At 70.1% G+C, this 115,343-nt stretch carries 101 protein-coding genes, 1 tRNA gene, 2 pseudogenes and 1 riboswitch (1 of these 105 running past the window's edge); of the genes and pseudogenes, 69 read left to right on the forward strand and 35 right to left on the reverse strand.

Translation table 11 applies throughout. The features are described from left to right. Positions 1 to 334: PLP-dependent transferase (locus tag FHU35_RS26735; RefSeq protein ID WP_145744739.1), on the reverse strand; the 334-nt coding region annotated here is incomplete at its 3' end. A gap of 555 nt (positions 335 to 889) precedes the next feature. Here FHU35_RS26735 and FHU35_RS26740 point away from each other — a divergent pair. The 3 genes from FHU35_RS26740 (at position 890) to FHU35_RS26750 (ending at position 3,760) form a co-directional block, all read left to right on the forward strand. Then, complete coding sequence (locus tag FHU35_RS26740; RefSeq protein WP_246110600.1) at positions 890 to 1,465, forward strand: M23 family metallopeptidase; 576 nt, start codon at positions 890 to 892, stop codon at positions 1,463 to 1,465. A gap of 332 nt (positions 1,466 to 1,797) precedes the next feature. After that, positions 1,798 to 2,610, forward strand: a complete 813-nt coding sequence (locus tag FHU35_RS26745) for an SLATT domain-containing protein (RefSeq protein WP_145744743.1) — start codon at positions 1,798 to 1,800, stop codon at positions 2,608 to 2,610. Between the two features lie 166 nt (positions 2,611 to 2,776). Continuing rightward, positions 2,777 to 3,760 (forward strand): hypothetical protein, encoded by a 984-nt coding sequence (locus FHU35_RS26750; RefSeq protein ID WP_145744745.1) that lies wholly within the window; start codon positions 2,777 to 2,779, stop codon positions 3,758 to 3,760. 199 nt (positions 3,761 to 3,959) lie between these two features. Here FHU35_RS26750 and FHU35_RS30065 read toward each other — a convergent pair whose 3' ends face one another. Both FHU35_RS30065 and FHU35_RS30070 read right to left on the reverse strand, forming a co-directional pair. After that, complete coding sequence (locus FHU35_RS30065; protein ID WP_246110601.1) at positions 3,960 to 5,066, reverse strand: PEP-utilizing enzyme; 1,107 nt, start codon at positions 5,064 to 5,066, stop codon at positions 3,960 to 3,962. A gap of 41 nt (positions 5,067 to 5,107) precedes the next feature. Continuing rightward, the gene (locus FHU35_RS30070; protein WP_246110602.1) at positions 5,108 to 6,496 is read right to left on the reverse strand and encodes a PEP/pyruvate-binding domain-containing protein; all 1,389 of its coding nucleotides are present in this window, start codon (positions 6,494 to 6,496) and stop codon (positions 5,108 to 5,110) included. 155 nt (positions 6,497 to 6,651) lie between these two features. Here FHU35_RS30070 and FHU35_RS26760 point away from each other — a divergent pair, with 155 nt between their 5' ends. Further along, entirely contained in the window at positions 6,652 to 6,909 is a 258-nt protein-coding gene (locus tag FHU35_RS26760) for a hypothetical protein (RefSeq protein ID WP_145744747.1), read from the forward strand. A 138-nt stretch (positions 6,910 to 7,047) separates the two neighbouring features. Here FHU35_RS26760 and FHU35_RS26765 read toward each other — a convergent pair whose 3' ends face one another. After that, complete coding sequence (locus tag FHU35_RS26765) at positions 7,048 to 7,536, reverse strand: inorganic diphosphatase (RefSeq protein WP_145744750.1); 489 nt, start codon at positions 7,534 to 7,536, stop codon at positions 7,048 to 7,050. Positions 7,537 to 7,682: 146 nt separating this feature from the next. On the opposite strand from FHU35_RS26765, the gene dacB reads away from it, so the two are divergent. The 23 genes and pseudogenes from dacB (at position 7,683) to FHU35_RS26885 (ending at position 34,416) form a co-directional block, all read left to right on the forward strand. Next, positions 7,683 to 10,835: a D-alanyl-D-alanine carboxypeptidase/D-alanyl-D-alanine endopeptidase gene (gene dacB, locus FHU35_RS26770; RefSeq protein ID WP_145744752.1), complete on the forward strand. Its 3,153-nt coding sequence runs from the start codon at positions 7,683 to 7,685 to the stop codon at positions 10,833 to 10,835. Positions 10,836 to 10,959: 124 nt separating this feature from the next. Beyond that, positions 10,960 to 12,060, forward strand: a complete 1,101-nt coding sequence (locus FHU35_RS26775; RefSeq protein WP_145744754.1) for a zinc-dependent metalloprotease — start codon at positions 10,960 to 10,962, stop codon at positions 12,058 to 12,060. A gap of 46 nt (positions 12,061 to 12,106) precedes the next feature. Beyond that, entirely contained in the window at positions 12,107 to 13,093 is a 987-nt protein-coding gene (gene tilS, locus FHU35_RS26780; protein WP_145744756.1) for a tRNA lysidine(34) synthetase TilS, read from the forward strand. A 76-nt stretch (positions 13,094 to 13,169) separates the two neighbouring features. Then, positions 13,170 to 13,721, forward strand: coding sequence for a hypoxanthine phosphoribosyltransferase (hpt, locus tag FHU35_RS26785; protein WP_145744758.1), 552 nt, complete (start codon positions 13,170 to 13,172; stop codon positions 13,719 to 13,721). A 200-nt stretch (positions 13,722 to 13,921) separates the two neighbouring features. Then, positions 13,922 to 16,207, forward strand: a complete 2,286-nt coding sequence (ftsH, locus tag FHU35_RS26790; RefSeq protein WP_145744761.1) for an ATP-dependent zinc metalloprotease FtsH — start codon at positions 13,922 to 13,924, stop codon at positions 16,205 to 16,207. Between the two features lie 79 nt (positions 16,208 to 16,286). Further along, a pseudogene (locus FHU35_RS26795) lies at positions 16,287 to 16,559 on the forward strand (GTP cyclohydrolase I); the annotation flags it as partial. A 969-nt stretch (positions 16,560 to 17,528) separates the two neighbouring features. Further along, a pseudogene (folE, locus tag FHU35_RS26805) lies at positions 17,529 to 17,870 on the forward strand (GTP cyclohydrolase I); the annotation flags it as partial. Next, the gene (gene folP, locus FHU35_RS26810; protein ID WP_145744762.1) at positions 17,870 to 18,718 is read left to right on the forward strand and encodes a dihydropteroate synthase; all 849 of its coding nucleotides are present in this window, start codon (positions 17,870 to 17,872) and stop codon (positions 18,716 to 18,718) included. The pseudogene folE and the gene folP, both read left to right, overlap by 1 nt. Continuing rightward, positions 18,711 to 19,100, forward strand: coding sequence for a dihydroneopterin aldolase (gene folB / locus FHU35_RS26815; RefSeq protein ID WP_145744765.1), 390 nt, complete (start codon positions 18,711 to 18,713; stop codon positions 19,098 to 19,100). The genes folP and folB overlap by 8 nt, the downstream gene beginning before the upstream one ends. Further along, on the forward strand, positions 19,097 to 19,591 hold the full coding sequence (gene folK, locus FHU35_RS26820; RefSeq protein ID WP_145744767.1) for a 2-amino-4-hydroxy-6-hydroxymethyldihydropteridine diphosphokinase: 495 nt from the start codon (positions 19,097 to 19,099) through the stop codon (positions 19,589 to 19,591). Before folB ends, folK begins: the two co-directional genes overlap by 4 nt. Positions 19,592 to 19,681: 90 nt before the next feature. Continuing rightward, a complete protein-coding gene (locus FHU35_RS26825) occupies positions 19,682 to 20,143 on the forward strand; it encodes a DUF3180 domain-containing protein (protein ID WP_145745378.1) in 462 nt (153 codons plus the stop codon). 115 nt (positions 20,144 to 20,258) lie between these two features. Next, a complete protein-coding gene (locus tag FHU35_RS26830; protein ID WP_246110603.1) occupies positions 20,259 to 21,239 on the forward strand; it encodes a DUF6779 domain-containing protein in 981 nt (326 codons plus the stop codon). Between the two features lie 60 nt (positions 21,240 to 21,299). After that, positions 21,300 to 22,532 carry a PrsW family intramembrane metalloprotease gene (locus FHU35_RS26835; protein WP_246110604.1) on the forward strand — a complete coding sequence of 411 codons (1,233 nt, stop codon included), beginning with the start codon at positions 21,300 to 21,302 and terminating at the stop codon, positions 22,530 to 22,532. Between the two features lie 373 nt (positions 22,533 to 22,905). Beyond that, complete coding sequence (locus FHU35_RS26840; protein WP_145744771.1) at positions 22,906 to 23,799, forward strand: Rossmann-like and DUF2520 domain-containing protein; 894 nt, start codon at positions 22,906 to 22,908, stop codon at positions 23,797 to 23,799. Between the two features lie 35 nt (positions 23,800 to 23,834). Next, positions 23,835 to 24,707 carry a pantoate--beta-alanine ligase gene (gene panC, locus FHU35_RS26845; protein ID WP_145744773.1) on the forward strand — a complete coding sequence of 291 codons (873 nt, stop codon included), beginning with the start codon at positions 23,835 to 23,837 and terminating at the stop codon, positions 24,705 to 24,707. Between the two features lie 22 nt (positions 24,708 to 24,729). After that, on the forward strand, positions 24,730 to 25,194 hold the full coding sequence (gene panD, locus FHU35_RS26850) for an aspartate 1-decarboxylase (protein ID WP_145744775.1): 465 nt from the start codon (positions 24,730 to 24,732) through the stop codon (positions 25,192 to 25,194). Between the two features lie 18 nt (positions 25,195 to 25,212). After that, positions 25,213 to 26,010, forward strand: coding sequence for a type III pantothenate kinase (locus FHU35_RS26855; protein ID WP_145744777.1), 798 nt, complete (start codon positions 25,213 to 25,215; stop codon positions 26,008 to 26,010). 249 nt (positions 26,011 to 26,259) lie between these two features. Further along, the gene (gene lysS / locus FHU35_RS26860) at positions 26,260 to 27,714 is read left to right on the forward strand and encodes a lysine--tRNA ligase (RefSeq protein ID WP_186459658.1); all 1,455 of its coding nucleotides are present in this window, start codon (positions 26,260 to 26,262) and stop codon (positions 27,712 to 27,714) included. A gap of 229 nt (positions 27,715 to 27,943) precedes the next feature. Continuing rightward, positions 27,944 to 28,300: a histone-like nucleoid-structuring protein Lsr2 gene (locus FHU35_RS26865; protein WP_145744781.1), complete on the forward strand. Its 357-nt coding sequence runs from the start codon at positions 27,944 to 27,946 to the stop codon at positions 28,298 to 28,300. Positions 28,301 to 28,593: 293 nt separating this feature from the next. Then, positions 28,594 to 29,667, forward strand: coding sequence for a FecCD family ABC transporter permease (locus FHU35_RS26870; protein WP_145744782.1), 1,074 nt, complete (start codon positions 28,594 to 28,596; stop codon positions 29,665 to 29,667). Next, positions 29,664 to 30,758: a FecCD family ABC transporter permease gene (locus tag FHU35_RS26875; RefSeq protein ID WP_145744784.1), complete on the forward strand. Its 1,095-nt coding sequence runs from the start codon at positions 29,664 to 29,666 to the stop codon at positions 30,756 to 30,758. Before FHU35_RS26870 ends, FHU35_RS26875 begins: the two co-directional genes overlap by 4 nt. After that, entirely contained in the window at positions 30,755 to 31,618 is an 864-nt protein-coding gene (locus tag FHU35_RS26880) for an ABC transporter ATP-binding protein (protein ID WP_145744787.1), read from the forward strand. Before FHU35_RS26875 ends, FHU35_RS26880 begins: the two co-directional genes overlap by 4 nt. Before the next feature lie 248 nt (positions 31,619 to 31,866). Next, a complete protein-coding gene (locus tag FHU35_RS26885; RefSeq protein WP_145744790.1) occupies positions 31,867 to 34,416 on the forward strand; it encodes an ATP-dependent Clp protease ATP-binding subunit in 2,550 nt (849 codons plus the stop codon). Positions 34,417 to 34,579: 163 nt separating this feature from the next. Here FHU35_RS26885 and FHU35_RS26890 read toward each other — a convergent pair whose 3' ends face one another. Beyond that, positions 34,580 to 35,305, reverse strand: a complete 726-nt coding sequence (locus FHU35_RS26890; RefSeq protein WP_145744792.1) for a DedA family protein — start codon at positions 35,303 to 35,305, stop codon at positions 34,580 to 34,582. A gap of 207 nt (positions 35,306 to 35,512) precedes the next feature. Here FHU35_RS26890 and FHU35_RS26895 point away from each other — a divergent pair, with 207 nt between their 5' ends. After that, a complete protein-coding gene (locus FHU35_RS26895) occupies positions 35,513 to 36,517 on the forward strand; it encodes an endonuclease/exonuclease/phosphatase family protein (RefSeq protein ID WP_145744794.1) in 1,005 nt (334 codons plus the stop codon). 1 nt (position 36,518) lies between these two features. Here FHU35_RS26895 and FHU35_RS26900 read toward each other — a convergent pair whose 3' ends face one another. The 5 genes from FHU35_RS26900 to FHU35_RS26920 form a co-directional block, all read right to left on the reverse strand. Beyond that, the gene (locus FHU35_RS26900; protein ID WP_145744796.1) at positions 36,519 to 36,827 is read right to left on the reverse strand and encodes an antibiotic biosynthesis monooxygenase family protein; all 309 of its coding nucleotides are present in this window, start codon (positions 36,825 to 36,827) and stop codon (positions 36,519 to 36,521) included. A gap of 269 nt (positions 36,828 to 37,096) precedes the next feature. Continuing rightward, positions 37,097 to 39,037, reverse strand: a complete 1,941-nt coding sequence (locus tag FHU35_RS26905; RefSeq protein WP_145744799.1) for a YhgE/Pip family protein — start codon at positions 39,035 to 39,037, stop codon at positions 37,097 to 37,099. Then, on the reverse strand, positions 39,034 to 39,714 hold the full coding sequence (locus FHU35_RS26910) for an ATP-binding cassette domain-containing protein (protein ID WP_145744801.1): 681 nt from the start codon (positions 39,712 to 39,714) through the stop codon (positions 39,034 to 39,036). The genes FHU35_RS26905 and FHU35_RS26910 overlap by 4 nt, the downstream gene beginning before the upstream one ends. Positions 39,715 to 39,832: 118 nt before the next feature. Continuing rightward, positions 39,833 to 40,345: a 2'-5' RNA ligase family protein gene (locus FHU35_RS26915; RefSeq protein ID WP_145744803.1), complete on the reverse strand. Its 513-nt coding sequence runs from the start codon at positions 40,343 to 40,345 to the stop codon at positions 39,833 to 39,835. Then, a complete protein-coding gene (locus FHU35_RS26920) occupies positions 40,345 to 41,247 on the reverse strand; it encodes an HhH-GPD family protein (protein WP_145744805.1) in 903 nt (300 codons plus the stop codon). Before FHU35_RS26920 ends, FHU35_RS26915 begins: the two co-directional genes overlap by 1 nt. Before the next feature lie 137 nt (positions 41,248 to 41,384). On the opposite strand from FHU35_RS26920, the gene FHU35_RS26925 reads away from it, so the two are divergent. Then, positions 41,385 to 41,978: a hypothetical protein gene (locus FHU35_RS26925; RefSeq protein ID WP_145744808.1), complete on the forward strand. Its 594-nt coding sequence runs from the start codon at positions 41,385 to 41,387 to the stop codon at positions 41,976 to 41,978. 9 nt (positions 41,979 to 41,987) lie between these two features. Here the strand turns inward: FHU35_RS26925 and radA are convergent, their stop codons facing one another. Then, positions 41,988 to 43,376, reverse strand: coding sequence for a DNA repair protein RadA (radA, locus tag FHU35_RS26930; RefSeq protein WP_145744810.1), 1,389 nt, complete (start codon positions 43,374 to 43,376; stop codon positions 41,988 to 41,990). Between the two features lie 184 nt (positions 43,377 to 43,560). Further along, positions 43,561 to 44,139, reverse strand: coding sequence for a copper chaperone PCu(A)C domain-containing protein (locus FHU35_RS26935; protein ID WP_246110605.1), 579 nt, complete (start codon positions 44,137 to 44,139; stop codon positions 43,561 to 43,563). 299 nt (positions 44,140 to 44,438) lie between these two features. Between FHU35_RS26935 and FHU35_RS26940 the strand changes: the two genes are divergently transcribed. The 9 genes from FHU35_RS26940 to FHU35_RS26980 all read left to right on the forward strand — a co-directional run bounded on the left by FHU35_RS26940 (position 44,439) and on the right by FHU35_RS26980 (position 52,642). Beyond that, positions 44,439 to 44,927 (forward strand): CarD family transcriptional regulator, encoded by a 489-nt coding sequence (locus FHU35_RS26940; RefSeq protein WP_132623361.1) that lies wholly within the window; start codon positions 44,439 to 44,441, stop codon positions 44,925 to 44,927. 20 nt (positions 44,928 to 44,947) lie between these two features. Continuing rightward, positions 44,948 to 45,640, forward strand: coding sequence for a 2-C-methyl-D-erythritol 4-phosphate cytidylyltransferase (gene ispD, locus FHU35_RS26945; RefSeq protein WP_145744812.1), 693 nt, complete (start codon positions 44,948 to 44,950; stop codon positions 45,638 to 45,640). Then, positions 45,637 to 46,113 carry a 2-C-methyl-D-erythritol 2,4-cyclodiphosphate synthase gene (gene ispF / locus FHU35_RS26950; protein WP_186459639.1) on the forward strand — a complete coding sequence of 159 codons (477 nt, stop codon included), beginning with the start codon at positions 45,637 to 45,639 and terminating at the stop codon, positions 46,111 to 46,113. Before ispD ends, ispF begins: the two co-directional genes overlap by 4 nt. A 100-nt stretch (positions 46,114 to 46,213) precedes the next feature. Then, positions 46,214 to 46,450, forward strand: a complete 237-nt coding sequence (locus FHU35_RS26955) for a hypothetical protein (protein WP_145744814.1) — start codon at positions 46,214 to 46,216, stop codon at positions 46,448 to 46,450. A gap of 182 nt (positions 46,451 to 46,632) precedes the next feature. After that, a complete protein-coding gene (locus FHU35_RS26960) occupies positions 46,633 to 47,313 on the forward strand; it encodes an HAD family hydrolase (protein WP_145744816.1) in 681 nt (226 codons plus the stop codon). Between the two features lie 81 nt (positions 47,314 to 47,394). After that, entirely contained in the window at positions 47,395 to 48,783 is a 1,389-nt protein-coding gene (gene cysS / locus FHU35_RS26965) for a cysteine--tRNA ligase (RefSeq protein WP_145744818.1), read from the forward strand. Positions 48,784 to 48,786: 3 nt separating this feature from the next. Then, the gene (gene rlmB, locus FHU35_RS26970; RefSeq protein WP_145744820.1) at positions 48,787 to 49,743 is read left to right on the forward strand and encodes a 23S rRNA (guanosine(2251)-2'-O)-methyltransferase RlmB; all 957 of its coding nucleotides are present in this window, start codon (positions 48,787 to 48,789) and stop codon (positions 49,741 to 49,743) included. A 174-nt stretch (positions 49,744 to 49,917) separates the two neighbouring features. After that, the gene (locus tag FHU35_RS26975) at positions 49,918 to 51,354 is read left to right on the forward strand and encodes an MBOAT family O-acyltransferase (protein WP_145744822.1); all 1,437 of its coding nucleotides are present in this window, start codon (positions 49,918 to 49,920) and stop codon (positions 51,352 to 51,354) included. A gap of 16 nt (positions 51,355 to 51,370) precedes the next feature. Continuing rightward, the gene (locus FHU35_RS26980; protein WP_222429506.1) at positions 51,371 to 52,642 is read left to right on the forward strand and encodes an alginate O-acetyltransferase AlgX-related protein; all 1,272 of its coding nucleotides are present in this window, start codon (positions 51,371 to 51,373) and stop codon (positions 52,640 to 52,642) included. A 1,085-nt stretch (positions 52,643 to 53,727) separates the two neighbouring features. Here FHU35_RS26980 and thpD read toward each other — a convergent pair. From thpD to FHU35_RS27020, 8 genes are all read right to left on the reverse strand, one after another. Further along, positions 53,728 to 54,642 (reverse strand): ectoine hydroxylase, encoded by a 915-nt coding sequence (thpD, locus tag FHU35_RS26985; RefSeq protein WP_145744824.1) that lies wholly within the window; start codon positions 54,640 to 54,642, stop codon positions 53,728 to 53,730. 204 nt (positions 54,643 to 54,846) lie between these two features. After that, positions 54,847 to 55,248: an ectoine synthase gene (locus tag FHU35_RS26990; RefSeq protein WP_145744826.1), complete on the reverse strand. Its 402-nt coding sequence runs from the start codon at positions 55,246 to 55,248 to the stop codon at positions 54,847 to 54,849. Between the two features lie 146 nt (positions 55,249 to 55,394). Then, entirely contained in the window at positions 55,395 to 56,642 is a 1,248-nt protein-coding gene (ectB, locus tag FHU35_RS26995; protein WP_145744828.1) for a diaminobutyrate--2-oxoglutarate transaminase, read from the reverse strand. 71 nt (positions 56,643 to 56,713) lie between these two features. Next, complete coding sequence (gene ectA, locus FHU35_RS27000) at positions 56,714 to 57,193, reverse strand: diaminobutyrate acetyltransferase (RefSeq protein WP_145744830.1); 480 nt, start codon at positions 57,191 to 57,193, stop codon at positions 56,714 to 56,716. A 435-nt stretch (positions 57,194 to 57,628) separates the two neighbouring features. Next, entirely contained in the window at positions 57,629 to 58,363 is a 735-nt protein-coding gene (locus FHU35_RS27005; RefSeq protein ID WP_145744832.1) for a S1 family peptidase, read from the reverse strand. 218 nt (positions 58,364 to 58,581) lie between these two features. Then, positions 58,582 to 59,058: a DUF2127 domain-containing protein gene (locus FHU35_RS27010; RefSeq protein ID WP_145744835.1), complete on the reverse strand. Its 477-nt coding sequence runs from the start codon at positions 59,056 to 59,058 to the stop codon at positions 58,582 to 58,584. Between the two features lie 46 nt (positions 59,059 to 59,104). Beyond that, positions 59,105 to 59,560 (reverse strand): GNAT family N-acetyltransferase, encoded by a 456-nt coding sequence (locus FHU35_RS27015; RefSeq protein WP_145744837.1) that lies wholly within the window; start codon positions 59,558 to 59,560, stop codon positions 59,105 to 59,107. Between the two features lie 238 nt (positions 59,561 to 59,798). After that, positions 59,799 to 59,874: transfer RNA gene (locus FHU35_RS27020), tRNA-Thr, on the reverse strand. A 199-nt stretch (positions 59,875 to 60,073) separates the two neighbouring features. Here FHU35_RS27020 and FHU35_RS27025 point away from each other — a divergent pair. The 8 genes from FHU35_RS27025 (at position 60,074) to FHU35_RS27060 (ending at position 70,014) form a co-directional block, all read left to right on the forward strand. After that, a complete protein-coding gene (locus FHU35_RS27025; protein ID WP_145744839.1) occupies positions 60,074 to 61,522 on the forward strand; it encodes a threonine/serine exporter family protein in 1,449 nt (482 codons plus the stop codon). A gap of 153 nt (positions 61,523 to 61,675) precedes the next feature. Continuing rightward, positions 61,676 to 63,127 carry an alpha,alpha-trehalose-phosphate synthase (UDP-forming) gene (locus tag FHU35_RS27030; protein WP_145744841.1) on the forward strand — a complete coding sequence of 484 codons (1,452 nt, stop codon included), beginning with the start codon at positions 61,676 to 61,678 and terminating at the stop codon, positions 63,125 to 63,127. Positions 63,128 to 63,257: 130 nt separating this feature from the next. After that, a complete protein-coding gene (otsB, locus tag FHU35_RS27035) occupies positions 63,258 to 65,807 on the forward strand; it encodes a trehalose-phosphatase (protein WP_186459642.1) in 2,550 nt (849 codons plus the stop codon). Positions 65,808 to 65,929: 122 nt separating this feature from the next. Next, positions 65,930 to 66,562, forward strand: coding sequence for a DUF4178 domain-containing protein (locus FHU35_RS27040; RefSeq protein WP_246110606.1), 633 nt, complete (start codon positions 65,930 to 65,932; stop codon positions 66,560 to 66,562). Between the two features lie 4 nt (positions 66,563 to 66,566). Further along, positions 66,567 to 67,004: a DUF4247 domain-containing protein gene (locus tag FHU35_RS27045; protein WP_145744846.1), complete on the forward strand. Its 438-nt coding sequence runs from the start codon at positions 66,567 to 66,569 to the stop codon at positions 67,002 to 67,004. Continuing rightward, positions 67,001 to 67,975, forward strand: coding sequence for a hypothetical protein (locus FHU35_RS29480; RefSeq protein ID WP_186459643.1), 975 nt, complete (start codon positions 67,001 to 67,003; stop codon positions 67,973 to 67,975). The genes FHU35_RS27045 and FHU35_RS29480 overlap by 4 nt, the downstream gene beginning before the upstream one ends. A 30-nt stretch (positions 67,976 to 68,005) precedes the next feature. Beyond that, positions 68,006 to 68,431 carry a DUF350 domain-containing protein gene (locus FHU35_RS27055; protein WP_145744848.1) on the forward strand — a complete coding sequence of 142 codons (426 nt, stop codon included), beginning with the start codon at positions 68,006 to 68,008 and terminating at the stop codon, positions 68,429 to 68,431. Beyond that, entirely contained in the window at positions 68,428 to 70,014 is a 1,587-nt protein-coding gene (locus FHU35_RS27060) for a polyamine aminopropyltransferase (protein ID WP_145744850.1), read from the forward strand. The genes FHU35_RS27055 and FHU35_RS27060 overlap by 4 nt, the downstream gene beginning before the upstream one ends. A 75-nt stretch (positions 70,015 to 70,089) precedes the next feature. On the opposite strand, the gene FHU35_RS27065 is transcribed toward FHU35_RS27060, so the two are convergent. Further along, positions 70,090 to 71,190 carry a LacI family DNA-binding transcriptional regulator gene (locus FHU35_RS27065; RefSeq protein ID WP_145744853.1) on the reverse strand — a complete coding sequence of 367 codons (1,101 nt, stop codon included), beginning with the start codon at positions 71,188 to 71,190 and terminating at the stop codon, positions 70,090 to 70,092. A 187-nt stretch (positions 71,191 to 71,377) separates the two neighbouring features. On the opposite strand from FHU35_RS27065, the gene FHU35_RS27070 reads away from it, so the two are divergent. From FHU35_RS27070 to FHU35_RS27085, 4 genes are all read left to right on the forward strand, one after another. Then, on the forward strand, positions 71,378 to 72,472 hold the full coding sequence (locus FHU35_RS27070) for an ABC transporter ATP-binding protein (RefSeq protein WP_145744855.1): 1,095 nt from the start codon (positions 71,378 to 71,380) through the stop codon (positions 72,470 to 72,472). Positions 72,473 to 72,697: 225 nt separating this feature from the next. Continuing rightward, entirely contained in the window at positions 72,698 to 73,684 is a 987-nt protein-coding gene (locus tag FHU35_RS27075; RefSeq protein WP_145744857.1) for a metal ABC transporter solute-binding protein, Zn/Mn family, read from the forward strand. Next, positions 73,681 to 74,541: a metal ABC transporter ATP-binding protein gene (locus FHU35_RS27080; RefSeq protein WP_145744859.1), complete on the forward strand. Its 861-nt coding sequence runs from the start codon at positions 73,681 to 73,683 to the stop codon at positions 74,539 to 74,541. Before FHU35_RS27075 ends, FHU35_RS27080 begins: the two co-directional genes overlap by 4 nt. A gap of 17 nt (positions 74,542 to 74,558) precedes the next feature. Then, complete coding sequence (locus FHU35_RS27085) at positions 74,559 to 75,422, forward strand: metal ABC transporter permease (RefSeq protein ID WP_425474191.1); 864 nt, start codon at positions 74,559 to 74,561, stop codon at positions 75,420 to 75,422. 80 nt (positions 75,423 to 75,502) lie between these two features. On the opposite strand, the gene FHU35_RS27090 is transcribed toward FHU35_RS27085, so the two are convergent. Then, the gene (locus FHU35_RS27090; protein WP_145744865.1) at positions 75,503 to 76,537 is read right to left on the reverse strand and encodes an ADP-ribosylglycohydrolase family protein; all 1,035 of its coding nucleotides are present in this window, start codon (positions 76,535 to 76,537) and stop codon (positions 75,503 to 75,505) included. Between the two features lie 329 nt (positions 76,538 to 76,866). Between FHU35_RS27090 and FHU35_RS27095 the strand changes: the two genes are divergently transcribed. After that, positions 76,867 to 79,680, forward strand: coding sequence for an AfsR/SARP family transcriptional regulator (locus tag FHU35_RS27095; protein ID WP_145744867.1), 2,814 nt, complete (start codon positions 76,867 to 76,869; stop codon positions 79,678 to 79,680). Positions 79,681 to 80,144: 464 nt separating this feature from the next. Here the strand turns inward: FHU35_RS27095 and FHU35_RS27100 are convergent, their stop codons facing one another. After that, entirely contained in the window at positions 80,145 to 80,951 is an 807-nt protein-coding gene (locus FHU35_RS27100; protein WP_246110607.1) for an SGNH/GDSL hydrolase family protein, read from the reverse strand. A 612-nt stretch (positions 80,952 to 81,563) separates the two neighbouring features. Between FHU35_RS27100 and FHU35_RS30255 the strand changes: the two genes are divergently transcribed. The 4 genes from FHU35_RS30255 to dapA all read left to right on the forward strand — a co-directional run bounded on the left by FHU35_RS30255 (position 81,564) and on the right by dapA (position 85,484). Beyond that, positions 81,564 to 83,030 carry a hypothetical protein gene (locus tag FHU35_RS30255; protein WP_145744868.1) on the forward strand — a complete coding sequence of 489 codons (1,467 nt, stop codon included), beginning with the start codon at positions 81,564 to 81,566 and terminating at the stop codon, positions 83,028 to 83,030. A gap of 93 nt (positions 83,031 to 83,123) precedes the next feature. Continuing rightward, positions 83,124 to 83,849: an ESX secretion-associated protein EspG gene (locus FHU35_RS27110; protein WP_145744870.1), complete on the forward strand. Its 726-nt coding sequence runs from the start codon at positions 83,124 to 83,126 to the stop codon at positions 83,847 to 83,849. Between the two features lie 146 nt (positions 83,850 to 83,995). Next, entirely contained in the window at positions 83,996 to 84,610 is a 615-nt protein-coding gene (locus FHU35_RS27115) for a DUF3159 domain-containing protein (protein ID WP_145745393.1), read from the forward strand. 31 nt (positions 84,611 to 84,641) lie between these two features. After that, a complete protein-coding gene (gene dapA / locus FHU35_RS27120) occupies positions 84,642 to 85,484 on the forward strand; it encodes a 4-hydroxy-tetrahydrodipicolinate synthase (protein ID WP_145744872.1) in 843 nt (280 codons plus the stop codon). Positions 85,485 to 85,704: 220 nt separating this feature from the next. Here dapA and FHU35_RS27125 read toward each other — a convergent pair whose 3' ends face one another. Next, entirely contained in the window at positions 85,705 to 86,646 is a 942-nt protein-coding gene (locus FHU35_RS27125; RefSeq protein WP_145744874.1) for an N-acetylglucosamine kinase, read from the reverse strand. Positions 86,647 to 86,845: 199 nt separating this feature from the next. Here FHU35_RS27125 and FHU35_RS27130 point away from each other — a divergent pair, with 199 nt between their 5' ends. After that, the gene (locus tag FHU35_RS27130; protein ID WP_145744876.1) at positions 86,846 to 87,688 is read left to right on the forward strand and encodes an amidohydrolase family protein; all 843 of its coding nucleotides are present in this window, start codon (positions 86,846 to 86,848) and stop codon (positions 87,686 to 87,688) included. Positions 87,689 to 87,724: 36 nt separating this feature from the next. Here FHU35_RS27130 and FHU35_RS27135 read toward each other — a convergent pair whose 3' ends face one another. Then, entirely contained in the window at positions 87,725 to 88,765 is a 1,041-nt protein-coding gene (locus tag FHU35_RS27135) for an SIS domain-containing protein (RefSeq protein ID WP_145744878.1), read from the reverse strand. Between the two features lie 272 nt (positions 88,766 to 89,037). On the opposite strand from FHU35_RS27135, the gene FHU35_RS27140 reads away from it, so the two are divergent. The 3 genes from FHU35_RS27140 (at position 89,038) to FHU35_RS27150 (ending at position 92,056) form a co-directional block, all read left to right on the forward strand. Further along, positions 89,038 to 89,793 (forward strand): GntR family transcriptional regulator, encoded by a 756-nt coding sequence (locus tag FHU35_RS27140; RefSeq protein WP_145744880.1) that lies wholly within the window; start codon positions 89,038 to 89,040, stop codon positions 89,791 to 89,793. Between the two features lie 158 nt (positions 89,794 to 89,951). Next, positions 89,952 to 90,764: a superantigen-like protein SSL4 gene (locus FHU35_RS27145; protein WP_145744882.1), complete on the forward strand. Its 813-nt coding sequence runs from the start codon at positions 89,952 to 89,954 to the stop codon at positions 90,762 to 90,764. 167 nt (positions 90,765 to 90,931) lie between these two features. Beyond that, positions 90,932 to 92,056, forward strand: a complete 1,125-nt coding sequence (locus tag FHU35_RS27150) for a S1 family peptidase (protein ID WP_145744884.1) — start codon at positions 90,932 to 90,934, stop codon at positions 92,054 to 92,056. Between the two features lie 89 nt (positions 92,057 to 92,145). Here the strand turns inward: FHU35_RS27150 and thiE are convergent, their stop codons facing one another. After that, positions 92,146 to 92,817, reverse strand: coding sequence for a thiamine phosphate synthase (gene thiE / locus FHU35_RS27155; protein WP_145744886.1), 672 nt, complete (start codon positions 92,815 to 92,817; stop codon positions 92,146 to 92,148). A 134-nt stretch (positions 92,818 to 92,951) separates the two neighbouring features. After that, positions 92,952 to 93,059: riboswitch (TPP riboswitch) on the forward strand. Between thiE and thiO the strand changes: the two genes are divergently transcribed. The 3 genes from thiO (at position 93,051) to thiG (ending at position 95,133) form a co-directional block, all read left to right on the forward strand. Next, positions 93,051 to 94,169, forward strand: a complete 1,119-nt coding sequence (thiO, locus tag FHU35_RS27160) for a glycine oxidase ThiO (RefSeq protein ID WP_145744888.1) — start codon at positions 93,051 to 93,053, stop codon at positions 94,167 to 94,169. Its footprint overlaps the riboswitch before it by 9 nt. Further along, positions 94,166 to 94,366 (forward strand): sulfur carrier protein ThiS, encoded by a 201-nt coding sequence (gene thiS, locus FHU35_RS27165; RefSeq protein ID WP_145744891.1) that lies wholly within the window; start codon positions 94,166 to 94,168, stop codon positions 94,364 to 94,366. Before thiO ends, thiS begins: the two co-directional genes overlap by 4 nt. A gap of 2 nt (positions 94,367 to 94,368) precedes the next feature. Then, on the forward strand, positions 94,369 to 95,133 hold the full coding sequence (gene thiG / locus FHU35_RS27170) for a thiazole synthase (protein WP_145744893.1): 765 nt from the start codon (positions 94,369 to 94,371) through the stop codon (positions 95,131 to 95,133). Between the two features lie 111 nt (positions 95,134 to 95,244). Here the strand turns inward: thiG and FHU35_RS27175 are convergent, their stop codons facing one another. Together FHU35_RS27175 and thiD are read right to left on the reverse strand one after the other, a co-directional pair. Continuing rightward, positions 95,245 to 97,194 (reverse strand): FUSC family protein, encoded by a 1,950-nt coding sequence (locus FHU35_RS27175; RefSeq protein WP_186459644.1) that lies wholly within the window; start codon positions 97,192 to 97,194, stop codon positions 95,245 to 95,247. Between the two features lie 170 nt (positions 97,195 to 97,364). Then, a complete protein-coding gene (thiD, locus tag FHU35_RS27180) occupies positions 97,365 to 98,198 on the reverse strand; it encodes a bifunctional hydroxymethylpyrimidine kinase/phosphomethylpyrimidine kinase (RefSeq protein WP_145744897.1) in 834 nt (277 codons plus the stop codon). A 75-nt stretch (positions 98,199 to 98,273) separates the two neighbouring features. Between thiD and FHU35_RS27185 the strand changes: the two genes are divergently transcribed. Continuing rightward, a complete protein-coding gene (locus tag FHU35_RS27185) occupies positions 98,274 to 98,930 on the forward strand; it encodes a Uma2 family endonuclease (protein ID WP_246110609.1) in 657 nt (218 codons plus the stop codon). 42 nt (positions 98,931 to 98,972) lie between these two features. Here the strand turns inward: FHU35_RS27185 and thiC are convergent, their stop codons facing one another. Continuing rightward, positions 98,973 to 100,607: a phosphomethylpyrimidine synthase ThiC gene (gene thiC, locus FHU35_RS27190; protein ID WP_186459645.1), complete on the reverse strand. Its 1,635-nt coding sequence runs from the start codon at positions 100,605 to 100,607 to the stop codon at positions 98,973 to 98,975. A 185-nt stretch (positions 100,608 to 100,792) separates the two neighbouring features. Further along, the gene (locus FHU35_RS27195; protein ID WP_145744899.1) at positions 100,793 to 101,365 is read right to left on the reverse strand and encodes a peptide deformylase; all 573 of its coding nucleotides are present in this window, start codon (positions 101,363 to 101,365) and stop codon (positions 100,793 to 100,795) included. 291 nt (positions 101,366 to 101,656) lie between these two features. Between FHU35_RS27195 and FHU35_RS27200 the strand changes: the two genes are divergently transcribed. Both FHU35_RS27200 and FHU35_RS27205 read left to right on the forward strand, forming a co-directional pair. Next, a complete protein-coding gene (locus FHU35_RS27200; RefSeq protein WP_425474192.1) occupies positions 101,657 to 101,965 on the forward strand; it encodes a DUF3263 domain-containing protein in 309 nt (102 codons plus the stop codon). Beyond that, entirely contained in the window at positions 101,965 to 102,630 is a 666-nt protein-coding gene (locus tag FHU35_RS27205; protein WP_145744903.1) for a LytR C-terminal domain-containing protein, read from the forward strand. Before FHU35_RS27200 ends, FHU35_RS27205 begins: the two co-directional genes overlap by 1 nt. Before the next feature lie 196 nt (positions 102,631 to 102,826). Here the strand turns inward: FHU35_RS27205 and FHU35_RS27210 are convergent, their stop codons facing one another. From FHU35_RS27210 to moeA, 5 genes are all read right to left on the reverse strand, one after another. After that, positions 102,827 to 105,031 (reverse strand): AAA family ATPase, encoded by a 2,205-nt coding sequence (locus FHU35_RS27210; RefSeq protein WP_145744905.1) that lies wholly within the window; start codon positions 105,029 to 105,031, stop codon positions 102,827 to 102,829. A gap of 174 nt (positions 105,032 to 105,205) precedes the next feature. Further along, positions 105,206 to 106,138 carry a CDP-diacylglycerol--serine O-phosphatidyltransferase gene (gene pssA, locus FHU35_RS27215; protein WP_145744907.1) on the reverse strand — a complete coding sequence of 311 codons (933 nt, stop codon included), beginning with the start codon at positions 106,136 to 106,138 and terminating at the stop codon, positions 105,206 to 105,208. Next, complete coding sequence (locus tag FHU35_RS27220; RefSeq protein ID WP_145744910.1) at positions 106,135 to 106,848, reverse strand: phosphatidylserine decarboxylase; 714 nt, start codon at positions 106,846 to 106,848, stop codon at positions 106,135 to 106,137. Before FHU35_RS27220 ends, pssA begins: the two co-directional genes overlap by 4 nt. 700 nt (positions 106,849 to 107,548) lie before the next feature. Beyond that, a complete protein-coding gene (locus FHU35_RS27225) occupies positions 107,549 to 109,507 on the reverse strand; it encodes a M48 family metallopeptidase (RefSeq protein WP_145744912.1) in 1,959 nt (652 codons plus the stop codon). A gap of 99 nt (positions 109,508 to 109,606) precedes the next feature. Then, complete coding sequence (gene moeA / locus FHU35_RS27230; protein WP_222429516.1) at positions 109,607 to 110,842, reverse strand: molybdopterin molybdotransferase MoeA; 1,236 nt, start codon at positions 110,840 to 110,842, stop codon at positions 109,607 to 109,609. Between the two features lie 172 nt (positions 110,843 to 111,014). Here moeA and FHU35_RS27235 point away from each other — a divergent pair, with 172 nt between their 5' ends. The 4 genes from FHU35_RS27235 to groL form a co-directional block, all read left to right on the forward strand. Continuing rightward, a complete protein-coding gene (locus FHU35_RS27235; protein WP_145744916.1) occupies positions 111,015 to 111,698 on the forward strand; it encodes a TIGR00266 family protein in 684 nt (227 codons plus the stop codon). A gap of 362 nt (positions 111,699 to 112,060) precedes the next feature. Beyond that, entirely contained in the window at positions 112,061 to 112,264 is a 204-nt protein-coding gene (locus FHU35_RS27240; protein WP_132623257.1) for a cold-shock protein, read from the forward strand. Between the two features lie 125 nt (positions 112,265 to 112,389). Then, complete coding sequence (locus FHU35_RS27245) at positions 112,390 to 113,589, forward strand: serine/threonine protein kinase (protein ID WP_145744918.1); 1,200 nt, start codon at positions 112,390 to 112,392, stop codon at positions 113,587 to 113,589. A 231-nt stretch (positions 113,590 to 113,820) separates the two neighbouring features. Then, on the forward strand, positions 113,821 to 115,343 hold the 5' portion of the coding sequence (gene groL / locus FHU35_RS27250; RefSeq protein ID WP_145744920.1) for a chaperonin GroEL. Its footprint extends 112 nt past the window's final position; the window shows 1,523 of its 1,635 coding nt (coding positions 1-1,523); the start codon lies at positions 113,821 to 113,823; its stop codon lies beyond the right edge, outside the window.

Consider the following 115,343-nt stretch of genomic DNA (forward strand, 5'->3'; position numbering starts at 1 on the left):
GGGTGAGGAAGTCGTGCGTGCCGCCGTAGAGGCAGTCGCCGACCAGCAGGTGGTCGCCGCTGCGCAGCACGCTGTGCAGCGCCGTCGAGATCGCCGCCATCCCGGACGCGGTGGCCAGGCCCGCTTCGGCGCCTTCCAGCGAGGCGAGCTTGTCGTGCAGGTAGGACTGCGACGGGGTCGAGTTCAACCGCAGGTAGCGCAGGTCGTGGTAGTCCGTTCCGCTCGGCACCGAGTACACCGTGCCCTGGTAGATCGGGTACACCACCGAACCTTCGGGGCCCGGCCGACGCTCGCCGCCGTGCACGGCCCGGGTCTCGATGCGGTCCTCGTCCATGTCGCGTCCCTCCAGGTGCTCGCACTGCTCGTCGGCCCGAGCAGTGGTCGGGGTCGGTTCGCCGGTGCCGAGCCTGACACGTGGAACGGCGGCACCCGCGATCTGAATCGAAGCCGCGGAGCGTGCCGACGCGCCGGGGCGCCCTTCGGTTTTGACCTGTTCGGGTGACTCTCGGTTGGGTGGAAAGGCGTTCCGGGGTTCTTATCGGAAATTCCTTCACCACCATGCACCCTCCGTGTCCTCTCCCCGGACCGAGCGGGACCGCCTCCGAGGTGTTCACCGGGAATCGCGGAAGAAGGGAACTCTCGGTGCTCGGGTTGATTCTTGTGGTGGATTGCCGAGGCGGTCCACTCGTCGCCGTTGAACACAAGTCGGGACATCGTGATCGGTTATCCGGAAATGCACGGAACGACGGGCTCGGCTCCAATTCATTTCGGGCTGCCCCGACGCCGGATCGAATTCATCCGGCGTATGCCACCGGAATTCACCGAACCGAGAGGCGCAAGGCGCCGACGGTGCCAGGAGTGAAGCACAATGGCATTTCGAGAAAGACCCTTGGTACATGATGTTCTCGGCTTCCTGCTCACCGCCGGGATCTGCGCCGGCGGAATCACCGCTGCGACGGTCGCTGTGCAGGATGCCCACCCCGAGCGGAATATCCCGGCCACGCAGCAAGTCGCCCACGTCGCGGCCGTACCCCCGATCGAATCAGGACCACCAGCTCGCAGGCCCGCACCGTGGGTCGCCCCGACGCGCGGCGTGATCAGCAGCGGGTTCGCGATGCGGTGGGGCGAGATGCACAAGGGCGTCGACATCGCCAACGAGATCGGCACGCCGATCAGGGCGGCGTCGGAGGGCACGGTCATCGATTCCGGCCCGGCCAGCGGCTACGGGCTGTGGGTCCGAATCGCGCACGCCAACGACACGGTTTCCACCTACGGGCACATCGATTCGGCCCAGGTGGAGGTAGGCCGAAAGGTCCAACCCGGTGATCTGATCGCCACGATGGGCAATCGCGGTCAATCCACCGGTCCGCACCTGCACTTCCAGATCGAGATCGGAGGGCAGCCGGTCGACCCGGTCTCCTTCTACGGAGAGGCGCGGTTGCTGACCGATTGGCCCGCGGAATAGGAACCCGCGAAAACGGCGGAGTTCGCCCTGCTGGCGTAGCTCCAGCGCATCGGCGCGCCGCCGGAACCCGTTCGGCCCACCCGGTTGAACGGTGTTCCGGCGGCGCTGCCACAGTGTCGAGGCCCGGAACCCGCGTAGAACTCTCCGGCATCGCGCCACTCACTGTTATCACTGCCGGGTATTGCGAGGTTCGCGGCGTTCGAGTCCAGCGGTGATCACTCGGCGCAGTCGATAATGGACCTAAAGGACCAGTCGAGAGTCACCCTCCTGGCCGATTGTCGTGGAACTCCGGGAGCCACTTCGATCGCACTAACGCGCTGGAAGGACATGTGATGGAGCGAGTGGAAACGGCCGGGATCATCGGCGGTGGGGTGCTCGCCGAGGACCGCCAGCAGGGGGACTGGGAGCGTCGGATCGCCCAGCGCTCCGAGGAGCTCTACCGGGAGCGCATCGTGCAGCGGCTGCTGCTCGCGTGGGCCATCCCGGGAAACCTGCTGCTGGCGGCGGTGGGGTCCGCGCTGCTGGCGTTATCGGCCTCGGTGGTGCCCGCCGTGGTGACGTTCGTGATCGCCGCCGCGTCTGCGGGCGTGGCGGCGATGTACGTCTACCGGCAGCACTTTAAGGTTCGCGCGGTGGACACCGACCTGCGCGCGCTGGAAAGCGCGCACCGCGAAGTACTGCTGGACGAACTGGGGACCGGCGACCTGCTCGACGCGCACAAGCGCTACCGGGCGCAGTTGCCGGAGTTGATCGAGCGCTACCGCCACGAGGCGCGCAGCGACCGCTGGAAGGACAGCGCTCTGCAGGGCGTGGTCATCGGAGTCTCGATCGTCGCCGCGACGGCGACGGCGACGGCGGCCGCTGTTCCGGAGATCCGGTGGTTCGCCATCGGTTTGAGCCTGCTGGTCGCGGTGTCCGCCGCCTACGCCGGTTACACCAAGCACCGCGACCGGGCCGCGTCCTGGCAGGAGACCGCCGACGCGCTCGAGCGCGAGTACGAATCCGTGGAACTGCGAGTGGGCCGCTACCGCCGTTTCGGCTCGGAGCGCGAGGCGTACGCCGAATTCGCCGAAGCCGTCGAGGCTTTGCGCGCCGAACGGGCTCGCCGGTTGCCGTCGGCAGTCGGCGACGGGCTCAAGCAGTAATCAAGATCGGTGCGCCTTCCCTCGATGGTGAAGAACGGGTCGTGCTTGGCGATCACCGATTGTTGATATTTCCTACGTAAGTGATCGCTGAATAGTGGCAGGGCCTTCTTCCGTAATCTCCGCCGAGCGCACAGGACTCGGCTTGTGCGCAGAGAGGAGCATTGCGATGAAGCGCACCTTTACCGCGGCGGCCGCCGTGCTGGCCGGTGGCGCCGGTGCCGTTGGTTTCGCAGCCACGGCCACAGCTGCCGAAACCCCGCAGCTGCCGGCATCGCTGCCCACGGACAACGGCGTGGCCAACACCGCGTTCCACGCCGCCGGAACCCTCGCGTCGGCTCAGAAGACCGTCGGTGACGTGGTTCCGCTGGAAGAGCACCTCACGGGCCGCTCCGGCGACCCGGTCAGCCAGGTCGTCGGCGGCACCCCGGCCGCGGGCCTGGTCAAGCCCGTCGTCGACGCGGTGCAGGACGCCAGCACCGGTCACACCCACAACCTCGACCCGTCGTCCGCGCTCGACGAGGTGCCGATGCCGGTCGGTTCCACCCTTCCCGCGGGGAAGAGCGGCCTGCCCGGTCTCGATGCCCTCGGTCCGGTGACCGACGTCGCCGGTGGCCTGCCGCTGGCGGACTCGCTTCCGGTCGGCAAGAGCGGTCTGCCCGGTCTCGACGCTCTCGGTCCGGTGACCGACGTCGCCGGTGGCCTCCCGGTGGCGGACTCGCTTCCGGTCGGCAAGAGCGGTCTGCCCGGTCTCGACGCTCTCGGTCCGGTGACCGACGTCGCCGGCGGCCTGCCGCTGGCGAGCTCGCTGCCGGTCGGCAAGAGCGGTGCGACCGACGCACTGCCCACCACCCTCACCGGAACCCTGGACCAGGTCACCCAGACCGTCCCGCAGACCAAGCCCGGTCAGGCTCAGGCGCCCACCAACATCGTGGGCGACACCCTGGGCAACGCGCTCGAGAGCAACACCGAGCTCGGCGGCGCTCCGCTGCCCGCGGGCAAGAGCGGCGACCCGGTCAGCGGACTGGCTGGCGGCCTCCCCGTCGTCAGCGATGTCCAGGGCCTGACCGGCAAGGCCGGCTCCCCGCTGGACAAGGTCACCGACGTGGTCTCCCACGGCCCGCTCGGCTCGGCCACCCAGCTCGGCAACTGAATCTCCCCGTTCCTGCCCGCCCGTTGAGGTGCCGGCGAATCCCCTTCCCGCCGGCCGACACGGGTGAAAGGCCCCCGAACCAACGACGTTCACACCTCGCCCAGCCCCTCCCGGCGAGGACGTGACCCGAGGGCGGTGCGCGCTTCCCGGCGCGCACCGCCCTCGTGCGTGACGAGCGTGGTGCGGCGAACTTCCGCCCTCAGAACTCGACGGTGCCCGCGGAGCCGTGGACGGTGACCGTCTGACCGTCGACGATGCGCGTGGTGGCGTCGGGAACCCCCACCACCGCGGGGATTCCGTACTCGCGGGCGACGGTCGCGCCGTGCGAGTTGGGGCCGCCCATCTCCATGACCAGGCCGGAAGCGGTCAGGAACAACGGCGTCCACCCCGGGTCGGTGGAGGGCGCCACGAGGATGTCGCCGGGTTCGAGCCGCGCCTTCGCGGGATCCCGGACGACCCGCGCCACTCCGGTGACCGTGCCCGTCGAGGCGGACGTCCCGTGCAGCGCTCCGTCGCTCTTCTCCACCGTCAGCAGCGTTTCCGGTTCGGTCCCGTCGGAGAGCAGCAGCCTCGGCAGGTGCTTGCGGCGGAGCTCGCGCTCGTGCACCTCCCTGCGGTCGGCGATGAGACCGCGGTGGTCGGCACCCTCGATCAACTCCGAGAGCTCCTCGTAGTCGAGGAAGAACACGTCATCCGGGTTCGCAATCTGGCCAGTTCCCGCGAGTTCGGTTCCGATCGCACGAAGATGCCTGCGCGCAGCGGCGATTCCGAGCACCGCGCAGTACTTCGGCAGTTCGCGCATCCCGGCCAGCTGCCGGACCCGGTCGAGCAGGAACGCCGCGAACCTGGCGTGCAGCCGATTGGGCGACCGGGACACGATCTCGGTCGCCATCACCTGCGCCTCCTCGGCGCATTGCTGGAAGCGCCGCGCCGCGTCGTGCCCGGCTCCGCCGGTGCGCGCGTAGTTCTCCACCAGCGCCAGCACCTGGTGCGGATCCTCGGACCAGCGCGGAACGCCGACGTCGATCTCGCCCGCGGTCCGGTGCCCGTGCCGGGCCAGGAAGTCGTCGAGTCCGAAGAGGACGTCAGCGGGCAGGTTCCGGTCCAGGTAGCGGGTGGTGAGGTCGTCGACGTCGGGCCCGATGTGCTGCGCGATCGCCCACAGCTCCAGGTCCATCTCGGTGGTCACGTTGTGCGGGATCCCGGACAGGACCACGTGGATCTCGGCTTCGTCGGCCCTGGTCAGCCGTGGCAGCAGCCGCGACAGCAGCAGGATCGGCATCATCCGCGGAGCCACCCACGCCATGCACGAGGCGGTGGCCCGCTGCAGCGCGTGCCGCGCGGTGTTCAGCCGGTCCAGCGGGGTGGTCGGTTCGGGGCGGCGAGGTCGGCGCGCAGTGCGTCGACCCTGCGGAACGCCTCGTCGCGTGCGCGCGCGGGGGAGCGCAGGACCCCCGCCAGCAGCATCGGAATCCTGTTGCGCGCGAGGACTCTGGCGAGGGCGCGCGCCGTCCGCCACGGGACGCCCGGGTCCAGCGGCAGCCGGGGATCGTCCAGCAAGGACTCGTAGACGCGCCCGGTGCGGGCTTCGGCCGCGGCCAGCAGCCGGGGCAGCACGGCGCGGCCGATCCGGTTGCGGGTGGTGCCGGTGATGTCCAGGAAGAGCCACCCGTCGGCCGGGCGGAACAGCCCCGGCCGGACACCCGGCGCGGGCAGGCCGAGCCGGCGCAGCACACCGGTGGCCACCAGGCCGAGCGTCGCGATGCCCATCGGCGTCAGCGGGCGGTAGACGCCCTGCGCGACGTTGACCGACAGGTACGCCCGCAGGCCGTCCTCGGTTTCCTCCGGCAGCGGGAACAGGGTGGTGATCGGCCGCGATTGCGTCAGCCAGATGCCGTCCGCGCCGATCGCCCACTCCAGGTCCTGCGGCGAGCCGTAGTGCCGCGCCACCTCCCGCCCGAGCGCGGCGAGTTCGCGGGCCTGCTCGTCGCTGATCGACGCGGTCGCCGAGTCCTGGGCCACGGTCTCCACGCCGCCGCCGGTCACGGCGCGCACGCTGGTCGGTTTGTCGCCCAGGCGCCCGGTCACCCGTCCTGCCGCGGAGACCGCGAAGTGGTCCGGGGTGACGGCACCGGAGACGACCGACTCGCCGAGGCCGGTGTTGGCGTCGATGACGCACTCGTCGCGGTTCCCGGTGACCGGGTCCGCGGTGAACAGCACGCCCGCGGCGCTCGCGTCGACCATCCGCTGCACCACGACCGCGAGCCGGACCCCGGCGTGCTCGATGTCGTTGGCCTCGCGGTAGGAGACCGCGCGATCGGTCCACAGCGAAGCCCAGCAGCGGCGGACCGCGTCCAGCACCGCTTCGCCGCCGACGACGTTGAGGTAGGTGTCCTGCTGGCCGGCGAAGCTCGCGTGCGGCAGGTCCTCGGCCGTCGCGGAGGAGCGCACCGCGACGGGTCCCGGGCCGAGCTCGGCGCAGGCGTCGGTGATGGCGGCGGCCAGCTCCGCCGGGAGCGAGGTGGTGGAGATCCGCTCGCGGATGGCGCCGGCCGAACCGGGCAGTCCGTCGAGGAGATCGGCGACCTGGCAGACCCGCTCGTAGGCCTCGGTGGTGATCACGAAGCCCGGTGGCACCCGGAACCCGGCACCGATCAGTTCCCCGAGGTTGGCCGCCTTGCCGCCGACCGCCTCACCCGCTCCAGCACGAACCTCGTCCAGTCGCAGCACCTGCATGGCGACCACCCCCTCGTGCGCGTCGGCTCGACCATAACTCTGCGCGAGACGAGAAATCAACGTGCGTTGAATTTGGGGCCATCAGGGTGATCTCGCGCCGGAACGCCATCATGATCTCGCCGAGCGGGCATCCCCTTCGCGGAGAGAGGAGTGCGATGGGGTGGTTGATGCTGATCGCGGCGGGAGTCGTGGTCGTGGCGCTGGCGCGGTGGCTGCGGCGCTACGTGGTGCGCAGGCGTTCGGTGGCTCGGGCCAAGGCCGAGATGGACTGGTTCCACCCACCGGCGCGGCGGCGGCCGTACGTCCAGGGCTGTGGAAAACACGCATCGCCGGAACCCGTGGTCGTGCTGCGGCGGATCGACGGTTCTCCCCTCGAACGAGTGCCGCGACCTGCGATGACGCGACGCAGATGAGCGTTCTTCCACAGGTTGTCCCCAGTCATCCACAGGGGTGGGGATAGTTGTCCACAGGCTGTGGAAAGACCTCCGGGCACGAAAAGACCCTCCACGCGATCGGCGAGGAGGGTCTTCCGGTGTTGCCCGGGAACGAGGTCAGTGACCCGATTCCTTGGCGCGCTCGTACGACTTCTTGATCTCGGCCTCCGCCTCCGAACGGCCGACCCACGTGGCGCCCTCCACGCTCTTGCCCGGCTCCAGGTCCTTGTACACCTCGAAGAAGTGCTGGATCTCCAGCCTGTAGAACTCGGAGAGGTGGTGGATGTCCCGCAGGTGCTCCTGACGCGGGTCGTCCGAAGGAACGCAGATGACCTTGTCGTCGCCGCCCTTCTCGTCGCGCATGCGGAACATGCCGATGGCGCGCGACTTGATCAGGCAACCCGGGAAGGTCGGCTCCTGCACCAGGACCAGGGCGTCCAACGGGTCGCCGTCCTCACCCAGGGTGTTGTCGACGAACCCGTAGTCGGCCGGGTACTGCGTCGCGGTGAACAGCGTCCGGTCGAGCTTGATGCGCCCGGACTCGTGGTCCACCTCGTACTTGTTCCGGTTCCCCTTGGGGATCTCGATCGTGACGTCGAAGTCCACGCGGTTCCTCACTCGTCTTGCGTCGGATGCAGCCGCCCGCTCGCGCGCGCGACCACGTCTAGTGTGGACCACGCTCGGGGCCCAGGCCCCACCGCAGTGTGAGAGCTCGCAATCTGGCAATCTGACCTCCAGTCGAGGAGGAGCACGTGCCCGAACCCCAGAACACCCGGGGTGAGGTGTCCGAAACCGACGTCCGAGCGGGCTCGCCGGACCAGGATGACCGGCCGCGCACCGCTGCGCCGTCCCCGGATCGAGCTGCTGAGATGTCGGAGAACACCCCGCCCGAAAGCGACCCGGCGGAGCACCGAGTGAGCACCGGGAGCGGCGATGCCGCCGGAACCGACGAAGCGACCACGGACTCGGGCGAGACCGGTTCGAGCACGCCCGGTACTGGGACCAAGACCACATCGGCCGACGCGCCGACCGCCACCGTCCGCGTCGCGGGAAGCCTGTTCACCGACGGCTCCGAGGATGCTGACAGCACCGTGAGCCTCCGGAAGGCCGACGTCCAGAGCTCCGTCGCCGAGACGCAGAAGCTCGCCAAGCCCGCGGCCGATGAGCCGGCGCGGGACGACTCCGACGCGGACTCGGAACCCGCCGAAGACTCCCCGGAGGACTCCGGCGAGGAGACTGCCGCCGAGTCCGAGTCCGAGTCCGAGTCCGAGGACGCGGGGTCGGGGTCGGACGAGAACGTTGCGACGTCCGGGGACACCGAAGGCTCTGACCAGGAGTCGGACGACGCGGCGGGCACCTCCGGCGACGAGCCGGCCGAGGAGAGCGCGGCGGATGCCTCCGAGCAGGGGGCGCCCGACGCGGACCCGGCCGAATCCGGCGAGTCCCCCGATTCCGCGGACGCCGGTTCCGATGCCGACGAGTCGACTCCCGAGGATTCCGCGGCTGAGAGCGAGACCTCGGCGGAGGAAACCGGACCCGAGCCCGTCGAGGTCGCCGCCTCGACCGACCAGGACGAGTCCTCGACGGACGAGCAGCCCGCCGAGGCGGACACGTCCACGTCCGAGGCCGCTCCCACTGAGCCCGCTTCCACCGACGCCGCTTCCACCGAAGCCGATGAGTCCGACGCCGACGCCGACGCCGACGCCGACGCCGACGCCGCCGAAGCCGAAGCCGAAGCCGAAGCTGAAGCTGAAGCCGCCGACGTCGACGAGGACGCCGCCGCTGCGAGCGACGTCGTCGCGGACGAGACGAGCGCGCCGGAAGCCGAGTCGGGAACCGCGGAGACGCCGGACCCCGACACCGCGGAAGAGCCGGAGTGGCCCGCCGCTCAGGCCCCGGAGGCTCAGGCTCCGGAGACGGAGGCCGAGCCGGAGGAGCGCCCGGCCGAGCAGACGCAGATGATCGCTGCGGTTCCGGCCGAGGAACCGGTGGCGGAGCCGGAGGAACGTCCGGCCGAGCAGACGCAGATGATCGCCGCGATTCCGGCCGACGAGACCGCCGCCGAGCCCGACGAGCGCCCGGCCGAGCAGACGCAGCAGATCTCCCGCGGCGCGCTGGACGAGGCGCTGGACTCCGACGGCAAGCAGGAGCCGCCGGAGTCCGCGGCCGAGCAGACGAGCCGCATCGACCTCCGGGACCTGCGGACATCGGCCCCGCCGGAGTCGGCGGCCGAGCAGACGCAGTGGATCGACCAGGTCGATCTCAACGCTCCGCGCACGGCGTCCGCTGCCGACTTCGCGGGCCTCGGCGTCCCGCAGGCCGACCCGGCGAGCGGGCTCACGCCGCCCGCGCCGGGACCGCGACCCGCGCAGCCGCCCTCCGCGCAGCCGGCTTACGCGAGCCCGGAGGACTTCGCCGGGATCTCCACGCCGCAGGCGCCGTACCAGCCCGAGGACGCCACCGACCCGCACGCCTCGCGCGCGGTTCCGCAGCGCGTGCCGTCGCAGGCGCAGCCGACCGGGACGACGACGTCGCGCAGAGGGCGCGGTCCGCTGATCGGAGTCGCGATCGCACTGGTCGCGCTGCTGGGAGCCGGGGTCGCGTTCGGTCCCTCGCTGGTCGACGCGCTGAGCAAGACCCAGATCGCCGACCCGCCCGCGCCCGTTCGCCTCGACCCCGAGATCAAGCCGCTGCGCCAGAACGCTCCCGTTCCGGGGCGGTCCGGGATCAGCGCGGCGCTGGCGGGCCCCACGGCCGATCCGGCGCTGGGCACGTTCGGCGGCACCGTGATGGACGCCCGCAGCGGCGAGGTGCTGTGGCAGCGCAACCCGGGGCAGGCGCTGATGCCCGCCTCGACCGGGAAGCTGCTGGCGATGAGCGCGGCCATGCTCGCCCTCGACCACGACGCGCGGCTGACCACGAAGGTGGTGCGCGGCAGCCAGCCGGGCACGGTGGTGCTCGTTGGGGGCGGCGACCCGACGTTGTCCAAGCTGTCCGGCGGCCAGGAGTCGGTGTACCCGGGCGCGCCGAAGCTGGACGACCTGGTCGCGCAGGTCAAGGCCGCTTCCGGCGGGAACGTGAACACGGTGCTGGTCGACACCAGCCGCTACCGGGGACCGACCGCGGCGCCCGGCTGGCTGCCGGAGGACGTCGCCGGTGGGTACTACGCGCCGATGGAGCCGGTGATGCTCGACGGTGCCCGGGAGGACCCGGCCAAGGACTACACCCCGCGCTCCGCCACCCCCGCGCTGCAGGCCGGCCAGGAGCTGGCGAAGCGGCTGGGCGCGGCGACCGCGGCACCGGGCAGTGCCCCGGCCAACGCGCAGGTGCTCGGTCACGTGGCCTCAGCGCCGGTGAGCGAGCTGGTCGAGAACGTCCTGCAGCACTCCGACAACGTCCTCGCTGAGGCGCTGACCCGCGAGGTCGCCATCGCCACCGGCAAGGAACCGTCCTTCGCCGGCGGGGTGCAGGCCGTGCGAGAGGTGTTGCAGCGCAACGGGTTCGATCTCAACGGCACCACGATGGCCGACGGCAGCGGTCTGTCGCTGGACGACCGGATCACGCCGCAGCTGCTCGGTCAGCTCATGCACCGGGCGACCGCTTCCGCCGGTCCCGGCGGCGCGCTGCCCGAGAGCTCCGCGAAGCTGCGCGACCTGCTCCCGGGGATGCCCATCGCGGGCGGCAGCGGCAGCCTCGCCGACCGCTACCAGGGCAGTCCCGGCCAGGGCTGGGTCCGCGCCAAGACCGGCACCCTCGACGGGGCGAACAGCCTGGCCGGCAGCGTGGTCACCGAGGACGGGAGACTGCTGGTCTTCGCGATGATGTCCAACGGGACCAGTTCCGTGGTCGCCCGCCCGGCCCTGGACGAGATCGCGGACGCCCTGCGCGGCTGCGGCTGCCGCTGAAGCACCGGAGGAGCGCGCGACCTGCGCCGCTGAGCGAGCTTCCCCGGTGGAGAGATCCTTAACCCCTGGTCACGGCACGAAAGCCTGATACCTCTGGAGCGTCCCGGCGGGTACCGTCGGGGACGTGAACGCCCGACTCGCCACCCTGCCGTCCGCTGAGACGCCCAGGGCGCTGGACTGGAACGTCGCCGTGGGCACCGCCGTCCGGCTGATGAGGCCGGGACCGGAGGTTCCGAGGGCGGAAGCCGAGCGGGCCGTGCGCTCGCTGCGGCGGTTCAGCGTCGAAGCCGAGACCCACGTCCGCGAGCTGACCGGCCTGGGGCTGGACCTGCCGGTCGTGGAAGGCGACGTCGTGGACCGGCCGGACTGGGCGCGCGGTGCGGCCTTCGGCCTGGCCGAGCTGACCGGTGCCGCCCTGTCCACTGCGGATTCACTGCCCGCGCGCGGCGAGCTCATGGGCGAGATCAGCGCTCGCAGCGCGGGCATGCAGGCCGGGGTGGTGCTCGCGTACCTGGGCAGCAAGGTCCTGGGCCAGTTCGACCCCTACGGCGAGTCCGGCGTCGAGGGCCAGCGCGGGCGGTTGTTGCTGGTCGCGCCGAACATCGTGGCCGCGCAGCAGTCGCTGGGCGTGCCCTCCGACGACTTCCTCAAGTGGGTGTGCCTGCACGAGTCGACGCACCGGCTCCAGTTCAACGCGGTGCCGTGGCTGCGCGAGCACTTCGCCGCCGGTCTCGGCCAGCTGCTCTCCCAGATGGACGGCGGCAACGCCGAGCTGCTGAGCAGGCTGCCGAACGTGGTGCGCGAGGCGCGCTCGGGCAGCCGGGCGGATTCCAGCCCCGGGATCGTCGGCGTCCTGGAGCTCCTCCAGTCGCCGGAGCAGCGCGCCGCGCTGGACCGGATCATCGCGATCTCCACGCTGCTGGAAGGCCACGCCGACCACGTCATGGACGCCGTCGGGCCGCAGGTGGTGCCCAGCGTCGGCACCATCCGGCAGCGCTTCACCGACCGCCGCAACGGGGGCGGTCTGCTCGACCGGATCTTCCGGAGCCTGCTGGGCGTGGACGCCAAGATCCGCCAGTACGCGCAGGGCGCGGCCTTCACCGACCACGTCGTGGACCGGGTCGGCATGACGGGCTTCAACGCGGTCTGGGCGCAGCCCGACAACCTCCCCACGCGTTCCGAGATCACCGAACCGGAGGCCTGGATCCGCCGGGTTCACGGCTGACCTCTCCCACCCGCGCGGGTCCGCACCTGGCGGGGAGAATCGGGGGATGCCGCCTGAGCCTGTAGTGAGTGAGACGCGGACCGCTGTGCGGCGGCTGCTGGATTCCGCTGAGGCCGCGCCGTTCAAGGGCGCTCCGCTGGTGGTGGCCTGCTCCGGCGGAGCGGACTCGCTGGCGCTGGCCGCGGCGGTGGCGCACGTGTCCCGCGAGGTCGGAGCGAGCGCGCAGGCCATCGTGGTCGACCACGGCTTGCAGGTGGGCTCGCAAGCGGTCGCGGACGCAGCGGTCGAGCAGCTGGCCGGGCTGGGGCTTCCCGCCCAGATCGCGGACGTCGCCGTGGACGGCATGGGCGGTCTGGAGGCTGCCGCGCGCAAGGCGCGCTACGCCGCGCTGCGGGCCGAACGCCCCAGCGGTTCGCTGGTTCTGCTCGGACACACCCTCGATGACCAGGCCGAAACCGTGCTGATGGGGCTCGGTCGCGGCTCCGGTCCCCGCTCGATCGCCGGCATGCGGTCGCTCGACGAGCCGTGGGCACGTCCGTTCCTGCCGGTTCGCCGGGCCACCACCGAGGCGGCCTGCCGGGCCCAGGGCCTCGAACCGTGGCAGGACCCGCACAACGCAGACTCCCGCTTCACCCGTGTGCGGTTGCGCACAGAGGTGCTCCCGCTGCTGGAGGACGTGCTGCAGGGCGGAGTCGCGGGCGCGCTGGCCCGCACCGCTCGGCAGCTGCGCGAGGACTCCGAGGCGTTGGAGGCCGTCGCCGAGGCGGAGCTCTCCCGCGTCCGCGCCGATCAAGGCCTGGATTGCGGTGCGCTGCGGGAGCTCCCGGCCGCGATTCGGCGACGCGTGCTGCGGGACTGGCTCAGAGCCGAAGGCGTGCCCGAAATGACCGATGCGCACCTGCGCTCGGCCGACGCGCTCATCGCCGAGTGGCGGGGCCAGGGCGGTCCGGCGCTCCCGGGTGACTTTGTGCTGCGCCGAGCGCATGGCAGGCTTCGGGTGGAGACGGCGGACCGCAAGCCGCCGAATGGCTGACGGTGCACCGGCACGATCGTCGGGGCGGGTCTCCGGCTTGGGGAATTGTTGATCCGACAAGAGGGGAAGCCGAGCCGTGTACGACGGCGATATCGCTTCTGTGCTCATCACCGAGCAGCAGATCAAGGACAAGGTCGCGGAGCTGGCCAAGCAGGTCGACGAGGACTACCGGCAGGGCGGTGATCTGCTGCTGGTCGGAGTCCTCAAGGGCGCGGTGATGTTCATGACCGATTTCGCCCGGGCGCTGCCGCAGCCCGCGCAGCTGGAGTTCATGGCCGTCAGCTCGTACGGCTCGTCCACCTCCTCGTCCGGAGTGGTGCGCATCCTCAAGGACCTGGACCGCGACATCGCGGGCAAGCACGTGGTGATCGTCGAGGACATCATCGATTCCGGCCTGACGCTGTCCTGGCTGCTCAAGAACCTCAAGTCGCGGAACCCCGCGTCCCTGGAGGTCTGCACGTTGCTGCGCAAGCCCGACGCCGTGCAGGTGGACGTCCCGGTGAACTACGTCGGATTCGACATCCCGAACGAGTTCGTCGTCGGATACGGCCTCGACTACGCAGAGCGCTACCGTGACCTGCCTTACATCGGCACCCTCGACCCGCGGGTCTACACCTCGGGCGTGTGATGGGGCGATTCGATCGTCCCGCCCGCTCGGGGCGGGGCGATCCTAGTAGGCTGGGCGCCCTGTGCTGGGCGCGGCATGGTCGTGCCCGCGCATCGGCCGGTACGCTGGTCTGAAGGGGTTGACGGTGGGTGTCCGCATCAGGGGCCGTCACCCGAAGTAACAGTCAGGGAGGGTCGAGGCCGCCCGTCGGCCGCAAGTGAATGGACCGAAAGCGCCTGCTCCGCAACCCGCTGCTGTGGATCCTGACAGCGTTTCTGTTGATCTACGCGTTCAGCGTGCTCTTCGACGAGACTCGCGCCTACCGCGACGTCTCCACCTCGCAGGCCTTGGAGCAGATCACCCAGGGCAAGGTCAAAGAAGCGACCATCGAGGACAAGGAGCAGCGGGTCCGGCTGACCCTCAACGACGGCCAGAACTTCCAGGGCAGCAATCAGCTGATCGCGAACTACCCCGCCGGCTCGACCGAGCAGGTGGTCGGGGAGATTCGCAACGCCAACGTGCCCAACTGGAACACCAAGGTCACCCAGGACTCGTTCTGGGTGCAGATGCTCTTCTACCTCGTCCCCATCGGCCTGCTCGTGCTGCTGCTGATGTGGATGATGAACAACGTTCAGGGCGGCGGGAACCGCGTCATGAACTTCGGCAAGTCCAAGGCCAAGCAGCTGACCAAGGACATGCCCAAGACGCTGTTCGGCGACGTCGCCGGTGCCGATGAGGCCGTCGAGGAACTGCACGAGATCAAGGACTTCCTGCAGAACCCGGGCCGTTACCAGGCCCTGGGCGCGAAGATCCCGAAGGGCGTGCTGCTCTACGGCCCGCCCGGTACCGGTAAGACCCTGCTGGCCCGCGCGGTCGCGGGCGAGGCCGGCGTGCCGTTCTACTCGATCTCCGGTTCGGACTTCGTCGAGATGTTCGTCGGTGTCGGCGCCTCCCGCGTCCGCGACCTGTTCGAGCAGGCCAAGCAGAACGCTCCGTGCATCATCTTCGTCGACGAGATCGACGCGGTCGGCCGCCAGCGCGGCGCGGGCCTCGGCGGCGGTCACGACGAGCGCGAGCAGACGCTGAACCAGCTGCTCGTCGAGATGGACGGCTTCGACTCGCGCGGCGGCATCATCCTGATCGCCGCCACGAACCGCCCGGACATCCTGGACCCGGCGCTGCTGCGTCCGGGCCGCTTCGACCGCCAGATCCCGGTCTCGGCGCCGGACCTCCGGGGCCGCAAGGCGATCCTCGGCGTGCACTCCAAGGGCAAGCCGTTGTCGCAGGACGTCGACATGGAGGGGCTGGCCAAGCGCACCGTCGGCTTCTCCGGTGCCGACCTGGAGAACGTGGTCAACGAGGCCGCGCTGCTCACGGCCCGCGAGAACGGTCAGCTGATCAACGCCGTCGCGCTGGAGGAGGCCGTCGACCGCGTCGTCGGCGGACCCCGGCGCAAGAGCAAGATCATCTCGGAGCGCGACAAGAAGATCACGGCCTACCACGAGGGCGGACACGCGCTGGCCGCGTGGGCGATGCCCGACCTGGAACCGGTCTACAAGCTCACGATCCTGCCGCGCGGCAGGACCGGCGGTCACGCGCTCGTCGTCCCCGAGGACGACAAGGACATGATGACCCGCTCGGAGATGATCGGTCGCCTGGTGTTCGCGCTGGGTGGCCGCTCCGCCGAGGAGCTGATCTTCCACGAGCCGACCACCGGCGCCTCCAGCGACATCGAGCAGGCGACCAAGATCGCCCGCGCGATGGTCACCGAGTACGGCATGACGGCCCGGCTGGGTGCGGTCAAGTACGGCAAGGAGGAGGGCGACCCGTTCCTGGGCCGCACCGCCGGCCAGCAGGCGAACTACTCGCTGGAGGTCGCGCACGAGATCGACGAGGAGGTGCGCAGGCTGATCGAGGCCGCGCACACCGAGGCGTGGGAGGTGCTCAGCACCTACCGCGACGTGCTCGACGACCTCGTGCTGGAGGTCATCGAGAAGGAGACGCTCAACCGCAAGGACCTCGAGCGCATCTTCTCCCGGGTCGAGAAGCGGCCGCGGATCACCGCGTTCAACGACTTCGGCGGGCGCACCCCGTCGGAGAAGCCGCCGATCAAGACCCCGGGTGAGCTGGCCAAGGAGCGCGGCGAACCGTGGCCCCCGGTCACGGAGGAGCCGACCCCGGCGCCTGCGCAGAACACCGAGGAGCAGCTGCAGAACGGCACGCCCGCTCCGGTCCAGGAGCAGGAGCCGGCAGGTGCCGGTGCCAACCAGGGCACGGTGCAGTTCCAGCAGCCGCAGTCGGGTCAGCAGGTTCCCTCCGCGGTGCCGCCGAACTACGGTGCACCCCCTGGATGGACCCCGGCGACCAACCCGTCCGGTTCGAACTACAACTGGACCCCTTCCTGGGAGCGCGGCCAGCAGTCGTCCGAGAAGGGTGAGTCGCAGTCCGAACGGCCCGAGGGCCAGGACTCGTCCAGGGACAACGGCAGCGGCAACAACGGCCGCTGATACTGGCGGGCGCAGCGCCCGTCGGGCGCTGCGAAGCCAGTGGAGGAAAGCAACAGTGACCAACACGGTCGATGAGCCGATCGGGGCGGGGGACTCCCGCCCCGACGGCTCTTTTCACATCCCGCAGTTCGACCAGGCGCGCGCCGAGGCGGCGGTCCGGGAACTGCTCCTCGCGGCTGGTGAGAACCCCGAGCGCGACGGCCTGAAGGAGACGCCGCAGCGCGTCGCCCGCGCCTACCGCGAGCTGTTCGCGGGGCTCTACACCGATCCGGACGAGGTCCTCGACAAGACCTTCGACGAGGCCCACGAAGAGCTCGTCCTGGTCCGCGACATCCCGGTGTACTCGCAGTGCGTGCCGAGCAAGCAAACCGTCAACTTGGTCGGTGGAGCGAAGCGCGCTCGGGACGTCCAGCTCGGAGATCGTTTCTGGACCCTCGTCGATGGCAAGGTCGAGCAGACCGAAGTCGTCGGGGTGAGCTCCCATGAGAAGCGTGAACTCGTCGAAGTCGTCACGGAGAAGGGTCGATTCCAGGTCACTCCTGATCACCCGCTGGCAACCCCGCAGGGTTGGCAGGAAGCCAAGGACGTGGAGGGGACCTACATCGAGTGGACCCCGCCGAGGAAGTTGTGCCGTCAGCGGTGGCAGCCGATGGTGGGATACGAGTTCGGTTACGTCCTGGGCGCCTTGTGCTCGGACGGCACGGTGGGCGACACCTGCGTCTCGTTGGTGGTCAACGACCGTGACTTCGCGAAGCAATTCGCCTACGCGCTCGACCAGGCCTTCGGTATCAATGCGTCGATCGAAGAGGTCGAGAGGCCGTCCGGTTATCTGCAACGCCAGGTCGAAGGCTTCCGAGTGCGAGTCGTGTCGTCGTACTTGGCGGATTTGGTGAGGCAGTACGTGGGGGGCGACGCGCATCACCAGAGGCAGCGGTTCCCGCGAGTCGTGATGTCCAACGAGATCACGTTCCGCGGCTTCCTGAACGGCTACGTCGATGGCGACGGCTTCCGGTCGAAGAGTGGGCGCGGCCGGATGTTGACGAGCATGAACGCTGGCTTCCTGGCAGACGTTGCTCAGGTGCTCGGTGCTCGGTTCACGCAGAAGAGCCCCGACGTCTCGCGGCTGTGGGTCGCCGATGACTGGCCCCTGCGGCACGGCTTCAGTCAGGAGTCCCATCGCACCGACTTGATCGAGTCGCAGTGGGTCAAGGTCGAGTCGGTTCAGCGCCTTGAGGCGAACGGGGCCAAGCCGTACACGGTGTACAGCTACAAGTGCGAACCACACCCGACTTTCCTGATCAGCGGGCATTTGACGCACAACTGCGAACATCATCTGCTGCCCTTCCACGGCAACGCGCACATCGGCTACATCCCCAACTCGCAGGGCCGGGTGACCGGGCTGTCCAAGCTGGCCCGCCTCGTCGACCTCTACGCCAAGCGCCCGCAGGTGCAGGAGCGGCTGACGTCGCAGGTCGCCGATGCCCTGGTGCGCAAGCTGGAGCCGCGCGGCGTGATCGTGGTGATCGACGCCGAGCACCTGTGCATGGGGATGCGCGGGGTGCGCAAGGCGGGTTCGACGACCACGACATCAGCGGTGCGCGGCATCTTCCGCAGCTCGGCTTCGTCCCGGTCCGAGGCGCTGTCGCTGATCAGGGGGCGTTGATGCACCCGAAGCTGCCGAATCCGACGCGCTGCGCGGTGATGGGGATCCTCAACGTCACGCCGGATTCCTTCTCCGACGGCGGGCGCTACCTGGACCGGGCGGCGGCCGTGGCGCACGGCGTCGAGATGCACCGGATGGGCGCGGACATCATCGACGTCGGGGGTGAGTCCACCCGGCCCGGTTCGGAGCGGGTGGACGCGGCCACCGAGATCGAGCGGGTGCTGCCGGTCGTGCGCGAGCTCGTGGAGGCCGGTGTGCCGGTCAGCGTGGACACCACCCGGGCGAAGGTCGCGGCCGCGATGGCGGGAGCGGGCGCGTCGGTGATCAACGACGTCTCCGGCGGCCTCGCCGATCCGGGGATGGCGCACGTGGCGGCCGACACCGGACTGCCGTGGGTGCTGATGCACTGGCGCGGGCACAGCAAGGACATGAACTCCCTCGCCGAGTACGGCGACGTGGTCGCCGACGTCCGCGAGGAGCTGCTCAAGCAGGTCGATTTGGCGGTGCGGGCGGGCGTCGCCGAGGAGGCGATCGTGCTGGACCCGGGCCTGGGGTTCGCCAAGACCGGCAGGCACGACTGGCAGCTGCTGCAGAACCTCGACAGCCTCGTCGACCTGGGATTCCCGGTTCTGGTGGGGGCGTCCCGCAAGCGGTTCCTCGGCTCGCTGCTGGCCGAAGGCGACGGCGCGCCGCGCCCGCCGGAGGGCCGGGAGACCGCCACCGCCGTGGTCTCCGCCCTGTCCGCGGACAGGGGAGCGTGGGGTGTGCGGGTGCACGACGTGCGGCGCTCGCTGGACGCGGTGGCCGTGACCGCCGAGTGGCGCAGCGGAGGAGAGTGCGTTGGCTGACCGGATCACGCTGACCGGGCTCCAGGTCCGGGGCAACCACGGCGTCTTCGACCACGAGAAGCAGGACGGCCAGGACTTCTCGGTCGACATCACCGTCTGGATCGACCTGGCCGACGCCGCGGCCACCGACGACCTGAGCAAGACGCTGCACTACGGCGAGCTCGCCGAGATGGCGGCCGGGATCGTCGGCGGCCCGTCCCGCGACCTCATCGAAACCGTCGCCGCCGAGATCGCCGACGAGGTGATGCGGGACGAGCGCGCCTACGCCGCCGAGGTCACGCTGCACAAACCGCACGCGCCGATCCCGCTGACCTTCGCCGACGTCGCGGTCACCATCCGGCGCTCCCGCAGGGGCGGGCGCGGCAACGTGGTACCGGCGTGAGCCGAGCGGTCCTCTCCCTCGGCTCGAACCTCGGTGACCGGCTGCGCTACCTGCGCCTGGCGGTCGAGGGCTTCGCGGACGTGCTGGTCGCCGCCTCGCCGGTCTACGAGACCGCGCCCTGGGGCGTCACCGATCAGCCCGACTTCCTCAACGCCATCCTCGTCGTGGAATCCCCGGACGTGGACGAGTGGGGCTGGCTCCGCCGCGCCCAGGAGCTGGAGCGGCAGGCCGAACGCGTCCGCGAGCAGCGCTGGGGCCCCAGGACGCTGGACGTGGACGTGGTCGTCGTGGGCGAGGTTCGCAGCGATGACCCGGACCTCCGGCTCCCGCACCCGGGAACCCCGACCCGGGCCACGGTCCTCATCCCCTGGCTGGCGCTGGACCCCGGAGCCCACGTCCCCGGACACGGCCCGGTCGCCGACATCCTCAAGACCCTCCCCAGTTCGGACGTCGACGACGTCCACCTCAGGACGGACCTGACTCTCCGCTAGGAGCCGGTGAGGACCTCTGGCGCCGTGGGGACCCGTCCGCGGGTGTGGCGGAGGTGGGATGCTGGTGGCGTGGCACGGCGCACTGAGCAGATGACCTTCACCAAGCCCGGACAACTGGTCGTGGCGGGGGTGGTGGCCGCCGCGGTCGTCTTCCTGATCTCCCGCCTGATGTACGGGGATCTCCCGCCGCTCCCGCTGCTCGCGGGCGCGACGTTGTTGCTGATCGCGATCGTGGACGTGGTGCTCGCCGCCGTGCTGAAGCCCCGCGTGCGGCGCAAGCCCGGCGTGGAGCCCATCGAGTCGCTCACCGCCGCACGAGCGGTCGCGCTGGCGAAGGCGTCATCGCTGGCCGGGGCGATCATGGCCGGTGTCTGGATCGGACTGCTCGGACACCTGCTGCCCATGCTGAGCACGGTGGAGGCCGCGCGGTCGGACTCCACCGCGGCCGTGGTCGGGTTGATCAGCGCGGCAGCGCTGATCGGCGCGGGACTGTGGTTGGAGCACTGCCTCCGCAACCCGGACGACCCCGAAGACCTCGACGAGGACGACTAGTCCGCAGCCGCTGGTCCGTTCGGATCAGTGCCCGATCCGCTGCGCTGCGCAATGTGCCAAGGGTTTGGCTCACCTTCAGATCTCGAACTGATAACCGCCTTGTACGGTGGGCGCCATGTCCGAGCGCGGCACGACCGACAGCGACCCCGGCAGCGGGCGATCCAACCTCCTGTGGGGCGGTGCGCTCGTGCTCGCCGCAGCGGCGACGTCGTTGCTGGTGCTCAGCAACGACGCCCGGATGCTCCGGCTCGGTCTGATCGCGGCGTTGTGGGCGGCTCTGCTGGGCGCCTTCGCGGTGGCGCGGTTGCGGCACCGGGTGGCGGAGAGCGAGCAGGCCGTCGCCGACCAGCAGCGGATCTACGAGCTGGAGCTGGAGCGCGAGATCGCCGCGCGTCGCGAGCACGAGGCGGAAGCCGAGGCCGACGCGAGGCGTCGCGCATCGGAGGAGTCCGGCGAGCAGATCCGCGCGCTGCAGGCCGAGCTGACCAAGCTGCGCACGACCCTGGAGCAGGTGATCGGCGGGGACGTGCTCTTCGAAAGAGTCGCGCTGCGCGCGGAGTCCACGCGGGTTCGCTCCCTTCCGGAGCGTTCGCAGGGCGAGACGAAGCTCGTGCAGCACCGGCCTCAGCGCCCCAAGACGATTCACCAGCCGGTTCAGCAGAAGCAGCCCGCCCCGGCCCAGGCAACTGCCCCGGCCCCGGCTGCGGCTTCCGCTGCGGCTGCGGCCCCGGCTGCGGCGAATACGGACGTGATGGCCCGGCTCTCCGGCGAGGTGCCGCTCGACTCGCCGAAGCAGCAGGCGTCGAAATCGCAGAGGCCGCAAGCCTTCCCGCAGCGTCCGGAACAGCAGCGTCCCGAGCCGCAGCGCCAAGAAGCGCAGCGCCCGGAGCCGCAGGCGTTTCCGCAGCGCCAAGAACAGCCGCGCCAAGATCCGCAGCGTCCAGAACCGCAGCGTCCGGACCGGTCCGCCTACGAGCGGCCGAGCCCGGCGCCCGACCTGGCCGGCGCGCACACGGCGGGCACCTCGGTCGACGACCTCATCGCTGCCTACGGCGGAGCCTCTGACACGCAGCGACGCCGCCGACGCCGCTCCTGATGCGCGGCGGAAGGTGACCAATCGGACCCGTGCCGAATCGCGTTCTCTAGGGTCTGGGGCGTGTCGAGTAATGATCACGCGGAGGCGGTCGCTGACGTCTCCCGCGCGCGCCGGCTGCAGAGCCGCAAGCACCACGCCGTCGGTTGGCCGATCGCCGGTCTGATCCTGCTCGGGATGATCGGGCTGGTCATGCTGGGGATCACGACCTCCAGGGTCGGTGCGCTGCCCGCTGTTTTCGGCGCCGTCGCCGCGCTCCTGCCGGTCGGGATCGTGGTGGCCGCGACGGTGTGGATCGACCGCTGGGAGCCCGAGCCGCCGATGCTGATGATCGGCTCGTTCCTCTGGGGCGCGGGCGGTGCCACCGCCTGCTCGCTGCTGCTCAACAACACCTCGCAGTCGATGGCGCACCTGCTGACGGGCCACGCCGATCACCGCTTCTTCCTGACCGCGGTGATGGGGCCGGTGGTGGAGGAGGCCGCCAAGGCCGTGTTCGTGGTGGGCCTGTGGATCCGCCGCCGCGCCGAGTTCAACGGCCTGGTCGACGGCATCGTCTACGCGTCGCTGACCGCGGCCGGTTTCGCCTTCACCGAGAACATCCTCTACTTCGGCAAGGCCTTCGCGGACGGTGGCGTGACCGGGGGAGCGGTCGTCGCGCTGTTCGTGCTGCGCGGTGTCCTCGCGCCGTTCTCGCATCCGCTGTTCACGGCGATGTTCGGCATCGCGGTCGGTTTCGCCTGGGGCGCCCGGACCCGGCTCAAGCAGTTCGGCTGGCTGCTCGCCGGTTACCTCCTCGCGGTGCTGCTGCACGCGGTGTGGAACTCGGCGACGTTCCTCGGCGGGACCGGCTTCATCAACGTCTACTTCCTGATCATGGTGCCGGTCTTCCTCGGCACGTTCGCCCTGATCATGTGGCAGCGCAAGCGCGAGCAGCGCATCGTCGTCGCGCAGCTGCCCAAGCTGGAGCGGGCCGGGTTGGTCGCCCGCAGCGAGGTGGAGCTGCTCGCGAGCCTGACGGGCAGGCAGGGCTGGTTGCGCAAGGTCAAGCGCCACGCCGGTGCTCAGGCCGCGAAGTCCGTGCGCGACTACCAGATCGCGGTCACCGAGCTGGCGTTCCTGCAGCACCGCTCGGAGGCCGGTCGCACCACCAGCGCGGCTCGCCGCGCCCGGCGCGAGAAGCTGATCGTGGACCTCAAGCAGGCCCGCCGGTCGGCCGCTGGTCGGCAGGAGGCCATCCAGACGGCCAGGATCAACCTCGACGAGCTCACCCGCCGGGTCCCGAAACCCCGGCCGTGAGGTCGTGCCGGCACCGCGCTGCGAGGTGACCGGACTAAGGGGTCATTGCAGAATCGCGTTGCTTGGCGGTGCGGGTGGCGGAACCTCACACGCCGCCTGGACTCCGTGCGCCACTCCTGATGTATGCCAATACACGGCGTCGCGGCGTACTCGCCAGACAGCGTGTGAGAACCCGCGGCGGTGCCAGCTGAGTCCCACACCTGAAGCAACGGCACCCGCCGCATTCTGCAAAGACCCCTAAGCATCACCAAGGTGGTTCTCGCCACCTTTGGCGGTCGCGGAGTAGCCCCGGCCCGGGGTGTTGGCGCTACTCTCGCGGCGCTGTCTGGTACCCGGTATCGGGACTGGAACGGTTTGGGAGGAACACGTGGCGATGTCCGCTGAACCCACGGGCCCACGGCTGCGAGCAGGAGTGATCTCCGCCGGCCGGGTGGGGTCCGTCCTGGGTGCCGCGCTGCAGCGGGTCGGGCACGAGGTCGTCGGCGTCTCGGCCGTGTCGGACGCGTCGCTGCGCCGCGCCGAGGAGCTGCTGCCCGGTGTGCCGATCCAGCCCCCGGACGTGGTCGCGGGGAACGCGGAACTGCTGGTCCTGGCCATCCCGGACGACGCGATCCCCGGCATGGTGCAGGGGCTCGCTTCCGCGGGAGCGCTGCGCGCGTCGCAGCTGGTCGTGCACACCTCGGGTTCGCAGGGCGTGGCCGCGCTGGCCCCCGCCGCCGCTCTCGGCGCGCTGCCGATGGCGATGCACCCGGCGATGACCTTCACCGGTCGGTCCGAGGACGTCGACCGGCTCTCCGACGCCTGCATGGTCATCACCGCCGACGAGATCACCGGCTGGAGCGTCGCCGAGAGCATCGCGATCGAGCTGGGCATGGAGCCGGTGCGCCTGCCGGAGGAGGCCCGGCCGCTCTACCACGCGGCCCTCACCCACGGCGCGAACCACCTGATCACGCTGGTCAACGAGTGCCAGCAGCTGCTGCGCGACGCCGGGGTGGAGGTGCCGGGGCGGGTGATGGCGCCGCTGCTGTCGGCGTCGCTGGACAACGCGCTGCGGCTCGGCGACCGGGCTTACACCGGCCCGGTCGTGCGGGGCGATGCGGGAACGGTGCGCGGGCACCTGCGCACGCTGTCCGACGCCGATCCGGATGTCGTTCCCGGCTACCGGGAACTGGCTCGGCGCACGGCGTTCCGGGCGGAGCGGAGCGGCATGCTGCGCGACGACGTCGCCGCGCGGGTGCGCGAGGCGCTCGACGAGGAACAGGCTTGATCCGCGATCTTCGCGGCGAGGACATGGAGTCGAGAATGACCGACAACCCCGGCTACCGGCGCGGCGAGCTGACCGTGCACGCCGACCCGGCGGAGCTGGCGCGGGTCACCCGCGCGCTGCGCTCGACCGGCCGCAAGGTGCACCTGGTGCCCACGATGGGCGCGTTGCACCGCGGTCACCTGGAGCTGATCAAGCGGGCGCGGCAGGACATCAACGCCGTCGTGGTGGTGTCGATCTTCGTCAACCCGCTGCAGTTCGGGCCGAACGAGGACTTCGACCGCTACCCGCGCACCTTCGAGGCCGATGTCGATGCCTGCCGCGAAGCCGGCGTCGGCCTGGTCTTCGCGCCGGACGTGGACGCGATGTACGGCGGTGGCCGGGAGCTGTCGGTGCACGCCGGGCCGCTGGGTGAGGAGCTCGAAGGCGCCAGCCGCGCGGGGCACTTCGACGGGATGCTCACCGTGGTGCTCAAGCTCCTCAACATCGTGCGCCCGGACCTGGCGTTCTTCGGCGAGAAGGACTACCAGCAGCTGGTGCTGATCCGGAAGATGGCGCGGCAGTTCGACCTGGACTCCGCGATCCAGGGCATCCCGATCGTCCGGGAATCCGACGGTCTGGCCCTGTCCAGCCGCAACGTCTACCTCGACGAGGAGCAGCGGCAGGCGGCGCTGGCGCTCTCGGCGTCGCTGACCGCCGCCGCGCACGCGGCCATGGGCGGACCGGACGCGGTCCTGGCGGCGGCACGCGAGGTGCTGGACACCGAACCCCTGGTGCAGCCGGACTACCTGGAGCTGCGCGACCCGGATCTGGGTCCGGCGCCGGAGTCCGGCGAGGCACGCCTCCTGGTGGCCGCGAAGGTCGGCGCCACGAGGTTGCTCGACAACGCGATGGTCCTGCTCGGCGAGTGAATCCGGCCCTAGGAGGTCAGCGATGTTCCGCACGATGTTGAAGTCCAAGATCCACCGGGCCACCGTCACCCAGGCCGACCTGCACTACGTCGGCTCGGTGACCGTCGACAAGGACCTGATGGAGGCGGCCGACCTGCTCGAGGGCGAGCAGGTGGTGATCGTCGACGTCACCAACGGCGCCCGGCTCGAGACCTACGTCATTACCGGCGAGCGGGGGTCCGGGGTGATCGGGATCAACGGGGCCGCCGCGCACCTGATCGAGCCCGGTGACATCGTCATCCTCATCGCCTACGGAGTGATGGACGAGCTCGAGGCCCGTTCGTTCAAGCCCAGGGTGATCTTCGTCGACGCCGACAACAAGCCGGTGGAGCTGGGCGCCAACCCCGGTCACGCGCCGGAGGGCTCGGGTCTGCTGACTTCTCAGGCGGACGCGGAGACCGATGACGCGGCCAAGCTGGACGCCCTGCTCCAGCAGCCCGAGAACTGACCGAAGGGACCACGCGCGGTGCTGCTGGCCATCGACGTCGGAAACACCAACATCGTTCTGGGCTTGTACGACGACGTCACCGACCCGCCGGACGTGGCCGCGACGTTGGTCCGGGACTGGCGGATGCGCACCGAACCGCGCATGACGGCCGATGAGATGGCGCTGACCATGCGCGGTCTGCTCGGCGAGTACGCCGAGCAGGTCACGGGCATCGCGGCGCTGTCGACGGTGCCCGCCCTGCTGCGCGAGCTGCGGGTGATGCTGGACCGCTACTGGAGCGAGGTTCCGCGCGTGGTCGTGGAGCCCGGGGTGCGCACCGGCGTTCCGCTGCTGGTGGACAACCCGAAGGAGGTGGGTGCGGACCGGGTGATCAACACCTTGGCCGCGCACCACCTGCACGCCAGCAACTGCGTGGTCGTGGACTTCGGGACCTCGACCAACATCGACGTCATCTCGGCGAAGGGCGAATTCCTCGGCGGCGCTTTCGCCCCGGGCGTGGAGATCTCCTTGGACGCGCTCGCGTCCCGCGCCGCCCAGCTGCGCAAGGTCGAACTGGTCCGCCCGCGTTCGGTCATCGGCAAGAACACCGTGGAATGCCTTCAGTCCGGAATTCTCTTCGGTTTCGCGGGTCAGGTCGACGGATTGGTCCGCCGGATCGTCGATGAGCTGGAAGCCACCCACGGCGGACCCACGACGGTGCTGGCCACAGGGGGCTTGGCGCCCCTGGTCTTCAGCGAATCGACCACCATCACCTCTCACGTACCGGATCTCACCCTCCTCGGTCTCCGCCTCGTCTACGACAGAAACTTCCGCTGAACAAAACCCGGGAGAACCCGAAAAGGGGAATCCGTCGGGCAAGCACCGAAGGCGCGACGCCGTGCACGGGCACACATCAGGAGTGGCGCTCGGAGTCAGAGGGCGACTCACGTTCCGCTACCCGCACCGCGACGCAGGCCGCTGAAACCGATATGAGCACCGAAAAGTACCCTGATTCGCGTGAGTGACCAGGAGACTTCCTTCCTTCCGGCAACCAGCGCTGACGGCGTCGAAGACCTGCCGGAACAGATGCGGATCCGTCGGGAGAAGCGGGAGCGCCTGCTCGATGCCGGGGTGGACCCGTATCCGGTGACGCTGCCCATCACGCACGGGTTGGCCGAGATCCGCTCCGCCCACGAGGGCTTGGAGGCGGACACCGCGACCGGTGAGCAGGTCGGCGTGGCCGGCCGCGTGATGTTCCTGCGCAACACCGGCAAGCTCTGCTTCGCCACGCTGCGCGCGGGTGATGGGACCGAGCTGCAGGCGATGCTCAGCCTCAAGCAGGTCGGTGAGGAGTCGCTGACGTCCTGGAAGGGCGAGGTGGACCTCGGCGACCACGTCTTCGTGCACGGTGAGGTCATCACCTCCCGGCGCGGTGAGCTCTCGGTGATGGCCGATGAATGGCGGATGGCGGCGAAGTCGCTGCGCCCGCTGCCGGTCATGCACAAGGACCTGGGCGAGGAAATGCGAGTCCGGCAGCGCTACGTGGACCTGATCGTGCGCAAGCAGGCCGCTGAAACGGTGCGGACGAGGGCCGCGGTGCAGCGTTCGCTGCGCGATTCCTTCGAGCAGCGCGGATACGTCGAGGTGGAAACCCCGATGCTGCAGACGTTGCAGGGCGGTGCGGCCGCTCGTCCGTTCACGACGCATTCCAACGCCTTCGACATGGAGCTGTTCCTGCGCATCGCGCCGGAGTTGTATCTGAAGCGTTGTGTTGTCGGTGGGATCGAGAAGGTTTTCGAGATCAACCGAAACTTCCGCAACGAAGGCAGTGATTCTTCCCACTCGCCCGAGTTCGCGATGCTCGAGTTCTACCAGGCCTATGCCGATTACAACGTCATGGCCGATCTGACCAGGTCGCTCATCCAGGAAGCGGCCGAACGGGTCGCCGGTTCCCAGGTCGTCACGTGGTTCGACGGAACCGAGTACGACCTCTCCGGCGAGTGGGCGACGCTGACGATGTACGAGTCGTTGTCCGAAGCGCTCGAATCCGAGGTCACGCCGGAAACTCCCGCCGAGGCGCTGCGCAAGCACGCGGATGCGCTCGGTGTGCAGGTCGATCCGAAGATGGGTCACGGCAAGCTCGTGGAAGAGCTGTGGGAGCACGCCGTCGGTGACCATTTGACGGCGCCCACGTTCGTCCGCGACTTCCCGGTGGAGACCTCGCCGCTGACTCGGCAGCACCGGGAGAAGGCGGGTGTTGCGGAAAAGTGGGATCTCTACGTTCGCGGCTTCGAGCTCGCCACGGGTTACTCGGAACTGGTGGATCCGGTTGTGGAACGGCAGCGGCTGGAGGAGCAGGCGAAGCTGGCGGCGGCCGGAGATGACGAGGCCATGCCGGTCGACGAGGACTTTTTGCGCGCTCTGGAGTACGGAATGCCTCCCAGCGGCGGCGTGGGAATGGGTATCGACCGGTTGTTGATGGCGTTGACCGGTCTCGGTATCCGGGAGACGATCCTGTTCCCGTTGGTCCGCCCGGAATGACCCGATCAGGGTGGCTCAACAGAATTTTGTGGACTGGATGAGTGCATTATCGGAGTCGCTGCGCTAACCTGAGCCCAGAATGTGTCGGCGACGGCTATAAGCGCACTTCCAAGTGTCGCCGCCGTACTTGCCCAAGTGCGGCTGGCGTTCTGGCGAGGGGGTTTCCGCTCCCAGCAGATGGTTGCTGTCCCGCCAAAGCACAATTTTTTGCTCGGGGAGGACTTCGAAGATGGCGCAGAAGGTCACTGTCACCCTTGTCGACGATCTGGACGGTGGGCAGGCCGACGAAACCGTCGAGTTCGGATTGGACGGGGTGTCGTACCAGATCGACCTTTCCGCCGACAATGCCGGAGACTTGCGGGAGGCGATGGCCAACTACGTCTCCAGCGCTCGGCGTGCCGGTGGACGGAAGAAGCCGGGCCCGCGTCCCGGTGCTGCTGCAGCGCGTTCCACCGGTGGTTCCACCAGTGCGGACCGGGAGCAGAACCAGGCCATTCGTGAATGGGCGCGCAAGCGCGGCTTGAAGGTGTCCGACCGCGGTCGCATCCCGGCTGACATCGTCGAGCAGTACCACCAGGCGAACTGAAGTCGCGTTCCAAGAGGCGTTTGCCGGGTCGTCGGGGCCCGGGAAACGCCTCTTGTTGCGTTCGGGTAACTCATTTCCACGGTTTAGCGGGAGAGATCAACTCTTTGCCGAATAGGCGTCGGCATAACGTCCTGGTCGCACGTCGGCTTCGGCTCTTGAACCTTTTACGGCCGGGGCTCTCTCGGCGCCGGGTGCCGCGCTTGTGACGTCCAACATTCGAACCCGCTCTGTCGGTGTCGCTTAGGTTGTCCTAACCTGGGCACGTCCGGGTGAACACCGAAGGGGAGTGGGACGTGGCTCGAACGGAGGCTCCAACCGAGCCGCCCACGTCGGAAACCGCGTCCGCCGCACCTGGTGAGCGCCTGAAGCGCAGACGTTCCCGTCGCCTCACCGGCCTCGGGATCCTGCTGCTCGTGCTGCTGGCCAGCGCCGTGCTCAGCGTGGCCGTCGGAGCCAAGACGATCCCGCTCGCCGACGTGTGGAGCGGACTGGTCGGGCCGAGCGGAACCGAGAACGACCTGATCATCCAGGAACTGCGGATCCCGCGGACGATCGCCGGCGTGCTGGCCGGTGCCGCGCTCGGCCTGGCCGGTGCGCTGATGCAGGGGCACACCCGCAACCCGCTGGCCGATCCCGGCATCCTCGGCATCACCCAGGGCGCCGGTCTCGGCGTCGTGCTCGCCGTCTACACCTTCGGCATCACGACGCTGTTCGGCTTCATCTGGTTCGGCTTCGCCGGTTCGCTGATCGGTGCGGTGGCCGTGTTCGCGATCGGCTCGATGGGCCGGGGCGGCGCCACGCCGGTGACGCTGGCCCTGGCAGGCATGGCGATCAGCTCGCTGCTGCACGCGATCACCTCCGCGCTGGTGCTCACCGACCAGCAGACGATGGACACCTACCGCTTCTGGAAGGTCGGTTCGATCGCCATCACCGATCCCTCGGTGCTCCCGCAGGTCGCGCCCTTCCTGGTGGTCGGGCTGGTGCTGGGCCTGGCCAACGCGACCAGTCTCAACGCCTTGTCGCTGGGCGACGACGTGGCCAGCTCGCTGGGCCACCGGGTGGTCTGGGCCCGGCGCGCCGGGATCGCCGCGGTGAGCGTCCTGGTGGGTGGCGCGGTGGCGATCTGCGGGCCGATCGGCTTCGTCGGACTCGTCGTCCCGCACGTCGCCCGCTTCTTCACCGGAGCCGACTACCGCTGGCTGCTGCCGTTCGCCGCGCTGCTCGGCTCCTCGCTGGTGCTGCTGACCGACGTGCTCGGCCGCATCGTCGCCCGGCCCTCCGAAGTGCAGGTCGGCGTGATGCTGGCGATGGTCGGAGCCCCGTTCTTCATCGCCCTCGTGCGACGCCGGAAGTTGGTGCGGCTATGACGGCGACCGCTCAGGACCGACCGGTCGAGAAGGTCACCGGACGGCGCCCGCTGCGCGTCGGCCCGGTCTCCGGCGTCCTCCGGTTCCGGCCGCTGCTGGCGCTGGCGGGCGGCCTGCTGGTGCTGCTGGCCGTGTTCGTCCTCGACGTGGGCATCGGCGAGTACCAGATCAGTCCCGCGGAGGTGCTCAGCACGCTCTTCGGCGGCGGCAACCGCGCGCAGTCGATCATCATCTGGGAGCTGCGGATGCCGCGCGGCTTGACCGCGCTGCTCGTGGGCGCCGCGCTCGGCCTGGCGGGCGCGATCATGCAAGCGCTCGCCCGCAACCCGCTGGCCAGCCCGGACATGCTCGGCATCACCTGGGGCGCCGGGACCGCCGCGGTCGCGGTGATCGTGTTCGCCGGGACGGCGGGCAGCCTGGCCGGCGCGCTGTCGGACTACGGACTTCCCGTGGTGGCGCTGGTCGGCGGCCTGGTCACCGGTGTCGCCGTGTACCTGCTGGCGTACCGGCGAGGTGTGGATTCCTACCGGTTGGTGCTGGTGGGCGTGGGTGTCAGCGCCTTGGCGGGCAACGCCGTCTACTGGCTGCTGACGGTCGGCGACGTCAACGACGCCGGGCGCGCCATGGTGTGGCTGACCGGCAGCCTCAACGCGCGCGGCTGGGAGCACGTGGTGCCGACCGGCATCGCGCTCGCCGTGCTGGTCCCGCTGTCCCTCGTCGGAGCCCACGTGCTGGGAGCGCTGCAGTTCGACGACGACACGGTGCGCGGGCTCGGCGTGCGGATGGACCTGGCTCGCGGATTCCTGCTGTTCGCCTCGGTGGTGCTGGCGTCCATCGCCACCGCCGCGGCCGGGCCGATCCAGTTCGTCGCGCTGGCCACCCCGCAGATCGCGCTGCGGGTCGCCCGCACCTCGCGCCCGCCGCTGCTGACCTCGGCCGTGCTCGGCGCGGCGCTGGTCGTCGGTTCGGACGTGATCGCCCGGACCGCCTTCGGCTCCCTGGAAATGCCGGTCGGCATCGTGACCGCGATCCTGGGCGCCCCGTACCTGATCTACCTGCTCAGCCGTCGGTACCGGGAGGTCCGAGCATGACCGCGTCCACCTCTGCCACCACCGAGCAGGACCGGGCCGAGGCAGGCACCGACCGCCTCCGGGCCCAGGACCTGAAGCTGGCCTACGGCGAGCGGGTCGTCGTCGACGGTCTCGACTTCGAGGTCGAGGGCGGCACGATCACGGCGGTGATCGGTCCCAACGGCTGCGGCAAGTCGACCCTGCTGCGCGCCCTCGGCCGGTTGCTGCAGCCGCGGCGCGGTGAGGTGCTGCTGGACGGCCAGAAGATCGACAAGATGTCGACCAAGGAGGTCGCCCGGATCCTCGGCGTGCTGCCGCAGTCACCCGCGGCCCCGGAGGGCCTGACGGTGGCCGACCTGGTCGCTCGCGGACGCCACCCGCACCAGTCCTGGTACCGGCAGTGGTCCAGCGACGACGAGTCGGCGGTGGCCGAGGCGCTGGCCATGACGGGCATCGGTGACCTGGCCGAACGCACCCTCGACGAGCTCTCCGGCGGTCAGCGGCAGCGGGCCTGGCTGTCGATGGCGCTGGCTCAGGGCACGGACCTGCTGCTGCTCGACGAGCCCACCACCTACCTCGACCTCTCGCACCAGGTGGACGTGCTGGAGCTGGTCGGCAAGCTGCACGACGAGAGCGGCCGCACGGTGGTGATGGTGCTGCACGACCTCAACCTGGCGGCGCGCTACGCCGACCGGCTGGTCGCGATGAAGGACGGCGCCATCGTCGCCTCCGGCGAGTCGGCCGAGGTGCTCAGCGAGGACCTCCTGGCCGACGTGTTCGACCTCCGAGCCCGCGTGATTCCCGACCCCGTGGCGGGTACTCCCATGGTGGTCCCGATCGGGGGACGACGGGCGGGCGGAGGAGCCGAGTCGCAGGCGTGAACACGGTGCGTCACGACACGGCGGGTGCTGTTCGCGCTCAGCGGAACGGCGCCGAGATCAGGAATCCTGCAGGCCAACGCGCCGTTGGGCACAGTGCCGGGCAAGAATGTGGCAGAGCGGGCACGGACCGCGACCGGGGTTGGCTACTACAGTGGTCCCCAAGAGTGCTGAACCCGTCGTGGATCGCGGCGTAGCGCTAAAGCCGTGTCCCGGAACTAGACCGCCGGCGCAGCAGTCAGGGAGTGCGAATGTTCGAGAGGTTCACCGACCGCGCGAGGCGGGTGGTTGTCCTGGCCCAAGAAGAGGCCCGGATGCTCAACCACAACTACATCGGCACCGAGCACATTCTCCTGGGCTTGATCCACGAGGGTGAGGGTGTCGCCGCCAAGGCGCTGGAGTCGCTGGGTATCGCGCTTGAGGGCGTGCGCCAGCAGGTCGAGGAGATCATCGGCCAGGGGCAGCAGGCCCCCAGCGGACACATCCCGTTCACCCCACGGGCCAAGAAGGTGCTGGAGCTGTCGCTGCGGGAGGCGCTGCAGCTCGGCCACAACTACATCGGCACCGAGCACATCCTCCTCGGGCTGATCCGCGAGGGCGAGGGCGTCGCCGCGCAGGTGCTCGTCAAGCTCGGCGCGGACCTCAACCGCGTGCGCCAGCAGGTGCTGCAGCTGCTGTCCGGCTACCAGGGCAAGGAGCCGGCGGAGGCCGGCGGGCGCGGCGAGGGCACGCCGTCGTCGTCGCTGGTGCTGGACCAGTTCGGCCGCAACCTGACCCAGGCCGCGCGCGAGGGCAAGCTCGACCCGGTCATCGGCCGGGACAAGGAGATCGAGCGGATCATGCAGGTCCTCTCGCGCCGCACCAAGAACAACCCGGTGCTCATCGGTGAAGCCGGCGTCGGCAAGACCGCCGTCGTGGAGGGTCTCGCCTCGCAGGTCGTCAAGGGCGAGGTTCCCGAGACGCTCAAGGACAAGCAGCTCTACACGCTGGACCTCGGTTCGCTGGTCGCCGGTTCCCGCTACCGCGGTGACTTCGAGGAGCGCCTGAAGAAGGTGCTCAAGGAGATCAAGACCCGCGGCGACATCATCCTGTTCATCGACGAGATCCACACGCTCGTCGGTGCGGGTGCCGCCGAGGGCGCGATCGACGCCGCCAGCATCCTCAAGCCGATGCTGGCCCGCGGTGAGCTGCAGACGATCGGTGCCACCACGCTCGAGGAGTACCGCAAGTACGTCGAGAAGGACCCGGCACTGGAGCGCCGCTTCCAGCCGATCCAGGTCGGCGAGCCGTCGCTGGAGCACACCGTCGAGATCCTCAAGGGTCTGCGGGACCGCTACGAGGCGCACCACCGCGTGTCGATCACCGACGGCGCGCTGGCGTCGGCGGCGAGCCTGGCCGATCGCTACATCAACGACCGGTACCTGCCGGACAAGGCGATCGACCTGATCGACGAGGCCGGTGCCCGGATGCGCATCCGCCGCATGACCGCTCCGCCGGACCTGCGCGAGTTCGACGAGAAGATCGCCGAGGTCCGCCGCGAGAAGGAGTCCGCGATCGACGCGCAGGACTTCGAGCGGGCCGCCCGCCTGCGGGACGAGGAGAAGCAGCTCCTCGGCCAGAAGGAGGAGCGCGAGAAGCAGTGGAAGGCCGGTGACCTGGACGTCGTCGCCGAGGTCGACGACGAGCAGATCGCCGAGGTGCTGGCCAACTGGACCGGCATCCCCGTCTTCAAGCTCACCGAGGAGGAGACGACCCGTCTGCTCCGCATGGAGGACGAGCTGCACAAGCGGATCATCGGCCAGAACGACGCGGTCAAGGCCGTGTCCCAGGCGATCCGCCGCACCCGCGCCGGCCTGAAGGACCCGAAGCGCCCGTCCGGTTCGTTCATCTTCGCCGGCCCGTCCGGTGTCGGTAAGACCGAGCTGTCCAAGGCGCTGGCGGAGTTCCTCTTCGGCGACGACGACGCGCTCGTGCAGATCGACATGGGTGAGTTCCACGACCGCTACACCGCCTCGCGGCTGTTCGGCGCCCCGCCCGGGTACGTCGGCTACGAGGAGGGCGGCCAGCTCACCGAGAAGGTCCGCCGCAAGCCGTTCTCCGTGGTCCTGTTCGACGAGATCGAGAAGGCCCACCAGGAGATCTACAACACCCTGCTGCAGGTGTTGGAGGATGGTCGTCTCACCGACGGCCAGGGCCGCACGGTGGACTTCAAGAACACGGTGCTGATCTTCACCTCCAACCTCGGGACGCAGGACATCTCGAAGGCCGTGGGCCTCGGGTTCTCCGCGGGTAATTCGGCTGAGTCGAACTACGAGCGGATGAAGTCCAAGGTCAACGAGGAGATGAAGAAGCACTTCCGGCCTGAGTTCCTCAACCGGATCGACGACGTGATCGTCTTCCACCAGCTCACCGAGAACGAGATCGTCCAGATGGTCGACCTGCTCTCGGGCCGGGTGGAGAAGGCGCTCAAGGGCAAGGACATGGCCCTGGAGCTGACCGACACGGCGAAGAAGCTGCTGGCCAAGCGCGGGTTCGACCCGGTGCTCGGTGCGCGGCCGCTGCGCCGGACCATCCAGCGGGAGATCGAGGACAAGCTGTCCGAGAAGATCCTGTTCGGCGAGGTCGAGGCCGGTCAGATCGTCATCGTCGACGTCGAGGGCTGGGACGGCGAAGGCTCGGACGACAAGGCCCACTTCACCTTCCGCGGTGAGGCCAAGCCGTCGGCCGTGCCGGACGCCCCGCCGGTCGGCGTGTCCGCCCAGGGCGAGGACCAGCAGGACAACGGCAACACCGAGTCCTGATCCACGCACGCGAACGGCCCCCGCACCACTTCGGTGCGGGGGCCGTTCGTCGTTTCGGGCCGGGTTCCGGAGTGCTCGCCGGTGGGCGTTCTTGGTCCGAACCGCCCATGATCGATGTCCGTTTCGCCCGGTCAATTCGGACCAGAACCGCCCGGCGCCCCGATCAGCGAACCCGGCGGATCTCCTCGGTCGGGCGGTCGGCCTGGACGCGAGCGAACTGGACCGTGGGTGCCTCCGCGATCGCCTGGTCGCGGCGGTTGTTGCGGATCCGGACGGCCACGAACGCCACGACGGTCAGCGCCGCGGTGATCACCACGGCCCGCGACAGCAGTCCGGCGTACTGCTCGACGAGGTACCAGTGCTGGCCGAGCAGGTAGCCCGCCAGCACGAAGATCGTGTTCCAGATCAGGCTGCCCAGCGAGGTGTAGAGCGCGAAGGTGCTCAGCCGCATCCGCTCGACGCCGGCGGGCAGCGAGATGAAGCTGCGGAACAGCGGGATCATCCGGCCGAAGAACACGGCCTTCACGCCGTGCTTGGCGAACCACGCCTCGGTCTTGTCGACGTCGGAGAGCTTCACCAGCGGCAGCTTCGCCGCGATCGCCCGCGTCCGCTCCCGGCCCAGTCGCGCGCCCAGCCAGTAGAGGACGAGGGCGCCGACCAGCGAGCCCAGCGTCGTCCACAGGATCGCGCCGAGCAGCGACATGTCGCCCCGGCTGGCGGTGAACCCGGCCAGTGGCAGGATCAGCTCGGAAGGGATCGGGGGGAACAGGTTCTCCAGGGCGATGATCATGCCCGCGCCGGGACCGCCCAGGGTTTCCATCACCCCGATCACCCAGGCCGTGAAGCCGGTGGGCTGGGCGGACGTGGCGGCTGTCGTCGTCAGATCCATTCGGGAGGAACTCCGGGGGTTGTTTGTCCGTTTCTTCCATGATTCCAGCGGATTTCGGGGTTTCGCCGTGATCGCGTGTGACCTGCGGCACTCTCCGGCGTGTCCGGTGTTCCGGGGTGGGTCGGCGGCGCAACCATTCGGGGGCGTCAGACGTCCGAACGGCCGGATGGCCGGAGTCGGGGAGCTGGGGAGCGGGCGGAGGCAGCGATGACGCGGATGGCGTACGAGGTGGCGGACGAACCGGTGGAGGACGACGAGGTCGGCCGCAAGCCCGGCGGTGGCCGCACGACGGCGCTGCTGTCGTTGCTGACGCTGTCGTTCCTGGCCTGGGCGGCGCTCCCGATCGTCGAGCTCGACGTCGAGCGCTACACGGTGGCGCTGACCGCCCTGACGCCCTACGCGGTGGTCGCCGGTGCCGTGCTGGTGCTGTTGGCGACCGCGCTGCGGCGCTGGCTGAACGTGCTGTTCGCGCTGCTGGCCACCGCTGCGCTGATCTACACGGTCGCGCCCCGGGCGCTGCCGGACCAGGTGTCCGCCGAGGGCGAGCCGTTGCGCGTGCTGTCGGTCAACGCCTACTTCGGCCGGGCCGACGCCGCCACGATCGTCGACGAGGTCCGCACCCGCCGCGTGGACGTGCTCAGCCTGCAGGAGCTCACGCCGGAGATCGTCGCCGGGCTGGAGCGTGCCGGGTTGTTCGCGGAACTGCCGAACCGGGTCCTGCACGCGGGCCCGAACGCCGACGGCACCGGGATCGTCTCCCGGTACCCGCTGCGGGAGCTCGCGCTCGTGCCGAGGACGACGCTGGCGCAGCCCTCAGCGCTGGTGGACGTGCCGGTGGGGCGGGACGTCGAGTTCGTAGCGGTCCACCCGCTGTACCCGATGGGGGCGGACACCGCGGGGATCTGGGCGCACGACCTGGTCGCGCTGCCGGAACCCTCGCCGAGCGGGCAGCCCCGCGTGATGGCGGGCGACTTCAACGCGACCCTCGACCACACGCGGCTCAAGGACCTGATCGGCCGCGGTTACCTGGACGCGGGCGCGAGCGTGGGTGCGGGGCTGACGCCGACCTGGCCGGCGCGCTGGACCGCTCCGCCGGTGACGATCGACCACGTCCTGTCCTCCGGCGGCGTCCGGGCGGAGGACTACGAGGTCGTCGACATCCCGGGCAGCGACCACAGGGCCGTCTTCACGACCCTGCGGGTCGCCGGCTGAGTCACTTCTCCGGGTAGGAGCCCAGGACGACCTCGAACTCCAGCAGGCTGGAGCCGGAGGAGACGGGGTTCTTGCGCTCGCCCGCGTGGGCCTCCTTGGCCGGGCCGTTCGCCCAGTTCTGGAAGTCCTCCTCGGTCTCCCACTTGGTGTAGACGAAGTACCGGTCGTCGCCCTGAACCGGGCGCAGCAGCTCGAAGCCCAGGAATCCGGGCGCGTCGTCGACCGAGCCGTGCCGGGAAGCGAACCGCTTCTCCAGCTCGGGGCCGGAACCTTCGGGGACCTCGATCGCATTGATCTTCACAACAGCCATGAACCCACCCTACGAGCGAACCCCGCCCACCACCCTGTCTCGTCGCTCGCACCCACACCGAGCCACCCCACCCACACCGAGCCGCCCCACCCAGACCCCCGCAGCATCGCCCGCAGCGGTGCCGGGAGTCCCGCCCCGGAGCGTCCGTTGCAGGAGCAGCCCAGTTTTAGTCCAAACCGAGGACCTCTCGTGCCCGAAATGTCGGCTCAGTTTGGACTAAAACTGGGAAATGCCTCGATGTGGGGACCTGCCGTCCGGCGAGTCGTGGTTCACAGCTCCACTTGGGGGTGGAGGCGGCCGAGGGTCCACGTGCGCTGTCGCTGGATGACGACGGTGGTCAGGAGCAGCACCGCGAGCAGGACGCAGGCCAGCACGATCAGGTCGCGGTAGAGGTGCATCGCCAGGCCGCCGGAGATCGTCACGCGCAGCCCGTCCACCAGGTAGGTCATCGGCAGGAACGGGTGGATCGCCTGGAACGGGGCAGGAGTCGTCTCCATCGGGTACAGACCGCCGCACGCCGTGAGCTGGACGATCAGCAGCACCAGCGACAGCAGCCCGCCGATCGCGCCGAACGCGGTCCGCAACAGGTGGTCGATGGCCACGAACGCCACCGCGGCCAGGGAGACGATCCCGAGAGTCCACCCCAGGTGCACCGGGTTGAGCCCGAGCCCGAAGTTGACCACCCCGAACAGCACCAGCCCGCCGATCACCCCGAGCGTCGCGGCCGGGAGCAACCCGGCGAGGGCGATCGTGAACGGGTTGACCCGGTCCGCGAGCGCTCGTTGGTTCACCGGCTTGAGCAGCAGGTAGGCGAACAGGCCGAACACCCACAGCGAGATCGCGAAGAAGAACGGCGCCAGACCGCGGCCGTAGACGTAGGCGGGGTTGAGGTTCCCGGTGCGGATCTCCGTGGGCGAGCCGAGGACGTCGGCCGCGCGCGAGACCTCCGTCGGATTCGTGGCCGGGAGGCGCCCCAGCGTGTCGTCGATCATCTTCTGCAGGTCCTTCGACCCGTCGTTGAGCTGTCCCGCCCCGGTCTGCAGCACGTTGCCGCCCGCCAGCAGCGAGTTCAGCCCGCCGGTGATCCCCTGGGAACCCGCCGCCACCTCGGTCGTCCCCGAGTGCAGCGTGTCCACCGGCTCGGTGATCGACCGGACCCGCTCCTGCAGCGGCCCCATGCTGCTCTGCAGCGCCCGCGCTCGGCGGCTGGCCTCCTCCGCGGTGCGCAGCGCCTCGCGCGCCCGCGAGTCGGCCGCCGACGCGCCGGCCGCGAGTCGGCGGGAGGTGTCCAGGGCCTGCTCGTACGCGGGGTCTCCGCGCAGCGACGGATGCGAGGAACCGAGACCCTGCACCGCGGCGAGCCCGTCGGCGGCCTGCTGCTCCAGCATCCCGGTCGCCGTGGAGATCGAGGTCAGCCCGCTGACCGCGACCCCGCTGGCGTTGACCAGCGAGTTGACCGCGCCGGGCAGCTGTTCCGCGGTGAAGTCGGCGACGCTGCTCAGCTGCCGGTCCAGCTGTCCCGTCGCCTTCGAGATGTCCCGCACACCGTTCGAGACCAGGCCGGTGCCGTCCCGCACCCCGCCGAGCCCGCGGGTCAGCGCGGTCGTTCCCTGCTTGCTCAGCTCGGTGCCGTCGACGAGCTTCTTGGACGCCTCGGAGGCGGCCTGCAGCTTCTCGCGCATGTGCCCGAGCTCGCCGTAGAGCGCGCGGGCGTAGCTGGCGTGGGCGGCGGCGTTGATCTGGTTCTGCAGCTCCGTCTTGACCGTGTCGGCCATGATGCCGGCGATGAAGCCGTTGGCGTCGTTCTTGGTCAGCCGCACGGCCGCGCGCTGCGGATTCCCGTCGGCGGCCGCGGCGAGCTTGGCGCTGAAGTCGTCCGGGACCTCGATCACGAAGTAGTAGTGCCCTTCGGCGAGCCCGCGCCGCGCGTCGGTGCCGCGGACGAACCGCCAGTCGAAGACGTCGTTGACCTTGAGCTGCTTGATGAACTGCACGCCCGCGTCGAGGTGCTCGCCGTTGCGGTCCACCGCGCGGTCGTTGTTGACCACCGCCACCGGGACCCGGTTGAGCTTGCCGTAGGGGTCCCAGTTCGACCACAGGTACAGCGCCCCGTACAGCAGCGGCACGAGGATCAGGACCAGCGGGACCAGCCGGAGCAGCGGGCCGCGGAAGCGTCGCAGTTCCAGCCAGGCGAGGCGAACGGCCTTCACCCGGCGGCCTTTGCGGGCAGCCCGATCTCAGCGGTCGGGTCGTAGTACCGGCCCGCGGGCAGGCGCACCACGTTGACGTCTCCGGAGGGCCGGTCGGTGGAGCTGGCGATCACCGTCATCCCGATCCGCGTGACCTCGCGCAACGCGGCCCACACCCGCGCCCGGCCGGACTGGGTGAGCCCGGCGTCGACGTCGTCCACCACGATCCCGGCCGGCGCCGGGGCGGCGGCCAGGGCTACCGCCAGCAGCAGCTTCTCCTCCGGCGGCAGCTCGCAGACCATCAGCGACCGGTCCAGTTCGAGCCCGACGAGCTCCAGGCCCAGTTCCAGGGAAGCCTTGTTGGTGCCGCTGATCAGCCTGCGCTCGGTCATCGCCTCCCGGACCAGGTGCCGCTCCTCCAGCTCGCAGCCCGGGCGCAGCCGGGCGGGGCGGATCAGCGAGCGCACCTTGCGGGCCTTGCGCGGCAGCGGGAATCCGTCGACCTCCAGCTCGCCGGTGATGATCCGCAGCCGACCGCACAGCGTCAGCAGCAGCGACGTGCGTCCGGAACCGCTCGGCCCGGTCACCACGGTCAGCGAACCGGGTTCGACGCGGAGATCCAGGTTGGCGAACACCACGCCGTCCGGTCCTCTCGCGGCGATCCCGTGCGCGAGGATTCCAGCGCCGAGGACGTACATGAACTCTCCTCCTGAAGTAGTGGAGGTCCTGCACGTCCAAAGTGGCCGTTCACACCAAGGTCGGCAACTTCAGCTGGAAGATCGTGGTGATCTCGTTCGGGAGATCACCCGGTGGCGCTCACTTGACCTTCAGGAGGGTGTCGGATTCGCCGGTGCGGGTGTCGAGGACCGCGATGTCGCGCACCGCGGCCCGCACGGGTTCGGACGGGAGCAGAGCGCCGAACGCGGTGGCCAGCTGATCGGTGTCGAGCCCCCTGGCGAGAACGCAGCACGGGATCCAGGCACCCGGGAAGTAGTAGGCGGACGGGTTTTTCACCTTGCCCGCCAGCACGTCGTGCACCGCGGAGTGCACCGCCAGCAGTTCGGTGTCCACGACGGCGGACAGCAGCAGCGGTCGTTCCTCACCGGGCAGCGTGCCCAGGATGTGCAACCAGAGGTCCGGCACCGACAGCAGTTCCAGCTCACCGCGAAGCGCCTTGCGCGCCGCGGGAGGGATGCTGCCCGCGGCGGCCAGCGTCACCCCGGGGCGGGTGCCCGCGCCGGGGATTCCGGCTTCGTCGAGCCGTTTCCACAGGTCGCGGATCTGGCGCTCGGTCCCGTCGTCGAAGTGGAACACCAGCGCGTCGGCCATCAGCGCTCTCCGGGGAGCGCGAAGCGGCCGTCGTCGGTCTGCTCGACCAGGCCGTCCACCAGCAGGGAGTCCAGGCAGCGATCACGTTGACCGGCCTCGTTCCACGCCGCGTCCAGCTGTTCGCGGGTGACCGGGCCGGTCGAACCCCGCAGCACGTCCAGCAGTCGGCCGCGCACCTGCCGGTCGGTGCCCGCGAACTTCTGCACCTTCTTCGGTGGGCCCGCGTAGGCCGGGCGGCCGTTGTGCTGCCAGGCGCAGTCGGCCGCGATCGGGCACCTCTCGCAGGCCTGTGACCGCACCGTGCACACGACCTGCCCGAGCTCCATCAACGCGGCCGAAAGCCGCGCCGCGGGCGCGTCCTCCGCCGGCAGCAGGGCGTCCACATCGGCCAGATCGCGATTGGTCGACGGCGGGCCCGCGTCACCGGCGCCGTGCACCGCACGCGCCACGACCCGCCGGACGTTGGTGTCGACGACCGGTGCGCGCTTGCCGTAGGCGAAGGCGGCCACCGCCCGCGCCGTGTAGGCGCCGATGCCGGGCAACGCGAGCAGGGTGTCCACATCGGAGGGCACGACGTCGCCGTGCTCGCCGGCGATCGTCGCGGCGGCCTCGTGCAGGCGCAGCGCGCGACGCGGGTAGCCGAGCTTGCCCCACGCGCGGAGCACTTCGCCCTGCGGCTCGGCGGCGAGGTCGGAAGGACGCGGCCAGCGGCGCATCCACTCCTCCCAGATCGGCTGCACCCGGTTCACCGGCGTCTGCTGCAGCATCGTCTCGCTGACCAGCACACCCCAGCCGGTGACGCCCGCGGACCGCCAGGGCAGCGGGCGGGCGGTGGTGGTGAACCAGTCGGTCAGGGCATCGAGGTCGAGCCGGTCGACGGCTTCGGTGGTGGGACTGTTCATGGCGTCTGCAGATAGTGCCAGGCGGCCGGTGATCGCCTGAAAGAAGGCCGGTGATCACCGTCCGCAGTGACGGATACGCCCCATCGGGCGATCAACGAGAGGTCCATTCAGCTTAGTCGACGAGTTACGGTCAGCTCGTGCTTGATCCGAACGGACCGTTGCCCCCCGCGGTGTACTGGCGTCGCCGTGCCGTGGCGATCTCGGGAGCCCTGTTACTGGTGGCGCTGCTCGGGTGGGGCGTGGTCGCTCTGATCGTCGGTTCGGGAGAGCCCGCGGCGACGCAGCAGGCAGCCGGTCCGCCCGGCCCTCCGGTGGCGGTGGCGGCGGACAACACGCCGCAGGCCTGCCCGGACGAGGCGATGCGCGTCGTCGCCGAGGCGGGCCAGCGGCAGTTCCGGGCGGGCGAGCCGATCGGACTCGCCATCGAGGTCACCAACACCAGCCCGCGCCCCTGCCTGCGCGACCTCAACCGGATGCTCCGCGAGATCGAGGTGACGACACCGGCCGGGCGCCACGTGTGGTCCAGCAACGACTGCTACGCGGAATCGACCAACGAGCACCCCGTCCTGGAACCGGGCAAGCCCGTCCGCAACGACGTGCTGTGGCCGGGTCTGGCCTCCTCACCGGGCTGCGCGGCCGGGCAGAACCGAGTGCCGCCCGGCGACTACCAGGCGATCGCCCGGCTCACCTCGCTCACCAGCGCACCCGTGCCGTTCAGCGTCGTCTCCTAGCCACCGGGATCACTCCGAGTCCTGCTTGCGGCGGCGCACCATCTTCAGCGCGTCCTTGATGGTCGCGACCTCGGTGACCTTGATTCCCTTGGGCAGCGGGCCCGGATCCGGCGGGACCAGCGCGCGGTCGAAACCGAGCCGCGCGGCTTCGGCCAGCCGCCGTCCCACGCCGTTGACCCTGCGGATCTCGCCCGCCAGCCCGACTTCACCGATCACCACGAGGTTCGGCGGCAGCGGGCGACCGGTCTGCGAGGAGGCGACGGCCATCGCGATCGCCAGGTCGGCGGCCGGCTCGCCGATCTTGGTGCCGCCGACCGTCGCGGCGAACACGTCGTGCGATCCCGTCGGGATGTGCCCGTGCTTGCCCAGCACGGCCAGCATCATCGAAACCCGCGCCGAGTCCAGGCCGCTCACCGACCGGCGCGGCATCGCCATCTCGGTCTTCATCAGCAGTGCCTGGATCTCCACCAGCAGCGGCCGCTTTCCCTCGACCATCACGGTCACCGCCGTGCCGTCCACGGCCGCTTCCTGGCGGTTGATGAACAGTCCGGAGGGGTCGAGGACCTCGGCGATCCCGTCGTCGCGCTGCTCGAAGCAGCCGACCTCGTCGGAGGGGCCGAAGCGGTTCTTCACGCCGCGCAGCATCCGCAGCGAGGAGTGCCGGTCGCCCTCGAACTGGAGCACCACGTCCACCAGGTGCTCCAGCACGCGAGGCCCGGCGACCGCGCCGTCCTTGGTGACGTGCCCGACCAGGACGACCGGCAGGCCGCGCTCCTTGGCCAGCGCCACCAGCGCCGTGGTCACCGCGCGCACCTGCGTCACGCCACCCGGGCTGCCGTCGGCGTCGGGCGACTGGACGGTCTGGACGGAATCGACGATCAGCAGGCCGGGCTTGACCGCGTCGACGTGCCCCAGCACCGCGGAGAGGTCGCTCTCGGCACCCAGGAACAGCTCGGGGTGCACCGAGTCGGTCCGCTCGGCCCGGAGCCGCACCTGACCTGCGGATTCCTCACCCGTGACGTACAAGGACGCTCCCGGCGAGGCACCGGAGGCCCACCGGTGCGCGACCTCCAGCAGAAGTGTGCTCTTGCCCACACCCGGCTCGCCCGCGAGCAGCACCACGGCGCCGGGCACGATCCCGCCGCCCAGCACGCGGTCCAGCTCGCCGATCCCGGTCGAGACCGACCTCGCGGAGTCCAGGTCCACCTCGGCGATGGGCCGCGCCGGGGTGCTCGGCGCTCCGGCCGAGACCTTCGCCAGCGCGGGTCGGGCCGGGGCGGATTCCTCGATCGTTCCCCAGGCCTGGCATCCGGGACAGCGGCCGACCCATTTGGCGACCTCGTGGCCGCAGTCGGCGCAGCGGTAGGCGGGGCGCGAGGTTTTGGTCTTGGGCGGCACGGGGGCGAGGCTATCCGCCCGCTCTGACGATCACGCCGACCAACTCGCCAACGCGAGATGTGCGACGTCGCGACTGCCCTTCGACCTCGAAGAACACCCTCCTGGGCCGCCTGGATCCGGGTGCCGACGCGAAGAAGCCCGGAGGGTCCGTGGACCGCTCCGGGCTTCTTCGGAACGCTTCGGCTCAGTGACCGCCGCCGGCGTGGCCGCCGGGAACGGGGCTGCCGTGCTCGGGGCGCGGGTTGTGGTCCTCGCCGATCGGGACCTGCACCGTGATCTGACCGGCCTTGGCGAACGTGAAGGTCACCGGCACGGTCACACCGGGCGTGATGTCCTGCTTGAGCCCGTTCAGCGTGATCTGCACCGTGCGCTGGTCGGCGCTCGCGGGCTTCGCGGACGGGCCGGTCGCGTGCAGCGCGGTGCCGCTCGGCAGCTCGGAGATGCCGCTGACCTGCGCGGATGCCGCGTAGGGGCTGGAGACCTGCACGAGCTTGTCGTCCGGTCCTTCGTTGCTCAGGACCAGCTCCAGCGGTGCCGACGAGCCGGCGCGGTAGAACGCGGCCTCGGTCGGGAACGCGAGCGTGGCGTTGCGGACGGCGACCTGCTTCGCGTCACCGCTGGCGCCGTTGACTGCGGCGACCTGGGTGTCGGTCTCGGTGACCTGACCAGCGCTGCAGCCTCCGAGGGCGACGACGGCGCCGAGTCCGAGTGCGGCCGGGATCAACCGCAGGCGGACGGCCTTGAGGTGCTGAGGGCGGCTCACGGTTGCAGCGTCCCTTCCTGATTGCCGGACAACCACGTGGAGCTTAATCCCCCTCCGCCGGAGGTCGTGCAGGGGCTTGCCGAACTACGTATCGCGACGCTCCGACAGGCCCCGGAGACCACCCGTCCGGACGGTCCATAGTGGATGGTTTCACAGGGCCGAAGGGGGCTGCCTTGCACGTCGGAGCGCATCTTGTCAAGTCCTGCCCACGCTCTGACCTGCGAATACGGATGGCGAGGTGGTCGAAGCCCGGTTGCCCTACGTGGTAAAGTGGGGGTAGCGAAAGGGGCAGAGGACACATGGTTTTCAAGGTCGGAGAGACCGTCGTCTACCCGCACCACGGTGCCGCGCTCATCGAAGCAATCGAGACTCGTGTGATCAAGGGCGAGGAGAAGCAGTACCTCGTCCTCAAGGTCGCGCAGGGTGACCTGACGGTGCGCGTTCCCGCGGACAACGCCGAGATTGTCGGTGTTCGGGACGTCGTCGGGCAAGAGGGTCTGGATCGAGTCTTCGACGTGCTGCGAGCCCCGCACACCGAAGAGCCCACGAACTGGTCTCGTCGGTACAAGGCCAACCTGGAGAAGCTCGCCTCGGGCGATGTGAACAAGGTGGCCGAAGTGGTGCGCGACCTCTGGCGACGCGAGAAGGATCGTGGCCTGTCCGCAGGCGAGAAGCGAATGCTGGCGAAAGCCCGTCAGATCCTGGTCAGCGAGTTGGCGCTGGCGGAAGGAACGGACGAGGGCAAGGCGGAAACGCTGCTGGACGAAGTCCTCGCCGCCGCGGTTTGATCATCGGGAACGGCTAGAGCGTGAGCGTTGTCGCGCTGGTCCCCGCAGCTGGTCGCGGGGTGCGCCTGGGGTTGGGCACTCCCAAGGCGCTGGTTCCGGTGAGAGGTGAGTCGTTACTGCTGCGCGCGGTCCGGGGTCTGCTGGACTCGGGCTGCGTGCAGCACGTCGTGGTGGCGTCGCCATCCGACCAGGTCGAGGTCGTGGCGGCCGAGCTCGCCACGCTGCCGAACGCGCACGTGGTGCCGGGTGGCGCCGAGCGAACCGACTCGGTGCGCCTGGCGCTGGGCGCCGTCGACGAGGTCGCCCCTGATGCGCGGGTCGTGCTGGTGCACGACGCCGCCCGCTGCTTCACCCCGGCGACCGTGATCCGCGATGTCGTGTCCGCCGTGGAATCCGGTGCGCCCGCCGTGGTCCCGGTCCTCCCGGTGGCGGACACGATCAAGAAGGTCGACGAGTCGGGCACGGTCGTGGAGACCGTCGACCGCGCACCGCTGCGAGCGGTGCAGACCCCCCAGGGCTTCAACATCGACGTGCTGCGGCAGGCCTACGCCGTCGCGGGCGACATCGCCACCGACGATGCGGGACTGGTCGAGCGTCTCGGCGGCAAGGTGCACACCGTGGACGGACACCCGAACGCCCTGAAGATCACGACCGCCTTCGACCTCGCGGTCGCCGAGGCCGTGCTGGCCGCTGAGGAGCGTTCCCCCGAGTGACTGATCGTCTGCCCTTCGTCGGGCAAGGTGTCGACGTGCATCCGGTCGAGGCCGGCCGCGACTGCTGGATCGCCGGACTGCAGTGGCCGGGTGCTGACGGGTGCGCCGGCCACTCCGATGGCGACGTCGCCTCGCACGCCTTGTGCGACGCGTTGTTGTCGGCGGCGGGGCTGGGCGATCTGGGCGCGGTGTTCGGCACCGGCGACGACCGGTGGGCCGGCGCGCACGGCGCGGAGCTGCTGGCGGAGGTCCGCGCGCGGATCGAATCCGCCGGGTACGCGATCGGCAACGCCGCGGTGCAGGTGATCGGGAACGCCCCACGCATCGGCAAGCGTCGCGAGGAGGCGCAGCGGGTGCTGTCGGAGGCGATCGGCGCACCGGTCTCGGTGTCCGGTACGACTTCCGACGGGCTCGGTCTGACCGGGCGTGGCGAGGGCGTCGCGTCGGTGGCGACGGCTCTGGTTTTCCGCTGAGTAACGAGCAGGTACCCGGGTGTGTCGGGTAGTTGGAGTCGGGGAAAACTCAGGGCTCGCACCCTTCTGATATGGGGTCTTCGCGCGCGATGCTCGAAGCATGTTGATCGAGCGGTACCGGTGGGTGCGTCGGCTGCTCGTTGCGCAGCCCTTGGTGATGTGGCCGGTGTCGGTCGTGCTCTGGTCGCTGGACGACGAGCTCGACCTGGCGCTGGCGGTCGTGCTGCTGTGGCTGAGCGCCTCGGCGAGCATCGCGGCCATAGTGCTCCCGATGAAGAACGACCCGACCCGATCGTTCCACCATCCGGAACCCCCTTTCCGCTGCGGCCAGGTCTAGGCACCAGGTCCCAGTTTTAGTCATAACCGAGGACCTTCGGTGCCCGAAATGTCGGCTCAGTTATGACTAAAACTGGGACCTGGCCGGGTGCTGCTCGGCGAACGGGGGAAATCGTTGTTCGCGGTCGTGAGCTTGGCCGCATGTTCATGTCGGGTTCGCCGAGCCCGCATACCGTGACCGGTGTGACTCTGCGAGCGGTGATCTTCGACTTCTCCGGCACGTTGTTCCGCCTGGAAGAGAACCCGTCCTGGTACGCCGACCTCACCGACGCCGACGGCAGTCCGTTCGACCTCTCGGCGCAGGCCGAGCTGATGCGCCGGATGACGGCGCCCACCGGCCGGATCGCCGAGCTCGGCGACGAGTTCATCGAGGCGTGGGAGAACCGCGACCTCGATCCCGAACTGCACCGCAAGGTCTACGTCGAGGTGCTGCGCAGCTCCGGAGTTCCGGTCCCGCAGGCCGAGCGGCTCTACGAGCGGATGATCGACCCCCACCAGTGGACCCCGTACCCGGACGCCGCCGAGGTGTTGCGCAGGCTGCCCGAGCAGGGCCTGAAGGTCGGCGTGATCAGCAACATCGCCTTCGACATCCGCCCGGCCTTCGACCGGTTGGAGATCAGCGGGCACGTCGACGAATTCCTGCTGTCCTACCTCGAAGAGGTGATCAAGCCCGATCCGAAGATCTTCCTGCGGGCCTGCGAACGTCTCGGCGTCGCACCGGAGGAGGCCCTGATGGTCGGCGACAGCGAGGAGGCCGACGGCGGCGCCGCTGGTGTGGGATGCCAGGTCGCGATCGTCGACCCCGCGCCCACCGCGGAGCGGCCGACGGGCCTGATCGACGCGGTGGGCGATCTCCTGCGGTGACGATCCCGCTTTCCGGATCACCCTTGACGACAACCGGCCTGTCGTGATTACCGCGGAGGGCTGCCCCGTACCATCGGGGGCGTGAGCCTGCACCTACATGACACAGCGACCCGCACGACGCGCGAGTTCCACCCGCGCTGCGACGGAGTGGCGTCGATCTATGTCTGTGGTGCCACCGTGCAGGGCGTTCCGCACGTCGGTCACGTCCGCAGCGGGCTGAACTTCGACGTGCTCCGGCGCTGGCTGCAGCGCTCGGGCTACGACGTGCGCCTTGTGCGCAACGTCACCGACATCGACGACAAGATCATCACCAAGGCGGCGGACGCCGGTCGCCCGTGGTGGGAGTGGGCGGCCACGCACGAGCGCGCCTTCGAGTCCGCCTACGACCGGCTGGGCTGCCTCCCGCCGTCGGTGCTGCCTCGCGCCACCGGTCACGTCACGCAGATGATCGACCTGATCCAGCGACTGATCGACAAGGGCCACGCCTACCCCTCCGGCGGCGACGTGTACTTCGACGTCGCCTCCTACGGCGACGACTACGGCCGGCTGTCCGGGCAGCGCCTCGACGAGGTGCAGCAGGGCGAGTCGGTGGCGTCCGGCAAGCGCGATCCGCGCGACTTCACGCTCTGGAAGGGCGCGAAGCCGGGCGAGCCGAGCTGGCCGACGCCGTGGGGTCACGGGCGTCCGGGCTGGCACCTGGAGTGCTCGGCGATGGCGACGTTCTACCTGGGCGGCGAGTTCGACATCCACGGCGGCGGCCTGGACCTGGTGTTCCCGCACCACGAGAACGAGCTGGCGCAGTCCAACGCGGCCGGTGACGGGTTCGCGCAGTACTGGATGCACAACGCGTGGGTCACCATGAGCGGCGAGAAGATGTCGAAGTCGCTCGGCAACGTGCTGTCCATTCCCGCGGTGCTGGAGCGCGCCCGCGCGGTCGAGCTGCGCTACTACCTGGTCACCCCGCACTACCGCTCGACGATCGAGTTCTCCGAGGCGGGCCTGTCCGAGGCGGCGTCGGCGTTCGGCCGGATCGAGAACTTCGTCCGCAAGGTCGCCGACCGCACCGGCTCGGTCGAGCCGGGAGAGCTGTCGGAGGACTTCGCCAAGGCCCTCGACGACGACCTGGGCACGCCGCAGGCGACGGCCGCCGTGCACGCGGCGGTCCGCGAGGGCAACGCCGCGCTCGACCGCGGCGAGGACGAGGCGGCCCGCGTCGCCGCGTCCTCGGTGCGCGCGATGACCGCCGTGCTCGGTCTGGACCCGCTGTCGCCGCAGTGGGCCGAGGACGGCGGCAACCGCGCGCACGACGCGCTCGGCGAGACCGTGCAGCTGGTGCTCGAGCAGCGCCAGAAGGCGCGTGCCGAGCGCGACTTCGCCACCGCCGACCTGCTGCGAGACCGGCTGCAGGAGGGCGGGATCGCCGTCGAGGACACCCCCGACGGTCCGACGTGGACATTGAAAGACGGGTAACTCGTGGCCGGCAACGACAAGCGCCGCGGTGGTGTGCGCAAGACCAACAAGAAGGGCATGGTCGTCGGTTCCGGCGGGCAGCGACGCCGCGGTCTCAAGGGCAAGGGCCCGACGCCGAAGGCGGAGGACCGCGTCACGCACCCGGCGAAGCAGCGCGCCGACCAGCGCGCCAAGGCCGACCAGCAGCGCGCCAAGCGCCAGGCGGCCGCCGAGAACGCTCCTGAGCTCGTCGCCGGGCGCAACCCGGTGGTCGAGTGCGTCCGCGCGGGCGTCCCCGCGACCGGCATGTACGTGGCGCAGGGCATCGACGTCGACGACCGGGTCACCGAGGCCGTTCGCGAGGCCGGGAACCGGGGCATCCCGGTCCTCGACGTGCCCCGCACCGAGCTCGACCGGCTGACCAACAACGCGATGCACCAGGGCCTGGCCCTGCAAGTCCCGCCGTACGAGTACGCGCACCCCGACGAGGTGCTGACGGCCGCGCAGGACACCGGCCTGCCGCCGCTGATCGTGGCGCTGGACGGGGTGACCGACCCGCGCAACCTGGGTGCGGTGATCCGTTCCGCCGCGGCGTTCGGCGCGCACGGCGTGGTCGTGCCGCAGCGGCGCAGCGCGGGCATCACGGCCGTGGCGTGGCGGACCAGCGCGGGCACGGCGGCGAAGCTGCCGGTGGCCAAGGCCGTCAACCTCACGCGCACGCTCAAGGACTACAAGCAGGCCGGGCTGATGGTCATCGGTCTCGACGCCGACTCCGACATCACCTCCGATGAGCTGGAACTGGCGACGGGCCCGCTGGTGGTCGTCGTCGGCTCGGAGGGCCGGGGTCTGTCCCGCCTGGTGCGCGAGACGTGCGACCAGACGGTGTCGATCCCGATGTCCACCGACGTCGAGTCGCTCAACGCCTCGGTCGCGGCCGGTGTCGTGCTCTCGGAGGTCGCCCGGCGCCGCCGGATCCGATGAGCCTGGTGGGGGTCGGCGGTCGTCGCCGGCCCCGCAGCACCCGTCTCGCGCGGGCGGTCCGTCATGTCGGTCGCAATCCTGGTCTTCCAGGCCGGCGAGCACGTCGACTCGGTTAGGCTCCTTCTCCGGTAACCGACCGAGGAGGCGTGGGCCTCCCGCAACCGAGGCCCTTCGATGTCGTTCGCTTCGCCGCTCTTCCTCTGGTACTTCCTGCCGGCCGTGCTCGCGGTCGTGCTGGTGGCACCCCGGAGCGGGCGCAACGTGGTCGTCGCGATCGCCAGTCTCGTGTTCTACGCCAGCGGCGCGGGCGGCACGACGCTGCTGCTGCTCGCCTGCATCGCGGTGAACTTCCTGGTCGGCCTGCGCCTGGAACCGGGCGCCGAGTGGCCCGGGCAGCGAGAGCGCCGGAAGTGGTTGCTGGTCGGCGTGATCGCGTTCGACCTGACGATCCTGCTGATCTGGAAGTACGCGGGTTTCGCCACCGAGCAGCTGGCGGTGCTGGCGGGCTGGTTCGGCGGTGACTACCCGGTGCTGCAGCTGGCGCTGCCGATCGGGATCTCCTTCTACACGTTCCACCACATCTCCTACGTGGTGGACATCTACCGGGGCGAGCGGCCCGCGCTGCGCGACCCGGTCTCGTTCATCACCTACATCGCGATGTTCCCGCAGCTGGTGGCGGGACCGATCGTGCGCTTCCGGGAGATCGCCGACCAGCTGCCGCAGCGCCGCACGCACCGGCTGGACGACATCGCCGCCGGATTCCCGCGGTTCGCCTGGGGTTTGACGAAGAAGGTCGTCATCGCCGACACGCTGGCACCGATGGTCGACGCCTGCTTCGCGACTCCCGCCCAGGACATGACGTTCGCGATCGCCTGGCTGGGCGCGATCGGCTACACGATGCAGCTGTACTTCGACTTCTCCGGCTACTCGGACATGGCCATCGGGCTGGGGCGGATGCTCGGGTTCCGGCTGCCGGAGAACTTCGCCCGCCCGTACTCGTCGGTGACGATCACCGAGTTCTGGCGGCGCTGGCACATGTCGCTGTCCCGCTGGTTCCGCGACTACGTCTACATCCCGCTCGGCGGCAACCGGCTGGGTACCGCGAAGACCTACCGGAACCTGACGATCATCTTCGTGCTCACCGGTTTCTGGCACGGCGCGGCGTGGACCTACCTGGTGTGGGGGCTGTTCCACGGCGCGCTGCTGGTGCTGGAACGCCGGTTCGGCTGGGCGACGGCGCCCTCGGACCGGCGGTTCCGGGGGGCGCGGCGGGCTTCGACGATGCTGCTGGTGCTGGTCGGCTGGGTGTTCTTCCGAGCACCGGACTTGGGCAGCGCTCTGGTGATGCTCGGGCACATGGTGGTCCCGGACTTCTCGGGTCTCTCCGACATCGTCGCGGCCTCGGTGACCCACCAGCGCCTGTTCTTCCTGCTCGTCGCGCTGATCGTGGTGCTGCTGCCCGCGGGTTCGGGCACCGGCCCGTTCCTGGAGGCGGTCCGCACCCGCGAGGCCTACGCGGTGCGCGCGGCGGTCCTGACGGCGGGCCTGGGCTACTCGGGCCTGCTGGTGGCCACCGGCACCTTCAGCCCGTTCCTGTACTACCAGTTCTGATGGGGGTGCGAGCGACGTGAGAACTCCTGAGCTGCCGCCGGTGCACGAGGCCTGGTTGCCGCGGGAGCACCCGCTGCACCGGCCCCGGCACGGCAGGCGTCAGCTGGTGGCGTTGATCTGCGCGCTGGCGTTCTTCAGCGCTCCGCTGAGCAGCTGGTTGTTCGGCGCGCGCCCGGAGCAGCTGGAGAACCGGCCGCTGGCCGAATTCCCCAGCGTCGCGCAGGGATTCGGCTTCTTCACCGGGTTGAACGGGTGGGCCACCGATCACCTGCCGTTCCGCAAGGCCGCGGTGCAAGGGGTCAGCGGCATCAGCAGGGGAGTGTTCGGCGAGCAGGCTCCGCTGGCCGGTGGTTCGCACAGCTCGCCGGTGGGCGCCGGCCAGGTGGACGCGAAACCGCCGATCGACGAGAGCGTGTTCCCGCCGGTCATCGAGGGCCGGGACGGGTGGTTGTACCTGGGGCACGACGTGTCCTACCGCTGCGTTCCGTCCCGCTCGATCGACGAGGTCGTCGCAGGGCTGAAGGCCTGGCGGAAGGCGGTCGAGGCGTCAGGGCGGAAGTTCCAGCTGGTCATCGCGCCCGACAAGTCCACGGTGTACCCCGAGCACCTGCCGGAGAACTACCCGGGCGAGGACTGCTCGGTTGCCGCGCGGGAGGAGTTCTGGCGGAAGGTTCCGAAGGCGACCGGTGCCGTTGATCTGCGTGCTCCGCTGCGGCAGGCCGCCGAGCGCAACGGGCACCCGATCTACCACGACATCGACACGCACTGGACCCACGAGGGCGGCGCGACGATGGTGTACCAGCTCGCCGAACGGCTCTCGCCCGGGATCAGCCGGACCTGGAAGATGACGCCGTCGCGGCAGTACCCGCACAGCGCCGACATCCCGGACCTGCTCGGACAGGACCGCACGGTGCCGATCCAGGCCTACGCGCTGGCACCGGACGGGGGAGCGGACAACACCCAGTTCAAACCCAGCGACTTCCACGAGCCGCTGCACCTGAAGTCCTCGCCCAAGCCCGGGATGATCACGAATCCGGTGCGCATGGTCGGCGACTCCTTCTCCCAGTTCGCCAGCCCGTACCTGGCAGCGACCTACACCGACATCGCCATCACGCACCCGGGCAACGTCGCGACGAATCCCGAAGCAGCGGCGAACTTCCTGGCAGAAGGCGACGTCGTCACCTTCGAGCTCTCCGAGCGCTTCGTAGCAGGAGGCAGATACCCCCTCCTCACCCCGCAAGCAGCGGCGCAGGTCGGCAGAGTGCTGGCCGCCCACCCCGTGAGGTGAGGGAAGGCCGGCGAATTCGCTGATAATGAGAATGTTTCACGTGCATTTGTACTTACCGAAGCGTCAAACGAAAGCGCAAGATCATCTCTTGACCAAGGGCCGCTCCAAAGCGCTGGATCAAAAGGTCGAATCTGGCCTTTTCGTCCGCCCGCGGCGATTCTTCAGCCCTGTGCTCTGCGGTTTTTCCGGGATGGGTTTTCGTTGTGCCCGCTCGCGCGGTTTCTGGGCGTGAATCTGCGCGACGGGGAGCTTGGTTCAGCAGGCTTCGTCATGAGCGACGGATGCTCCGAACGAATGAAAGATGGGGGGTGAAACATGCTCTTCGGCCGGTTTCCCTCAACGTTCAGTGATGTTCGCGCTCGAAATTTCGCCGATAGCCGCCCCCTGGTACTAGCGTCGACTACGCGCTGTGGTTAAGGTGTCGGATATCCAAAACCGGTAACGGTAGGGATGCAGAAGCTGGGGAATGACCGCGTGAGATCCGCCTGTGCGAGCTCCTTCGCCGAGTCTCGGCGGGATTCGATCCCGTCGATTTCCGGTCCCGAGGCCGGATGTGCTCGAAGTCGAAGTCGAGCGCGCTTCATCGATAGGAAGGAGTCGGACAGGTGGGACGAAATCAGCGTGGGAAGCGGCACCGGAACCGTCGGCAGGGTGCGGCGAAGCGCCCGAGTCGCGGAACGGCCCGGGCGCTTCTGCTGCTGATGCTGCGGGTCTCGCTGTGGTTGATCATCACGAATTCTGACGACCACAGCTGATCCCCTTGTCGGGCGGGCGGAGTGGCAGCTTCGCCCGCCCTCTTCTTGCGTTGTCGCCCTCCGGCGGCGCACCGCGCCAGCCCGACTACGGACTGTCGAAGAGAGGTCGCAGTGCGCAATGAGAGGCTAGCCGATCGACTCCTGCGAAAAAAGGAGTACGCCCATTCTGTTCTTCACAACGTGATGGGAAACCCCTGATCAACGCTGACTGGGAGGTCGCGCGGAGTGCGGAAGTCCTCGGCAGGGCCCAGTTTTAGTCCTAACTGAGTGGACATTTCGGGCACTGATGGTCCTCAGTTTGGACTAAAACTGGGCGTTGCCGCGTGCGCGTCACCGCTCGGGTGATGAGCGCGGGAGCGGGGCCGAGGTCCTGGCCGCCACGTGGTGGGGGCGCGGGGACTTGGCCGCGAACGGTGCGACGAGGGCGTTCTCCACGCTGTTGAACACGATGAAGATGTTCGACCGCGGGTAGGGCGTGATGTTGTTGCCCGAACCGTGCATGGAGTTGGAGTCGAACCACAGCGCGGACCCCGCCTGGCCGGTGAACTGCTCGATCCCGTGCTCGTAGGCCAGCTTGGTGATGTCGTCCTCGGCGGGGACACCGACCCTCTGCTGCTTGAGCGAGGACTTGTAGTTCTCCTCCGGGGTCTCACCCACGCAGGACACGAAGGTGCGATGCGCACCCGGCATCAGCATCAGACCGCCGTTGAACGGGTAGTTGTCGGTCAGCGCGATCGAGATGCTGACCGCGCGCATGGCCGGCATGCCGTCCTCCGCGTGCCACGTCTCGAAGTCCGAGTGCCAGTAGAAACCGGTTCCGCGGTACCCGGGCATGAAGTTGATCCGGCTCTGGTGCACGTAGACGTCAGACCCCAGGATCTGCCGGGCGCGGTCCAGGACGCGTGGTTCCCGGGCGAGGGCTCCGATCAGCTCGCTGATCTCGTGCACTTCGAAGATGGAGCGGACCTCGTTCGACGAGCGCTCGATGATGGTGCGCTCGTCCGCTCGCACTTCCTCGTCGTTGGTGAGCCGCTCCAACTCCTGCCAGTAGGACTGCACCTCCGCCGGGGACAGCAGCCCCTCGACGACGTGGAAGCCCTTGGCATCGTGAGCGGCCAGCTCCTCGCGGCCGGCCGGGCCGGTCGAAACACCGGGCCAGACGGTCGGATCGGTCCGATCGAGCTGCGCCGGATCGGAGCCCCGGGTCGGGTAGCGGTCCGTGGTGCTCAGATCAGCGACGGTCATGGGCTGCGCCTCCTTATCGAATTCCCGCCGGAGCGGTTCGATGCCGTTCGGCATCGCCCGCCTTTCTCGGTTCCTCGGCAAGAAGCGGCACACCTGGTGCGCACGTTCCCCCAAGTCAACGCGTGGGAACCCCCGGGTGGCGACAAAAACAACGCGGCGGGTCCCCGGTCTCCGGGTACCCGCCGCGTCAGCAGCCTAAAAGCGTCAGCTCGCGACGTCGTCCTCGACGATGAGCGGGTAGACGCCGTTCTCGTCGTGCACCTCGCGACCGGTGACCGGCGGGTTGAACACGCACACGGTCTTCATGGTCGTCTTGGGGCGGACCTGGTGCTTGTCGGCGTCGTTGAGGACGTAGATCGAACCAGGCTTGAGCTGGTGGACCTCGCCGGTCGCCTTGTTCTCGACCTCGCCCTCACCTTCGGTGATGAACACGGCCTCGATGTGGTTGGCGTACCAGAAGTCGTTCACCGTGCCGGCGTAGAGCGTGGTCTCGTGCACCGAGAAGCCCAGCTTGTCCTTGGCCAGGATGATGCGCTTGCTGCGCCAGTTCTCCGTCTTGATGTCGGCGTCGGTGTCATCGATCTCCGAGAGGTGCCGGACGATCACGTGTGCCTCCTGTGAATCTCTTCAATGGTGCTCTGCGCGGGCACGCGCCCACACGCAGCTTGCCGCACGACCTACCGGGGGCGGGAGAGGTGACAGCGCCTCGACGACGATTTTCACCCTCCCGTCCCCGCGGGATCTGCGGCGAATCAGGCCAGAACGGACCTAACGGAGTCGCGGATGATCTCCAGGCCCTTCTCCAGCTCCTCATCGGAGATGGTCAGCGGCGGCATGATCTTGATGACCTCGCTGGACGGGCCGGAGGTCTCCAGCAGCAGCTTGCGGTCGAAGGCGGCCTTGGAGACCTTGCCCGCGACGTCGGTGTCCTCGAATCCGAGGCCACGAGCCAGGCCGCGGCCCTTGGCGACCGCGCCCTCGTGCTGGGCGGCGATCTCGTCGAGCACCTGGCCGACGCGCTCGCCCTTGGCGATGGTCGACTTCTCCAGCTCGTCGTCGGCCCAGTAGAGGCGGAACGCCTCGGAGGCCGTCACGAACGCCGGGTTGTTGCCGCGGAAGGTGCCGTTGTGCTCACCGGGCTCCCACACGTCGTGCTCCGGCTTGATGAGCGTCAGGGCCAGCGGCATGCCGTAGCCGCCGATGGACTTGGACAGGCAGACGATGTCGGGCTGGATGCCGGCCTCCTCGAAGGAGAAGAACGGGCCGGTCCGGCCGCACCCCATCTGCACGTCGTCGACGATCATCAGGATGCCGTGCTTCTGGCACAGGTCGTAGAGGCCGCGCAGCCACTCCGGACGGGACGAGTTGATGCCGCCCTCGCCCTGCAGCGTCTCGACGATGACCGCGGCCGGCTCGTTGAGGCCCGAACCGCTGTCCTCGAGCATCCGCTCGAAGTACAGGAAGTCGGGGATCTGGCCGTCGAAGTAGTCGTCGTAGGGCATCGGCGTGGCGTGCACCAGCGGGATGCCCGCGCCACCGCGCTTCATCGAGTTGCCGGTGACCGACAGCGAGCCCAGCGTCATGCCGTGGAAGGCGTTGGTGAAGCTGATGATCGACTCGCGACCGGTGATCTTGCGGGCCAGCTTCAGGGCCGACTCGACCGAGTTGGTGCCCGTCGGGCCGGGGAACTGGACCTTGTAGTTGAGACCGCGCCGCTGCAGCACGTTCGTGTTGAACGACTCCAGGAACTCGGCCTTGGCCTTGGTGGCCTGGTCGAGACCGTGGGTCACGCCGTCGCGGGCGATGTAGTCGAGCAGCTTCTGCTTCAGGGCCGGGTTGTTGTGCCCGTAGTTGAGGGCGCCGGCACCGGCGAAGAAGTCGAGGTAGGGCGTGCCGTCCTCGCCGTAGAGGTAGCTACCGACCGCGCGGTCGAACGTGGCCGGCCACGTTCTGCTGTAGCTGCGGACTTCCGATTCGAGGGTGGCGAAGATGTCGTTCACGGATCCTCCGTTCGGCCGACGGCGCGCGGGCGCCCGGCGCTTCAGGGTCGGCTAAGACTTGGTTGGCTGGTTCAGGCGGCGTCGAACGGCCCGATGCGGTACAGGTCTTCCCCCAGGTGCGAGTCGGGGAACAGATCAGCGGTGAACAACTCGCTGCTCTTGATCTCTGCTGCACGGTCGCGCGCCAGTGCGCTGAAGAGCTTGATCGACGCGGAGTTGTCTGGTGTGATCGTGGTCTCCAGGAAACGCGCCCCACGTCCCACGACGCGGTCCACCAGGTGGTTCAGCAGCTTTCCTGCCACGCCACCCCCGCGCTGGGAGGCATCGACGGCGATCTGCCACACCACGAGGGTGTCCGGGGCGTCGGGCCGGAGGAATCCGGTCACGAAGCCCACGACCGCACCGTCGACACGCGCCACCGCGGAGGTCTGCGAGAAGTCTCGGCACCACAACAGGTATGCGTAGGACGAGTTCACATCGAGCACTGCCGAATCGCGAGTGATCCGGTAGAGCTCTGGGCCGTCCGCGACGACCGGAGCGTCGATCTCCAACCGTCCGGCTGAACCGCTTCCGCCATTTCGATCTTCGTGCTTATGGCTCGGTTTATCGCCGGTCATGTTTTGCCAACTTAACAGAACATCCGTTACGCGTCAGGTTCTCGCGCCTTTCTTCCGGCATCTACCAGGAGAGACGCAATTTTACACGTGAGAAGCACTACACAAACGTTGATCCTTCGTCTGAGCCGGTGCTAGCCCCCGGGCGGTGAGATTTGCCGGACAATTTCCAGCATACCCTGACCTGCGGAAACGCAGAAACCGGGACTGATTCGCCACCATGTGGCAGGAAATCTTCCGGGCTTGCGAATACGTGCCGGAAGCGGCGGGAAAAGGAAGCGGGCGCACCCGCCGGGGCTGGCACGCCCCGGGCGAGTGCGCCCGCTCGGTGTGGGCCCCGTGCCTGCGTGCAGGGCCCGTGGGGAAAGTCGATCAGACGCCGGCCAGCGACGAGATCCAGTCGCGGTACTCGGTCACGTTGACGTAGGCGGTCGAGGACTCGCGGTCGCTGGTCGACGCCACGCCGACCTGCTTGTCACCTGCGAACATCGGGCCGCCGGAGTCGCCACCGGCCGGGATGCCGTCACCGCGCGAGGCGCAGACGGCCTGGCCGCCGCGGTAGTCCGTGCAGTCGCCGTTGACGCCGGTCACGTTGACGTCGGCGACCTTGAGGATCGGCGCCTGGCACTCGATCTCGGGCTTGTCGGTGCAGGTCGCACCCCAGCCGTAGGTCTGGACGGTGTCGCCGGGGTTGACCGTGCCGGGGTCGCCCAGCGGCGCGTACTCGGTCTGCACCGCGTGGTCGATCTTGACCAGCGCGATGTCGGCGGTGTCGTGGATGTGCACCTCGCCGGGGATGGCGTTGGCGTGCTCACCCTTGGTCTGGTCGACATCGCCGATGTTGAAGCTCAGGCCGTTGCCGTCGGCCGCGTCGGCGACGCAGTGCTGGGCGGTGAGGATCCACTCCGAGGAGATGATCGAAGCGGTGCAGGTCTCCTGGTCGTCGACGAACAGCCGGGCCGCCCAGGGTGCGCTGTCCACCTCGCGGCCATCGATGATGTTCGGCTGGACGTCCTGCGGGGTGGGGTCTGCCTGAGCGGGGACCGCCAGCAGGCCACCGGCGATCACGGCACCGGCGAGTCCGGCGAGGTTGCGGACGAGCGACACGTTGGTCTCCTTCGGTTCGCGGATTGGCGAGGACCGAAATCGACCTTCACTCCACCGAGTGAAGCTGTCCATTGCTTGAGCACAACTCGCCAATCACTGGGAAATGCGAGAGGAGCGAACGGTCGTGGCAATTCCACGTATTTCCCAACGGAATTCGGGCCGGCGCTCGCCGGAATCCGGTCGGGTTCGCGCGGTGGAGGTGCGCGGGGATCGTTGGTTCAGGCGGTGTTTCGCCGGATCTCGCGGTATTCCTTGATCACCACGACGATGATCGCGATGTCCAGCGCGGTCAGCACCGGCAGCAGCAGCGAGTGCGTCTGCGCGCCGCGAACCAGCTCGAAGAGCACGAACAGCCCCAGCGCGGTGATCGCCGCCGGGTACCAGCGGACCGCCTTCCGCAGCAGTGCGACGACCAGGACGAGCTTGATCAGCCCGTGCACCAGCAGGTAGGCGATCACGAAGGCGCGGCCGCCGCCGACGAGGTGCTGAACGGCCTCCTCGAAGTGGCCGGCCAGCGGTCCGGTCGGCGGGCCGAGCAGGTCCCGGGTCACGACTCCGTGCGCGATCCAGGTCAGCGCCCTCGGCGGGATGAAGATCAGCAGCGCGCCACCGGCCAGCTGGCTCACGGCATCCAGCCCCTTGAGCCACACGGCCACGCGGAACAGCTTGTCGGTGAGGGTCAGCTCGCCGCCCATCACCCCATGATGCGCCGCCGGCCGCCGGCGGACTCCCCGTGCGCGGTCACAGCTGCCGGGTCATGAACACGCTGCTGGGATCCTTGCGGTATTCGGCGAAGGGGTCGCAGTAGTCGAAGCCGTGTTTGAGGTAGAGCTTGCGCGCCGGTTCGAAGAAGTCCGCGGAGCCGGTTTCCAGGCTGAGCCTGGTATATCCCATGAGTTTCGATTCGCTGATGATGTGATTCAGCAATAGCGATGCGATTCCGCGATTCTTGTGGCAGGGGTCCGTGCGCATTGATTTGATCTCGGCATGCTCAAGATCGATCTCTTTGATCGCTCCGCAGCCCAGCACGGCGTCGTCCTCCCGCGCCGACCAGAACGTAACCCCAGGTCGGCGTAGGGAGTTGAGCTCCAGGGCGTGCGTGCTCCCGGGAGGCGAGATGGCCCGCATCTCGCTGAGATGGCCGTTCAGGAAAGCCTCGATCTCCGGACCTGTCAGATCGTCAACGACAATGCGCACGAGCAAACCCCACCAGAATTCACGATCGACATCCGCCGGAACGGTATAGCGGGAGGGCGGCCGATGTCCAGCTGCCCGCGTCGAAGTGATCTTCGGCGCGTCGAAACCGACTCGTAATCGCAGTGTGCGGGCCCGTCGTTACATTTTTCCTGGTCCCGGGACCAAATTTCACCCCGATGGCTGTGGCGGAACGGACACAGCCATGTCCGGTCGGTTAAAAAGCCTGGTCAGGTACGCTTGGAGCCGCTGAGGGGACTCGAACCCCTGACCATCCGCTTACAAGGCGGGCGCTCTACCAACTGAGCTACAGCGGCAACGCGCGAAGGGTGCGCGCGCGAACATCGTAAGCGCCGCTGCGGCCGGGTCGGGAGGCGGCCGCGCTTGCGTCGACGACCAGTGATGGAAGCCACAGATGCCGAGTGCAACGGTCCGCTCATGACAGGCGATGCCCGAGGGGAAGATCAGCCACGGCGGCGCTCCGCTCGCGGGGCGCGGCAGGAAGGAAAGACCGCGGTGGGAATCACGCAGCGCGCGCGTGGTGTGCTGCGGCGGCGCGACCCCGAGCAGACGATCGTCCCGGGCTCTCGCAACGTCGTCTTCGGGCCTTCGCTGCCCGACGAGTCAACCGTTCACCTGGTCCTGGACCTCGGCCTGCGCATCGGTGAGGTGCAGATGGCCAGCGGTGCGGGCGCATCCGACGTCACCGCGACCATCATCGGCGTGGTCAGCGCCTACGGTCTGCCGCACTGCGAGGTCGACGTGATCTACACGTCGATCACCGTCTCCTGCTACCGGGGCACCGAGCAGCCGCCGATCACCTCGCTGCGCGTGGTCCGCAACCGCTCCATCGACTACACGCGGCTCGCCGACGTCGAGAAGCTGCTGCGGCGGATCACCGGCGGCGAGATCAGCGCCAACGACGCCTACGCGGAGCTGGACCGGATCACCACCGCGACGCACCCGTTCCCGCGCTGGGTCGCCACCTTGGCCTGGGCCGGGATGGCCGCCTCGCTGGCCGTCCTGCTGGGCGGTGCCACCGACCCGTTCCTGCCGCTGGTCGCCGCGGGAACCACGGCGCTGATCGACCGCGTCGGGCGGTTGCTGAACAGACGCGCGCTGCCGTTCTTCTTCCAGCAGGCGGTCGGTGGTGCGGTCGCCACCAGCCTCGCGCTCGGCGCCTTCACGGTGGGGATCTTGCACAATCCCTCTCTGGCGATCGCCGCGAGCATCATCGTCCTGCTGTCCGGGATGACCGTCGTCGGTTCCATGCAGGACGCCATCACCGGGTACAACGTCACGGCGGCGGGCCGGATGGCCGAACTGGCGATGATGACCGCCGGTCTGATCGCCGGCGTCGTCCTGGCCCTCTACGTCGGACTGCGAATAGGGGGCGACACCGTCGCGGGGCTGGACCCGCAGTCGCTGGGCCGCGCGCAGGTGGTGGCGACGACGTTGCAGCTGCCGGTGCAGATCCTCGCCGGTGCCTCCACCTCGGCGTGCTTCGCCCTGGCCAGCTACGCGCCGCCGCGCCCGCTGCTGATCGCCGGCATCGGCGGTGGCGTTGCGGCAGGTGTGCACGCGACGCTGATCAACCCGGACCTCCTGGACGTCAACCCGGTCCTGGCCGGTGCCGTGGCCACCATGGTCGTCGGTCTCGTGGGCGGCATCGTGGCCCGTCACTTCGAGATCCCCGCGCTGGTCGTCGCCGTGTCCGCGGTGTCCCCGCTGCTGCCCGGACTGGCGACCTACCGCGGGCTGTTCGAGCTGTCGGTGCTGAGCAGCCCGACAGGCGTCGCGACGCTGATGCTCGCGGTGGCGACCGGTCTCGCCCTCGGCGCCGGCGTGGTGCTCGGCGAGTACCTGGCGCAGCCGGTGCGCAGCAGGCTCGGCAGACTGGAGCGGCGGATCTCCGGGCCCAGGCTGTCCGGTCCGCTGCGCCCGTCCAGACGGCGCCTGGACTGACCGCCGATTTGCCGCGCGACGCAGCGGAAACGAAGTGAAGGGCCCATCCGGACCGAAACACGCGGGAGTGTTTGGTCCACACGAAGCACGCGGTGAGGGGCTCTGTTAAGTAGCCTCGCAACTACAGGTGGATGCACGGCGGGAGGGTTTCCGGTGAGCAAGGGCGACGAGCCCAGTAGCAGTTCCGGCCGGGCCGACTTCGTCGTGGTCGCCAACCGGCTTCCCGTCGACCTGGAGAAGTTGGAGGACGGCACCGAGCGCTGGAAGCACAGCCCAGGTGGGCTGGTCACGGCGCTCGAGCCCTTCCTCCGCGCCAGGCGCGGTGCCTGGGTCGGGTGGCCGGGCGTCGCCGACGTCGACGTGGAGCCGTTCGACGACGACGAGATGCAGCTGTACCCGGTCAGGCTGTCGGCGGACGAGTTCGCCTCGTACTACGAGGGATTCTCCAACGCCACGCTGTGGCCGCTCTACCACGACGTGGTCGTGCCGCCGGTGTTCGACCGCTCCTGGTGGCACGCGTACCAGCGGGTGAACCGGCGCTTCGCCGAAGCCGCGGCCGAGGTCAGCGCCGAAGGCGCCACCGTGTGGGTGCAGGACTACCAGCTGCAGCTGGTGCCCGCGATGCTGCGCGAGCTGCGGCCCGACCTGCGCATCGGCTTCTTCCTGCACATCCCGTTCCCGCCGGTCGAGCTGTTCATGCAGCTGCCGTGGCGGACCGAGATCGTGCGCGGCCTGCTCGGCGCCGATCTCGTGGGTTTCCACCGGCCCGGCGGTGCGCAGAACTTCCTCTGGCTCGCCCGCAGGCTCGCCGGTTTCGAACCCAGCCGGGGGCAGGTCGGCGTGCGCAACCGGCCGGGTGTCGTGCAGGTCGGCGACCGGACCGTGCGGGTCGGCGCGTTCCCGATCTCCATCGCCTCCACCGAGCTGGACAAGCTCGCCCGCAGCAAGGACGTCCAGCAGCGGGTCAAGAAGCTGCGCGCCGACCTGGGCAACCCGCGCAGGATCATGCTCGGGGTCGACCGGCTGGACTACACCAAGGGCATCGACGTGCGGCTGCACGCGATGCACGAGCTGCTCGCCGAAGGCCACGTCAAGGCCGAGGACGTGACGATGATCCAGGTCGCCACGCCCAGCAGGGAGCGGGTCGAGCACTACAAGCAGATGCGCGAGGACATCGAGCGGGAGGTGGGCCGGATCAACGGCCTGTTCGGCCGCGTCGGTCACCCTGCCGTGCATTACTTGCACACTTCAGTGGACAAGAAGGACCTCGTGGCCCTCTACGCCGCGGCCGACGTCATGGTGGTGACGCCGGTGCGCGATGGGATGAACTTGGTCTGCAAGGAATACGTCGCCTGCCGCTACGACCTGGGCGGTGCGCTGGTGCTCAGCGAGTTCGCAGGCGCGGCCGCCGAGCTCACGAGTGCGTTCTTGGTGAATCCCCATAACCTGGACGGGGTGAAGGACGCGCTGCTCGCCGCCCTGGAGATCGACGAGGCGGAGGGTCGCCGTAGGATGCGCGCTCTGCGTAGGCAAGTGCTCACGCACGACGTCGACCGCTGGGCGCGGTCGTTCCTCGAAGCGTTGGGCACCCCCTCCGCGGAGTAGCTGACGGTAACCGGCCCGGAACACGGATCGCACGACGTCGGCGATACTGAGCAGAACCGGTCGCCAGCAGATGGTTATCGCCTCAGGCGAACCGGATCGATCCATCCAGACTTGACCTGCCCCAAGGAGTATGGCGTTGACCGCCGAAGCCCTGCCTGCGGAGCTGCGCCGCGTGATCGTGCAGCTCGCGCGGACGCCTCGACTTCTGGTCGCTTGTGACTACGACGGCACGCTCGCGCCGATCGTGGCCGATCCGAGCCAGGCCAAACCGCTGCCCGAATCGGTGCACGCGCTGCGGTCGCTCGCCGCGCTGCCCGCCACCACCACGGCGGTGATCTCCGGCCGCGCGCTGCGCGACCTGGCCACCCTGTCCCGGCTGCCCTCCGAGGTGCACCTCGTCGGCAGCCACGGCTCGGAGTTCGATGTCGGGTTCGTCCACGGCCTCGAACCGGAGGCCACCCAGCTGCGCACCGAGCTGCAGGTCGCGGTCCAGGACATCGTGCGCAGCCGGACCGGAGTGACGCTGGAGGCCAAACCGGCGAGCGTCGCCGTGCACGTCCGCCGCGCCGAGCAGGACGTGGCCGACGACGTCATCGACGCCGTGCGCCGCGGCCCCGCCCAATGGGACGGTGTGCAGGTCACCGAGGGCAAGGCCGTCATCGAGCTGGCCGTGGTGCAGACCGACAAGGGCAACGCGCTGGAAGCGCTGCGCCACCAGGTCGGGGCCACCGCCGCGATCTTCCTCGGCGACGACGTCACCGACGAGAAGGCCTTCGCCCGGCTCCAAGGACCTGACCTGGGAATCAAGGTCGGCGACGGCGAGTCGCTGGCCGCGCACCGGATCAGCAGCACCACCGACGTCGCCACCGTGCTGGCCTTCCTCATGGAGGAGCGGCGCACGTGGCTCTACGGCGAGCAGGCACCGCCCATCGAGCGGCTGACCATGCTGTCCAACGAGCGCAACGTCGCGCTGCTGACCCCGGACGCCCGGGTGACCTGGATGTGCCACCCCGGCCCCGACTCGGCGGCGGTGTTCGCCGACCTGCTCGGCGGGCCCGGCGCCGGCGTCTTCAGCATCCGCCCGCACGCCGTCGGCAACGGCGGGCAGCGCAGCCCGCTGCCGCTCGGCCAGCGCTACGTGCCCAACACCATGACCGTGGAAACCCGCTGGTCGCGGCTGCTCGTCACCGATTACCTGGCGCACGGCACCGACAGCCACCGGACCGACCTGGTGCGGGTGATCAGCGGCGCCACCACGGTCTCGGTGGAGTTCGCGCCGCGGCCGGAGTTCGGTCAGGTGCCGGTGCGCATCAGCCCCGAGGCCGGGGGCCTGCGCGTGCACGGCACCTCGGAACCGATGGTGGTGCACTCGCCCGGTGTGCAGTGGGAGATCACCTCGGACGGCATGCACCAGTCGGCGAAGGCCGTCATCGAGCTCACCGAAGGTGAACCGGTCGTGCTGGAGATGCGCGGCGGCACCGAGGACCTCACGCCGACCGACGAGCGGAGCCGGCGGGCGGAGGCCGAGGCCTACTGGTCGGACTGGATGGAGACGCTGTCGCTGCCGGAGGTCGAGCACGACCTGGTGGCGCGGTCGGCGCTGACGCTGCGCGGCCTGGTGCACTCCGACACCGGCGCGATCATGGCCGCCGCGACCACGTCGCTGCCCGAGGAGATCGGCGGGGTCCGCAACTGGGACTACCGCTACTGCTGGCTGCGGGACGGCGCGATGACCGCTCAAACCCTGGTCACGTTGGGTTCCAACGCGGAGGCCGAGGGGTTCCTGGACTGGCTGCACCGGGTGCTGGAGTCCGTTCCCGGACCGGAGCGGTTGCACCCGCTGTACTCGCTGCAGGGCACCGGCCTGGGGCCGGAGGCCGTCATCGACAGCCTGCCCGGCTACGCCGGCTCGCGGCCGGTGCGCGTCGGCAACCTCGCCGACCAGCAGGTCCAGCTGGACGTGTTCGGTCCGGTCGTGGAGCTCATCGCGCACTTGGCGCAGGCCACCGGAAAGGTCCGGGACAACGACTGGCAGCTGGTCACGGCCATGGCCGATGCGGTCGGCAAGCGCTGGTTCGAGCCCGACCACGGCATCTGGGAGGAGCGCGACGCGCCCCGGCACCACGTCTACTCCAAGGTGATGTGCTGGGTGACGCTGGACCGCGCGATCAAGATCGCCGAGGCCTACGGCCGCCAGGTCGAGGACGGCTGGGTGTCGCTGCGCGACCAGATCGCCGAGGACGTGGTGAAGAACGGCTGGCACCCCGACGTGCAGGCGTTCACGACCGCCTACGAGGGTTCCGACCTCGACGCGGCGTCGCTCTACGTGGGGCTGTCCGGGCTGATCGACCCGTCCGACGAGCGGTTCCGCGCCACGGTCACCGCCATCGAGGCGGAGCTGCGCAGCGGCTCCACGGTCTACCGCTACCGGCGGGACGACGGCCTTCCCGGCGATGAGGGCGGTTTCCACCTCTGCGCGGCGTGGCTGATCGAGTCCTACCTGCTCACAGGTCGTCGCACCGAGGCGGAGGAGCTGTTCCAGCAGATCGTGGACACCGCGGGCCCGACGGGTCTGCTGTCCGAGGAGTACGACCCGATCGCCGAGCGCTCCCTGGGCAACCACCCGCAGGCCTACTCCCACCTGGGCCTGATCCGCTGCGCGCAGCTGCTGTCGGCCTGACCGCCACCGAACGACGGGCCGCTCACCTGCGGGTGGGCGGCCCGTTCGTCTCGCGTGCTTGGTCACGTTTTCGAGTTTTGCGCTCGTCGCGGATGGACGGCGTATAGCCTCACCGCGGAATCGTGCGGAAGGGGCGTACCGGAATGGTCGTGCTGCTGGTCGTCTTGGTGGTGCTGCTGGTCGTGGTCGCGGCGGTCGCCGTGGTGCTGGGGGTGCGAGCGCGGAACGCGGCCCGGCAGGGGGAGTCCGGGGCGGGAGCGCCGCAGGATCCCTTCGGGACCGGTGACCAGGATTCGCTTCGGGGTGATCCTCGTGCGCTGAAAGCCGGGGACATCGTGGAGATCCGCTCGACGACCTACACGGTGCGCGGCAGCCTGCGCCTCGACGAGGGCGGGTGGAGCTGGTCGGAGCACCTGCTCGACGACTCCCAGGGCACCCAGGTGTGGCTCGCGGTCGAAGAGGACCCCGACCTGATCCTGACGATGTGGACGCCGGTCACCGGGGCGGGAGCCCCGGGGGAGAAGGCGGTCGAGTTCGACGGCCGCACCTACCGCTCCGGCGAGTCGGGTTCCGCGAACTTCCGCAGCGAGGCCACGACGGGCCTCGACGACGCGGGGACCGTGCGCTACCACGACTACGAGTCCTCCGACGGTGCGCTGCTGGGCTTCGAGTCCTACGGCGAAGCCGCGTGGGAGGCCACCGCGGGCGAGAAGCTCGGCCGCTACGACGTGCTCATCTACCCGACGGCGGACTGAACTCATGAAACCCAGGTACTGGTTCGTCATCGCGGCGCTGGCCGCCGTTCTCGCCCTCATCGTCGGTCTCGTGATGATCTTCTCCACCGGCTCGGGCCCGCGTGGGTACGTCGCACACCACTACACGCGGGCGGCGCAGCTCGACATCGCCGGCGACGACGACAACGAGGCCTACACGAGCCCGAAGCCGCCGAGCGTCGTGGCCACCGAGATCACCAGGAAGTGGCGCCCGCAGTCGCAGTCCGCCGACTCCTCGGGCGTCTACTTGCGCTACTCCGGTGACGCCGTGATCATCCAGCCCCACCAGCGCGGATCGGTGATCCACCTGATGGACGCCGACCGTGCTTACCGGCGCTACCACAGCCACGTCGGGCACGTGTGGGGTTGGACGTCCACGCACGGCGAGAGCTTCCGGGGCCGCGGTCCGGGGGCCGGGAAATGAAGAAGTGGGTTCTCATCGGACTCGCGGTCCTGACGCTCGTCTGCGTCTTGCTGGTCACGACGCTGTTCGGCGGGTCCACGCAGACCACCTTCACCTCCGACGAGACGACCTACTACAGCCAGAACTCCCGTTACACCGGCCTGGAGTCCGAGAGCTTCAGCCAGGACGAAGCGCAGCAGCTCAGCCGGCAGATGGCGGACCTGGAGAAGCTGCACGGCGTCTGCTTCGGCTGGAAGCTCACCGACGGCGCGACCAGGCGCTCCGCCCAGGGGTCCAGCCGGGGCCCGGACGTTCCCGCGGAATCCTGCCCGCGCTGGGTCGAGACGCAGGTCTTCGTGGCCAACGCGGCCGACGACGACGATCTCGACGCAGCCGACATCGAGGTGCGGGCGTCCCCGGGGCTCGGCGCGCTGCCGGACGCGGACGACTATGTGGGGCTCGGCATCTCGGCCGATGCGCTGGTCGGCGCCACGGTGGCGTTCACCGGTCAGGCCGCTCGCGCGACTCCGCTGCTGCTGGTGGAGAGCGGAGCGCTGCCGCCTCCGCGAGTCCCGGATTCGACCGGGACGCCGTCGGCACCGCTCCCGGAGGCCGACGGCTCCGGTTCGAGCTGGCCGGCGTGGGCGTGGCTCATCGGGCTCGGGACGGTGGCACTGCTGGCCGTGCTGCTGGGGCTCCGGGCTTCGGCCAAGCAGAAGAAGCAAGCACCGCCGCCTGTCCCCGGACCGCCCCAGGGGCCACCACCACAGGGACCGCCGCCACAGCACGGCCCGCCACAAGGCTTTCCGCCGCAGGGCCACCCGCCGCAGGGACCGCCGCCGGGTTATCCGCCGCAGGGGCCACCGCAGGGCTATCCGCCGCAGGGGGCACCGCCGGGTTACCCGCAGCCAGGACCGCCGCCCGGGTACGGGCCGCCAGGGCCGTACCGGCCACAACCTCCGGGGCCGCCGCCGGCGGGACCCCGGCGCTGACGCACCACGACACGGGAAGGGCACATCACCTTGCTCAACGAACTGCTCGCCGGCCTGTTCGCCGCGGTCGCCTACGGGGTGATCGGCGTGGCGATGATGGCGCTCGGCTACCTCCTCGTCGACCTCGCCACGCCCGGCAAGCTGCGCGACCTGATCTGGGTCAACCGCAACCCGAACGCCGCGCTGCTGCTGGTGTCCGGGCTCGCCGGTGTCGGCATCATCCTCACCACCGCGATCGTGGCCAGCGCCGACGACCTGCTGCTCGGGCTGATCGGCACCGTCGCCTACGGACTGCTCGGCCTGGTGCTGATGAGCCTGTCGTTCCTGCTCATCGATGCCATCACGCCGGGCAAGCTCGGTGACGAGCTGTCCTCGCCCACCATGCACCCGGCGACCTGGGTGTCGGCGACCGCGCACGTGGTGCTCGCGGTGCTGATGGCCGCCGCGATCTATTGACGGCCACCGAAGCCCCCGCGACCGCGGAGGAGACCGCGTCACCGCGAGGGCGCACCGCGCGGTTCGCGGTGCTGGTGGCCGTCTTCGTCTGCGCGGCGTGCGGTCTGGTCTACGAGCTGGCCCTGGTCGCGCTCGGCAGCTACCTGATCGGCGACACCATCGGGCAGGCCTCGATCGTCCTGTCGCTGATGGTGTTCGCGATGGGCGTCGGCGCGCTGGCCGCGAAACCGCTGCAACCGTGGGCTGCGGCCGCGTTCGCCGGCATCGAGCTGCTGCTGGCGCTGCTCGGCGGCCTCAGCGTCCTCGTGCTCTACGCGGCGTTCGCGTGGCTGAGCCTGTACCTGCCCGCGCTGATCGCGACCGCGCTGGTGCTGGGTCTGCTGATCGGCGCCGAGATCCCGCTGCTGATGGTCCTGCTGCAGCGGATCCGGCAGCAGGACGCCGGGTCCGCGGTGGCCGACCTGTTCGCCGCCGACTACGTCGGTGGGCTCGTCGGTGGCCTGGCCTTCCCGTTCCTGCTGCTGCCGCTGTTCGGTCAGGTCCAGGGCGCCCTGCTGGTGGGGATGCTCAACGCCGCCGCCGGGCTGGGCCTGGTGCTCACGGTGTTCCGGCGCGAGCTGAGCAAGCGCGCCCGGCTGCTGCTGATCGGAGCGTCAGCGCTGGTCGGCGTTCTGCTGGTGGGGGCGTACGCGTTCGCCGACGACTTCGAGGTCACCGCGCGGCAGGCGCTCTACGCCGACCCCGTGGTGCACGCCGAGCGGTCGCCGTACCAGGACGTGGTGCTCACCGAGTCGGCGTCGCTGAGCGGGACGCCGGACACGCGCATGTACCTCAACGGCGACCTGCAGTTCAGCTCGATCGACGAGTACCGCTACCACGAGGCGATGGTCCACCCGGCGATGAGCGGTCCGCGCGAGCGGGTTCTGGTGCTCGGCGGCGGAGACGGCTTGGGGCTGCGGGAGATCCTGCGCTACCCCGACGTCCGGGACGTCACGCTGGTCGACCTCGACCCGGCGGTGCTGCAGCTGGCCCGCACGGATCCGCGGGTGACCTCGTTGAACCACGACGCCTTCGAGGACCCGCGGGTGCGGGCGGTCCCCGGCGACGCCTTCACCTGGTTGCGGGAGAACCGCGAGCGCTTCGACGTGGTGATCGTCGACATGCCCGACGCTGACTCCACGGCGACGGCCAAGCTGTACTCGGCGGAGTTCTACGGCCTGGTCGAGCAGGCCATGTCCGACGGTGCTCGCGCGGTCGTGCAGTCGGGTTCGCCGTACTTCGCGCCGAAGGCCTACTGGTGCGTCGAGGCCACGCTGCGCTCGGTGGGCCTGCGCACCACGCCCTACGAGGTGTCGGTCCCGGCCTTCGGCGAATGGGGTTTCCACCTGGTCACCGGTGGCGCGGAACCGCCGGAACCGCGCCTGCCGCAGGACGTCCCACCGCTGCGCTCGCTGAACGCCGAGACCCTCCAGGCCGCGCGCGTCTTCCCGCCCGACCGGGATCGGTTACCGGGCCTGACGCCGTCGACGCTGATGCACCCGACGATCCTCGACTACGCGCAGGGCGAGTGGTCCAACTACTGAGCGTCTCGGGCCCGAATGTGAAAATTGCCGTTCACCGGGGTGAACGGCAATTCTCCTGCGGTTTCGTGACTGCGGTCACGGACCGAACCAGAACTCCTCACCGGAACGCGGCGGGCCGGACGTGGCACCGGCGATGAGCTGCGTTTCGAGCTGGATGTGCCTCGGGCGGCTCGGCTCGCTGGTCTCCAGCAGGAGCCGGCCCGCGGCGCGGCCCTTCTCCAGCCAGGGCTGGCGGACCGTGGTGAGACCGGCTCGCTCGGCGTCCGGGATGCCGTCGAAGCCCGTGATGGTCAGGTCTTCCGGCACCCGCAGCCCGCGGTTCTGGGCCTCGCGCAGCGCGCCGAGCGCCAGGATGTCCGAGGTGCACACCAGTGCGGTGATCTCGGGGTCGATCTCCAGCGCCTGAGCGGCGGCGGAGGCGCCCGAGTCGAGGGTGTGGTCGAAGCGCTCCACGACGGGCACGGTCGTCCAGTCCACGCCTGCCTCGCTGAACTCCTCGGCGAGCGCGGTCAACCTGGCCTTCTGCACGTGGAAGCTGGCGTTGGCCTGCCGCTGCACGGTGGCGGGGCCGTCGTTGCGGCCGCGCGCGAGGCGCATGCACAGCACGCCGATGCGCCGGTGGCCGAGCCCGATCAGGTGGCCGGCGACGGCCTTGATGGCCTGCCGGTCGTCCGGGCCGACCCAGTCCAGGTTGTCCAGCCGCGGCTGGTCGCAGACCACCACGGGGACGGGACGCTCCATCACGGCTGCCAGGTGCGGGTCGTCCTCGGGAACGGAGTACACGACGAACCCGTCGACACCGGCGCGGTGCACGGCCGCGACGTCCTCGCGCTCCGGGCTGGCCGGTATGAGGGTCAGTCCTTGCCCGGCGTCTTCGCAGGCCAGCGCGAGCCCTTCCAGGAAGCCGACGGCTCCCGGGTCGCGGAAGGCGTAGGAGAGGTTCTCGGTGAGCAGCAGACCGACCGCGCCCGCCTTGCGGGTCCGCAGTGAGCGCGCCACCGGGTCCGGTCCCGGGTATCCGAGCCGCCGCGCCGTCTCCAGGACGCGTTTGCGCAGCTCAGGGGACAGCTGATCCGGACGGTTGTAAGCGTTGGACACCGTCGTCCGGGAAACCCCGAGTTCCGCAGCGAGCGACGCGAGGGTCGCAGGCCGCCGGGCATTCGTTGACCGCGCCATGGAGGAACCGTAACGGTTCAGAACCCGAGGGTGAAGCGAGCATGACTTACATCCCACTGATGTTCGAACCGTGAACACGGAACGACGCGGAGTGATCACTCTCCGGAATTGCGGCAGTCGGTGGGGTGACGTTCCGTCGAATCGACGCTACTTTCTCCTGGACCGATTGTAGTGAAGGGTGTCACAAATGGCTGAGGTCGCGTACGTCAACGCCTCTCGCGTCTACCCCGGCAGCCCGCCGGTCAAGGCGGTTGACCAGCTGGAGCTCGACGTCGCGGACGGCGAGTTCCTCGTTCTGGTGGGGCCCTCCGGTTCCGGGAAGTCCACGGCGCTGCGAATGCTGGCCGGGCTCGAGGACATCGACGAGGGTGGCATTTCGATCGGTGGCAGCGATGTCACCAACACCCCGCCCAAGTCCCGGGACATCGCGATGGTGTTCCAGTCCTACGCGCTCTACCCGCACATGACGGTCGCCGAGAACATGGGATTCGCGCTCAAGCTGCGCAAGACGCCCAAGGCGGTCATCAGCGAGAAGGTGACCGAGGCGGCGCGGATGCTCGACCTCGAGAAGTACCTGGACCGCAAGCCCAAGGCGCTCTCCGGCGGTCAGCGCCAGCGAGTGGCGATGGGGCGCGCGATCGTTCGCGAACCCAGCGTCTTCCTGATGGACGAACCGCTGTCCAACCTGGACGCGAAGCTGCGCGTGGAGACCCGCGCCAACATCGCCGCGCTGCAGAAGCGGCTGGGCACCACGACCATCTACGTCACCCACGACCAGGTCGAGGCGATGACGATGGGTCACCGCGTGGCGGTGCTCAAGGACGGTCTGCTGCAGCAGGTCGCGACACCCCGCGAGCTCTACGAGAACCCGGCGAACGCGTTCGTCGCCGGCTTCATCGGCTCGCCCGCCATGAACCTCAAGACCGTCCCGCTGACCAGCGAGGGCGCGGTGCTCGACGGCGCCACGGTGCCGCTGTCCCGCGAGACGCTGGCCGCGGCGGGCGACCTGGAGCAGGTCACCTTCGGCGTTCGTCCGGAGGCGCTGGAGCTGACCTCCAGCGACGCCGACGGGCTCGACATGACCGTCGAGCTGGTCGAGGAGCTGGGCGCCGACGCCCTGATCCACGGCTCGATCTCGGTCGGCGGCTCCTCCGAGCGCTTCGTGGTCCGCGCCGACGGGCGCACGCCCCCGGCCCTGGGCCAGCAGGTCAAGGTGGCCCTCCGCGACGCGGGCGAGGTCCACCTGTTCCACCCCGAAACGGGCGACCGCCTCGCTTCGTGATCCGTGCGCGGCGTCGCCGCTCGCACCAGGTCCTCAACGCCCCCGCCCGGATTCCGGGCGGGGGCGTTGTTGCTGCATGTGGCTGATATCGCGTTCGGAAATACACCGGGTGCTGGAGCGTTCGGAGGAAGGGTGCTTAGACTGCAGTTGACAACGGTTTCCGTTACCGTTCGCAACTGGAGTCACTCGAGAGCGTCCTCCACTGATCACCCGGGAGTGCCACCCATGACCGTCCGCAGCCGCTCAGCTGTGACCGCATTAGCCGGACTGACCGTCGGTGCCATCGCGTTGACCGGCTGCTCCGCCGGTGGGCCCGCCGCTCCCGGGCCGAACGACAAGATCAAGGTCGTCGCCTCGACGAGCGTGTGGGGCAGCGTCGTGCAGGCCGTCGGCGGCGACGGCGTCGAGGTCGAATCGATCATCGAGGACGCCGGGGCCGACCCGCACTCCTACGAGAGCAGCCCGCAGGACGCCGCGAAGATCAGCGACGCGAACCTCGTGGTGCTCAACGGCGGTGGCTACGACGACTTCATGACCCAGGTGCTCGGTGACGCCCCCAGGCCGACCGTGCAGGCGGTGGCCGGCGGCGGGCACGAGCACGGCGGTCACTCCGGCGACGAGCACGGTGGTGAACCCGCGGGTGAGCACGGTGGGGAACCTGCTGGTGAGCACGCGGGTCACGATCACTCCGGCAACGAGCACGTCTGGTACGACCTGCACGTCGTCCACGAGGTCGCCGACAAGGTCGCCGCCGAGCTCGGCAAGATGCAGCCCGCCAAGGCCCAGCAGTTCGAGGCCAACGCCGAGGCGTTCGAGCAGCAGGTCGCCGGGCTGGAGGGACGCGTCGGCGAGATCGCCGCAGCTCACCAGGGCAAGCCGGTGATCGTCACCGAGCCGGTGGCGCACTACATGGTCGAGGCCGCCAAGCTGAACGACGTGACCCCGCCTTCGTTCGTCAACGCCATCGAGGCCGAGACCGACCCGTCGGCCGCTGCCGTCGCCGACATCCAGAACGCGATCAACGCCCGCCAGGCCGTTGCCGTGCTCTACAACCCGCAGACCGAATCGCCGGTCACCCGCAACGTGCGCACCGCCGCTGACTCGCAGCACATCCCGGTCGTCCAGCTGACCGAGACGCTGCCGCAGGGCCAGAGCTACGTGCAGTGGATGGACGCGCAGATCACCGCCTTGCAAGGTGCGCTCAACCGATGAACTCAGAACGAGTAGCGGAAACCACTCCGGACCCGGTGGCGGCTGAGGCCGCGGCCGGGTCTCCGGCCGTCTCGCTGCGCGACGCGACGCTGGCCTACGGCGATCGGACCCTGTGGTCCGGGCTGGACCTGGATGTGGCGCCGGGCGAGTTCGTGGCGGTGCTCGGGCCGAACGGTTCGGGCAAGACCAGCCTGCTGCGCGTGCTGCTCGGCCTGCAGGAGCTCAACTCCGGGACCGTCCACATCGGATCGGAACCGGCCCGGCGCGGCAGCGACCGGATCGGCTACATCCCGCAGCAGCGCGCGCTGGAGGCCAACGTCACCGTGCGCGGCAGCGACCTCGTCGGCCTCGGCCTCGACGGGCACCGCTGGGGCCTGGGCTTCGGCGGTCGCCGCGAGCGCAAGCGCCGGGTGGCCGACGCGCTGCGCGCCGTCGAGGCGACCGAGTACGCGACGATGCCGGTCGGGCTGCTCTCCGGTGGCGAGCAGCAGCGGCTCCGGGTCGCCCAGGCGCTGGTCGGCGACCCGTCGGTGCTGCTGTGCGACGAACCGCTGCTGTCGCTGGACCTCTCGCACCAGCGCAAGGTCTCCCGGCTGATCGCGGAGCAGGCTCGCCGCAGCGACGCCGGCGTGCTGTTCGTGACGCACGAGATCAACCCGGTGCTACCGCTGGTGGACCGGGTGCTCTACCTCGTCGACGGCCGGTTCCGGATCGGCACGCCCGACGAGGTGATGAACTCCGAGACGCTCTCGGAGCTCTACCGGACCGACATCGAGGTGGCGCGGGTCGGCGGGCGGCTCGTCGTGGCGGGTGCCGAGAACGACGATCACCACGTGGTGGGGGCGGAAGAAGCGTGAACGACATCGGTGAATCGCTGAGCAGGGTGTTCGACTTCGACACCATGATCAGCCTGCTCGGCTACCCGTTCGTCCAGCAGGCGCTGCTGGCCGCGGCCGCGCTCGGCCTGGTGTCCGGATGCCTGGCGCCGCTGGTGGTCGCCCGCAAGATGTCCTTCGCCGTGCACGGCACGGCCGAGCTCGCCTTCACCGGTGCCGCCGCCGCGCTGCTGGTCGGCGCGAGCGTCGGCGTCGGCGCCTTGGCCGGTGCGGTCGTCGCCGCGCTGCTGCTCGGTCTGCTGGGGCAGAAGCACACCGAACGCGACTCGGTGATCGGCGCGATCCTGTCCTTCGGCCTCGGCGTGGGCGTCTTCCTGCTGTGGCTGAACCCGGAGCGCACGGCGAACAAGTTCAGCCTGCTGGTCGGCCAGATCGTCGGGGTCGACTCCTCCGACGTGCTGCTTCTGAGCGTCTCCGCGCTGGTCGTGCTGCTGGTGCTGGCCTTCGTCTACCGGCCGCTGCTGTTCGCCAGCGTCGACCCCGACGTCGCGACCGCCCGCGGCGTCCCGACCCGCGTGCTGACCCCGCTGTTCGCGGTCCTGGTCGGCGTGGCGACGGCCTTGGGCGTCTACACGGTCGGCGCGCTGCTGGTCCTGGCCCTGATGGTCACGCCGGGCGCGGCCGCCGCGCGGGTGACCGCGAGCCCGGTCCGCGCGACGGTCCTGGCGGTCGTCTTCGCGGAAGTGGCCGTCCTGGGCGGAATCCTGCTGTCGCTGGCCCCGGGAGCCCCGGTCAGCGCCTTCGTGACGATCATCTCGTTCGTCATCTACCTGGTCTGCCGCGCCATCGGCACCCGCCGTCTCACCCGCGCCACCAGGACTCCGGTCCCAACCGCCGCCTGAATCCACCCCGCGCCCGGGCGTGCACGTGCAGGTCAGGACGCGGCGCCAACGCGAAATTCGAATATCGCGAGAGCGGTGGGTCAGGCGAGGCCCAGGTAGCGGCGTTCGTTGAAGGGTTCGCCGGAGCAGCTGGCGCCCAGGTCGTGGCCGATCCGCTCGATGACGTCGGCCAGTTCGAGGCGGGCCAGCCAAGGGCGGGGGAGGACCGCTGTGCCGTGGCGGGCACCGAGGATGCTGCCGGTGACCGCGGCCGTGGAGTCGCTGTGCCCGGAGTGGTTGACCGCGAGCCTGATCGCGTCGGCGAACTGCTCGGGCTTGGGCAGCGCCAGCGCGCAGTAGACCCCGATGGCCAGCGCTTCCGGGCCCACCCAGCCCTGTCCGAGCCGTTCGATGTGGCCGACGCTGGCGCCGAGCCGTGCCAGCGTGGCGGCTTCGGCGAGGGCGTTGGCGGTCTCGTAGTCCTCCCGCAGGACCCGGCCTGCGGCCTGGTCGATCGCGGCGGGCAAGCGGCGCTGCTGCACGGCGACCAGGTGCACGATCAGCGCCAGCGCTCCGGCGGACGCCCAGCCGCCGACGCCGCCGTGGGTCAGCGCCGCGCTCTGGCAGGCCAGCTGGTAAGCCATCTCGCCGGTCGGGGAGAAGCCGATCGGTGTGCTGCGGTCGAGGCCTCCGCACCCCTTGGAGGTGTTGCGCGGCCGGTCGGGCGTGCCCAGTTCCGGTTCTTCCAGCGCGCGCAGGCTGGTCAGGCCGGGGGCGCGGCTGACGTAGAGCTCGGTCTCCGCGAGCAGCCCGGTGGCCCCGGGAGCGGGCTTGTCCTCCTGCTGGGTCAGCAGCCAGCGGCGCAGCGATGCGGCGGTGGACTCGACCGGCCGCCACTGCCCGCCGTTGTTGCCCGAGGTCCAGGCGTGCAGGTAGCCCTCGCCTGCGAACAGCGCCATCTGCGTGGCATCGCCGAGCAGTGCTTGCGGCGCGGGTTCGGTGAGCCCGTCGGGGCCGAAGTCGGCTCGGATGTCCTCCAGCGGCGCGTACTCCACCAGGGTGCCGAGCGAGTCGCCGAGGGCGCCGCCGAGCAGGCAGCCCACCGCCCGGTCGACCACTGTGGACGTCGTCGGCACGGGTGGAGCTCCTTCCGCGGCGTCCTACTGCGCCACTCGTTCGGGTGATCGACGCACACAGACTTTACTTGCCGACCTCGTCTGCCGGGAGGTGTTCACCGGAGTGTCCGGTTCGGACCGCGAACGCGGGCGCGAACCACCTGAGCAGCGCCCATGCCGCCCCGCTCCGGGGGAGCAGAATGAGTCGGGAAACACGGCGCGGATCTCTCACCCGGCATTCCGGGCGTGCTCCATTGGTGTGAGGCTGGTGAACGCGTCGGTCTGGCGTGCGTTCCGGATCGCTACCGTGTGTCGGTCGCGGAACGGGCCAGAAGTCGAATTGGGTGAGAATGACGCCGCACGGCAGCTTAGAGGGGACCGCAGGCTTCGAATTCCGCCTGCTCGGTCCGCTCGAGGTGCACCTCGATGGCGTTCCGCTGGAAGCTGGGCGCACGCCGGTGCGCGCTCTGCTCGCCTGCCTGCTGCTGGAGCCCAACCAGGTCGTGCCGATGGACCGGCTGATCGACACCCTGTGGGACGACGAACCACCGGTCAGCGCGCGCACGATCATCCAGGGCTACGTGTCCCGGCTGCGCAAGTTCTTCGGCACCGGTGGTCCCGAGATCATCACGCGCGCACCCGGGTACCTGCTGCGGGTCAACGGCGACCGGATCGACGCGCACCGCGCCCGCAGCCTGATCAACCGCTCGCACGGGCTCGAGCCCGCCGAACGATCACGCCTGCTCACCGAGGCCCTCTCGCTGTGGAGCGGACCCGTGCTCGCCGACATCGCCGGCAGCAGGCTCTACCGGATGGTGGCGCCCAACCTCGACGAGCTCCGGCTGCTGGCGCTGGAAGAGCGCATCGCCGCCGACCTGGAGCTGGGCAGGCACCACCAGCTCGTCGCCGAACTCGCCACCCTCGTCGATCAGCACCCCGTGCGCGAGCGGCTGACCGGTCAGCTGATGCTCGCCAACTACCGCGCCGGGCACCGCGCGGAGGCCCAGGCCCGCTACCACGAGCTGCGCCACCGGTTGTCCAACGAGCTCGGTATCGATCCCGGTCCCGAGCTGCGCGAGCTCTACGAGAAGCTGCTGCGCGACGACCCCGCGCTGCGCAACCACCCCAGCCGGGTCGAACCCGGACTGGGCATCCGTCGCCCGGTCCCCGCTGAACTCCCTCCCGCACCAGCCGGTTTCGTCGGCCGCAAGCTGGAATTGGCCACCCTGCAGGCGATGCTGGACACGCGCGAAGAGGGATCCGGCCTGATCACGGTGCTCACCGGCACGGCCGGAGTCGGCAAGAGCGCGCTCGCGCTGACCTGGTCGCACCGGGTCTCCGAGCAGTTCCCCGACGGCCAGCTCTACGCCTCGCTGCGCGGCTTCGACTCCGAGCACGAACCGCTCACCCCCGGCGAGGCGCTGACCAGCATGCTCAAGGCGCTCGGCGTGGCGGCCGACGCGATCCCGGTCGAGATCGACGACCGCACAGCGCTCTACCGGTCACTGCTGGCCAAGCGGAAGGTGCTGGTGCTGCTGGACAACGCCCGCGACTCCGACCAGGTGCTGCCGCTGCTGCCGGGCAGCGCCGCCTCGGTGGTCGTGGTCACCAGCAGGAAGCGGCTCGACGGACTCGTGGTGCGCTCGGGCGCGCGGGTGCTGCCGCTGGAAACGCTGCCCACCGAGACCGCCATCGAACTGCTCGACCGCGCAGGCGTTCCCGGCAAGTCGGCGGCCGAACCCGATGCCGCGGCCGAACTCGCCGAGCTCTGCGGCGGACTCCCGCTGGCGCTGCGCATCGCCGCTGCCCGGCTGGCCGCCAACCCCGCGCGCGGCGTCTCCGACCTGGTGCACGAGCTCGCCGACGAGCGAACCCGGTTGCAGGGCCTCGACATCGACGACGACGCCGACACCAGCGTGCGCCGCGCCTTCGACATCTCCTACCGCAGCCTGCCGCCGGTGCACGCCGAGACCTTCCGGATGCTCGGCCTGGTCCCCGGCCAGACCTTCACCGCGCACGCCGCGGCCGCCCTGTGCGGGACCGACCCGGCCGCCGCGCAGCGCAGGCTGCGCGCCTTGGCCCTCGCGCACCTGGTCACCGAACCGGAACCGGACCGCTTCGGGATGCACGACCTGCTGCGCGCGTACGCGCGGGAGCTCCCCGCAGGCAGCGACGACACCGAGGCCCTGCGCCGGTTGCTGGGGCACTACCTGTGCTCCGCCGACCACGCGCGGCGCTTCCTCCGCCCGGCCCGCGACGAGCTCGACTTCTCGGCGGCGAGCGAGCACCGCCCCGAGATCACGTCCCGCTCGCAAGCCCTCGAGTGGTTCGACGCCGAGTGGCCGAACCTGGTCGCAGGGGTCCGCGCCGCCAACGCCGCCGGACTGCACGACATGGCCTGGCCGCTGGCCCGCCTGCAGTTCAACTACCTGATGGTCCGCTGCCCCTGGGAGGACTGGATCAGGATCTACTCCGACGGCGCCGAATCCGCCCGCGCGGTCGCCGATCCCGTCGGCAAGGTGCTCATGTCGGCCGGGCTCGGCGTCGCCTGCGCCCGGTCCGGGCAGCTCGACGAGGCCCTCGCGCACTACGAGGAGTCCTACCGGGTCGCCGTGCAGACCGGCGACTCCGAACGCCTCGCGATGACGCAGGTCAACCTCTCCAGCGTGCTGTTCCGGCTGCGCCGCTACGAAGAGGCCAAGGTGCACTCCAAGGACGCGCTGAAGGTCTACCGCTCGCTCGGCGACCGCTACTTCGTGGCCGGTGCGCTCAACAACCTGGCGATGGTCGAGCAGGTCAACGGCGAGCTGGAAGCCGCGCTGAGACACCTCCGCGAGGCCGAAGACCTCTACCGCGAGGCCGATGACCTGGAAACCCTCGCGATGGTGCTCAACAACTGCGGCGAGGTCAGCATCGAGCTCGGCCGCATCGAGGACGGCGAGCGCTTCCACCACGAAGCGCTCGACGTGGCCCGGCAGTGCGGCTCGGCCGTGCGGCAGGGCTCGGCCAACCTCGGACTCGGCGACGCCGCACGGCTGCGCGGCGACATCCCCGTCGCCTGCACCCGCTGGGAGACCGCGCTGTCGATCTTCGAGGTGGAGGGATCACCGAAGGTCACAGAGGTGCGGCAGCGGCTCGACGAGGTCGTCGGACAGCCCGGCTGAACGACCGTTTAGCGCGCGTTTAGCGGACGTGTAGCAGCGACTGGGAACTTTGATCGTGGCGGATCAAACCGTGCTTGATCCGTGCACGGGCGGCTCTGGGGGAAGTCCTAGGGGGGATTGTCGCCCCGGTCGTCCCGGCCGTACGCGGTCGGGACGACCGCAGGGGGTTAGGGCATCCGGGGAACCGGATGTGGGGGTGTGCAGGCGCTCGGACGGTTCGGGGGAGCCGCCCGAGCGTCTGTCTTTGTTCGTGGGGGTCTGCGGCTGAGTTGCTTGGCGGTGCGGGTGGGGGAACCTGAGCGGCTCCGTGGACTCCGCGCGCCACTCCTGATGTATGCCAATACACGGCGTCGCGGCGTGCTCGCCACGAAGCCGCTCAGAACCCCCGGCGGTGCCAGGTGCTCAGGTGGGGTAGTGCGAAAGCACCTTCGGTGCTTGCCTGACGTGCTTGGGCGGCGTTGTTGTCACGTGCAGTTCGTGGGGAGTTTTTCGAGGCAGGGGCGTTTGGCGGTTCTGCCGTCTCCGCTGGAGACGCCTCGGAGGCGGCGGCTGATCCAGGGGGCCAGGTACTCGCGGGCCCACTTGATGTCTTCCGCGGCCTGCTCCTGCCAGGTGCGTTCGTCCAGGTCCGGCCACGGTTCGTTCCAGTCCTCGGCGGTGGTGATGCCGAGCGATTCGCAGGCGCGCAGCGCGACCCGGCGGTGGCCGTCGGCCGACAGGTGCAGCCGGTCCTCGCACCAGGCCCTCGGGTCCTGCAGCACCCGCATCGACCACAGGTCCATCACGTAGCAGCCGTGCGCGTCGGCGATCGAGCGCAGGTGCGAGTTGTAGGTGCCGACCTTGCCGCGCACGTGCTTGAGCACCGGGGTGCGCGCGGTGTCGAAACCCGTGCCGATCAGCACGTCGGCCCCGGTCGCGCGGATGCGGCTCACGGCGTCCTCGAAGAGCTCCGCCACCAGGTCGGGGTCGCTGCCCGGGCGGATGATGTCGTTGCCACCTGCGGTCAGCGCCACCAGCGACGGGTTGAGCGCGATGGCCTGCGGGACCTGGTCGGTGACGATCTGGCGGATCAGCTTCCCGCGCACCGCGAGGTTCGCGTAGCGCAGATCCGGGTCGCGCACGGCGATGTGCGCCGCCAACCGATCCGCCCAGCCGCGGTAAACATCGGCCTCGGCAGTGGCATCGGCCAGACCTTCGGTGAAGCTGTCACCCAGCGCGACGAAGTTGTCCCAGCGCCCCGATCCCATGTCGTCCCGTCCCCTTCTGCTCATCCCCACCTGCGTGATGGTGCGAATCAACAGTGGCCCTCGCGAACGCACCTACGCCACCGAAGGTTCCGGCCGAGTGACATACGGCACGGGACAGTCTTGGAAATATGTCCGATTGGTCTGTTGACTTTGCGAAAACGATGCTTTTCCTTGATGTGCGGTGTATTCGCTCGTCACGGGGTCGAGAAGGTGGATCTTGCCGAGAAACACCGATACGGGTGAACGGCAGCTGCTAGTGTCCTTCGGCGGTAACAGAAGTGACAAGGGGGCCCACGATGACGCGATCGGTGCAGGTCAGCGCTCCACGCGCATCCGTTCGCAGGACGTCTGAGCGGGTGTTGCGCGCTCTCGTCGTCGTGGCCGGTTGATGGGGAACGGCGACGTGGGGCATTGCGTCGGTTCCGTTGTGGCCGCGATTCTGATCGTCGGTCTCCGCAACTGTCCTGCAGATCTGGGGGAATCGTGACGGCACCGCAGAATCCGGCGTCCGCGCCGGGGCCGGCGGGATTCGAGTCGCCGAACCGGCGAGGCGGTCCGGAGCCGGGAGGCCGGCGCCGGGCGGAACCGCCGTTGCGGGGTTCGCTGAGCGACTCCGGGCCAGGAGGTCCGCCGCCCGTGCCCGCACCCGCGCCTCCCGCGCGCCCGGCTCCGGCCGCGCAGCGCCCGGGGCACTTCGACGTGCGCGCAGAGCTGGCGGCGCTCGCCGGTGACCCGCACCCGTTCGCCGTCTGGCAGCGGATGGAACAACTTCCCGACCGCTTCGAGCAGGCGCAGGGCGGACCGGGCACGGCGAGCAGGCCGGTGACCGAGCCCTCGCGCCCGTCCACCGGAGGTCTGCCCTCGCTGTCCGGCGACCTCGGTGGTTCCCCGGCGCGACCGGCCGAGATGTCCGGTTCGTTGGTGGAGCCGGACGAATCACGCCACGGGCGCTCCGAGGGCGCCAGCCTGAGCGGGTCGCTGCTGCCGCCCGAGAACCACCGTCCCGCAACGGACCCGGCTCCGGACAGCGGTCCGCAGCCGCAGGTGCGCGACGGCCTGCTCGGCGGCCCGATCGCCGATGGTCCGCCCAGCGTTCCGGTCCCGCAGGTCTCCGACGCACCGCCGCCGGTGGAGCCGTCGCGGCCGCTGATGCCCGAACCGCCGGAAGCGCCGGTGGTCGAGCCGGCCCGTCCGGATCCCGCTGCGCGACAGGACGTTCCGCCTCCTCCGGGCCCGCCCGCCGGGCTGCCCCCGGTCGGCCCGCCGAGCGGTCCGCGCCCGGCGAGCCCTCCGCAGGGCCCGCCGAGCGGCCCGATGCCGCAGGTCGGCCCGCCCCCGGAGAACCGCCCGCAGCCGAACCAGGCACCGGCGAACCAGGGCCCGCCGCCGAACCAGGGCCCACCGAATCAGGGCCCGCCGGCGAACCAGGGCACGCCGAATCAGGGCCCGCCGCCGAACCAGGCACCGGCGGGCCAAGGCCCGCCACCGAACCCAGGGCCGCCGCCGAACCAGCCGCCGGCGCCCCACCAGGCACCGGCGGGTCCTCCGCCGCAGCACGCGTCGCCGCCTGCGGGCATGCCCGCGCCGCCGAACGGCGGTCAGCGTCCGCCACGTCAACCGGGCCCGCCGCCGATGGCGCCGCCCCCGCCGCGCCCGGCGGGACCACCGTCGCCGCAGCAGCAGACGCCGGCAGAACAGCCCGGTGCGCAGCAACCGCCGCCGCGCTCGCCGGAGCAGCGTCCGCCGGAGGCGCAGCAGCAGCCGGACCAACGCGCGAAGGCCAGGACGGTGCGCGCTCCGAAGGTCAACGAACGCGCCGACGGCGGGTTCGGGCCGATGGGATCGGCAGGCGCCTGGGCGGGCGCGAACCGCGCCGGGTACGGCCGGAACACCTCGTGGTCGGCCGAGGACTTCAAGGAAGAGCGTCGCGAAGGCGGTGACGACCTGCGCGCGGGCACCGGTTACAAGCCGGGCGAAACCGGCAGCGGTGCGGTGCCGCAGTTCCTCATCGAGGCCGACGAGCTGTGGGACGACGACGACGGCGGTCGCCTCGTGGCGCCGCCGGTGCTCGGCGAGTCCCCGGCGAGCTTCCGGGACTTCTGACGCCGCGAACCGCCTGGTGAACCGGCTTCGGGCCGGTTCGTCCCCGGGCGCACTGATAACACTGGGTACCGCTAATGCGAAATGTGAGCTGTGATGGTGGAGACGATCACCTTGTCGGCCCCTGCGGTCGATCTGCTCGGTGAGCAGTTGAACCTCACCGTCCGGCAATACCCCTTCGAGCTGCCGCGCGTCGCCGAGCTCGCGGAGGACCGCGACGTCCTCGCCCAGCGGGTCTGGCAGGAGCTGGAGTCCTCCGGGTTCGCGCGCAACGGCCGCCCGGAACCGGAGGTCGAGGACGCGCTGTACCTGCTGTGCAGCTCCGAGGTGTCGATCGCGGCCGCGGGGCTCCTCGACGTGCGGGCCGGGCGCAGGCTGTCAGCGCGCGTGGTGGCCACCGGCGAGGTCGGTGTGCTCGGGATCTTCGACGGCCGGGGCATGCGGATGACCTTCCTGCCGCCGACCGATCTGCCGCGCACCGCCGCCGAGCTGCTGCCGGACGCGCCGACCGGTGCGGGCTCCGCCTTGCGCGCGGTCGCCGACCGGCGTGGCGGGATGCCCGCCGACGCCGACATCGAGGGCCTGCCGGAGTTGCGCGCCGTGACCTCCAGGCCGAAGTTCCGCTTCGGTCACTTCGTCGTGGCGGGAGCGCGCCGCGCACGTGTGCCCAACCTCATCTGGTTCGACACCGATCAGGGCCGCTACGTGATGCGGGGTGAGCGGGCCGAGGGGCAGGACGCCGTTGCCTGCCAGCCCGCCGACAAGCCGACGATCGCCAACGAAATCGCCACCCTGGTGGAACGAGCCCGCCGCCTCGGGTAGACGTGGGGTGACCGATTCGCCCGGTCGGCCCCGGCAGAAGCGCCTGGTCGCCGGAACGGGGTTTTGGTTCCGGCGGAAGTTAGGGCAGGCTTAGTCTCGTGACGCAGGGGCAGACGGACATCGAGCGGGACGACCGCGATTCGTTCATGCGGTTGCTCGGCGGACGCGGCAGCGCGGTCGACGCGAGCCTGCCGCCCGTCGCCTTCGGCGCGGGCTGGTTCCTCGGCGGCGAGTCGATCGTCATCGGCAGCGCGGCGGCCATGATCGTCGGCGCGATCCTCGGCGGCTACCGGCTCCGCAAGGGCGCCCGCCCGCTGGCCGTGCTGATCAGCTTGCTGGTGGTGATGCTGGGAGCGCTCATCGCGATCCGCACCGGCGACGCCGCGGACTTCTTCCTGCCTCGCCTCGCCAGCAACGCGCTGAGCGCGCTGGCGTGGATGACCAGCATCGCGATCCGCTGGCCGCTGCTCGGCGTGGTCGTCGGCTTCGCGCTCAGGCAAGGCCGCAGGTGGCGGCACGATCCTGTGCTGCTGCGCGCCTACAGCAGGGCCAGCTGGGTGTGGGTCGGGCAGTACCTCGTGCGGCTGGTCGTGTTCATCCCGCTGTGGCTGGCCGGGGCGACCGGTCCGCTGACCGTCGCGCAGCTCGTGCTGACCTGGCCGCTGGTCGCGGTGTGCGTCGCCGTGAGCTGGTGGGTCATGCGCCGCTGCCTGCCCGCGGACCACCCCGGGATCCGCCATCCGCGGGAACCCGCGATGTGACACCTCCGCGACGTGGGCGCACAATGCGCTCATGTCTCTAGGCAGCGTGATCACCGCGATCGTGACCCCGTTCGACGACCGGCAGAAGGTCGACGAAGAAGCGTTCCTGGACCTGTTCCGACACCTGCTGGCCAACGGATCCGACGGAGTCGTGGTGTGCGGCACCACCGGCGAGGCGCCGACGCTGTCGGACGCCGAGCACCTGCGACTGGTGGAGCTGGCCGTCGGTGAACGGCCCGAGGGCGTCACGGTGATCGCCTCGACCGGCTCCAACAACACCGCGCACGCCTGCTGGATGACCGAGCGCGTCACGGAGATCGGCGCCGACGGCATCCTGTCGGTGACCCCGTACTACAACAAGCCGAACCGGCGCGGCCTCATCCGGCACTTCACCGAGATCGGCAAGGCCACCGACAAGCCGGTGGTCCTCTACAACGTCCCGTCCCGGATCGGCCTGTCGCTGGACCACGACCTGCTCGCCGAGCTCGGCCAGATCGACAACCTCGACTACGTCAAGCAGGCCGACAACGACGCCCTGGCGCAGGTCGACGGGCTCGGCCTCTACGCGGGCAACGACGACGGCTTCGCCCAGGCCCTCGACCTCGGTGCCCTCGGCGGCATCCTCGTGGCCAGCCACCTGGTCGGCCCGCAGATGAAGGAGATGGTCACCGATCCCGCCCGCCGCGGCGAGATCGACGCCGGCCTGAAGCCGCTGTACTCGGCCCTGGGCGTCACCACCAACCCGGTCCCGGTCAAGGCCGCGCTCGGGCTCCTCGGCCGCAACGTCGGCACGACCCGCCTCCCGCTCGTGGAACCCGACGAGCAGGAGCTCCAGGTCATCCGCCAAGGTCTCGCCGACGTCGGCCTGCTCTGACCGGGGTGCTGTTCCGTGGTCGGCCTGCTTGGCGGTGCGGGTGGCGGAACCTGACACGTCTTCTGGACTCCGTGCGCCACTCCTTTTGTATGCCAATACACGGCGTCGCGGCGTACTCGCCAGAAGACGTGTCAGAACCCGCGGCGGTGCCGGCTGAGTCCCACACCTGAAACAGCGGCTACCGCCGCAATCTGAAACAACTCCTCCGTTTTCGGTGACGTCAGGGGAGGAGCGTCTTGTGCAGGGCGGCGGGGTCCTGGGTGAGGGGGAGTGCCGCTAGCCACGCGGCTGCCGCCGCTCCTGGGCCTGCGGTGCGGGGTTCCGGCCACGAGCGGGCTTCGAGCTCCGCCCTGATGGCCTGGCCGATGCGGTTGTCCGGGGCGAGGAGACCGCCCGCGAGGACCACCGGTGAGTGCTGGTCCGGCCGGGCGGTCGCGGCCGTGTCGGCCAGCAGCACCGCCGCGCGGTGCACGATGTCCTCGGCCGCGTCGTCCTCGGCGCTGGTGACCAGGGGTGCGAGCTCGGCGAGGCGGATCGGTTCCCCCGCGTTGGCCGCGGCGATCAGCGCCTTGCGCTCCGGGCGCACGCCGAGGTGGTCGCACACGGCCTCGGCCAGGCCCTCCACGAGGGCCCCGCGCTCCAGCGCGCGCAGGGTGGCGCGGACGGCCTCGCGGCCCAGCCAGTAGGCCGACCCCTCGTCGCCCAGCAGCCAGCCCCAGCCGCCGATGGTCGCGGCGGTGCGGTGGTCCTCGATGCGCTCGGAGACCGCGCCGGTCCCGGCGATGAGCACCGTGCCCCTCGGTTCGGGCGTCCCGGCGGCGAAGGCGACGACGCCGTCGCTGACCGGTGTGGTCTCGCAACCCAGTCCCAGCCGGCCCCACTCGCCGCGGAAGAACTCGACGAACGCGGGGTCGGCCATCTTGCTCACCCCGGCCATGCCGAGCACGCATCCGCGCACCGCCGCGGGGTCGTGGCCGCCGAGCGCTTCCCGGGCGGCGGCGGCCATCTGCGCTACGGCGTCGCCCGCCGGGTGCGAGTTCGGATTGCCCCCTGCGGCCTCGCCGGTCCCCAGCACCCGTCCGGTCAGATCGCTGACCAGGGCGCGGCTGCTGGTCCCACCGACGTCCAGTCCGAGGACGAGGGCCGTGTCATCACCGTGCATGCGCTCTTTGTACTCTCGCGCGGCGGAATCGGCGGTCGCTACGACGAGAAGTGGTCAAGTCGAGGCCTGGTCTCGATCGCAGCGAGCCGCTATACATCGAGTCGTCGTTTCATCGGTCGGGGAGAAGTGAAGCAATGGGCGACGCCCGTACGAGCGCCTGCCGCGTTCAGTCTGATGTGGACATCCGCGGAGGCGCTCGATGACCGTGGACACCCACCACCACCTGTGGGACCTCGACGTCCGCGACCAGCCCTGGATGACCGGCCCGGAAATGGATCCGCTGCGGCGCGACTTCCGGCCGTCCGACCTGCAGGCCGCGATCCGGGGCACCTCGGTGGACGCGACCGTGCTCGTGCAGACGGTCGCAGATCCGGACGAGACCCCGGAGATGCTGGTGCTGGCGGAGACCGTCGACCGCGTGGCCGCGGTCATCGGCTGGGTGGACCTCACCGCCAGGGACACCCGCGAGCAGATCGGCCGGCTGCACACCCACCCCTCGGGCGGCTGGCTGCGCGGCATCCGGCACCAGGTCGAGGACGAGCCCGACCCGGACTGGCTGATCCGGCCCGAGGTGCTGGCCGGGCTCGGCGCCGTGGAGGACGCCGGGCTGCTCTACGAGCTCCTGATCCGCCCGCACCAGCTGCCCGCCGCGATCAAGGCGGCCGGGCAGTACCCGCAGCTGACGTTCGTGCTCGACCACTGCGCGAAACCGCCGGTGGCCTCCGGTGAGCTCGAACCGTGGGCGAGCCGGATCCGCGCGCTGGCGGCGCACCCCAACGTCGTCTGCAAGCTGTCGGGCCTGGTCACCCAGGACGAGTGGGCGGCACAACCGGACCCGTCGCGGCTGCGCGCCTGCGTGGACGTGGTCCTGGACGCGTTCGGGCCGAGCCGGGTGATGTTCGGCTCCGACTGGCCGGTCTGCCTGCTCGCCGCCACCTACTCGGAAGTCCTCGGCCTGACCAAGGAGCTCACCTCCGGCCTCAGCGACTCCGAGCGGACCGCGGTCTTCGACACGACGGCCCGCGAGATCTACACCCTCTGAGGGCGGAAGTCCCGGCCGGGTCTTCCGCCCCCGCGGTCACGTGGTCCGGGTGACCTTCTGCAGGCCGCGCGGATTGTCGGGGTCGATCCCCCTGGCCAGGGCCAGGCCCAGGGCCAGCTGCTGGGCGGGGAGGATCTCCAGGATCGGGGCGACCTCCTCGGCTGATTCCGGAACCGGGATCCGGTGCGCGGCCGGGGTCTTCGCCGCGGCGGAACCGATCGCGCAGATGTCGGCCCCGCGCCGGTGCACCGCCTCGACGACCTCGCGGGTCGACTCGCCACCCAGCCCGGCGCTGCAGAGCGCGAGCACGGCGGTCTCGGCGTCGATGGCCGCGACCGGGCCGTGCAGCAGGTCGGCCCCGCTGTAGGAGCGGGCCGACAGGTAGCTGGTCTCGGCGAGCTTCAGCGCGGTCTCGTGCGCGGTGGCCAGCGAGTACCCGCGACCGGTGGTGACCATCCGCCCGGCGAAGCGGTACCGCTGCACCGCCTCCTCCACCGGGTCGGTCGCGTCGGTGAGCGCGGTGGCCGCGAGGTCCGGCAGGGCTCGTGCCTGCTCCGCCGCTCCGCCGCGAACGGCATCGATGAGCAGGTACAACGCCAGCAGGGTCGCGCTGTAGGTCTTGGTGGCGGCGACGGCCTGCTCCTGGCCCGCTCGGATGTTGAGCGAGTGCTCGGCGGCCGAGGCCAGCGGGGAGTCGGTGGTGTTGGTGACCGCGACGGTGAGCGCTCCGCGCGCCCGGCCCGACTCGGTGACCGCGAGCAGGTCCGGCGACCCGCCGCTCTGGCTGACCGTCAGCAGCAGGACGTCGGTGAGGTCGGGCTGCGCGCCGTAGAGGGTCGTCGTGGACGGCGAGGTCAGGCCGACGGGGAGTTGCAGGAGCACCTCGATCAGGTACTTGGCGTACAGCGCCGCGTGATCGCTGGAGCCGCGTGCCGCCAGCAGGGCGAATCGCGGGCGTCGTTCGGCGATGACCGCCGCGACCTCGGCGAACTGCTCTCGGGCTGCCAGCAGATCCGCGAAGATCGCCGGCTGCTGCTCGATCTCTGCCTTCATGTGGTTGCCGGGGTTGGCGGACATCTCGGGCCCATCCCTTCCATAAGGTCCAGACCAATTCTACTCGGTCCGGAACCGAGAAGCACCTCCGGTTCGTCCGATGGTCGGCTTCCGGGCGACCGCCGGGGCGTCACGGATCGTGTTGAGCGACACTCATTGTCAAGAGGAATCGGCGTTAGTGTGCTCGCACACCAAAGTCTGAATTGATCATTGCGCACGACCTGCCGGAGACGCGTTCCGCGCGGCCGCGCTGTCGGGCATGCTCGGTGGTCAGGCTGCGGCGGGTAGGAGGAACGATGCTCGACACGACCGTGTCCGGCGGGGCGGATTCGCAGGGGCGCGCGCCGCGGGAACCGAAGTACTGGGGGCTCAAGCAGCACCTGCTCGACCTGCTGCGGTCGATGCCGCCCGGTTCGTCGATCCCGACCGAGCGTTCGCTGGCCTCCGAGTTCGACGTCTCGCGCACCACCGTCCGCCAGGCGCTGGCCGAGCTGACCGTCGAGGGACGGCTGCTCCGCGTGCAGGGCAAGGGCACCTTCGCCGCCAAGCCCAAGGTCGCCCAGCGGCTCCAGCTGTCCTCCTACACCGAGGACATGCGGGCCCAGGGCAGGCAGCCCACCTCGCGGCTGCTGGAGGTCGTCGAGGAGGCCGCCGACGAGGAGCTCGCGGTGCTGCTGGGCACCAAGGCCGGTTCCGCGGTGCTGCGCCTGCGCCGGCTGCGGCTGGCCGACGCGGAACCGATGGCCATAGAGACCACGCACTTGCCGCTCGCCCGGTTCCGCGGCCTGACCGCGCAGCTGGAGTCCGGCGGCTCGCTGTACCAGGTGCTGCGGGAGAGCTTCGACGTCGAGCTCGGCCACGCCGAGGAGACCATCGAGACCGCGCTGGCCAGCCCGGAGGAGGCCGAGCTCCTCGGCTCCGACGTCGGCCTGCCGATGCTGCTGCTGTCGCGCCACTCCTTCGACACCGAGGGCCGGCCGGTCGAATGGGTTCGCTCGATCTACCGCGGAGATCGCTACAAGTTCGTCGCCCGGCTCAATCCGCCCGCTTGAGTGGCGATAACGGTGCGCAATCGCCTTTTCGCGCAGTGACACCGATTTTCGTTACACGTCGTGGGAGTCCTCACGAAAACGGGTGCTGCGGAGAAAACCGGCCCGGCGCGCGCGTTGGCAGTGCGAGATGAGCGACTCCAATTGCGTGTGTGAGGGAAATGGCGAGGGGCGGCGCGGATTCGGCTGAAGATCAGCCGGAGCGGCAGAGCGAGAAGAAGACTCAGGTCTCACCGGCCCAGGTCGGTGGTGCGGCGCTGGCGTCGGTGACCGCGGCGTTCCTGGGCTCGCGGCTGGGCGTCGCCGGGACCGTGGTGGGCGCTGCCCTGACCAGCGTGATCATCACCGTCGGCGGCGCGCTCTACCAGCGGTCGATCGAGAAGACCAAGGAGAAGGCCGTGGTCGCCGCGGCCAGGGCGTCGGTGCTGCGGCAGCGCCGCGTTCCACCGGGGCAGGTCGGGACCGAGGTGGCGACCCGGAAGCTCCAGGTCAGCGGTCTGCAGTGGCCCGGCGGCGAAGCCGTCGAGGGGCCGGCGACCGAGCTGGTGGAGCGGGAAACCCGGACCGTCCTCTCGCCGCCGGTGCCGCGCCGCAGGTGGGGGCGCTGGACCTTGGTCGGCGCGACCTGCTCGGCGGTGTTCGCGGTGAGCATGCTGCTGGTGACCGGTTTCGAGGGCGTCACCGGGCGCCCGCTCTCGGGCGGTGACGACGGCACGACGCTCGGTCAGGTCTTCAGGCCGGTGCCGCGGGCTCCGGTTGAGAATCCGCCGGCTGAGCCCACGACCAGCGAGCCTGCTCCGACCAGCGAGATGCCCACGACGGAACCCTCCGCTCCGCCGACCAGCAGCGAGCAGCCCCGGCCCAGCGAGCAGCCGCCCACCCCGTCGCCGAGCGAAACCGGTTCGTCCGCAACGCAATCCTCGGTCACGCAGTCGGCTCCTGAATCGACGGTCCCGGGACCGATTCCCGGATAAATGCGAAAAACGGTGAAATGATCGGGAATCGCGGCCGTGATCAACAACTGTTCGGAGTTGATTTGCGCACATTGCGCTAAAAGCTGGATGTGATTTCCCTGAGGAGATCTGATACTGGACCGGCGACGGGGCCTTGAGAGATCAGGTCACTACAAGGGAGACACGAGATGAAAAGCAGACTCGCGGCTCGCATTGCCGGGACCGTTCTGGTCACCGCGGGAACGGTTGCCGCGCTGACCATGCCGGCCACCGCCACCGCGCCCACTGCCGCTCCGGTGGCGGGGACGCTGCTCGAGGCGATGCAGCGCGACCTCGGCCTCACCGAGGTGCAGGCCCTCGACCGGCTCAAGCTCGAATCCGCGGCGCAGCGCACTGAGAGCACGTTGCGCGACGCGTTAGCCGACTCCTTCGGCGGCGCCTACTTCGACTCCGCGACCGGCAAGCTCGTGGTCGGCGTGACCGACGCGGCCCGCTCCGAGCAGGTCCGCGCGGCCGGTGCCGAGGTCCGCCAGGTCGCCTTCAGCGTCCAGCAGCTCAACGGTGTCGTCGACGGTCTCAACGCAGGCAAGGCGCAGGCCCCGAAGAGCGTCACCGGCTGGTACGCCAGCGGCAAGCAGAACGCCGTCGTCGTCACCGTCAAGCCGGGTGCCGCTGCCGAGGCCGCGCAGTTCGCGCAGGCCGCGGGCGTTCCGGCCGACGCGGTGAAGGTCGTCGAGTCGCAGGAGCAGCCCCGGACCCTGATGGACGTGGTCGGCGGCAACGCCTACTACATCGGTAGCGGCGCTCGCTGCTCCGTCGGTTTCGCCGTGGATGGTGGGTTCGTCTCCGCCGGCCACTGCGGTGGCTCCGGCGACACCACCACCGAGCCCAGCGGCACGTTCGAGGGCTCGTCCTTCCCGGGCGACGACTACTCGTACATCTCCACCGGCGACGACGACACCCCGGTCGGCGCCGTCAACGACTACAGCGGTGGCACCGTCGGTGTCGCCGGTTCGTCCGAGGCCTCCGAGGGCGCGTCGATCTGCCGCTCCGGTTCGACCACCGGCTGGCACTGCGGCACGGTCGAGGCCAAGAACCAGTCCGTGCAGTACGAGCAGGGCACCGTCGAGGGCCTGACCCGCACCGACGTCTGCGCCGAGCCGGGCGACTCCGGTGGCTCGTTCATCGCGGGCGACCAGGCCCAGGGCATGACCTCGGGCGGTTCGGGCGACTGCAGCAGCGGGGGCACGACCTACTTCCAGCCCGTCGGCGAAGCGCTGTCGGCTTACGGGGTCTCCCTGGTCACCCAGTGATCCTCGGTGGCGGTTCCCTCCGGGATCGCCACCTCACGCAGCACGACGGCCCCCGGGATCATCGGTCCCGGGGGTCGTCGGCGTCGTGCTCAGGGAAGTCGCGAGCGCAGGTCGCGGGCGGCCGCCGCGGGGTCCTCGGCCTCGGTGATCGCGCGGACCACCACGACGCGCTCGGCTCCCGCCTCGACGGCCTCGCCGAGGTTGTCGGCGTCGATGCCGCCGATGGCGAACCACGGGCGACCGTGCCCACCGTGCTCGGCGGTGCGCCGGACCAGGTCGATGCCGGCGGCGGGGCGCCCGGGCTTGGTCGGCGTCGTCCACACCGGGCCGGTGCAGAAGTAGTCCACGCCGCGCTCGGTCGCGCCGGCATGGGCCTGGGCGGCGTCGTGGGTGGACCGGCCGATCACCACGTCATCACCCACCACGCGGCGGGCGACGTCGACGGGCAGGTCGTCCTGGCCCAGGTGCAGCACGTCCGCCTCGGCGGCCATCGCGATGTCCGCGCGGTCGTTGACCGCGAGCAGCGCGCCGTGCCGAACGCACGCCTCGGCCAGCACCTCCAGCGCGGCGAGCTCCTGGCGGGCCTCCAGCGGAGAGCCGTGGGGACCCTTGTCGCGGAGCTGGATGATGTCGACCCCGCCGCTGAGCGCGGCGTCGGCGAACTCCGCGAGATCACCTCGCTCGCCGCGGGCGTCGGTGCAGAGGTACAACTTCGCGTCGGCGAGCCGTGCGCGGATGCCGAAGCCGTCCAGTCCAGGCATGCGCCCCAGCCTAGGCGGTGCTGAGGGATGCGGAGGAGCCGCGTTCTCCTCCACCGCCTGAGCCGCCGGCACCGCGGCGCCGGGCGACCGCTGACTGCTCATGACGTCGTGATCTGCGGACGGGTACGGTGGAGCGTGGTGAGCACGGGAGCCCGGCGGACCGGGCTGAGAGGGAGCGCAGGGCTCCGACCGTCGAACCTGATCCGGGTCATGCCGGCGCAGGGAGCGTGGAATTGTCTGAGAAGCGAACCGATCACGTAGTCGTCGTGGGCGGTGGAGTCGTCGGCTTGTCGGTGGCCTGGCGGGCCGCTGCCGCCGGGAACCGGGTGAGCCTGGTCGACCCGGCGCCTGCGTCGGGTGCCTCGCACGTCGCGGGCGGGATGCTCGCCCCTCTCGCCGAGGCGTGGCCCGGCGAGGAGGAGCTGCTCGAACTCGGCTCGACGTCGCTGAACCGCTGGCCGGAGTTCGCCGACCGGCTCGGCCGGGCCTCCGGCTTGCCGTCGGGGCTGCGCACCGAGGGCACGTTGATGGTCGGCATCGACGGGGCCGACCGCGCGGAGCTCGACAACGTCGCCGGTTACCTCGCGGGTCTGGGTCGCAGCGTCACCAGGCTCACCAGCCGCGAGCTGCGCAAGCGGGAACCGTCGCTGGGGCCCGCGGTGCGCGGCGGGCTGGAAGTGCCCGGCGATCTCGCGGTGGACAACAGGCTCGCGCTGGCCGCGCTGCTGGCGGCTGCGGAGGCGGCGGGCGTCGAGTTCGTGCGGGAGCGCGCCGAGCGGGTCCGGCCCGGTGCGGTGGAGCTCGCTGAGTCCACTGTGGAGTGCGATGTCGCGGTGATCTCCGCGGGCGCGCACTCGGTGTCGCTGCACCCGTCGCTGGCCGGGAAGATCCGCCCGATCAAGGGCGAGATCCTGCGGCTCCGGCGACGAGCTACCGCGTTACCGCCACCGACCCGCACCGTGCGCGGACCCGTGCACGGCCGGCCCTGCTACCTGGTGCCGCGCGACGACGGGGGCGTGGTGCTCGGCGCCACCCAGCACGAGGTCGGCTTCGACACCGAGGTCACCGCGGGCGGCGTCCGCGACCTGCTCGCCGACGCCGAGACCGTGATGCCGGGGATCGCCGAGTACGCGCTGGTCGAGGCCACCGCCGGGCTGCGCCCGAGCACCACCGACAACCTGCCGGTGATCGGCTGGCTGGAGCCCGGAGTGCTCGCCGCGACCGGCCACCACCGCGGCGGCTTCCTGCTCACCCCGGTGACGGTCGACGCCGTGCTGTCGCTGCTGCGCGGAGAAGAACCGGAACCGCTCATCAAGGCCACCGATCCGAGCCGTTTGGGAGGAATGCAGTGAACGTCGTGATCAACGGCGACGCGCGGGACGTCGGCCCCGACGCCACGCTCGCGTCGGTGCTGGACGACTTCGGCGTGCCGGAACGAGGCGTGGCCGCGGCGGTGGACGGCGCGGTGGTGCCGCGCGCGTCCTGGCCGAGCACGGTGCTGCACGCCGACGCCGCCATCGAGATCCTCACCGCAGTGCAAGGAGGGTGACCGTGGACGACCCATTGGTGATCGCAGGTCGGGAGTTCGGTTCGCGCCTGATCACCGGGACCGGCGGGGCGAACAACCTCGCGGTCCTGGAGCGCGCGCTGATCGCGTCCGGCACCGAGCTGACCACCGTCGCGATGCGCAGGGCCGATGCCGGCGGCGGCACCGGCGTCCTCGACCTGCTGGGCAAGCTGGGCATCGAGGTGTTGCCCAACACCGCGGGCTGCCGCACCGCGGCCGAGGCGGTGCTCACCGCACAGCTCGCGCGCGAGGCCTTGGGGACGAACTGGGTCAAGCTGGAGGTGGTGGCCGACGAGGACACCCTCCTGCCCGATCCGGTCGAGCTCCTCGACGCCGCGGAACAGCTGGTGGACCAGGGCTTCGTGGTCCTCGCCTACACCAACGACGACCCGGTGCTGGCGCTGAAGCTGGAGGAGGTCGGGTGCGCCGCGGTCATGCCGCTGGGCTCGCCCATCGGCACCGGCCTGGGCATCCGCAACCCGCACAACATCGAGATGATCGTCTCCCGCGCGCAGGTCCCGATCGTCCTCGACGCGGGCATCGGCACTGCCTCCGACGCCGCCCTGGCCATGGAACTCGGCTGCTCAGCGGTCCTCCTGGCCACCGCGGTCACCCGCGCCCAGGACCCCGAGCGCATGGCCACGGCGATGCGGAGCGCCGTCGAAGCGGGCCGCTTGGCCTCGCAAGCCGGGAGGATCCCCCAACGCTTCTGGGCCCAAGCCTCCAGCCCCGGCACCCCCATGGGCTGAGTCCCACACCTGAAGACGACGACCCCTGCCGCACCAGGTCCCAGTTTTAGTCATAACTGAGCTGACATTTCGGGCATGATCATGGCTCGGTTATGACTAAAACTGGGACCGCTACCGGATGTGGAGGCGTTCGGGGCGGACGAAGCTGATCGTGTAGCTCTTCCACGGGTTGTCGTAGCCGAAGGTGCGGTCGATGGCCTGGCGGGCGTGCAGGGCGTTCTCGACCAGGGAGCTCGCCAGGAGCTCGGAGGCCGGGGCGCCGCTCGCCGGGATGTCGGGGATCTTCGCCGTGGACTTCCCGCCCAGCAGGTCGTCGACCGAGCGCAGCGCGGGCACCGCGACCTTGCGCTCCTCGGCGGGCCGGAACGCCAGCGTGGCGACGTCCTGGCGCAGCGCGTCGAGCGCGATCGCGGCGGCGCGGGTCGCGTGGTTGTCGTCGGTCTCCTCGCCGGTGCCGTCCAGCAGCGCGGGCATGCCGAGCAGGTCCTGGGTCCGGCGCAGCGCGAGGACGTTCGCCGCCTGCAGGGCCTTCGGCAGGTCCGCTCCCTGGCCGGAGGCGCGGACGCTGCGCAGCAGCTCCGACACCGACCAGACCGTGGAGCGGATGGCACCGCGCACGTCCGGCACGATGCTGCTCGGCAGCACCAGGTAGCTCACGTACCCGACGATCAGCGCGATCGCAGCGCCCACCGCCGTGTTCGCCGCGAAGCTGATGCCGACGTTGACCAGCGGGCGGTCCAGCGCCATGGCCTGGTCGACCACGGTGATCACGATCAGGCAGCCCAGCACCGCCTGGTACTCGGCGCGCAGCCTCGGCATGTTCAGCAGCATCCCGCCGATGACCAGCGGGATCAGCAGGTAGGCGCCGGGCAGCAGGGTGATCAGGATGGCCAGCGCGGTCACGCCGAGAACCGCGCCACCGGTGCGTTCCAGCGCGCCCGTCATGCTGTCGCGCGCGGCGGGGGCCAGCACCACGTACAGCGCGAGCAGCAGGCTCGACGCCGACGGATCGCGCAGCAGCAGCACGATCACCATGCCGACCGCCACCGCCAGGGTGCAGCGCAGCGCGTGCCGGAACAGCGAGGACCGGAACGACAGGTGGGCGCGCACGGCGCCCCGCAGCCGCTCCCGCAGCGCGCCCACCTCGGGCGGCGGCACCGGGCGCTCGTCGCGGTCGACCACGGCCGCGCGGATCCGGTCCAGTCCCTGGTTCACGCCGGCGACGGCGTCGGGCAGGTCCTGCCGACCGCCCCGGGCGACGACCGCCTGCGCCGGGTCGCGCCGGGCCACCATCGGAAGACCGGTGCAGGCGCGGGAGCGGATCGCGCGGGCGAGCTCGGCGGCGACGCGGTCGGCTTCGGAGACGATCTCGCGCAGCCGCTCGGCCTCGATCCGGTCGCTCTGCTGAGCCTGCGCGAGCAGCGTCTCGCGGGCGGCGCGGAACCGGGCGGCACCGGCCAGCACCTGCCCGAGCCACGTGCTGGAGCCGTCGGAACGCCAAGCGCCCGCGGCGGATTCGAGCACGCCGGGGCCGGGAACCAGCAGCGTCCGGGCGACCGCGACGCGGGTCGCGTGGCCGGGGTCGGCGACTCCGGTGATCACCCGCAGCAGCAGCGCGAACAGACCACCCGCGACGGTCGAGGCCAGCAGGACGAGGAACGGCTGGTCGTTGCCGATGCCGGTCGTGGTGGTCACCAGCGTGGCGGCGGCGAAGATCTGCCCGCCGATCCGGTAGTGCTCACCCAGCGCGGGCAGCATCCCGGTGCCGAACACCACGACCGCCACGGCGAGCCCGGCCAGCACCGGGACCTTGGTCAACATCGGCCCGACGGCCATCATCAGCACCAGCGCGGGCGTCAGCCACACGAACCGGCGCAGGTCGGAGCGCAGCGCCTGACCGCTGGTGGCGGTCAGTGCGAGCACGGTGGTCAGCGCCCCCAGCAGCACCGGGGTCTGCAGCTCGAAGTACCAGCCGACGAACGTACCGGCGATCACGGCTGCCACCACCAGCAGCACGTACTGGCGCTGCCGGGGATCCGGTGCGCCCGCCTCGGTGGCCATCCATCCCCGCGCCCTTGTCAACACCGCTCTAGCCACGCTCTCGCATACCCCTGTTTCCCTCGCCACGCGCTCCGGGCTCCGCGCCTGGAATTACGCGTCTCTCCAACTTATGTCGACGAGTAGCACCTATCGGGTTACAGGGTGCGGGCGAGAATCACTCATTTGATTGGTCAGTACGACCGAGGACTGACCCGCCAGAAGGTCGAGACTGGTCCCACGCCGGAGCCGAGGGGGTAGGCGTCGGCGACGCTGCGGGTGACGAACCGCTTGCCGCCGCGCACCGCATCCGGCACCGAGGCGCCCTTGGCGAGCGCGGCGGTGATCGCCGAGGCGAACACGTCGCCCGCGCCGTGGGTGTGCTCGGTGGCGTAGCGCGGGCCGGGCAGCTCGATGGACTCCGTGCCGTTGAAGAGCAGGTCGACGCACTCGGGGTCGTCGAGGAGGTGACCGCTCTTGATCAGCACCCACTCCGGCCCGAAGTCGTGGATGGCCTTGGCCGCGTCCAGCAGGTCTCCGCGGGTCCGGGCGTCGATGCCGGTGAGCAGGCGCACCTCGTCGAGGTTCGGGGTGGCCAGCGTGGCCCGCGGGAACGCCCGCCGGCGCAGCGCGTCGAGCGCGTCCGGGCGCAGCAGCGGCTCACCGCTGCGCGAGGCGGCCACCGGGTCCACCACGAACGGCGTCCGGCCGCCCCTGCCGATCCCGTGGCGGTCGCAGGAATCCAGGGCGGCGTCGATGGTGGCGGCCGAGGCGAGCACACCGGTCTTGGCCGCTCCGACGCCGATGTCGGAGGCCACCGCGTCGATCTGCGCGGCCACCGTCTCCGGCGGGATCTCCACCAGGCCCGTCACGCCGACGGTGTTCTGCACGGTCACCGCCGTCACGGCGGTCATGCCGTGCACCCCGCAGGCGAAGAAGGTCCGCAGGTCGGCGTGCATGCCCGCACTGCCGCCGGAATCCGATCCGGCGATGGTCAACGCGGTGGGCGGGGCGGTGCTCTCGTGCATTCCCCGAATGCTACGTGCCGCGTGATCCCCGGTATCGCGTAGCTGCTGACGTCCCGGACGTTTCCCGATAGGCTCGTGACCAGGCAGATCGCAAGATTGTCAGAGGCGGTGAGTACTGTGCGTGACGAAAACAACACAGGAGGTGACCGCGCTATGAATGCTGCTCCGGCACCGTCGTACTCGACGTGGGACGAGTTGGTGCAGAACTGGCAGCACTTGGACCTGCCGGACAAGGCTTGGCGCGCGGAGATCATCGAGGAGACGATCGTCATGACGCCGCCGCCGGGCCCCGCTCACAACATGATCGCCGACGTAGTCCATCGCGAACTGGTCGGTGCCGTTCCCCGGGAGCTGGGGATCTTCCAGACTCTCGGAATCGCCGTTCCACTGCGGAGAAGTATCTTCATCCCGGATCTGGTCGTCGTCCCCCGTGCCGATATCCCCGGGCGTTCGGATCCACAGCCAGTCCCCGCAGAACGCGCGTTGCTGATCGTGGAGATCACCTCGAAGAGCAATGCCGATGTGGACCGCAAGCAGAAACTCTGGTCCTACGCGCAAGCGGAGATTCCGCTCTACGTACTGATCGATGAGTTCGCCGCGGACGGCCCAGCCGTCTTCGTGCACTCAGAACCGCATGAGGGCAGATACCGCAAGCGCGAGCTCTTCCCGTTCGGCAAGCCGGTCGAGCTCCCGGCGCCGTTCGACCTGACCATTCCCACCGACGAGTTCTGATGCGGGCTGGGGCGACTCCGGCGGCGCCGCCCCAGCGCCGGATCACTCCTTGGCCGCGAGCGGCAGGTAGACCTCGCCGCCGGTGCGGGTGAACTCCTCGGACTTCTCCGCCATGCCCGCCTCGATGGCTTCCACGCTGGTCAGGCCGTGCTCCTCGGCGTACTTGCGGACGTCCTGGGTGATCTTCATGGAGCAGAACTTCGGCCCGCACATGGAGCAGAAGTGCGCCGTCTTCGCCGGTTCCGCGGGCAGCGTCTCGTCGTGGAAGGCGCGTGCGGTGTCCGGGTCCAGCGACAGGTTGAACTGGTCGGTCCAGCGGAACTCGAAGCGGGCGGTGGACAGCGCGTCGTCCCGCTCCTGGGCCCTCGGGTGGCCCTTGGCCAGGTCGGCGGCGTGCGCGGCGATCTTGTAGGTGATCACGCCGGTCTTGACGTCGTCCCGGTTCGGCAGGCCGAGGTGCTCCTTGGGCGTGACGTAGCAGAGCATCGCCGTGCCGGCCTGGGCGATCATCGCCGCGCCGATGCCGGAGGTGATGTGGTCGTAGGCCGGTGCGATGTCGGTGGTCAGCGGGCCGAGCGTGTAGAACGGCGCCTCACCGCACAGCTCCTCCTCCAGCCGCACGTTCTCCGCGATCTTGTCCATCGGCACGTGTCCGGGGCCCTCGATCATCACCTGCACGTCGTGCTCGCGGGCGATGTGCGTGAGCTCGCCGAGGGTTTCCAGCTCGGCGAACTGCGCGCGGTCGTTGGCATCGGCGATCGAACCGGGGCGCAGGCCGTCACCCAGCGAGAACGTCACGTCGTAGGCGCGCAGGATCTCGCACAGCTCGCTGTAGTGGGTGTAGAGGAAGCTCTCCTTGTGGTGCGCCAGGCACCAGGCGGCCATGATCGACCCGCCGCGCGAGACGATCCCGGTGACGCGCTGGGCGGTCAGCGGGACGTAGCGCAGCAGCACGCCCGCGTGCACGGTCATGTAGTCGACGCCCTGCTCGCACTGCTCGATCACGGTGTCCCGGTAGATCTCCCAGGTCAGATCGGCAGGGTCGCCGACCTTCTCCAGCGCCTGGTAGATCGGCACGGTCCCGATCGGCACGGGCGAGTTGCGCAGGATGCGCTCGCGGGTCTCGTGGATGCGCTTGCCGGTGGACAGGTCCATCACGGTGTCGGCGCCCCAGCGGGTCGCCCACACCATCTTCTCCACCTCCTCCTCGACCGAGGAGGTGACCGCGGAGTTGCCGATGTTGGCGTTGACCTTGACCAGGAAGTTCTTGCCGATGATCATCGGCTCGCTCTCCGGGTGGCACCGGTTCGCCGGGATCACCGCACGTCCCGAGGCGACCTCGTCGCGCACGAACTCCGGCGAAACCCCTTCGCGGTGCGCGATGTACTCCATCTCGCGGGTGATCGCGCCCGTCTTCGCCCAGCCCAGCTGGGTGTTGTGCTCACGTCCGTCCTGCCATCCCGCGCGCGTTCGCAGAAGTCCACTGTGGACGTCCACGGTGGTGCTGTCGTCGGTGTACGGCCCTGACGTGTCGTAGACGTCGAGGTGCTCACCGTTGGTCAGCTCGATGCGGCGGAACGGCACGTGCAGCCCTGATTCGGTGCTGCTGAAGACCTTTCGGGATCCCTCGATGGGTCCCGTGGTGATTCCGGATGCGTTCGGATACACGTCGGCCACTGCCGTCCACTCCCTACGCCGGCATTACCCGGTCAGGTTCGTGCGGTCGGCGGCCCCGGATCTCTCCAGCCGCCCTCTCAGCCCGGTGTTGGTGCGAGCTCCCGCGGATTGATTTGTGCAGTGCCCGAGGCTACGGGCGAGTTGCGGTCGTTGACAACAGGTTCATCCGTACGGCCGCACCCGGCTCATTCGGCGAACGGGTCGCCCGTCTCCGCCGGGTCCCAGCTCAGGCCGGGGACTCCCCAGTCGTTGCGCTTGATCATCTTCTTCGCGGCGCGCACGTGTCTGCCGGTGAGCCGGTCGAGGTAGACGTAGCCGTCGAGGTGGTCGGTCTCGTGCTGCAGGCAACGGGCGAAGAAGCCGGTTCCCTCGTCCTCGACCGGGTTGCCGTCCACATCGGACCCCGTGACCTTCGCCCAGCTCGCCCGGCCGGTGGGGTAGGACTCGCCGGGAACCGACAGGCAGCCCTCCCAGTCGTCGTCCGGGTCGGGCATGGACTCGGGGATCTCCGAGGTCGTCAGCTCGGGATTGATCACCAGGCCGCGGTGCTGGACGCCCTCGTCGTCCGGGCAGTCGTAGACGAACAGCCTCAGGTCGACACCGATCTGGTTGGCCGCCAGGCCCACGCCGTTGGCCGCGGCCATCGTCTCGAACATGTCCTCGACGAGAGTGCGCAGCTCGTCGTCGAAGTCCTCCACCCGGCGGGTCGGGTTGTGCAGAACCGGGTCGCCGTAGACGCGGATGGGGTGAACAGCCATGGCGCGGACTCTATCGGTCGCCCAGGTGAGCCACCCCGGTGCGCTCTTGCGCGTGAAACCCGCGTGTGATCGGGTCACCGTCCAGATCGCGGCATGGTTCAATTGATCTGGGAATGACAGCAGTGTGATTCTCCGCGACCGAATCGCGAAGCTAGGAGCCGGATGGACGCCGCCCAGATGCTGACCGCGCAGGAGATCGCCCGACAGTGCGAGCAACTGGCGCGCACGCACGGAAGTCAGCGGGCGACGGAACGCCGGCGGTTGGTCCTCGCCGAGCCGATCACGCAGCCCATCGAGCGGATCGTCGACCCGCCCGAGGAGGAGCCGGAGCCCGGCCCCGTCGACCGGGCCCTGACCGACCGCGAACTCGGGATCCTCGCCTTCGAAGCGCAGTGGTGGAAGCGCTCGGGCAAGAAGGACATCGCGATCAGGGAACTCTTCGACATGTCCGCGTCGCGGTACTACCAACTGCTCAACACGCTGCTGGATTCCCCCGCCGCGTTCAGCGCGGACCCTATGCTGATCAAGAGATTGCGCAAGGCACGGGCGGCACGGCAGCGCGCGAGGGCCGCTCAACGACTGGGAATCGAGTTGCACTGATGAGTGTTGGGGAACCGTCCGGCGGGCCCGGCGGGGCCAAGCTGATAGGCCTGGGTTTGATCGGGGTCGGCGTGCTCGCGGCCGTCCTCGGCACCGTGACGCTGATGTCCGGTGAGTCCTCGGACACCGCCCAGCCGCTGCCGCAGGAACCCACCTCGCAGGTGCAGTCCCCGCCTGAGCCCGCGCCGTCCCCGGTCGTCCCGCCCGTTCAGCCGCCGCCGGTGCAGCCGCCCGCGCAGACGGCCCCGGTGCAGCCGCCGCCGGTCGTCGATCCGCCGCAGAGCCCGCAGCCGGGTTCCGGCACCGGCCAGGCGCCCGGTTCGGGTCAGTCGCAGGACATCCCGGTCGGCTCGGGCAAGGGCAGCGAGCAGATCATCGTGCGGGTCTACAACAACTCGACGATCTCCGGGCTCGCCCACCGCGCGGCCGAGGACCTCCGCAAGGCCGGGTACGACGTGCCCGAGGTCGGCAACTACGCCGCGGGCAAGATCCCGACCACCACGGTCTACTTCCGCCCCGGCAGCGACGAGGAGCGCCAGGCCAAGGAGCTCGCCGCGAAGATCGGCGCTCGCGTGGAGACCCGCTTCGACGGCATCCAGGACGCCACGCCCGGCCTCATCGCCATCATCACCAACGACTACAAGGGTCCCTCAGCGGGGAAGTGATCTTCGGTCGTCCTGCGTGGCGGTGCGGGTAGCGGAACCTGACACGCCGCCTGGACTCCGTGCGCCACTCCTTTTGTATGCCAATACACGGCGTCGCGGCGTACTCGCCAGACGACGTGGCAGAACCCGCGGCGGTGCCCGTTGCTCAGGTGGGGTGAGGAGAAAGCGGCTCCGCCGCTCGGCGGTTGTTGACCCGTCAGGGCCGGTGGTTCTCGGCGTAGGCGGCGAGGGTGGCCAGCTGCGCCGGGTCCAGCGAGGGGCGCACCGAGCCGCGGGCCGTGACGAGGTGAGTGGCGGTGACCTCGGCCGCGCTGAGGGACTCCCGCATGGCCGTGAGCGCCGCCTCGCGGATCAGCGCCGTGCAGTCCGCCGCCGAGTAGCCGTCGAGGTCCCCGGCCAGGGCTGCGAGGTCGACGTCCCCGGCCAGCGGAGTGTTCTTCGCCGCCGCCGCGAGGATCGCCTGGCGCGCTTCGGCGTCCGGCGGCGGGACGTAGACGAGGCGCTCCAGCCGTCCCGGCCGCAGCAGCGCCGGATCGATCAGCTCCGGCCGGTTGGTCGCGGCGAGCACGACCACGTCGCGCATCGGTTCCACGCCGTCGAGCTCGGTGAGCAGCGCGGCGACCACCCGGTCCGCCACGCCGGAGTCCGAGGACTGGCCGCGGCGCGGGGCCAGCGCGTCCACCTCGTCGAGGAAGACCAGCGCGGGTGAGGCGCCTCGGGCGCGCAGGAACAGCTCCCGGACGGCGCGTTCGGACTCGCCGACCCACTTGTCCATCAGCTCCGCGCCCTTGACGGTGAGCACGTTGAGCCGGCCGCTGCCTGCGAGCGCGCGCACGAGGTAGGTCTTGCCGCACCCGGGCGGGCCGTAGAGCAGCACGCCGCGCGGCGGTTCGACTCCCAGGCGGGTGAACGAATCCGGGTACTGCAGCGGCCACAGCACGGTCTCGGTGAGGGCCTGCTTGACCTCGGTCATGTCGCCGACGTCGTCCAGCGTGAGGCCGCCGGTCTGCAGGTTGTCCGATGTGGACATCGAGATCGGGCGGACCGACGCCAGCGCGTCCAGCAGGTCCTGGCGGCGGATGCGCGGGTCGGCGGGGTCGTCGCGGTGCCGCAGCGCGGCACCCAGCGCGGCCTCCCGGCACAGCGCCAGCAGATCCGCGACGACGAAACCCGGTGTGCGCTCGGCGATCTCGGCGAACCGGACGTCCTCGTCGACGGGTGCGCCGCGCAGCAGCACGCCGAGCAGGTCGGCGCGGGTGGTGTCGTCGGGGAGCCCGATGGTGAGCTCGCGGTCGACCAGGCCCGGTTCGCGCAAGCGCGGATCGACCGACTGCGGGTGCGCGCTGGTGACCATCACCGCCGGCCCGTCACCGCCGACCGCGGCGCGGATCGCTTCCAGCGCGATGGTCGCCAGCGGCGGCGGGTCGGACTCCGGCAGCAGCGATTCGACGTCGGTGAGCAGCAGGACCCGGTTGCCGGACGCTGCGGTCGCGCGGTCGATGGCCTGCTGCAGGCAGCTCGCGGCGGTGCGCGGCTCCAGCGCTGCGATGGCGGGGGCCGAGACCTCGACGAGCTGCGCGCCGATCTCGGCGCACACCGAGCGCACCAGCGTCGCCTTGCCAACCCCGGGCGGCCCGCTGATCAGCGCGCCCAGCCGGGGGTCGGCGCCGAGCCTGCGCAGCAGCTCCGGCTGATCGAAGGCCAGCCGGAGCCACTCGGTCAGGTGCCGGGCGGTCTCGCGCGAGCCCACCAGATCGGCGACCGGGACTCCGGCGTGCGGCTCGGACGGTGATCGAGCGGGTTCGGCCTCTTCGGTTGCGGGGGAGGGGGTTTCGGCGGTCGAGCCGTCCTGCCACTCGACCACCGTGGACGGTTGGACGGCCACCGCTCCGGCAGGTTCGGTCGACGTGATGGTGATCAGCTCGGTGGTCCAGGTCAGGCCGATGGCCGCCGACAGCTGGCGCCGCACCTCGCCCGCGCGGGACGACGAGGCGGGCGAGAGGTCCTGGGGGAGGAGCGACACCGCGTCGCCGCGGGAGAACACCTTGCCGGTCAGCGCGAGTCGCGCCGTCTCGTCGGACACCGTCGCGCGCGCCATCCGCGAACCTGTGATCCCGACCCTCTTGGCGGCCTCGACCTGGGCAGGGGAGACGGCGACGGACGACCCCTCGGTCACCCCGAGGTTGAGCAGCGCGACGTCGTCGAGCAGCAGGAACCCGGTCGGTGAGGTGCGGTCCGCGGCGGCGGCCAGCGCGACGGTCTCGCGCGCGCCGGTGAGCCGCACGGCGCTCCACGGCTTCAGGTCCAGGGCGTCCAGCACCTCGGGGTGCAATCGCACGACGCCGCGCCGGGTGTCTCGGGCGGAGGTCGAGACCCGCGCGGTCAAGCTGATCGAAGCCACACCCAGACCCTAGCGGCTACCCGCGAGGCGCGACGGTGCTGAAGGTGGTGGGCCCAGCCCAGTTTTAGTCATAACCGAGGGCCTTCGGTGCCCGAAATGTCCGCTCAGTTTGGACTAAAACTGGGAGTTGCCCAGGGAAATCACTTGAAAGGGTTCCGCGGAACTGGTTTGTGGTCAGTAGTCGTTGCGGTTGCGGCGGAGTTCCAGGCGACGCCAGCTCCGGCGGGGGTGTCCCGGCCCGGTGGGGCGGCGCGGCAGCCGGACCCGGCGCGCGGCTCCCGCCACGCTGCGACGCAGCGGCGGGCGGATGCCCAGGCGGCGCTGGTTGCTGCGGCGGATCGCCCGGCGCTCGCGGGGAGCGGCGTCCCACGCCTCCGGGTGCCGCGACAACCAGTGGTAGCGGTAGACGGCGTAGGGGACGTGCAGCAGGTAGAGCACCATCGCGATGGCCAGCGACAGCAGCGGGAACACCACGATCAGCGCGGCCAGCAGCGCGACGCCCACCAGCAGCGGGGCCACGAACTTCGGCGGCACCTTCACCGTCTTCAGCGACAGCGTGGGCACTCGGCTGACCGCCAGCGCGGCGATCAGCACCATCCACACCATCACCACGCCCTGGTGCGCCCACCAACCCGGGTAGCCGAAGTGCGCGGTCAGCGCGAGCGGCAGCAGCGCGAGCAGGCCGGCGGCCGGGGCGGGCACGCCGACGAAGAACTCCTTGGCGAACGGTGGCTGCTCGGCGTCGTCGAGCAGCGTGTTGAACCGCGCGAGGCGCAGCACCATGCAGACCGCGAAGATCAGCGAGACCACCCAGCCGGCCCGGTTGTCCTGCATGTGCCAGGCGTAGAGCGTCAACGCCGGGGCCACGCCGAAGGACATCGCGTCAGCCAGCGAGTCCAGTTCCGCGCCCATCTTGGAGGTCGCGTCGAGCAGCCGGGCGATCCGGCCGTCGAGGCCGTCGAGCACCGCGGCGACGGCGACGGAACCGATCGCGAAGTTCAGCTGCTCGTTGAGGGCGAACTGGATCGCGGACAGGCCCGCGCACATCGCGAGCACGGTGATCGCATTGGGCAGCAGCCGGACGCCGGGGGTGGTCCGCATGCTCATCGGTCGCGATTCCCCCTGGGAAGTTCGGCGAGCGGGGTTTCGCCGCCGATGGTGCGCTGGCCGGGCTCGACCAGGACCTTGCTGTCGGCGGGCACGTAGAGGTCCACGCGCGAGCCGAACCGGATGAGGCCGTAGGTGTCACCGGCGTTGATGCTGTCGCCCTCGGCGACCTCGCAGACGATGCGGCGCGCGACCAGCCCGGCGATCTGCACGACGGCGACGCGGGTGCCGTCCTCGGCGCGGATGGCCATCGAGTTGCGCTCGTTGTCCTCGCTGGCCTTGTCCAGGTCGGCGGAGAGGAACTTGCCCGGGCGGTAGACGATCTTGTCGATCTTGCCGCTGACCGGGACGCGCTGGACGTGCACGTCGAAGATGGTCAGGAAGGTGCTGATGCGGGTCATCGGCTTGTCGCCGAAGCCCAGCTCGGCGGGCGGCACGGCGCTCTCGACGTGCGCGACGGCGCCGTCCGCGGCTGCCACGGCCAGGCCCGCGCGGGTGGGGGTGGTGCGGGCGGGCTCGCGGAAGAACCACGCGCACCAGGCGGTGAGCACGGCGCCCACGACGCCCAGCGGACGCCAGATGCGGCGCAGCACGAGCGTGCCGACGGCGGCGCCGATGACGAACGGCCTGCCTGCCGGGTGCATCGGCGGAACGGTGTCCTTGGCCAGCGCGATCAGGTGCGCCAGCGGGCTCTCTTGGGTGCTGCTCATCGAGGTAGTCGCGCCTCTGCGTCGGAAATCATGTCAGCGCGGCGCGGTAGTCCTGCCTGCGCCGTTGACGTACAGCATCGCGGACGCCTCGTCCCCACCATCGTCAGGGGGCCAAGTCGATCAAGAACAGCCCGACTGACCTGCACGTACACCAACCGGAATGCTACCGCCCCGAAGACCCCGAGTCACACGGACGGGTGAACCCCCCAAACGTCAGGCAAGCACCGAAGGTGCTTCCGCAGTACCCCACCTGAGCAACACGCACCGCCGCGGGTTCTGAGACGTCGCCTGGGGAGGACGCCGCGACGCCGTGTATTGGCATACATCAGGAGTGGCGCCCGGACCCAGGCGGCGTCTCAGGTTCCGCCACCCGCACCGCCACGCAGCGGGGCCACCTCACGGAAGAAGAGAACAAAGAGGCCGTTCGGCGCCTCCCCGTAGGTGCCGAACGGCCTCTTTGATTTCGGGTCCGTGCGCCCCCCGACGGCGCACGGCCCTCTTTTCTGGCGGTCCGCAGCCACCCGGCAAGCGTGGGTGCCGTCGCGGACACGAAGGAGATGGACTGATCAACGGTTCGTGACGCGGTTTCTAGTGTAATTGAGTTCACAGCTTGTCCGTAGCCGCTAACGGAGGACGTTGCGAACGCATTTAGTGACTCCGAGTCAGCAAAGCGTCTGCTCGGTTCACGAACGTGGGGCGGTCAATCCAGGGACAGGGCGGGCTCGTCCGGTTCCATGCGCGCGCCCATGAGCTCGGCCAGCCCGTGGTACGGATCTCCGTGCTCGACGCCGTCGGCCGTGCTGTGCAGGGTCAGCACCGACACCCCGTCCTTGCTGCCCGAGGCCACGCGGAGATCGTCGAGCGTCGACATCGCGTACTCGTCGAGGTAGAGGTCCAGGTCCAGCGACCAGCCCGTCTTCTCCTGGTCGAGCCGGGCGCTGGCCACGTCGCGGCTGTCCACCCACTGAGCTCCGGTGCGCTGCTGGAGATCGCTGACGGGGCTCGACGCCAGCTCGCTGAGCTGTTCCTCCTCGGCCTCCCTGAGCCGGGCGAGGGTGCCTGCGAGCAGGCGTTTCGCAGCGCTGGCGTCGCTGGGGAGCAGCAGCAGACCGCGGTCGGTGACGAGCAGGTCGTAGGCCTCGCCGGAGCACTGGACCGGGCTGACGATCCCGGCCAGCACGGGTTCGGGCTCCTCGGCGGGCTCGCGGGTGTGGTGCAGCGGGACGCCGAGGTCGACCAGCACCCGGTGCAGGCCGGGGATGAGCCGCGGGTCGGCGACCGCGGGTCGCACCAGGCGATCGGGGTCCAGCGGCCGCCCGTTGGCCAGCCGCACTCCGAGCGGGCCGCCCCAGTCCAGTTCGTGGTGGGCCCGGTGGGCGCAGATCAGCGCGTCGATGACGGTGCATCCGAGCAGCTCGGTGAGGGTGTCCTCGGCGGTCCGGTCGATCTCCGAGGGGTGCAGGCCCGGGTTGAGCACCGGGTTGATCAGGTCGCGGCCGTGGCCGCGGTGGATGGCGGCGAGGACGCCCTGGATCGTCGGGTCCACGCCCAGCCCGCACTGGTGCGCGGCCGCGCTGAGCTGCGCGGCCTTCTCGGCGGACTGCGTTGCGCCCGCCTGGCGGGCGACCTCGGGCCACGGCATCCGCGGTCCGAGCGAGTCCACCAGGAGCCGGTCCTCGAGCTCCGGCACGGCGTTGCGCGGCTTGCGCAGGATCGCGAACGCCGGACGCTCGTCGGCTTCCTTGTCGGCGGCTTTGAGCCGCTTCATCAGGTCGATCCTGGCGCGCACCGGCAGTTCGCCGCTCTCCTCGGCGATGGCCTGCTTCGCGCGCTCGGCCAGCGCGGGTTTGCGCGTGGGGTGGTCCATGAAGCTGCGGAAGCCGAGCAGCACGTCGGGGGCGTGGCCGATGGTGGCGGCCAGGCTCAGGTACTCGGCGGTGTAGTCCTGCCAGCCCAGTTCGATCGCGGTCGTCTTGCGCAGCGCCATCACGGCGGTCCGCTTGCCCGCGACGCGCACCGCGGCGGCGTCACCCGCGAGCACGAGCTCCTTGGTGGTGGTGACGGCGATGGCCGTGAACAGCCGGGCGTAACCGGCGAAGATCCACTTCACGGGCCCGGCCGTGAGGCCGTCGATGGTCCGCTGCACGCCGGCCAGCACCCGGTGCGCGGTGACCGTGAGCCTGCTGCGGCCGGTCAGGCGGCCGACCGCGTGGGCCAGCGAGGCGCCGAGCTCGGAGGTGGTCAGCGCCGCCAGCACCGGCAGCCCGATCTCCAGGTAGCGGGTGCGGGTGCGCAGGCCGAGCAGCGCGGTCTCCTCCCGGACGGTGACGCCCGGTTCGGAGGTGATCCGGATTTCGTCCGGGAGAGGGGAGTCGGTGGCGTCGACGAGCTGGTCGATGGTGCGCCACAGGTTGGGCTGGGAGACCCGGTCCACCGGCACGCCGCGCGGGCGGACCCGGTTGCGCAGCACCGCCCGCAGGCCGATCACCAGGATCGCGCCGACGACGAGGGCGGCGAAGGCGACCTTCATCCCACCGACGGTGTCGCGGCGGAAGGTCATGCCCGCCATCAGCAGCAGACCGGCGATCAGACCGATCGAACCGGCGAAGAAACCGATGTGCAACGCCAGCGCCAGGGCGGCGCGCCAGGGGCCACGCACGTGCAGAACTCCGGAGGGGAAGTGGAAGGTCGAGCTCGCAGTCTTCGCGACCGAAAGTCGAACCGTCAACAAGGGTGTGAGAAGCGATATCGACTTGATCTAGTCCAGCAACACCACGTCCACAGTGGACCCGGCGGGGACCTCGGTCACGTCCTCGGGGATCGTCAGCAAGCAGTTCGCCTTCGCCAGGCTGCCCAGCAGGTGCGATCCCGGGGCGCCCTGCAGGCTGACCTCGCCGGTCTCCGGGTCGAAGACCCCGCGCCGGAACTGCTTCTTGTCCGACGGGGCGATCAGCGGCTCGGCGAGCACGGCCTGCCTGCGGTGCCGCGAGAGCGCGGTGTGCCCGGCGGCGGCCAGGATCGCCGGGCGGACGAAGACCTCGAACGAGACCATCGAGCTCACCGGGTTGCCGGGCAGCGTCACCACCGCGAAGGCGTCCCGGTAGCGACCGCAGCCCTGCGGCATCCCGGGCTGCATCGCGACCTTGGTGAACTCCACGCCGTTGCCGGCCAGGGCGTCCTTGACCACCTCGTACGCTCCTGCGCTGACCCCGCCCGAGGTGAGCAGCAGGTCGGCGGAGTCAAGGTGCTCCTGCAGCACCGCGTGGAACGCCTCGACGTCGTCGGGCACGAACCGCAGCGTCGTCGGCTCGCCGCCGGCCTCCTCGACGGCGGCCGCGAGCATCAGCCCGTTGGACTCGTAGATCTGCCCGTTCTGCAGCTCGTCGCCGGGGGCGACCAGCTCGGAGCCGGTGGAGAGGACCAGCACGCGCACCGGTCGGTGCACCGGCAGTTCGGCAGCGCCCACGGCCGCGGCCACGCCGAGCTGCGCGGCACCCAGCCGGGTGCCCGCGGTGAGCACGGTCGTGCCTTCCGCGACGTCCTCGCCCGCGCGCCGCACGTGCGCGCCCGGCTGCACGGAGGCGAACAGCGCCACCGTCTCGGTGCTGCCGTCGGTGCGTTCCACCGGGATGACCGCGTCCGCCCCCGGCGGCAGCTGCGCGCCCGTCATGATCCGGTGCGCGGTGCCCGGCTGCAGCGGCGGCACGTCCACCCGCCCGGCCGGGATGTCCTCGGACACCGGCAACTTCACCGGTGCGTCCTGCGTCGCCTCGGTCAGGTCCACCGAGCGAACGGCGTAGCCGTCCATCGCGGAGTTGCTGAACGGCGGCAGCGGAATCGGGGCGACCAGATCGCTCGCCAGGGCGAGACCGAGGCAGTTCTGCAGCGGGCGGGTCTCGACCGGGGTGCGGGTCAGCAGGGACGCGACCTTCGCCTCGTGGTCTGCCACCGAGGTGAGCTCGTTCGCGGGGTTGGAAGAGGACACGCCACGCATCATCTGTCATAGGCACCCGCCGTGTCGCCATCGGCGTGGGATTGATCGCTCCCGGGTGGGTGGCACAATGCCCGCCCGGTCGAGCCGAGCGGACCTGCCTCGCGGGGAGAACCGCCTACATAGAATCGCGGTGCCCTCGCCGAGCGTCGGCGTCGGCGAAGGGGGTTGTGCTGTGCAGGTCCGTACTCGTCACACGCCGTCGTACGGCGTCGCCCGGCTGATGCTCGCGCCGGGGGAGCCCGTGCGGGTGGAGTCCGGCTCGATGCTGGCCACCAGCTACGGCGTGACCGTCGATTCGCGCGCGCAGGGCGGTTTCTTCAAGTCGCTGGCCCGTTCCGCGCTGGGCGGCGAGTCCTTCTACGTCTCCACCTACACCGCTCCGCAGCAGGGCGGCTGGGTCGACGTGGCCCCGACGCTGCCGGGCGACCTCAACGTGCTGGAGCTCGACGGCCGCGTCGGCTGGTGCGTGACGAAGGGGTGCTGGCTGGCCTCGGCGAGCACGGTGCAGGTCGAAACCCAGTGGGGCGGCTTCCAGAACCTCTTCGGTGGCGAGGGCGGATTCCTCACCCGGCTCAGCGGGCACGGGTCCGCCGTCGTGGCCTGCTACGGCGCCCTGGACGTGGTGACCCTGCAGCCCGGCGAGTACGTCACGATCGACACCGGCCACGTCGTCGCCTACGCCGACACGGTGCAGAGCCAGCTGCGGCAGATGAACCCGGGCGTCGCGCAGTCGCTGAAGAGCGGCGAGGGTTTGGTCTTCGACTTCGCCGGCCCGGGACAGGTGCTCACCCAGACCCGGAACCCGAACGGTCTCGTCGGCTGGTTGCGGGCGAATGGCCTCGGCCCTCGTTCTTGAAGCGCCTTTCGGGAGCGGTCCCGCCCAGTGCGCGCAAGTGGAACCTGAACCTTCCGCGCGCCCATTCGCAATTGCTCGTGAATGCGCTTCCGGTCGGCTCGCGAGCCCGCTCGGTGCTGCGAGCTGGTTTCACGGTTGAGGATTCCTTGCCGTTTTTTGCGGGGGTTGAGAACGATTGCGATATTTGGGGGAATGAGGCCGCTCCGATAACGGAACGTGGCCGAGCGGGCCACCCGTTCGGCCCAGCGTTTAACGGAAAAGTCGTATTGCCGGACCCGCGACGAGCCAGATTTTCCGGAGTAGTGTGGCCGATGCTCCAGCGGCGGTAACGCCGTGCATCACATTTTCTTGAGGAGGACGCCGTGGCGGTCGGCACGGTCAAATGGTTCAACTCGGAGAAGGGCTACGGATTCATCGCGACGGACGGTGGATCCGATGTGTTCGTCCATTACTCCGCAATCGACATGTCTGGTTTCCGCACCCTTTCTGAAGGGGATCGGGTCGAATTCGAGGTGAAAGCCGGCCGTGATGGCCGAACTCAAGCCGACGGCGTCCGCAAGGTCTGACGAGAACTTCGCTCCCTGTCGTCGTGCGGCCCGGTTCTCCTGGTGGGGAACCGGGCCGCAACGCGACACGGGCGGAACGCCGAACCAGCACCCGGGCGTGATCTCCGCCGGTTAGGGTGACCGACGTGTCGGAAGATTTGAGCGGGCAGCGGCTCGGCCACTACAAGATCGACAGCGTGCTCGGTCGCGGTGGGATGAGCGTGATGTACCGCGCCACCGACGTCCGGCTCGGTCGCAAGGTCGCGCTGAAGGTGATGGGGGAGCACATCACCGGCGACACGGAGTTCCGCGAGCGCTTCGTCGACGAGGCCCGCAACACCTCCGCCATCGATCACGCCAACATCGTGCCGCTGTACGACTTCGGCGAGGTCGACGGCATGCTGTTCATCGCGATGCGGCTGGTCGAGGGTTCCGACCTGGCGGGCCTGATCTCCGACGGGCCGATCTCGCCGAAGCGCACCCTGGAGCTGCTCGGGCAGATCTCCGAGGCGCTGGACATGCTGCACGAGCGCGGTCTGGTGCACCTCGACCTCAAACCGGCCAACGTGCTGGTCACGTCGCGGGAGTCCTCGCACGAGCACGTCTACCTCGCGGACTTCGGGCTGACCCGGCGCGGCGCCACCGGCCACCGCACCTCCTCCGGCGACTTCCTCGGTTCGCCGACCTACGCCGCCCCCGAGCACCTGCGCGGCGAGCCCGTCGACGGGCGCACCGACCAGTACGCGCTGGCCTGCATGCTCTTCGCCTGCCTGACCGGCCGGCCGCCGTTCCAGGGCTCGGTGCAGGAGATCATCCAGGGTCACCTGAGCGCCGAACCGCCGACGCCGGGCTCGCTGGTGCTGCTCCCGCCGCCGATCGACGAGGTGCTGCGCCGAGGGATGGCCAAGCGCGCCGACCAGCGCTACGCGACCTGCCAGGACCTGATCGCCGCGGCCCGCGCCGCGCTCGGCCCCGCGGCGGGCGAGGCCCCGGCACCCCCGCGCGTGGCTCAGCAGCCGGTGCAGCAACCGGCGCCCCCGATGTCCCAGCCCTTCCCGCAGCAGGTGCCCCAGCACACCGGGCCGTACCCGCAGCAGAACTACCCCGGCTACCAGCAGCAGCAGCCGGTGCGGCTGCGCCCGCCGATGCCCGCCGGTTCCTCGTCGTTCACCAAGAGCTCGTCGGGCGGCGCGGCGAAGTGGATCGTGCCGGTGCTGGTGGTCATCGCGCTGCTGGTGATCGTCCTGCTGTTCGTGGCGATGGCCACGTCCGGCAGCGGTTCGAGCTCGCCGGCCACGCCCACTTCCGGGCCGCTGCCCACTTCCGTGCCCACCGCCGGCGGGTGAGTCGGGGAGAGGTCGCTTGCACTCACCCACTGTGAGTGCTAGACACGGTACTGGCACTCAGCAACGTTGAGTGCCAGGTCGGGACGGTGAGGTCGTTCCGGCGGCGCCAAATGACGGCGTCGTCGCGCGATCGTCCGTCGCGGGCACCGAGCCTGGCCGAGCAGAGTCCTGCCGTCGTGCACGCACCAGTGTGCACCGTCGGCGTCCAGACAGGTGGAGGACCACACCGCAATGGCCAAGATGATCGCGTTCGACGAGGACGCCCGCCGCGGTCTTGAGCGCGGCATGAACACCCTCGCCGACGCCGTCAAGGTGACGCTCGGCCCCAAGGGCCGGAATGTCGTGCTCGAGAAGAAGTGGGGCGCGCCGACCATCACCAACGACGGCGTCTCGATCGCCAAGGAGATCGAGCTCGAGGACCCGTGGGAGAAGATCGGGGCCGAGCTGGTCAAGGAGGTCGCGAAGAAGACCGACGACGTCGCGGGTGACGGCACCACCACCGCCACCGTGCTCGCCCAGGCCCTGGTTCGCGAGGGTCTGCGCAACGTCGCGGCCGGCGCCTCCCCGATCGCCCTGAAGAAGGGCATCGAGAAGGCCACCGAGGCGATCGCTGAGCAGCTGCTCAAGAACGCCAAGGAGATCGAGACCAAGGACCAGATCGCCGCCACGGCCGCGATCTCCGCCGGCGACCGCCAGATCGGCGAGCTCATCGCCGAGGCGATGGACAAGGTCGGCAAGGAAGGCGTCATCACCGTCGAGGAGAGCAACACCTTCGGGCTCGAACTCGAGCTCACCGAGGGCATGCGCTTCGACAAGGGCCTCATCTCGATGTACTTCGTGACTGACACGGAGCGCATGGAGGCCGTCCTCGATGACCCGTACATCCTGCTGCTGAGCAGCAAGGTCTCCAACGTCAAGGACCTCCTCCCGCTGCTGGAGAAGGTCATGCAGGCCAACAAGCCGCTGCTGATCATCTCCGAGGACGTCGAGGGCGAAGCCCTGTCGACCCTGGTGGTCAACAAGATCCGCGGCACCTTCAAGTCCGTGGCCGTCAAGGCTCCGGGCTTCGGCGACCGCCGCAAGGCGATGCTGCAGGACATGGCCGTCCTCACCGGCGGTCAGGTCATCAGCGAAGAGGTCGGCCTCAAGCTGGACACCGCTGACCTGAGCCTGCTGGGCCAGGCCCGCAAGGTCGTGGTGACCAAGGACGAGACCACCATCGTCGAGGGTGCGGGCGACGACGAGCAGATCGCCGGCCGGGTCAACGAGATCCGCGCCGAGATCGAGCGCTCGGACTCCGACTACGACCGCGAGAAGCTGCAGGAGCGCCTGGCCAAGCTGGCCGGCGGTGTTGCGGTCATCAAGGCCGGTGCGGCGACCGAGGTCGAGCTCAAGGAGCGCAAGCACCGCATCGAGGACGCGGTCCGCAACGCCAAGGCCGCGGTCGAGGAGGGCATCGTCGCCGGTGGTGGCGTGGCTCTGCTGCAGGCCGCGCAGACCGCTTTCGACGGCCTCAAGCTCGAGGGCGACGAGGCGACCGGTGCCAACAGCGTCAAGCTGGCCGTCGAGGCTCCGCTCAAGCAGATCGCGGTCAACGCCGGTCTCGAGGGTGGCGTCGTCGCGGAGAAGGTCAAGAACCTCACCTCCGGCCACGGCCTCAACGCCGCGACCGGCGAGTACGAGGACCTGGTGCAGGCCGGCGTCATCGACCCGGCCAAGGTCACCCGCTCGGCGCTGCAGAACGCCGCGTCGAT

It is taken from the genome of Saccharopolyspora dendranthemae (genome assembly GCF_007829955.1).
GTDB lineage: Bacteria > Actinomycetota > Actinomycetes > Mycobacteriales > Pseudonocardiaceae > Saccharopolyspora > Saccharopolyspora dendranthemae.

Excerpts from the sequence above, each read along its gene's own strand:
- FHU35_RS26745 (WP_145744743.1), top strand. The coding sequence starts at position 1,798 with ATGGAGCGAGTGGAAACGGCCGGGATCATCGGCGGTGGGGTGCTCGCC.
- FHU35_RS26750 (WP_145744745.1), top strand. The coding sequence starts at position 2,777 with ATGAAGCGCACCTTTACCGCGGCGGCCGCCGTGCTGGCCGGTGGCGCC.
- FHU35_RS30065 (WP_246110601.1), bottom strand. The coding sequence starts at position 5,066 with ATGGCGTGGGTGGCTCCGCGGATGATGCCGATCCTGCTGCTGTCGCGG.
- FHU35_RS30070 (WP_246110602.1), bottom strand. The coding sequence starts at position 6,496 with ATGCAGGTGCTGCGACTGGACGAGGTTCGTGCTGGAGCGGGTGAGGCG.
- FHU35_RS26760 (WP_145744747.1), top strand. The coding sequence starts at position 6,652 with ATGGGGTGGTTGATGCTGATCGCGGCGGGAGTCGTGGTCGTGGCGCTG.
- tilS (WP_145744756.1), top strand. The coding sequence starts at position 12,107 with ATGCCGCCTGAGCCTGTAGTGAGTGAGACGCGGACCGCTGTGCGGCGG.
- ftsH (WP_145744761.1), top strand. The coding sequence starts at position 13,922 with ATGGACCGAAAGCGCCTGCTCCGCAACCCGCTGCTGTGGATCCTGACA.
- folP (WP_145744762.1), top strand. The coding sequence starts at position 17,870 with ATGCACCCGAAGCTGCCGAATCCGACGCGCTGCGCGGTGATGGGGATC.
- FHU35_RS26825 (WP_145745378.1), top strand. The coding sequence starts at position 19,682 with ATGACCTTCACCAAGCCCGGACAACTGGTCGTGGCGGGGGTGGTGGCC.
- FHU35_RS26830 (WP_246110603.1), top strand. The coding sequence starts at position 20,259 with ATGTCCGAGCGCGGCACGACCGACAGCGACCCCGGCAGCGGGCGATCC.
- FHU35_RS26840 (WP_145744771.1), top strand. The coding sequence starts at position 22,906 with ATGTCCGCTGAACCCACGGGCCCACGGCTGCGAGCAGGAGTGATCTCC.
- panC (WP_145744773.1), top strand. The coding sequence starts at position 23,835 with ATGACCGACAACCCCGGCTACCGGCGCGGCGAGCTGACCGTGCACGCC.
- panD (WP_145744775.1), top strand. The coding sequence starts at position 24,730 with ATGTTCCGCACGATGTTGAAGTCCAAGATCCACCGGGCCACCGTCACC.
- lysS (WP_186459658.1), top strand. The coding sequence starts at position 26,260 with ATGCGGATCCGTCGGGAGAAGCGGGAGCGCCTGCTCGATGCCGGGGTG.
- FHU35_RS26865 (WP_145744781.1), top strand. The coding sequence starts at position 27,944 with ATGGCGCAGAAGGTCACTGTCACCCTTGTCGACGATCTGGACGGTGGG.
- FHU35_RS26875 (WP_145744784.1), top strand. The coding sequence starts at position 29,664 with ATGACGGCGACCGCTCAGGACCGACCGGTCGAGAAGGTCACCGGACGG.
- FHU35_RS26880 (WP_145744787.1), top strand. The coding sequence starts at position 30,755 with ATGACCGCGTCCACCTCTGCCACCACCGAGCAGGACCGGGCCGAGGCA.
- FHU35_RS26885 (WP_145744790.1), top strand. The coding sequence starts at position 31,867 with ATGTTCGAGAGGTTCACCGACCGCGCGAGGCGGGTGGTTGTCCTGGCC.
- FHU35_RS26890 (WP_145744792.1), bottom strand. The coding sequence starts at position 35,305 with ATGGATCTGACGACGACAGCCGCCACGTCCGCCCAGCCCACCGGCTTC.
- FHU35_RS26895 (WP_145744794.1), top strand. The coding sequence starts at position 35,513 with ATGACGCGGATGGCGTACGAGGTGGCGGACGAACCGGTGGAGGACGAC.
- FHU35_RS26900 (WP_145744796.1), bottom strand. The coding sequence starts at position 36,827 with ATGGCTGTTGTGAAGATCAATGCGATCGAGGTCCCCGAAGGTTCCGGC.
- FHU35_RS26910 (WP_145744801.1), bottom strand. The coding sequence starts at position 39,714 with ATGTACGTCCTCGGCGCTGGAATCCTCGCGCACGGGATCGCCGCGAGA.
- FHU35_RS26915 (WP_145744803.1), bottom strand. The coding sequence starts at position 40,345 with ATGGCCGACGCGCTGGTGTTCCACTTCGACGACGGGACCGAGCGCCAG.
- FHU35_RS26920 (WP_145744805.1), bottom strand. The coding sequence starts at position 41,247 with ATGAACAGTCCCACCACCGAAGCCGTCGACCGGCTCGACCTCGATGCC.
- FHU35_RS26940 (WP_132623361.1), top strand. The coding sequence starts at position 44,439 with ATGGTTTTCAAGGTCGGAGAGACCGTCGTCTACCCGCACCACGGTGCC.
- FHU35_RS26955 (WP_145744814.1), top strand. The coding sequence starts at position 46,214 with ATGTTGATCGAGCGGTACCGGTGGGTGCGTCGGCTGCTCGTTGCGCAG.
- FHU35_RS26975 (WP_145744822.1), top strand. The coding sequence starts at position 49,918 with ATGTCGTTCGCTTCGCCGCTCTTCCTCTGGTACTTCCTGCCGGCCGTG.
- thpD (WP_145744824.1), bottom strand. The coding sequence starts at position 54,642 with ATGACCGTCGCTGATCTGAGCACCACGGACCGCTACCCGACCCGGGGC.
- FHU35_RS27010 (WP_145744835.1), bottom strand. The coding sequence starts at position 59,058 with ATGGGCGGCGAGCTGACCCTCACCGACAAGCTGTTCCGCGTGGCCGTG.
- otsB (WP_186459642.1), top strand. The coding sequence starts at position 63,258 with ATGGCGTTGACCGCCGAAGCCCTGCCTGCGGAGCTGCGCCGCGTGATC.
- FHU35_RS27045 (WP_145744846.1), top strand. The coding sequence starts at position 66,567 with ATGAAACCCAGGTACTGGTTCGTCATCGCGGCGCTGGCCGCCGTTCTC.
- FHU35_RS29480 (WP_186459643.1), top strand. The coding sequence starts at position 67,001 with ATGAAGAAGTGGGTTCTCATCGGACTCGCGGTCCTGACGCTCGTCTGC.
- FHU35_RS27065 (WP_145744853.1), bottom strand. The coding sequence starts at position 71,190 with ATGGCGCGGTCAACGAATGCCCGGCGGCCTGCGACCCTCGCGTCGCTC.
- FHU35_RS27070 (WP_145744855.1), top strand. The coding sequence starts at position 71,378 with ATGGCTGAGGTCGCGTACGTCAACGCCTCTCGCGTCTACCCCGGCAGC.
- FHU35_RS27075 (WP_145744857.1), top strand. The coding sequence starts at position 72,698 with ATGACCGTCCGCAGCCGCTCAGCTGTGACCGCATTAGCCGGACTGACC.
- FHU35_RS27080 (WP_145744859.1), top strand. The coding sequence starts at position 73,681 with ATGAACTCAGAACGAGTAGCGGAAACCACTCCGGACCCGGTGGCGGCT.
- FHU35_RS27095 (WP_145744867.1), top strand. The coding sequence starts at position 76,867 with ATGACGCCGCACGGCAGCTTAGAGGGGACCGCAGGCTTCGAATTCCGC.
- FHU35_RS27100 (WP_246110607.1), bottom strand. The coding sequence starts at position 80,951 with ATGAGCAGAAGGGGACGGGACGACATGGGATCGGGGCGCTGGGACAAC.
- FHU35_RS27110 (WP_145744870.1), top strand. The coding sequence starts at position 83,124 with ATGGTGGAGACGATCACCTTGTCGGCCCCTGCGGTCGATCTGCTCGGT.
- FHU35_RS27115 (WP_145745393.1), top strand. The coding sequence starts at position 83,996 with ATGCGGTTGCTCGGCGGACGCGGCAGCGCGGTCGACGCGAGCCTGCCG.
- dapA (WP_145744872.1), top strand. The coding sequence starts at position 84,642 with ATGTCTCTAGGCAGCGTGATCACCGCGATCGTGACCCCGTTCGACGAC.
- FHU35_RS27125 (WP_145744874.1), bottom strand. The coding sequence starts at position 86,646 with ATGCACGGTGATGACACGGCCCTCGTCCTCGGACTGGACGTCGGTGGG.
- FHU35_RS27130 (WP_145744876.1), top strand. The coding sequence starts at position 86,846 with ATGACCGTGGACACCCACCACCACCTGTGGGACCTCGACGTCCGCGAC.
- FHU35_RS27135 (WP_145744878.1), bottom strand. The coding sequence starts at position 88,765 with ATGTCCGCCAACCCCGGCAACCACATGAAGGCAGAGATCGAGCAGCAG.
- FHU35_RS27140 (WP_145744880.1), top strand. The coding sequence starts at position 89,038 with ATGCTCGACACGACCGTGTCCGGCGGGGCGGATTCGCAGGGGCGCGCG.
- FHU35_RS27145 (WP_145744882.1), top strand. The coding sequence starts at position 89,952 with ATGGCGAGGGGCGGCGCGGATTCGGCTGAAGATCAGCCGGAGCGGCAG.
- FHU35_RS27150 (WP_145744884.1), top strand. The coding sequence starts at position 90,932 with ATGAAAAGCAGACTCGCGGCTCGCATTGCCGGGACCGTTCTGGTCACC.
- thiE (WP_145744886.1), bottom strand. The coding sequence starts at position 92,817 with ATGCCTGGACTGGACGGCTTCGGCATCCGCGCACGGCTCGCCGACGCG.
- FHU35_RS27175 (WP_186459644.1), bottom strand. The coding sequence starts at position 97,194 with ATGGCCACCGAGGCGGGCGCACCGGATCCCCGGCAGCGCCAGTACGTG.
- thiD (WP_145744897.1), bottom strand. The coding sequence starts at position 98,198 with ATGCACGAGAGCACCGCCCCGCCCACCGCGTTGACCATCGCCGGATCG.
- FHU35_RS27195 (WP_145744899.1), bottom strand. The coding sequence starts at position 101,365 with ATGGCTGTTCACCCCATCCGCGTCTACGGCGACCCGGTTCTGCACAAC.
- FHU35_RS27205 (WP_145744903.1), top strand. The coding sequence starts at position 101,965 with ATGAGTGTTGGGGAACCGTCCGGCGGGCCCGGCGGGGCCAAGCTGATA.
- pssA (WP_145744907.1), bottom strand. The coding sequence starts at position 106,138 with ATGAGCATGCGGACCACCCCCGGCGTCCGGCTGCTGCCCAATGCGATC.
- FHU35_RS27220 (WP_145744910.1), bottom strand. The coding sequence starts at position 106,848 with ATGAGCAGCACCCAAGAGAGCCCGCTGGCGCACCTGATCGCGCTGGCC.
- moeA (WP_222429516.1), bottom strand. The coding sequence starts at position 110,842 with ATGCGTGGCGTGTCCTCTTCCAACCCCGCGAACGAGCTCACCTCGGTG.